This window comes from Kitasatospora sp. NPDC088160 (genome assembly GCF_044741445.1).
Taxonomy (GTDB): Bacteria; Actinomycetota; Actinomycetes; order Streptomycetales; family Streptomycetaceae; genus Kitasatospora.
Map to the genome: position 1 here is coordinate 83,771 of NZ_JBIUSS010000021.1, position 115,343 is coordinate 199,113.

At 70.5% G+C, this 115,343-nt stretch carries 92 protein-coding genes and 1 pseudogene (2 of these 93 running past the window's edge); 46 read left to right on the forward strand and 47 right to left on the reverse strand.

All coding sequences use genetic code 11. The features are described from left to right. Positions 1-624: the 3' portion of a helix-turn-helix transcriptional regulator gene (locus tag ACIOGZ_RS29655; protein WP_363631148.1), read on the forward strand. It extends 228 nt beyond the left edge of the window; the window shows 624 of its 852 coding nt (coding positions 229-852); its start codon lies beyond the left edge, outside the window; its stop codon occupies positions 622-624. Next, positions 621-887 carry a DUF397 domain-containing protein gene (locus ACIOGZ_RS29660; RefSeq protein ID WP_363631150.1) on the forward strand — a complete coding sequence of 89 codons (267 nt, stop codon included), beginning with the start codon at positions 621-623 and terminating at the stop codon, positions 885-887. Before ACIOGZ_RS29655 ends, ACIOGZ_RS29660 begins: the two co-directional genes overlap by 4 nt. 497 nt (positions 888-1,384) lie before the next feature. Here ACIOGZ_RS29660 and ACIOGZ_RS29665 read toward each other — a convergent pair whose 3' ends face one another. Then, positions 1,385-2,818, reverse strand: coding sequence for a TIGR04222 domain-containing membrane protein (locus tag ACIOGZ_RS29665; RefSeq protein WP_400988285.1), 1,434 nt, complete (start codon positions 2,816-2,818; stop codon positions 1,385-1,387). Between the two features lie 9 nt (positions 2,819-2,827). Here ACIOGZ_RS29665 and ACIOGZ_RS29670 point away from each other — a divergent pair, with 9 nt between their 5' ends. Continuing rightward, positions 2,828-3,526 (forward strand): hypothetical protein, encoded by a 699-nt coding sequence (locus tag ACIOGZ_RS29670; RefSeq protein WP_400811264.1) that lies wholly within the window; start codon positions 2,828-2,830, stop codon positions 3,524-3,526. Between the two features lie 72 nt (positions 3,527-3,598). On the opposite strand, the gene ACIOGZ_RS29675 is transcribed toward ACIOGZ_RS29670, so the two are convergent. From ACIOGZ_RS29675 to ACIOGZ_RS29685, 3 genes are all read right to left on the reverse strand, one after another. Further along, complete coding sequence (locus ACIOGZ_RS29675; RefSeq protein WP_400988286.1) at positions 3,599-3,883, reverse strand: hypothetical protein; 285 nt, start codon at positions 3,881-3,883, stop codon at positions 3,599-3,601. A gap of 661 nt (positions 3,884-4,544) precedes the next feature. After that, complete coding sequence (locus tag ACIOGZ_RS29680; protein WP_400988288.1) at positions 4,545-4,772, reverse strand: DUF397 domain-containing protein; 228 nt, start codon at positions 4,770-4,772, stop codon at positions 4,545-4,547. Then, positions 4,769-5,641 (reverse strand): helix-turn-helix domain-containing protein, encoded by an 873-nt coding sequence (locus tag ACIOGZ_RS29685; protein ID WP_400988290.1) that lies wholly within the window; start codon positions 5,639-5,641, stop codon positions 4,769-4,771. The genes ACIOGZ_RS29680 and ACIOGZ_RS29685 overlap by 4 nt, the downstream gene beginning before the upstream one ends. 528 nt (positions 5,642-6,169) lie before the next feature. Here ACIOGZ_RS29685 and ACIOGZ_RS29690 point away from each other — a divergent pair. From ACIOGZ_RS29690 to ACIOGZ_RS29735, 10 genes are all read left to right on the forward strand, one after another. Beyond that, a complete protein-coding gene (locus tag ACIOGZ_RS29690; protein WP_400988292.1) occupies positions 6,170-6,592 on the forward strand; it encodes an ATP-binding protein in 423 nt (140 codons plus the stop codon). Between the two features lie 111 nt (positions 6,593-6,703). Next, complete coding sequence (locus ACIOGZ_RS29695; protein WP_400988294.1) at positions 6,704-7,438, forward strand: hypothetical protein; 735 nt, start codon at positions 6,704-6,706, stop codon at positions 7,436-7,438. Between the two features lie 2 nt (positions 7,439-7,440). Next, the gene (locus tag ACIOGZ_RS29700) at positions 7,441-8,109 is read left to right on the forward strand and encodes a dTMP kinase (protein ID WP_363631251.1); all 669 of its coding nucleotides are present in this window, start codon (positions 7,441-7,443) and stop codon (positions 8,107-8,109) included. Further along, positions 8,106-8,975 (forward strand): isocitrate lyase/phosphoenolpyruvate mutase family protein, encoded by an 870-nt coding sequence (locus ACIOGZ_RS29705; protein ID WP_400988296.1) that lies wholly within the window; start codon positions 8,106-8,108, stop codon positions 8,973-8,975. Before ACIOGZ_RS29700 ends, ACIOGZ_RS29705 begins: the two co-directional genes overlap by 4 nt. A gap of 34 nt (positions 8,976-9,009) precedes the next feature. Then, positions 9,010-9,498 carry an NUDIX domain-containing protein gene (locus ACIOGZ_RS29710; protein WP_400795974.1) on the forward strand — a complete coding sequence of 163 codons (489 nt, stop codon included), beginning with the start codon at positions 9,010-9,012 and terminating at the stop codon, positions 9,496-9,498. Then, positions 9,495-10,412 (forward strand): NAD(P)-dependent oxidoreductase, encoded by a 918-nt coding sequence (locus ACIOGZ_RS29715; protein WP_400988297.1) that lies wholly within the window; start codon positions 9,495-9,497, stop codon positions 10,410-10,412. The genes ACIOGZ_RS29710 and ACIOGZ_RS29715 overlap by 4 nt, the downstream gene beginning before the upstream one ends. An 8-nt stretch (positions 10,413-10,420) precedes the next feature. Next, a complete protein-coding gene (locus tag ACIOGZ_RS29720; protein WP_400988299.1) occupies positions 10,421-11,251 on the forward strand; it encodes a hypothetical protein in 831 nt (276 codons plus the stop codon). Positions 11,252-11,289: 38 nt separating this feature from the next. Further along, positions 11,290-13,182 (forward strand): radical SAM protein, encoded by a 1,893-nt coding sequence (locus tag ACIOGZ_RS29725; protein WP_400988301.1) that lies wholly within the window; start codon positions 11,290-11,292, stop codon positions 13,180-13,182. A gap of 87 nt (positions 13,183-13,269) precedes the next feature. Further along, positions 13,270-13,410: a hypothetical protein gene (locus ACIOGZ_RS29730; protein WP_153471719.1), complete on the forward strand. Its 141-nt coding sequence runs from the start codon at positions 13,270-13,272 to the stop codon at positions 13,408-13,410. Positions 13,411-13,484: 74 nt separating this feature from the next. Further along, positions 13,485-14,387 (forward strand): aKG-HExxH-type peptide beta-hydroxylase, encoded by a 903-nt coding sequence (locus ACIOGZ_RS29735; RefSeq protein ID WP_400988303.1) that lies wholly within the window; start codon positions 13,485-13,487, stop codon positions 14,385-14,387. A gap of 101 nt (positions 14,388-14,488) precedes the next feature. On the opposite strand, the gene ACIOGZ_RS29740 is transcribed toward ACIOGZ_RS29735, so the two are convergent. Beyond that, entirely contained in the window at positions 14,489-14,758 is a 270-nt protein-coding gene (locus ACIOGZ_RS29740; protein ID WP_400988304.1) for a hypothetical protein, read from the reverse strand. On the opposite strand from ACIOGZ_RS29740, the gene ACIOGZ_RS29745 reads away from it, so the two are divergent. Together ACIOGZ_RS29745 and ACIOGZ_RS29750 are read left to right on the forward strand one after the other, a co-directional pair. Next, complete coding sequence (locus ACIOGZ_RS29745; RefSeq protein ID WP_400988305.1) at positions 14,751-15,629, forward strand: acetaldehyde dehydrogenase (acetylating); 879 nt, start codon at positions 14,751-14,753, stop codon at positions 15,627-15,629. The two genes, ACIOGZ_RS29740 and ACIOGZ_RS29745, sit on opposite strands and share 8 nt — an antisense overlap. Beyond that, positions 15,611-16,237, forward strand: coding sequence for a hypothetical protein (locus tag ACIOGZ_RS29750; protein WP_400988307.1), 627 nt, complete (start codon positions 15,611-15,613; stop codon positions 16,235-16,237). The genes ACIOGZ_RS29745 and ACIOGZ_RS29750 overlap by 19 nt, the downstream gene beginning before the upstream one ends. Positions 16,238-16,584: 347 nt before the next feature. On the opposite strand, the gene ACIOGZ_RS29755 is transcribed toward ACIOGZ_RS29750, so the two are convergent. Together ACIOGZ_RS29755 and ACIOGZ_RS29760 are read right to left on the reverse strand one after the other, a co-directional pair. Next, positions 16,585-17,184 carry a hypothetical protein gene (locus tag ACIOGZ_RS29755; RefSeq protein WP_400988309.1) on the reverse strand — a complete coding sequence of 200 codons (600 nt, stop codon included), beginning with the start codon at positions 17,182-17,184 and terminating at the stop codon, positions 16,585-16,587. 331 nt (positions 17,185-17,515) lie between these two features. Beyond that, on the reverse strand, positions 17,516-17,692 hold the full coding sequence (locus ACIOGZ_RS29760; protein WP_400988310.1) for a hypothetical protein: 177 nt from the start codon (positions 17,690-17,692) through the stop codon (positions 17,516-17,518). 927 nt (positions 17,693-18,619) lie between these two features. Here ACIOGZ_RS29760 and ACIOGZ_RS29765 point away from each other — a divergent pair. Further along, complete coding sequence (locus ACIOGZ_RS29765) at positions 18,620-19,186, forward strand: Imm1 family immunity protein (RefSeq protein WP_400988312.1); 567 nt, start codon at positions 18,620-18,622, stop codon at positions 19,184-19,186. A 339-nt stretch (positions 19,187-19,525) separates the two neighbouring features. On the opposite strand, the gene ACIOGZ_RS29770 is transcribed toward ACIOGZ_RS29765, so the two are convergent. Then, positions 19,526-20,053 (reverse strand): ferredoxin, encoded by a 528-nt coding sequence (locus tag ACIOGZ_RS29770; protein WP_400988314.1) that lies wholly within the window; start codon positions 20,051-20,053, stop codon positions 19,526-19,528. A 534-nt stretch (positions 20,054-20,587) separates the two neighbouring features. On the opposite strand from ACIOGZ_RS29770, the gene ACIOGZ_RS29775 reads away from it, so the two are divergent. The 5 genes from ACIOGZ_RS29775 (at position 20,588) to ACIOGZ_RS29795 (ending at position 28,198) form a co-directional block, all read left to right on the forward strand. Then, on the forward strand, positions 20,588-21,277 hold the full coding sequence (locus ACIOGZ_RS29775) for a hypothetical protein (RefSeq protein ID WP_400988316.1): 690 nt from the start codon (positions 20,588-20,590) through the stop codon (positions 21,275-21,277). A 1-nt stretch (position 21,278) separates the two neighbouring features. Then, entirely contained in the window at positions 21,279-22,820 is a 1,542-nt protein-coding gene (locus tag ACIOGZ_RS29780) for a DNA polymerase Y family protein (RefSeq protein ID WP_400988318.1), read from the forward strand. Positions 22,821-22,875: 55 nt separating this feature from the next. Continuing rightward, the gene (locus tag ACIOGZ_RS29785; RefSeq protein ID WP_400988319.1) at positions 22,876-26,151 is read left to right on the forward strand and encodes an error-prone DNA polymerase; all 3,276 of its coding nucleotides are present in this window, start codon (positions 22,876-22,878) and stop codon (positions 26,149-26,151) included. A 101-nt stretch (positions 26,152-26,252) separates the two neighbouring features. Continuing rightward, positions 26,253-26,948 carry a transcriptional repressor LexA gene (lexA, locus tag ACIOGZ_RS29790; RefSeq protein ID WP_400988321.1) on the forward strand — a complete coding sequence of 232 codons (696 nt, stop codon included), beginning with the start codon at positions 26,253-26,255 and terminating at the stop codon, positions 26,946-26,948. Between the two features lie 113 nt (positions 26,949-27,061). Further along, positions 27,062-28,198 carry a hypothetical protein gene (locus tag ACIOGZ_RS29795; RefSeq protein ID WP_400988323.1) on the forward strand — a complete coding sequence of 379 codons (1,137 nt, stop codon included), beginning with the start codon at positions 27,062-27,064 and terminating at the stop codon, positions 28,196-28,198. Positions 28,199-28,212: 14 nt separating this feature from the next. Here ACIOGZ_RS29795 and ACIOGZ_RS29800 read toward each other — a convergent pair whose 3' ends face one another. Then, positions 28,213-28,788 (reverse strand): HhH-GPD-type base excision DNA repair protein, encoded by a 576-nt coding sequence (locus tag ACIOGZ_RS29800; protein WP_400988423.1) that lies wholly within the window; start codon positions 28,786-28,788, stop codon positions 28,213-28,215. A gap of 278 nt (positions 28,789-29,066) precedes the next feature. Between ACIOGZ_RS29800 and ACIOGZ_RS29805 the strand changes: the two genes are divergently transcribed. The 5 genes from ACIOGZ_RS29805 (at position 29,067) to ACIOGZ_RS29825 (ending at position 32,955) form a co-directional block, all read left to right on the forward strand. Continuing rightward, a complete protein-coding gene (locus tag ACIOGZ_RS29805) occupies positions 29,067-29,411 on the forward strand; it encodes a hypothetical protein (protein WP_400988325.1) in 345 nt (114 codons plus the stop codon). Positions 29,412-29,720: 309 nt separating this feature from the next. Beyond that, positions 29,721-29,951 (forward strand): NUDIX hydrolase, encoded by a 231-nt coding sequence (locus ACIOGZ_RS29810; RefSeq protein WP_400988327.1) that lies wholly within the window; start codon positions 29,721-29,723, stop codon positions 29,949-29,951. A 175-nt stretch (positions 29,952-30,126) separates the two neighbouring features. Continuing rightward, entirely contained in the window at positions 30,127-30,339 is a 213-nt protein-coding gene (locus ACIOGZ_RS29815; RefSeq protein ID WP_400988328.1) for a hypothetical protein, read from the forward strand. Positions 30,340-30,520: 181 nt separating this feature from the next. After that, positions 30,521-31,258, forward strand: coding sequence for an ATP-grasp domain-containing protein (locus ACIOGZ_RS29820; RefSeq protein WP_400988425.1), 738 nt, complete (start codon positions 30,521-30,523; stop codon positions 31,256-31,258). Positions 31,259-31,467: 209 nt separating this feature from the next. Next, a complete protein-coding gene (locus ACIOGZ_RS29825) occupies positions 31,468-32,955 on the forward strand; it encodes a transposase (protein ID WP_400988329.1) in 1,488 nt (495 codons plus the stop codon). A gap of 21 nt (positions 32,956-32,976) precedes the next feature. Here the strand turns inward: ACIOGZ_RS29825 and ACIOGZ_RS29830 are convergent, their stop codons facing one another. The 4 genes from ACIOGZ_RS29830 to ACIOGZ_RS29845 form a co-directional block, all read right to left on the reverse strand. Next, positions 32,977-33,105, reverse strand: coding sequence for a hypothetical protein (locus ACIOGZ_RS29830; protein WP_400988331.1), 129 nt, complete (start codon positions 33,103-33,105; stop codon positions 32,977-32,979). 1,197 nt (positions 33,106-34,302) lie between these two features. Further along, positions 34,303-35,271, reverse strand: a complete 969-nt coding sequence (locus ACIOGZ_RS29835) for a hypothetical protein (protein WP_400988428.1) — start codon at positions 35,269-35,271, stop codon at positions 34,303-34,305. Between the two features lie 875 nt (positions 35,272-36,146). Further along, complete coding sequence (locus ACIOGZ_RS29840; RefSeq protein ID WP_400988333.1) at positions 36,147-36,269, reverse strand: hypothetical protein; 123 nt, start codon at positions 36,267-36,269, stop codon at positions 36,147-36,149. Between the two features lie 30 nt (positions 36,270-36,299). Then, complete coding sequence (locus ACIOGZ_RS29845) at positions 36,300-37,094, reverse strand: hypothetical protein (protein ID WP_400988334.1); 795 nt, start codon at positions 37,092-37,094, stop codon at positions 36,300-36,302. 315 nt (positions 37,095-37,409) lie between these two features. Between ACIOGZ_RS29845 and ACIOGZ_RS29850 the strand changes: the two genes are divergently transcribed. Both ACIOGZ_RS29850 and ACIOGZ_RS29855 read left to right on the forward strand, forming a co-directional pair. Beyond that, positions 37,410-38,669 (forward strand): hypothetical protein, encoded by a 1,260-nt coding sequence (locus tag ACIOGZ_RS29850; RefSeq protein ID WP_400988335.1) that lies wholly within the window; start codon positions 37,410-37,412, stop codon positions 38,667-38,669. A 25-nt stretch (positions 38,670-38,694) separates the two neighbouring features. Continuing rightward, positions 38,695-39,201, forward strand: coding sequence for a hypothetical protein (locus ACIOGZ_RS29855; protein WP_400988337.1), 507 nt, complete (start codon positions 38,695-38,697; stop codon positions 39,199-39,201). Between the two features lie 73 nt (positions 39,202-39,274). On the opposite strand, the gene ACIOGZ_RS29860 is transcribed toward ACIOGZ_RS29855, so the two are convergent. From ACIOGZ_RS29860 to ACIOGZ_RS29875, 4 genes are all read right to left on the reverse strand, one after another. Then, a complete protein-coding gene (locus ACIOGZ_RS29860) occupies positions 39,275-39,877 on the reverse strand; it encodes a hypothetical protein (RefSeq protein WP_400988339.1) in 603 nt (200 codons plus the stop codon). 373 nt (positions 39,878-40,250) lie between these two features. Further along, positions 40,251-40,817, reverse strand: a complete 567-nt coding sequence (locus ACIOGZ_RS29865; RefSeq protein WP_400988341.1) for a hypothetical protein — start codon at positions 40,815-40,817, stop codon at positions 40,251-40,253. 47 nt (positions 40,818-40,864) lie between these two features. Then, complete coding sequence (locus tag ACIOGZ_RS29870) at positions 40,865-41,395, reverse strand: DUF6292 family protein (protein ID WP_400988343.1); 531 nt, start codon at positions 41,393-41,395, stop codon at positions 40,865-40,867. A gap of 107 nt (positions 41,396-41,502) precedes the next feature. Continuing rightward, the gene (locus ACIOGZ_RS29875) at positions 41,503-42,084 is read right to left on the reverse strand and encodes a hypothetical protein (protein WP_400988345.1); all 582 of its coding nucleotides are present in this window, start codon (positions 42,082-42,084) and stop codon (positions 41,503-41,505) included. Positions 42,085-42,149: 65 nt separating this feature from the next. Between ACIOGZ_RS29875 and ACIOGZ_RS29880 the strand changes: the two genes are divergently transcribed. From ACIOGZ_RS29880 to ACIOGZ_RS29890, 3 genes are all read left to right on the forward strand, one after another. Then, positions 42,150-42,341, forward strand: a complete 192-nt coding sequence (locus ACIOGZ_RS29880) for a hypothetical protein (RefSeq protein ID WP_400988346.1) — start codon at positions 42,150-42,152, stop codon at positions 42,339-42,341. Beyond that, positions 42,338-43,657, forward strand: coding sequence for a hypothetical protein (locus tag ACIOGZ_RS29885; protein ID WP_400988347.1), 1,320 nt, complete (start codon positions 42,338-42,340; stop codon positions 43,655-43,657). The genes ACIOGZ_RS29880 and ACIOGZ_RS29885 overlap by 4 nt, the downstream gene beginning before the upstream one ends. Positions 43,658-43,755: 98 nt before the next feature. Beyond that, positions 43,756-45,264 carry a tyrosine-type recombinase/integrase gene (locus tag ACIOGZ_RS29890; RefSeq protein WP_400988349.1) on the forward strand — a complete coding sequence of 503 codons (1,509 nt, stop codon included), beginning with the start codon at positions 43,756-43,758 and terminating at the stop codon, positions 45,262-45,264. 7 nt (positions 45,265-45,271) lie between these two features. Here ACIOGZ_RS29890 and ACIOGZ_RS29895 read toward each other — a convergent pair whose 3' ends face one another. Continuing rightward, on the reverse strand, positions 45,272-45,667 hold the full coding sequence (locus ACIOGZ_RS29895) for a hypothetical protein (RefSeq protein ID WP_400988351.1): 396 nt from the start codon (positions 45,665-45,667) through the stop codon (positions 45,272-45,274). 101 nt (positions 45,668-45,768) lie between these two features. Beyond that, positions 45,769-46,074 (reverse strand): hypothetical protein, encoded by a 306-nt coding sequence (locus tag ACIOGZ_RS29900; protein ID WP_400988353.1) that lies wholly within the window; start codon positions 46,072-46,074, stop codon positions 45,769-45,771. Between the two features lie 701 nt (positions 46,075-46,775). Here ACIOGZ_RS29900 and ACIOGZ_RS29905 point away from each other — a divergent pair. Beyond that, entirely contained in the window at positions 46,776-46,985 is a 210-nt protein-coding gene (locus ACIOGZ_RS29905; protein ID WP_400988355.1) for a hypothetical protein, read from the forward strand. An 80-nt stretch (positions 46,986-47,065) separates the two neighbouring features. Here ACIOGZ_RS29905 and ACIOGZ_RS29910 read toward each other — a convergent pair whose 3' ends face one another. The 8 genes from ACIOGZ_RS29910 to ACIOGZ_RS29945 all read right to left on the reverse strand — a co-directional run bounded on the left by ACIOGZ_RS29910 (position 47,066) and on the right by ACIOGZ_RS29945 (position 53,349). Next, positions 47,066-47,266, reverse strand: a complete 201-nt coding sequence (locus ACIOGZ_RS29910; RefSeq protein WP_400988357.1) for a hypothetical protein — start codon at positions 47,264-47,266, stop codon at positions 47,066-47,068. 14 nt (positions 47,267-47,280) lie between these two features. Next, positions 47,281-47,511 (reverse strand): hypothetical protein, encoded by a 231-nt coding sequence (locus ACIOGZ_RS29915; protein WP_400988359.1) that lies wholly within the window; start codon positions 47,509-47,511, stop codon positions 47,281-47,283. Between the two features lie 159 nt (positions 47,512-47,670). Next, the gene (locus ACIOGZ_RS29920) at positions 47,671-48,447 is read right to left on the reverse strand and encodes an SDR family NAD(P)-dependent oxidoreductase (RefSeq protein ID WP_400988361.1); all 777 of its coding nucleotides are present in this window, start codon (positions 48,445-48,447) and stop codon (positions 47,671-47,673) included. Positions 48,448-49,039: 592 nt separating this feature from the next. Beyond that, positions 49,040-49,510 carry a hypothetical protein gene (locus ACIOGZ_RS29925; RefSeq protein WP_400988363.1) on the reverse strand — a complete coding sequence of 157 codons (471 nt, stop codon included), beginning with the start codon at positions 49,508-49,510 and terminating at the stop codon, positions 49,040-49,042. Between the two features lie 239 nt (positions 49,511-49,749). Next, positions 49,750-50,073, reverse strand: a complete 324-nt coding sequence (locus tag ACIOGZ_RS29930) for a hypothetical protein (protein WP_400988364.1) — start codon at positions 50,071-50,073, stop codon at positions 49,750-49,752. Between the two features lie 101 nt (positions 50,074-50,174). Then, entirely contained in the window at positions 50,175-51,758 is a 1,584-nt protein-coding gene (locus tag ACIOGZ_RS29935) for a hypothetical protein (RefSeq protein ID WP_400988366.1), read from the reverse strand. Positions 51,759-52,507: 749 nt separating this feature from the next. Further along, complete coding sequence (locus ACIOGZ_RS29940; protein WP_400988368.1) at positions 52,508-52,819, reverse strand: hypothetical protein; 312 nt, start codon at positions 52,817-52,819, stop codon at positions 52,508-52,510. Between the two features lie 137 nt (positions 52,820-52,956). Further along, positions 52,957-53,349 carry an ASCH domain-containing protein gene (locus ACIOGZ_RS29945; protein ID WP_400988370.1) on the reverse strand — a complete coding sequence of 131 codons (393 nt, stop codon included), beginning with the start codon at positions 53,347-53,349 and terminating at the stop codon, positions 52,957-52,959. A 361-nt stretch (positions 53,350-53,710) separates the two neighbouring features. Between ACIOGZ_RS29945 and ACIOGZ_RS29950 the strand changes: the two genes are divergently transcribed. Beyond that, positions 53,711-53,938, forward strand: coding sequence for a hypothetical protein (locus ACIOGZ_RS29950; protein ID WP_400988371.1), 228 nt, complete (start codon positions 53,711-53,713; stop codon positions 53,936-53,938). A 632-nt stretch (positions 53,939-54,570) separates the two neighbouring features. Here the strand turns inward: ACIOGZ_RS29950 and ACIOGZ_RS29955 are convergent. The 6 genes and pseudogenes from ACIOGZ_RS29955 to ACIOGZ_RS29980 form a co-directional block, all read right to left on the reverse strand. Further along, the gene (locus ACIOGZ_RS29955; RefSeq protein WP_400988373.1) at positions 54,571-54,798 is read right to left on the reverse strand and encodes a DUF397 domain-containing protein; all 228 of its coding nucleotides are present in this window, start codon (positions 54,796-54,798) and stop codon (positions 54,571-54,573) included. Next, positions 54,795-55,043 (reverse strand): Scr1 family TA system antitoxin-like transcriptional regulator, encoded by a 249-nt coding sequence (locus ACIOGZ_RS29960; protein WP_400988375.1) that lies wholly within the window; start codon positions 55,041-55,043, stop codon positions 54,795-54,797. Before ACIOGZ_RS29960 ends, ACIOGZ_RS29955 begins: the two co-directional genes overlap by 4 nt. A gap of 186 nt (positions 55,044-55,229) precedes the next feature. Then, positions 55,230-55,757 (reverse strand): SMI1/KNR4 family protein, encoded by a 528-nt coding sequence (locus ACIOGZ_RS29965; protein ID WP_400988377.1) that lies wholly within the window; start codon positions 55,755-55,757, stop codon positions 55,230-55,232. A 294-nt stretch (positions 55,758-56,051) separates the two neighbouring features. Further along, positions 56,052-56,741 (reverse strand): helicase associated domain-containing protein, encoded by a 690-nt coding sequence (locus ACIOGZ_RS29970; RefSeq protein WP_400988379.1) that lies wholly within the window; start codon positions 56,739-56,741, stop codon positions 56,052-56,054. A gap of 44 nt (positions 56,742-56,785) precedes the next feature. Continuing rightward, entirely contained in the window at positions 56,786-57,094 is a 309-nt protein-coding gene (locus tag ACIOGZ_RS29975; RefSeq protein ID WP_400988381.1) for an immunity 53 family protein, read from the reverse strand. 48 nt (positions 57,095-57,142) lie between these two features. Next, positions 57,143-57,870: pseudogene (locus ACIOGZ_RS29980) on the reverse strand (transposase); the annotation flags it as partial. A 523-nt stretch (positions 57,871-58,393) separates the two neighbouring features. Between ACIOGZ_RS29980 and ACIOGZ_RS29985 the strand changes: the two are divergent. Then, positions 58,394-58,621, forward strand: a complete 228-nt coding sequence (locus tag ACIOGZ_RS29985) for a hypothetical protein (RefSeq protein ID WP_400988383.1) — start codon at positions 58,394-58,396, stop codon at positions 58,619-58,621. On the opposite strand, the gene ACIOGZ_RS29990 is transcribed toward ACIOGZ_RS29985, so the two are convergent. From ACIOGZ_RS29990 to ACIOGZ_RS30010, 5 genes are all read right to left on the reverse strand, one after another. Then, positions 58,574-59,179 (reverse strand): DUF6461 domain-containing protein, encoded by a 606-nt coding sequence (locus tag ACIOGZ_RS29990; RefSeq protein WP_400988385.1) that lies wholly within the window; start codon positions 59,177-59,179, stop codon positions 58,574-58,576. The genes ACIOGZ_RS29985 and ACIOGZ_RS29990 overlap by 48 nt on opposite strands. 146 nt (positions 59,180-59,325) lie before the next feature. Next, entirely contained in the window at positions 59,326-59,748 is a 423-nt protein-coding gene (locus tag ACIOGZ_RS29995; RefSeq protein ID WP_400988387.1) for a DUF6188 family protein, read from the reverse strand. A 626-nt stretch (positions 59,749-60,374) separates the two neighbouring features. Beyond that, the gene (locus ACIOGZ_RS30000; protein WP_400988389.1) at positions 60,375-61,712 is read right to left on the reverse strand and encodes a hypothetical protein; all 1,338 of its coding nucleotides are present in this window, start codon (positions 61,710-61,712) and stop codon (positions 60,375-60,377) included. An 11-nt stretch (positions 61,713-61,723) separates the two neighbouring features. Then, positions 61,724-61,855 carry a hypothetical protein gene (locus ACIOGZ_RS30005; protein ID WP_400988390.1) on the reverse strand — a complete coding sequence of 44 codons (132 nt, stop codon included), beginning with the start codon at positions 61,853-61,855 and terminating at the stop codon, positions 61,724-61,726. A gap of 27 nt (positions 61,856-61,882) precedes the next feature. Next, positions 61,883-62,467 (reverse strand): hypothetical protein, encoded by a 585-nt coding sequence (locus ACIOGZ_RS30010; RefSeq protein WP_400988393.1) that lies wholly within the window; start codon positions 62,465-62,467, stop codon positions 61,883-61,885. 31 nt (positions 62,468-62,498) lie between these two features. On the opposite strand from ACIOGZ_RS30010, the gene ACIOGZ_RS30015 reads away from it, so the two are divergent. Next, positions 62,499-63,377 (forward strand): glycosyltransferase family 2 protein, encoded by an 879-nt coding sequence (locus ACIOGZ_RS30015; protein WP_400988395.1) that lies wholly within the window; start codon positions 62,499-62,501, stop codon positions 63,375-63,377. Between the two features lie 37 nt (positions 63,378-63,414). On the opposite strand, the gene ACIOGZ_RS30020 is transcribed toward ACIOGZ_RS30015, so the two are convergent. Further along, on the reverse strand, positions 63,415-64,464 hold the full coding sequence (locus ACIOGZ_RS30020; protein ID WP_400988397.1) for an NAD-dependent epimerase/dehydratase family protein: 1,050 nt from the start codon (positions 64,462-64,464) through the stop codon (positions 63,415-63,417). A 124-nt stretch (positions 64,465-64,588) separates the two neighbouring features. Between ACIOGZ_RS30020 and ACIOGZ_RS30025 the strand changes: the two genes are divergently transcribed. From ACIOGZ_RS30025 to ACIOGZ_RS30045, 5 genes are all read left to right on the forward strand, one after another. Then, positions 64,589-65,959, forward strand: coding sequence for a tetratricopeptide repeat protein (locus ACIOGZ_RS30025; RefSeq protein ID WP_400988398.1), 1,371 nt, complete (start codon positions 64,589-64,591; stop codon positions 65,957-65,959). A gap of 174 nt (positions 65,960-66,133) precedes the next feature. Continuing rightward, the gene (locus ACIOGZ_RS30030) at positions 66,134-66,427 is read left to right on the forward strand and encodes a DUF6087 family protein (protein WP_400988400.1); all 294 of its coding nucleotides are present in this window, start codon (positions 66,134-66,136) and stop codon (positions 66,425-66,427) included. A gap of 235 nt (positions 66,428-66,662) precedes the next feature. Then, entirely contained in the window at positions 66,663-67,082 is a 420-nt protein-coding gene (locus ACIOGZ_RS30035; protein WP_400988402.1) for an STAS domain-containing protein, read from the forward strand. A gap of 57 nt (positions 67,083-67,139) precedes the next feature. Continuing rightward, positions 67,140-67,964: an IS5 family transposase gene (locus ACIOGZ_RS30040; RefSeq protein WP_400988403.1), complete on the forward strand. Its 825-nt coding sequence runs from the start codon at positions 67,140-67,142 to the stop codon at positions 67,962-67,964. A 242-nt stretch (positions 67,965-68,206) separates the two neighbouring features. Then, entirely contained in the window at positions 68,207-68,773 is a 567-nt protein-coding gene (locus ACIOGZ_RS30045) for a hypothetical protein (RefSeq protein WP_400988405.1), read from the forward strand. Between the two features lie 305 nt (positions 68,774-69,078). Here ACIOGZ_RS30045 and ACIOGZ_RS30050 read toward each other — a convergent pair whose 3' ends face one another. Then, positions 69,079-69,354 (reverse strand): HU family DNA-binding protein, encoded by a 276-nt coding sequence (locus tag ACIOGZ_RS30050; protein ID WP_363631265.1) that lies wholly within the window; start codon positions 69,352-69,354, stop codon positions 69,079-69,081. 359 nt (positions 69,355-69,713) lie between these two features. Between ACIOGZ_RS30050 and ACIOGZ_RS30055 the strand changes: the two genes are divergently transcribed. Together ACIOGZ_RS30055 and ACIOGZ_RS30060 are read left to right on the forward strand one after the other, a co-directional pair. Then, positions 69,714-73,145, forward strand: coding sequence for an AAA domain-containing protein (locus tag ACIOGZ_RS30055; RefSeq protein WP_400988407.1), 3,432 nt, complete (start codon positions 69,714-69,716; stop codon positions 73,143-73,145). Then, positions 73,132-74,535, forward strand: a complete 1,404-nt coding sequence (locus ACIOGZ_RS30060; RefSeq protein ID WP_363631267.1) for a phospholipase D-like domain-containing protein — start codon at positions 73,132-73,134, stop codon at positions 74,533-74,535. The genes ACIOGZ_RS30055 and ACIOGZ_RS30060 overlap by 14 nt, the downstream gene beginning before the upstream one ends. Here the strand turns inward: ACIOGZ_RS30060 and tgmC are convergent. The 6 genes from tgmC to ACIOGZ_RS30090 all read right to left on the reverse strand — a co-directional run bounded on the left by tgmC (position 74,532) and on the right by ACIOGZ_RS30090 (position 81,465). Continuing rightward, positions 74,532-75,671, reverse strand: coding sequence for an ATP-grasp peptide maturase system methyltransferase (gene tgmC, locus ACIOGZ_RS30065; RefSeq protein ID WP_363631269.1), 1,140 nt, complete (start codon positions 75,669-75,671; stop codon positions 74,532-74,534). The genes ACIOGZ_RS30060 and tgmC overlap by 4 nt on opposite strands. Then, positions 75,668-76,639: an ATP-grasp ribosomal peptide maturase gene (gene tgmB, locus ACIOGZ_RS30070; protein WP_363631271.1), complete on the reverse strand. Its 972-nt coding sequence runs from the start codon at positions 76,637-76,639 to the stop codon at positions 75,668-75,670. The genes tgmC and tgmB overlap by 4 nt, the downstream gene beginning before the upstream one ends. Continuing rightward, on the reverse strand, positions 76,639-76,920 hold the full coding sequence (tgmA, locus tag ACIOGZ_RS30075) for a putative ATP-grasp-modified RiPP (RefSeq protein ID WP_400811245.1): 282 nt from the start codon (positions 76,918-76,920) through the stop codon (positions 76,639-76,641). The genes tgmB and tgmA overlap by 1 nt, the downstream gene beginning before the upstream one ends. Positions 76,921-77,196: 276 nt before the next feature. Further along, positions 77,197-79,407 (reverse strand): hypothetical protein, encoded by a 2,211-nt coding sequence (locus ACIOGZ_RS30080; protein WP_400988408.1) that lies wholly within the window; start codon positions 79,405-79,407, stop codon positions 77,197-77,199. Between the two features lie 530 nt (positions 79,408-79,937). Further along, positions 79,938-80,642 carry a 3-oxoacyl-ACP reductase FabG gene (gene fabG / locus ACIOGZ_RS30085; protein WP_400988410.1) on the reverse strand — a complete coding sequence of 235 codons (705 nt, stop codon included), beginning with the start codon at positions 80,640-80,642 and terminating at the stop codon, positions 79,938-79,940. Positions 80,643-80,667: 25 nt separating this feature from the next. Continuing rightward, the gene (locus ACIOGZ_RS30090) at positions 80,668-81,465 is read right to left on the reverse strand and encodes a helix-turn-helix domain-containing protein (protein WP_363631279.1); all 798 of its coding nucleotides are present in this window, start codon (positions 81,463-81,465) and stop codon (positions 80,668-80,670) included. A gap of 185 nt (positions 81,466-81,650) precedes the next feature. On the opposite strand from ACIOGZ_RS30090, the gene ACIOGZ_RS30095 reads away from it, so the two are divergent. Together ACIOGZ_RS30095 and ACIOGZ_RS30100 are read left to right on the forward strand one after the other, a co-directional pair. Further along, entirely contained in the window at positions 81,651-82,595 is a 945-nt protein-coding gene (locus tag ACIOGZ_RS30095) for a helix-turn-helix domain-containing protein (protein ID WP_363631281.1), read from the forward strand. A 173-nt stretch (positions 82,596-82,768) separates the two neighbouring features. Beyond that, positions 82,769-83,938: an acetyl-CoA carboxylase biotin carboxylase subunit family protein gene (locus ACIOGZ_RS30100; protein WP_400988412.1), complete on the forward strand. Its 1,170-nt coding sequence runs from the start codon at positions 82,769-82,771 to the stop codon at positions 83,936-83,938. A gap of 324 nt (positions 83,939-84,262) precedes the next feature. Here the strand turns inward: ACIOGZ_RS30100 and ACIOGZ_RS30105 are convergent, their stop codons facing one another. Beyond that, the gene (locus ACIOGZ_RS30105; RefSeq protein ID WP_363631285.1) at positions 84,263-84,646 is read right to left on the reverse strand and encodes a hypothetical protein; all 384 of its coding nucleotides are present in this window, start codon (positions 84,644-84,646) and stop codon (positions 84,263-84,265) included. Between the two features lie 1,070 nt (positions 84,647-85,716). On the opposite strand from ACIOGZ_RS30105, the gene ACIOGZ_RS30110 reads away from it, so the two are divergent. Together ACIOGZ_RS30110 and ACIOGZ_RS30115 are read left to right on the forward strand one after the other, a co-directional pair. After that, the gene (locus tag ACIOGZ_RS30110) at positions 85,717-86,238 is read left to right on the forward strand and encodes a hypothetical protein (protein ID WP_363632183.1); all 522 of its coding nucleotides are present in this window, start codon (positions 85,717-85,719) and stop codon (positions 86,236-86,238) included. A 59-nt stretch (positions 86,239-86,297) separates the two neighbouring features. Next, positions 86,298-115,343 carry the 5' portion of a DUF6349 family protein gene (locus tag ACIOGZ_RS30115; protein WP_400988415.1) on the forward strand. The gene runs 8,568 nt beyond the window's last position, so 29,046 of the gene's 37,614 nt are visible here — the first part of the coding sequence; its start codon is at positions 86,298-86,300; its stop codon lies beyond the right edge, outside the window.

Genomic DNA, 115,343 nt, shown 5'->3' on the forward strand with positions numbered 1-115,343 from the left:
GTCGCCTTCTGGGAGGCAGACGCGAAGACCGAGGCCAAGCCCTCGTGGTGGCGACGGGGCTTCACCGTGCCTGAGGACTTCGGCCAGTACCTCGCCGAGGAACAGGAAGCCCGGCTGATCCGCTCTGTGGAACCCCACCTGCCTCCTGGCCGCTTGCAGACCGAGGAAGTTGCCGCTGCCGTCATCGCCGGCCTCCGCCCGGACCTGTCTGCCGAGGCGGTCACAGGACTGGTCGATCTCCGGATGCGCCGTCAGGCCGAGACTCTCGAAGCCGACCAGGAAATCCTGCTCGGATCAACAGTCCTCGACCTTCCCGGGCTCTCGGCCGGTTCCGCGATCCTGCAGCTCGAACGGCTACTCGAAGGATCGCAACAGCCTGGCATGCGCATACGCGTGCTTCCGGCGGGCCTTTCCTACAATCCTGCACTTGCCGCGCCATTCGTCCTCATGGTGCCGCCCGTAGGCCGCACCTCCGCCTGGGTCGAGCTCATGGACCGAAGCATCCGCCTCCCCGATGCGGCAGTCGAGCGCTACCAGGCTGCCTTCTCCGTGACCGCCTCACACGCTCTCAGCCCCTCCGCCACACAAGACCACCTCGCTCAGTTGATCAAGGACCGCAAGTGACCTTCGCCGCTCCATCGTCCCCATCCTGCGCCTTGCTCGACCTGCGCGGTCTGACCTGGACGAAGTCCAGCCACAGCGGCGGCGGAGGAAACTGCGTTGAGGTCGCTACACGCGGCTATCAGCGATATGTCCGAGACTCGAAAAATCCGGATGGCCCGGTGCTCACCTTCACCCAGCAGGCGTTCATCCGCTTCATCGCCGTTGTGGTTGCTGGCGAGTACGACCACGTAACCGAACCGCCCCTTCGGGCACCTGGACTCTGAGCCGACAGACGGGTAGGGGTGCGCCTGCCGACTTGGCAGTTGCACCCCTACCTGCCACTCCTGGCCTTCCGGCCCGGCGCCGCGGGTTGGCTCTGGTAGATACGAGGCAGGTACCGCCCGGGAACAGCACGTCAGTGATCTTCATGTGGAAAGTCGAGACCGACGAGCCTCTCTACTTCACCGTCAACGTCCCCACGTACTGGCCGCGGTGCCTCGTTGTTCCAGGGCACAGCGTTCGGACCTCCGGGGTGGCGCCAGGGGCAGGGGCTCTGGTGCTGCGCAGATCCCTCGTCCCCGGGCCTGGCCGACGCGGTCCCGCGAAACCCAGGACGCCGTCCCCGAACCACCACAGGCGGGGCGTCTGCCGAAGCGGTGTGAACCGGTGAGCCACAGGTCCGCTCTGGCTCGGACCGCGGCAGGAGGGCCCGGCACCGGTGCTGAGCCGCAGTCCGCCGACGGGCGCCTGTACCAGCAGCGGCAGCCGGGGTCACCCGACGTCATAGGTCGCCGCTGTAGCTCGCGGCGTCGCCGGCCCCCTCGTACGGGCCGTAATCGCTGCCGGTGCGGGCGACGGTCTCCCGGGTGCCGCGCCTGCCGAGCAGCGCGGCCTGGGCGGCGAAGTCCGGCAGCAGCAGGCGCAGCGCCCGGCGTCCGTACAGCGCGGTCAGCAGTCCTGTCCCGTCGGGTTCCGATGATGTGTCACCTGATGCTGCCGCCCCGCTCAGGGGGTGCCGGCGGCGCAGCTCGCGAAGCAGTCGGTGTCCGGCGAGGGTGCGGGCCGGAGCGCAGAGCAGCATGAGCGGGAGTACGGTCATGGGCAGGCCTGTCCACCAGGCGCCCCGCGCGGTGGCGAGCGTGCCCGTGGCGCACGTGGCCGTGGCCAGCACACTGGACGTGGCCAGCCGGGCCGGGCTGCAGCGCAGGCCGCGGTGGACCAGGTCGGTGCGGGTCTCCTCGCGGGCGCGCCGCACGGGCGGGGTGGTCACGGCGTCGGCCCAGGACAGGTCCCGGCCGAACGCCGTCCGCGCTGCCCGGTGCAGCGGAGTTGCGTCCTGCCCGGAGTGGGTGTGCACCACCCGCCGCAGGCGGCCTCGCCGGTCGGTGTCGAGCACCCCCGCGAGGTGCAGTTCGACGACGGCCACCACCAGTGCGGCCTTCGATCCCCCACGTACCCCCGCGATTGCCGTGGCTGTCAGGCCGTCGGTCCTTCCCCGGGCCGGCCGCCATCGCAGAAGCCCCGCCCCGAGGAGCGCGGCCATCGCGCACACCACACCGACCGATCCCACCGGACCCCCTGAAGCACCGACCACCCGACGGCCCTCCCCGGCCGTTCCCGCAGGATGACAGAGCGGGACGGCGATGCCAAGCGGTCGACCGACCCGACTGCCACGCCGCCAGAGCGCGATGAGAGCACGGACAGCGATCCCGCCGAGCGTGCCGACAGCGTCAACTCTGACGAGAGGCCCTCGCTCGGCGTGGTACCGGGCGACGGACGCCGCACTCGATGACCCCGACCTGGCTGTCACCCCCACTCCCGTGGCGGTCCAGCCGAGGCCGATCGTGGCGGGGCAGAGCGGGCTGGAGCGGCAGATCCACCAGGAGATCGACGACGAGCAGACATAGCAAGCAAGGGAGCTGGAAGACCAGGTTGACAGGGCCGGCTGCTCCGCCTGGCGGGCCCCTCGGGTCGGCGGGTGCCGTTCAGCGCGGAATTGCAGGGGAACGCCGTTGCGCTGGAGGACGGCGCGCCAGGGGTGCGGTGGTTGCGGACGAGGAGTACTCGGCCGCCGCCGTCGTGGAGGGTCATCGTGCAGCCGGCGTGGCAGGTGCAGGTGCGCTCCCACAGTTCCATGCCGAGGGTGAGCGCGGTGTCGGTGAGCAGGTCCAGCAGGCGGTCGTGGTCCGGTCCCGCGCTCAGGTCCAGCTGCCACTGCCAGCGCTTGCGGCCGCCCTGGACCGACCTCGCGGATCCCACCGGTGAGATCTGCGGCGTCGCGGGCCTGCGGATCTCACCATGGAACGGCGGCCGGGTACACCTGACGATTCCCGGCCGGGTCGGCGAAGTGGTCCTCGCCAACCTGCCCGCCACGACCTGGAAGGCCGCACTCGCCCTGTGGGAGCAGGACTTCGACGACATCTCCCTCACCCGCCAGTTCTGGACGACCCACCCCCGTGCCACCACGGCCGGCGAACACGCCTTCAACGCTCGCTGGAAGGACCCCTCCGGCAGCGAGGGCCGGGCCTGGCTGGCCAGTGGCCTGCTGCGCCGCACGCCGCTGTTCGCCGCAGCGGACGCGCCAGCCCACACTGAGGCCTGGAGTTACCCGCACCATCCGGCCCGGCCGGGTGAGGAGTGGGTCATGAAGGTCCTCTGCCACCGGCCCTCGCGCGACCACCAGGAAACCGTCGCCCTGCTCACCGCCCCCAAGGTCGGGCTCCCGATGGACGTCGTCGGCCTGGACTGCGCCTGCGGCACGAGCGAGGTGCGGACCTGCACCGTTGAACTCGCAGGCCCCCGGGACCGTCCGGGTCGGCTGCAGCTGCGGTTCAACCCACGTACGTACCCGACGATGCTCGCCTACGACGAAGCCCGGCCCAAGGAACCGCGCCGCCGCCGTACCCGCCGACACACCATCTGATCCGCTGCGCCCGTCCCCGGGGCCCCAGCGGTGCAGGTTTCGCGCCGGCCCCGGAGACGTGAACGCCGACTGTCAGCGTGCCCGTTGACGGACCCGGTGGTCACAGATCAGCAGCGCGTGCCCGTACGGGGCGAGCACCATGATGCAGCCGCTGGCGTCAGTGGTGCACGTACAGGCCCGTTCGACCAGCTCCGTGCCGAGGGCGAGGTCCGTGTCGGTGATCAGGTCCAGCAGGGTGTCGTGGTCGGGGCCGTGGCTCAGGTCGAGTCTCCACTGCCAGGGCCCGTGCTGGGGTGTGGCATCGAGGCGCAGCCGGACGGCGGCCGCGGGTGCCGTCTCGGTGGTGGCCGGGATCATCCGCGGCAGGCCGCTGCAGGTCCAGTGGCCGATGCCCGTGGGCGGTGCGGCCGCGAAGCGGGCACTCTCCCCACCGCTCCACGGTGCTCCCGGTGTGGCCGCGCGGGGCTTCGGGGCAAGGGCTTGCCGCCACAGGTCGGTTGGGACGCCGGTGACGAGGACACGGGCGCAGTTCGTGCCGCAGTCCGGGGGCGGGACCGCCGGCGTCGGAACCATCGGGGGCGGGCAGGAGGGCGGCCCACTGCTGGGCGACGGCGGTCCGGGCCTCGACCTCGACGGCCAAGTGGTCGGCGGGGTGCACGACGCGGATGCCGAGTGGGTGGCGGGTGAGGCCCCACCGGCCGTCCAGGCCCAGCGAGATCTCACGCTCCAACCGCATCTGGGCGTGGGAAACCCTGGGAAACGCGGCGACGTGGTGCGCGGCAGCCGTGCGGGCCGTCCCGGGGAGGTCCTCGCCGGTGCACGCGGCGAGGCGCTCTGCCAGGACGGGCCCGGGCGGGGTCGGTTCGGCGGGCGGCAGGACGCGGCGCAGCCAGCGGCGTGGTGCGCCGACGGACGCCAGTTGCCGCCGCAGGTCGTCGATGGCGGCGTTCTCGTGACCACCGCGCGGGGAAGTGCTGTCTCTCCCCGCTTGGGCGGGGGGAGACGGCACCTCGCTGACTCAGGCGCGGGAGCTGCGGGCGAACGCCACGAGACCTGCGAATGCCTCCGGTGTGACGAGCAGGGCCGGCCCGGCGGGGTCCTTTGAGTCGCGGATGGCCACCGCTTCGAAGCGAGTGCCGGTCAGGTCGGCGACCTCGACGCAGTTGTTGCCGGATCCACCGCTGTAGGACGACTTGAACCAGTCGGCCACGCCTACGAGTTCAGGGGCAGTGATGTGGTGGGTCATGAGGTGATCTCTCGGGTGAGTTGTTGCAGGAACTCCGGTGTCGCCTCGGAGGGGAGGGCCGAGCGGGACAGCGCCTCGAACATCCGAGTGAACCGGCCGACTTCGCGGGACTTGTCCGTGAGGGACATACCGGCTCCCGTGTCCAGTTGGACCGTCATGGGCAGCTTGTCGCCGAGGTCCAGGAGCGTGAAATCAGAGAGCGACAGGTAGCCGCGAACCGACTGCGGAAGGATCTGCACGGTCACGTTGTCGAGCGTCGCGATCCGGGCGATCTCCTCGTACTGCTCGCGCATGATGTCCACGTCCCCAGCCACGTACCGTAGCGCCGGCTCGTACTGGATCGCCCACAGCTTGACAGGATCGTCGGGGGCCACCACCCGCTCCTTGCGCTTCATCCGCAGGGCCACGCTCTTCTGTATGAACTCCGACGTGGACTCCTCGATCGGCTTGGCGATCTCGTGCAGAGCCTTCGCGTACCGCTCGGTCTGCAGCAATCCGAGCACGCACGTGGGGTGGTAGGCGCGGACGGACTGGGCCGCGGACTCGACGCCGAGGAAGCGGGGCATCGAGGGCGCCATCGTCGCCACCGTGTATGGCGTCCACCAGTCCTGGCGCGAAGCGGTGCGCTGGAGATCCACCAGACGCTCGGTCTCATCCTCGTCGTCGACGCCGTACCGGGCGAGGAGCTTGCGTAGATCCCCGGCGTTGCGAAGATCCTGAAAACCGGTCTCCACACGCTGGAGTTTCGTCGAGCTGAACGCCAGCCCCTTCACAGCGTCTTCCAGCGTGATGCCGGCCTGCTGACGCAGTTCCCGAAGCTCGTGCCCCAGTTCGATCCGCCGTGCTGTCGGCCTTGGCCGTGCTGCCACGTGCTCACCTCCGGAGTGCATGCGTCTACCGTCCGTATCGATCCGCGCAGTGTTGCACGTCACGCGCGCGCGGTGCCAGGCCATGCGCTTGCGTTGGCATGTGCCATTTCCTCTTCGTCGGGGGATTCAGTGCCGATGCCGTTGCAGATTCAGCGTAGACGCGCCACCTTGGTGGCACGCCCTGATTGACGGGGCATCAGAAACGGTCAGTCGAGGCCCGCGAGACGCCGACGGCCGCCACCTCCACCATTGGACTGCGGAGGTCTTCGTGCGCCGATCTGCTGACGACCAGCTTCGCCGCCGGGTGTCGGCCGACATCGCGGCGGGCCTGCCGGGGCGGCCGGCGCGTGCTGACCCGGACGAACTCCTGAAGCGGGTGTATCCCGTCGGTGCCTCTCGGGGCGCCTGGCGGCGACGGCCGGACGGTACCGAGGTCTTCGTCGAGGGCTTCGAGCGCGCCTTGCGCCGCGAGACGGTCCTGCGGCGGCTGGAGGACGGACGGCGGCTCAGACGGTACCGGGGGTTGGTATGACGGCCGTCGAACTCGCTCCAGCCGAGCCGGCTCTCCCTTCCCGCCCCGCCACGGCATCCCTGCGCTACCGCCCGGAGTCGGCGCGGGCCGCACGCCTGCTCGTCCGGGGGAAGCTCAAGGAATGGGGCCTGGACGCACTGGTCGACCCGGCCGAGCTGATCGTCACCGAGCTGGTCTCCAACGCCTGCAAGACCGGCTGCCTGACCTTCATGCAGGTGGCCGTCCGGCGCCCAGCCCCGGGATTCGTCCGAGTCTGCGTGCGGGACGGCTCCCCGGAACTGCCGGTGCTGCTGTCGGCCGGCGAGGACCAGGAGTGCCACCGCGGCCTGGCCCTGGTCCACGAACTCACCGGCGGCCGGTGGGGGACCACCCCCGACCCCTGGGGCAAGAGCGTGCACGCCGACCTCCCGGTCCCCTGACCGCCCGACACCACGTCAACCGGCCGGTAACCGGCCACGGCATCTTCCATTGCTGTCCGTCACTGCGTGACTACGATTCATCGCTTCGGTTCGACCATCAAGGAGTACCGCGTGGAAGGATCCACCACCGCCATGAGCCCGCCCGGAGCGCTGAGGCCCGCGAGCGTCCGGGACAGCTGGCAGGCGCTCGCCGACGGACTGCACGTGCAGCGGGTGCACCTGCACCAGGAGCAGTGGCGCCAGGCCGCGACGCTCGCGCCCGAACAGCTCGGGCTGCCCGCCGAGCTGGACCCCGTCGACCTGGTGTCGAGGCCAGCCCTCGTGGTGCCGTGCGACGACGTGCTGATCCGCGCCGCCGGCCTCACGTCGTGGATCGACGTGCCGTACCGGCTCGGCCACGACCGCACCGCTGACGGTCCGCTGACCCTCGCGGTGGACGAGGTGGGCCGGATGCTGGCCGAGGATCTGGACAGCAGCCTTGAAGCGGCCGTGCACGGCGCGACCCGTTCCAGTGTCTGGTGGGTGGGGGCGCTCTCCGTCATCCACCACGAGAGCGGCCGGACCGCCTCCCTGGCGATGCTTCAGTCCGCCGTGCGGGCCGTCGCCCTCGGCGCAGGGACGCGCGTTCTGCGGGCGGCGCTTCGGTCCCGGGGCGAGGACAGCGCGGTTCTGCGCGCCGCGTACTGCCGGGCCGTCGCCGAGGTCGTCGTGCTGGAGGCGTCGCTGCCGCAGCTGCTCGGCGAGATCGGCGGGATGCGCCTCACCGACCTGGTGACCACCTCGGTGCCGTGGCGCGGCCAGTTCACCAAGTACCAGTCGGGCACCGGAGCGGGGCAGGTGGAGTAGGGATGGACCAGTATCCGTTCGTCGTGATCGAGGGCCTGGACGGCAGCGGCAAGACCACGCTGCGCAAGGGCCTGTTCAGGCTGTTCGACAGCCTCTACGGGGTGACGCCGCTGTCGGTACTCACCACGAACTTCCTCGCCCCCGAGGTGGCCGCGGACCTGGTGGACGGCAAGTACGCGCCCACCGAGGCCAACCGGGACCGCTACCTGCGGGCACTGCGGGCCGACAAGAAGGCCACCGTCGAGCGCCTGATCGCCCCCTCACTGCCGCTGCGGCCGGTGGTCGCGGACCGGTGGCTGCTGTCGGAGCTCGCGTTCTTCCAGGTCAAGCACGGCCAGGACCCGCAGGACACCTACGCCGGGCTCGCCGACGCGATCGACCTGGTGCCGGACCTGACCCTCATCCTGGACGCTGCCACCGGCACCACGATGCGGCGCGCCGCCTCCCGCAGCGCGGGGGACTCGGTGCGCGACGACTGGGACGTGGACCACGTGCAGACCTCCGTGCGCGCCACCTACCAGGCGATCACCGCTGACCCGACCTCGTTCCCGAAGATCGGGCCGACCGTGACGATCGACGCCAACCAGCCCCGGGCCGACGTGCTCGCGAACGCCTGGACCGCGCTGATCGAGCGCGGCCTGACCCCCGACCTGGAAGGAAGTATCCGGTGAGCGCCGCCATGTCCGAGATATCCGCGGCCGCCCGCCTGCGGGCCGCGCTGCGTGACGCTGCAGCCTGCCGGCGGCCCGTGCAGGCGATCGGCGCGGTCAACGCCATGGCCGCGCGGGTCGCCGTCGAGGCCGGGTTCGGCGCGCTGTGGGTGTCGGGCCTGGAGGTGTCGGCCGCCTACGGGCTGGCGGACGAGAACCTGCTCTGCTCCCGGGACCTCGCCGACGTCGTCACCTCGCTTCGCCGCGTCACCGACCTGCCGGTGATCGTGGACGTCGACAACGCGGCCGGTACCGGGGCGTCGGCCGCGCGGTTCGGGTTCGACCTCCAGGCGGCCGGGGCGGCGGCCGTCTGTCTGGAGGACAGTCGCTACCCCAAGTGCAACTCGTTCTCCGAACACCGCGCCCAGGCGATGACGGAGACGGAGGCGGTGTGCGAGCAGATCAAGGAACTCAAGGCCGCCGCCCCGGGCCTGCTATTGATCGCCCGCACGGAGACGCTGATCTGCGGCGGCGGCATGGACGACGCGCTGGCCCGTGCCACCTCCTACGAGGCGGCCGGAGCGGACGCCGTGCTCCTGCACTCCAAGGACACCACCGGTAACCAGGCGCTGGAGGTGGGCCGCCGCTGGTCCGGCGTGCCGCTGGTCACCGTCCCCACCGCCTTCCCGCACCTGGACCGCCGCCTCCTCGGGGAGGCCGGCTTCGCCCTGGCGATCTACGCCAACCAGCTGACCCGCGCCGCACTGGCCGCGATGCACAGAGCCGCCGCCGGCTTCCGCGTCACGGGCGTCTTCGAGGCGTGCCAGCTCGCCGACGTCCAGGACCTGATGCGCGTCGGCGACCCCGACGCCCGCGCCTGCCTGTGACACCCCTGCTCCGACAACCAGTACGGAGGCACCCTTGAGCGACCTGCCCAGCATCAGCGTGTCGGTGAAGGCCGCGATCATCCACCAGGACCGGATCCTGCTCCTGTCCTACGACGACAGCGCGGACGGCGGCTGCTTCCACTACAACCTTCCCGGCGGCAAGGCGATCGAGGGCGAGCCGCTGCGCGAGGCGGTTGTGCGCAAGGTCCACCAGGAGAGCGGGCTGAGCGTGCGGACCGTGCGGGAGATGTTCGTCGTGGAGTACGTCCCCGGACACTTCGGCAAGGACCTCGGCCCGCTGCACAAGACCCAGCACAACTTCCTCGCAGAGATCACCGACGGCCGCACCACACCCCGGTTCTCCGACCCGCGCGATCCCATCCAGGTCGGCTTCGCATGGCTGCCGCTGGCCGAGCTCACCGCGGTGACCCTGATCCCGCAGGTCGCCCCCGCCATCCTCGCCGCGCTCACGGACACCCGTGACGTCCTCGTGGACCGCGCCCAGACGGAGACGACGCGATGAGGGCGCCCACGATCCTCGTCGCCAAGGGCGCGGGCGACCCGAACGCCCTGGTCCGCTGCCTCAGCCGGTACGACGTCTACGAGGTCGCCGGCCTCGACGAGCTCGGCGGCGCGGTGCGCCGCGCGGAGCTGATCGTCATCCGCTCCGGTATCCGGCTGGATGTGGACCGGCTGGCCGCCATGCCGAAGCTGCGGCACGTCATCCGCGCGGGCTCCGGGCTCGACGGCATCGACACCGCCGTCCTGGCCGCGCGGGGGATCGGCCTGTACCGATACCCCGAGGCATCGGCCCCGGCCGTCGCCGAGTGGTGCCTCGTGGCGTTGTTGGCCCTGGCCCGGCGCATCCCGCTCGGCGCCCACGGCCTGGCCCTCGGCTGTCATCTCAAGACGGCCTGCCTGGGGACGCCGGTGGTGTCGATGCGTGTGGCCGTCTGGGGCGCCGGGCCTATCGGTCGGGCCGCTGCCGCCGTGACCGAGCGATTCGGTGCGGAGGTCGCCTTCGCCGCCCGGCCCAGCATCACCGACGGCCTGCGGCAGATGCCCGCGGCTGAACTGCCCGGCTGGGCGGACGCCCACATCGTCGCGCTGCCCGCCACCGCAGAGAACATCGGGGCGTTCGGCACGGGCTTCCTGCGTTCGGCGGCGGGGCGCCGGCCCCTGCTCGTCGTCGCCGGGCGCCTGGCCACCATCGACGCCAGCGCGTGCCTGGAGGCACTTGCTGACGGCGGCCTGACCGGCCTGGCCGTCGATCCGATCGAGGCCGCCGACGCGCACCTGTTCAAGTCCGGCCCCACCCCATTGAACCTGCTCGCCACCCCTCACATCGGGGCTCAGCGCGCGGACATCCGGGCTGCCCTGGACGCCTGGGTCACCCAGACCGCCAGCGCCCTCCTGAGAGGGGAGGCGGCCCGGTGAACGCGTGGGTGGAGCAGAGACGTGCGGCGGCCCGCGCGGTCGCCGGGCAGCTCGCCGAGGAGTACCCGCACTCGCCGGTGTGGATGACGGGGCCCGTGGCCTGCGGGATCGCCCACGCCCGCAGCGACGTTGATCTGCGGGTGCTGTTCACCGAGGGCCCGGTGCCGGTGCTGCAGTCCCGCATCATCGACGGTATCCGCGTAGACCTGGAGGCCCAGGCCGTGGCCGAGGCCGACGAACTGCGCGGCTACCTGCGGCAGTTCCACATCCTGGGCGACGACGTCGACCTGTTCCGCACCGTGAGGCGCCGTCTTCCGGCGCTGACTGTGCTTCGGACCGCCCACGCCATGCACGGCGGGGAACAACCGGTGCTGTCCGAGGCTGAGCGGGACGTCTACCGCCGGTGGGCGCTGGCCGACCGCGTCCAGCACGCGATCAGCCTGGTCGAGGACCTCGACGGCCTGTTCCAGGCCGGACTGAGTGACGCCGTGGATCTGGTCACTGGGCAACTGCACCTCGCTGTTCAACAGGCCGAGAACACCGCCGCCGGACACCCGCTCCTCGGTGACAAGTGGACCCCCGTCCTCGCCGGGGCCCCGACGCCGCCCGCGGCGTCTGTGCACCAGGCCCTGCGCCAGGCCCGCGCCCGGCTGCTGGCCGCACTGCTGGCGGTATGGCCCGAAACCGCCGCCCCGGACGGCCACGTGCCGGACGACTGGCTGGAGGCCGGGTGGCTGCCCCAGCGCTACAGCGACGGCTGGCGACTGAAGTTCGCCGACGACACCATCCGCCTCACCCCCGGCCAACTGGCCGCGTGGCACCAGGCGCTTCACTCCTGACCGGGCCCCGAGCCCGCCCCTCTCCTGGGAGGCACCCGATGCACCCCACCAGCCCGAACGAGCTGATCGGCCACCTGTACCGGACGCTGGACGCGTCCGAGGTCGACGCCGTCTCGCTCATCCTCAAGGTCCGCGGGGAGACCTGCGACATCGACTGCCTGCACTGCTACGAGAAGCGCAAGGAAGGCCCCGGCGGCGCGCGGATCAGCGACGACCAAGTCCAGCTCCTGCCGAACCTCTTCCCGGGCCGCCCGCTCGCCATCGAACTGCACGGCGGCGAACCCCTGACCGTCGGAAAGGAGCACATCGCCCAGCTGCTGCGGACCCTCGCCGGCATACCGCAGGTCAAGCGCCTGTCCCTGCAGACCAACGGCGTCCAGCTCGACGCCGAGTGGCTCGACCTGTTCGACGCCCACTACCCCGGCCTGGAGCTGGGGATCTCCCTGGACGGCGACCTGGAAGGCAACAGGTGGCGTGTCGGCTACGACGGCGAGGCCACCTACCCGCTCGTGGTCAAGGCCCTGGAACTGCTGGCCGAACGCGGCCGGACCTGCGGCATCATCACCACCGTCACCCCCGCGCTCCTCGGCCGGCCCGCCGAAACCCTCGACCACCTGGCCGCGTTCACCGCCGTCACCTCGGTCAGCGTCGTGCCGTGCTTCGACACCACCGTCACCCGGCCCACCACGCACACCGGCAGCCGCCGCCCGCCCAGCCGGACCCTGCAGCAGGCGGCCCTCGACCGGCCCGGCGGCCCGGCCTGGGCGATCACACCCGACCAGTACACCGACTTCGTGCTCGGCCTCACCCAGCACTGGATCACCACCGGCCTGTTCCGCCGCCTCAGGCTCTCCCCGGCCGTCCCCACCATCCGCCGACTGCGGGGCCTGGCAACATCGTTCTGCCACTTCTCCGACATGAAGTGCGACCACGTCTTCACCCTCTACCCGGGCGGCCGCCTGGGCAGCTGCGACGAACTCCCCTGGCCCCAGGCCCAACTCACCCACCTGACGCCCACCACCAGCCCGGCCGACATCACCACCGCCCAGCGCGGCTCCAACCTCCTTCGCCAGGGCAAGGGCCTCATGACCGCCTGCGTGACCTGCGACTACCGCGGCACCTGCGGCGGCGGCTGCATCGCCACCCGCTGGCGCATGAACCTCGCCGGCCACCACGACGCCTACTGCGACCACCGCATACGCCTGATCGACGGAACCGCAGCCCTCCTCGCCGACCCCGCCCACCCGGACGGCGCCTGGTGCCGGACCGCCCGCTGGCGCCCCACCCCCGTCAACCGGATGCGCGACGTCCAAACCTTCCTCGCCACCTGGGACAACCCCCAAGCCGCCCGCCACCCCGCCCAACTGGTCACCAGCGCCTTCGGCAACATCAACACCACCGGCCTGCCCGGCCCCACCGCCCAGAGCGCCGACGACCTCGACCCCGCCCACCCGCAGTGGAACGACGCGATCGAGCCCGGCATCAAACCGCTCGTCGACCACCTCACCGGCCGCTGGCACCTCGTCACCTACGACAGCTGTGAAGGCCACCACTACAACGACGGCGCCCGAAAGAGCCAGACATGCGAGGTCGGCCTCCTCCCACGCGACGGCGCCGAGTACGCCGCCACCGCCGCCGCCCTGTGCCGGGCCGCCACCCGATGCGCGCACGCCATGCCGCCCGCCGTACGCCTCCTGGTCGCCCGCAACAACCTGACCTGCGAGACCACAGGCCGCACCCACCCGGTCCTCGACCTGCGGCTCCTGCCCACCTCCGAAACGCCCGGCGCCGCCTACTTCGCCGCGCTGGACGACGCCACCGACCAGCTCCTGGCCGCCCTCGACACCGAAGCCCCCGCCGACCAGCGCCCCTGCGCCTGCCCCCTCCCGCCCGGCACCCAGCCGGCCGCGCTCCCGCAGGCCGTCGCGTGAGCCCCACACCACGGGGGCGCGCACCCCCGACCAGCCCGTACGGCCCCAGCCCAACCCCGAGAAGCCCGAGCAGAGAAGGAACCGGCGATGAAGAACGACACCTGGGCCAAGGACTTCCTCGACGCCGTCGAGGAGCTCCGCGACGACGACGGGTCCGTCCGCTTCACCATGCACTCCTCCCGGGAGGGCGCCGACGACTGGCCGACCGAGCCGACCGTCCACGCCTGATCCGACGCGCTGAACCCAGCCGGGGCCAGGGCCGCAAGCCCTGGCCCCACCCCTTCCCCGCCAAGGAGACTGCGATGGACCTCAGCACCGTCTTCCGCATGCCCGCGATCCACGCCCACCACCTGGCCAAGACCCAGCGCATCCACCACGCCCTCCAACGCGGCGCCGGCCGCACCCTCATCGCGCCCAAGCCCACCGCCGCGGCCTACGCGCTCGCGCACCACGTCCTCGAAGGCGCCGAACACGCCGCCCGCACCGACAACCCCGACACCTTCGCCTGGTACACCGAGCACCCCGACGCCGGCACCGCCGACCTCGCCCCGGCCGGTCCGCTCACCGTCGCCCCCGACGAGGCGAACCTAATCACCTCACCCATCTCCGACACCCCGTACTACGTGCTCGGCCCCGCCACCCAGGCCGCCCCCGAGCACCTACAGAAACTCACCCTGAAGTCGGCCGGCCTCGCCGCCGAACACGGCTTCGGCGAACTCGTCGACGCCCACGCCCCCATCGTGTGTCTGCTCACCGGCAAGCCGCTGGGCAGCCCCCTACGCTCCTGGACCATCAGCCGCATGCCCGGCACCGTCTTCCTCGACTACGTCCCGGACAACCCCGTCATGGTCGCCCGCGACCTCGTCCACGAGGCCGGCCACAACTGGCTCAACGACGCCCTCACCGCCACCGCCTGCGAGATCGACAACACCCAGACTTTCTACTCACCCTGGAAGAAGACCCACCGACCCGCCTACGCGTTCCTCCACGGCTGCTGGTCGTTCTCCCTGGTCGCCCTCTACACCGCCGCCGTCCTGCCCACCACCAGCGGTGAGACCCACACCTTCCTCACCGCCTACCTCGACCGCCAGCGCACCCAGCTCCGCATCGTCGCCGACGACCACGAGACCGCCCTGCAGACCATCACCGACGCCACCCTCCGCGGCAGGCTGCGGACCGCCTACCGGCACGCCCTCGCCCTGTGAGGAGACGCTTCCAGCAGCCCAGCTACTGGGCGCGAACGCTGAGGGCCACCGGAATGCCGGGGGCCCTCAGCCATTTCGTCCGGTGGATCGAGCGTGGTACGTCACGTACCGCGCTCGTAGCGCACAATCGCGGCGGCCAGATCCTTCTCCAGCTCGCCGATCCACCCGCCAAGGAAGAGCGCGGTGAAGCCTCGGTCCGAGTAGTCACCCGGCCCTACCGGCGTCAGGGGCAGTGAACTCACGTACTGGCCGGCTTTGCCACTGCGAAGGTTGAGCTCTGCCCGGACTGCGTGCGGGGTGGTGCCCTCCAGCACGAGCAGCATCGCGGGGTGGCTCCAGGGCGTCGGGTTCTTCGCCATTTCCTTGATCACCCAGCACCAGTGGCGGGGCACCGGCTGGTATCGGCGCCTGCTCGGAACCGGCAAGATCGGAATGGACCTGGCCGAGCGCATCGGCAACTCCGGCCGGCTGGAGTGCGCGTTGATGGTCGGCCGCGACCGGACCTCGCCGGGGCTTTGCCGCGCGAAGGAGCTCGGACTGCCCACGATGGCAGGCGGGATCGCCGCGTTCGTCGACGCCGGGGAGCGCTTCGACGTGGTCTTCGACGCCTCCAGCGCCGCAGTGCACACCGCCCACTGGCAGGCCCTGGTGGCCACCAGCACGGTGCTGGTGGACCTGACCCCCAGTCGCACCGGCACCCGGGTGGTGCCCGCCGTCAACGGGGACGCAGCCGTGCAGTCGTCCCGGCACTTCAACATGATCAGCTGCGGCGGGCAGAGTGCGATCCCCGTCCTGCATGCCATCGCCGCGACCTGCACGCCCTCCTACGTGGAGATCGTGGCCACCGGCGCTTTCGCCAGCACCGGGCGCGCGACCCGCCTCAACATCGACGAGTACATCGCCACCACGCAGGACGCCGTCCGTGAGCTCGCCGGCGTGCCCGAGGCCCGGGTCAAGGCGCTGCTGAACCTCAGCCCCGCCAACCCCGAGCCGCCCTTTCGTGTCTTGGCCACCGTCCTGGCCCACGACGCCCGCCCCGAGCCCGTCCAGGCCGCCGTCCGCGCCGCCGCCGCCCGCGTGCGCGCCTACGCCCCCGGCTACACCCTCGCCTCCTGCTTGCCCGCGTCGTCGCCTGGTCCGCGTTCGACAACGGCCGGCACGCCGTCGCCCAGCAGCACTTCATCCAGGCCCTACGCCTGTCCAAGGCAGGCGGCAACATCGAGATGGGCGCCTACGTCCTGAGCACCATGGCGCTCCAGAGCATGCTGCAGGGCCACCCCGACGAAGCAGCCGACATGGCACTGGGCGCCTACGAGCGGGCCAAGGGCCACGCCGCGCCCCGCGTCCTCGCCTTCGCCAAGCTCGCTGAAGCCCGGGCACTCGGGCGCCTCGGCGACACCGCCGCGGCCGTCGCCGCGCTCGACCGCTCCGAGCAGCTGCTCCACCAGGTCCACCCGGGAACCGACGACCCGGGCTACCTCGACTACTTCACCGAAGCCAGGCTCGCGGCCGACGCCGCCGAAATCCTCCGCGACCTCCGCCAACCCGAGCGGTCCCTGCTCTGGAACCAGCGGGCCACCGCCATGTCGAGCGACCGGTTCGCCCGCGCCGCCGGCATCCAAAGCGCCGTCGTCGCCACCAGCCACCTCCAGGCCCGCGACCTCGACCGCGGCCTACTCGCCGGCCACCGAGCCGTCGGCATCCTCGCCAACGTCACCTCGATCCGGACGGCCTCCTACCTGGCCGACGTCGCCAACGCCCTCGCCCCCTGGCGGAACGAACCCGAGGTCCGCAACCTCATCGGCATCATCGGCCGAACCACAGACGCTCCCTCCCCAGCCACGGCCTGACCGTGAAGGGCGGCTACCGGGCTGTCGCCGAAGTCGTTGCCGCGGCTGTCGCCGACGACGCGTACGCGGCCCTGAACCGGCCGGCGTCACCGGTCTCCCACCACTCGGTGCAGGCCCGCCCGTACTCCCCGTCCGGACGAGTCTCGGTGACCCGCCACGTCGGTGTCGGCCCGGGCGGGACGGGAGCCGGGGACGTGCCGCTGCTCCAGCGGGCGGAGAGGGGGTGGTCGGTCGGCATGCGCTGCTCCAAGAAGGGTGGTCGGTCGGGCGCCGGGGCGGCGCGTCCCCGCGACGGCGGGGAAAGAGGACCGGCCGCTCGGTTGTCGGGCGGCAGGGTGGGCGGTTCGTCAGCCGGCGGCCGGGGGCCGGGCGGCGGCGCGGGCGGCCTTCTCCTTCTCTCGCAACCACTTGTGCCGTGGCACGTCCTCGGGCCTCTCCCGCTCCCACTCCTCCTGCTGGTCCAGCACGGTGACCGCGGCTCCGGCGGCGGCGGCCGTGGCCCGGGCGTAATCCAGGGCGCTCGCCACGGCCCCGAGCACCGCGCTGGCGAAGGCGGGCGAGGTGCGGTCGGCATCGGCGGCGACGTACGCGACGGGGAACCCGGCCTCCGGGCGGGGGTTGGTCATCGCCACCTTCACCTCGCCGTACCGGCCGGTGTCGATGTAGTCGGTGACCAGCACGGTCGCCCGGGCGAGGACCTCCCGCTCGTCCTCCTCCCGGTTCTGGTGGCCGGGCTGGCTGACCGAGACATGGACCTCCAGCCCGGCGCACCGCCACCGGCCGGTTCCCTTGATGTCGAGCCGGACCTGGTGCAGGGGCTCGATGGCGCCGACGCGCTCGCTGCGCGGCTCGCTCTGGTACAGGCCCGGGTAGCGGCTGGCGACCGCCTCGGCGGTCAGCTCGGCGGCCGTCGGTCCGGCGGTCGCCGGTTCGGTCTGGTCGGTCATGGTGAGGGGTCCTCTCGGGTGGTGTGCTGCAACCGGTGGCGCCCGCCGAGGGCGGGCGCCCAGCCCTGATGAGCAGGGAGAGGGCACGGCTCGACTCCGCCGGAGCGGGGGAGCGGAGGAAACCCCGCGAACGCGGGGAGCGACCGGGCTGTGCCGGCGTGGTGTCCCGGGTGAGGGGATCAACCCCGCGCTCGCGGGGACAAGGGCAGGGACTGACCTCGCGTCAGCGTGGATTGTCTGCCCGGAGCATGTGAACAGCAGGCCCCGCGATCGCGGGGTGGGGTGGAGCTGTACAGACCATAGCCCACCGGGTCGGTGCCACCCTCGGTGTTCACCTCAACGGGGGCGTGGGGGGACGCAGGATCGGCTCGTTCGCGTAGACGAACGGGGGCTGCAGCGGGGGGTGCCAGGCGCTCCGTGCGGCGACCAGTGCCGTTCTCCAGGCCGCGGTCTGCGCGGGGGTGAGGCGGCAGACCCGCAGCGCAGTGACGAGGCGGTCGGTGGTCACTTCTTCCACCCACGGGGGGATGTACTGGTCCGTTTCGGAGCCGCGCAGCCACGCACCGAGGTCGAATCAGCGTCGCCCCGATCCTCTCGGAGTGGTGGGCCGGGTGCAGCCGCACCTCCACCCAGTGCTCACCGAGCTCGATGAGCGTGATGCCGGTGTCGCGGGCCTGGGTGATCCTGTCGAGGTCGGCCGGGGTCAGCGGGGAGATCCGGTCCTGGGGGTCCTGCACGAGGTCTCGGGCAGCAGCCACCGGGCCGTGGGGCGGCCAGCGGCGCCGGCGCCAGGGCGTGTCGGTCGCACGCCGCGAGCAACTTGGTGCTCACGACGCGCTGGGCCTCCCGTCCGCAGTCGTGGCAGCGGAGCTTGCGCCGCTGGGCGAGCGAGCCGTCCCACTCCCCGGCGGCGACCCAGCCGGTGGCCGCGAGCAGTTCCAGCACGGCCAGCTCGATGGCCGGGGTGGGGTGCGCGCAGGGCCGGACACCCAGGGTGTCGGAAGGCCCCGAGACCACGAACCCGCAGCCGAGGCAGCGCCGCTTCCACCCCACCTTCGGCGCTCCCGGCTGCTGCCTCTCCTCCTCGACCGGGACGGGCTGGTCTACCCCGAAGCCGGACAGGGACTCCTCGTGCAGACCCCGCAGGGCCTGCATCGCCGAACACCTCCACCTGCGCAGCTGATCGCCCGCCCGGCCGCAGCTCGGTGGAGCCCGTCCGAACCTGCCGAGCCGGACCAGCGCCAGCAGCACCACGAGACGGGTGCCCCACGCCGAAGGAGGAAGGGGTCTGCTTGATCAACAACACATACTCCTGCGCCTCCTCGGCGGCAGCGACTCTGCGCACGGACCAGACAATGGTGATCCGGTGGTGGAATGCCGAGAAGAAGATACTTGACGCGACTCCTCCAATCCAAGGAAAGAGAGCCACACCATAATGATTCTCAAAGTTTCGTACGGCTCTGAGCTTCGGCACCCAACCAGCTGGCAAGAGATCGATTACCTGATCGCCGAAGCCATCCGTTTCATCACTCCGCGCACGACAGCGGACGGACGGTCAGCCGCACGGCATGAAGCCTGGTTCTCGTTTATCGGACCACAGGTCGAGTATCCCAGCGCCAACCTGCGCGTCGCCGCCAACGAGACGACTGGGTTTGGCGCCGCAATCTGGTTCACCGACGGCCGCCCTCCTCGGCGGGGCGGAATCTACGACGATGCCTGGATCTCCGACAACCCCACGCCGTCTCACATCGACTCCAGCCTGGTGTCCGACCCGGAATATCCAAGGTTTCACGACCCAGCAAGCGCAATTCCACTCGCCCAGCTCAGAGCCGCCATCGGGGAATTCTGCCGTTCGGACACGGGGGCGCGCCCCGAGTGCATCGCCTGGGTGACCGGCGACATTAACGGCCAGCGGCATGACAAGCCGCAGTTTGACGAAATCGACGCGGATGAGAATCGGATCCCGGTCAAGTACGACGACGGATCCCCCTGGGCCATGTAGCTATAGCCTGCTCTCAGCTTGGGAAGTCGACAGGTCAACAGATAGCACTGCAGGCCAGGCCGGCGCCAACACAGGGATTCGTTCCTCGTACAGCGGTCCATGGTGTCCGGCTGGGTGTACATCACGTCGAAGAGGATGCCCACCAGGGCGTAGGTCTCCAAGTTCTCCGTGGGGTCGATATGCCAGGGGAGCGACGGGGGGTCGACGAACCCCTGGTACAGGCGTTCCGCGAACTTGAGTATCAGGTTTTTCCCGACATCCGGTCGCTCCCGCAGCGACGTGGCCGATGGCGGACCATCGCCGACCGTCGCTGGCTCCGCAACTGATGCGTCACCGCCGTCAGAGCTGCGGCAGTCGGTCCGTAACTGTGGGAGAGCGTCGCTCCTCAAGCCAGAACAGATAGACGCGGAGGTGCGATGCCAGCTCGCCGTCGAGGTAGTCGGCGTACTCCAAGGCAGCGGCGGCCACCCCTTGCCCTGCATTCGCGTCGCCGGCCTCCCAGTCGGCTCGCCGGTTCGCCAGGTACTCCGTGATTCGCCCTCGGTCGCGCCACCATTCCCGGACCGCTGCCGGCGTCCAGTGGGCGTCGCCGTCGCAGCCGTAGCCGGAGAACGCCTCGGCCTCCGCCGCGTCGACCAGCTGCTGGAGCTCCTCCGGCGTTCGGGGCTGCCGGTACACGTACTCGGTGAAGGCGTCGGCCTCGTAGAGCACGAGTCCAGGGGCGTGGAGACGGCCGGTGCCGCAGTTGTCGGTGTCGGCCCCGTAGAACTGCCCAGGCACGTTGAGCCACTTCCGATCCGGCCACTGCCCCAGAAACGCCCCGCGCGCATCGCCGAGCAGAGGTACCGGATCGAAGTAGAGGTCCACGGTAGAAGGGTAGCCATATGGAGCCGACAGGCCGCGGGTCCCGGTGACGGCGCTTGTGTACGGGTCAGGGGTGACCCGGGAGGAGGGCGGCTTCTTCAGTTCCCTTCACAGAAGGGCCGTTTTTCTGAACCGCTCCTCGCTGACGGCAGGTCCCAGTCGCGGCGCCGGTCCGCAGCCGATCAGCGGCCAACGCAGGCAGGAGGGGGAGGGCGATGGATCTACAGATCCGCATCGAGGGCGGGCCAGTCGACGAGTATGTCGCGCTGGCCGAGACGGGGTCGCCGGCACCGCGGTGCAGGGGCGCGATGACGTTGGCGAGGTCGAGCGGGGCTGGTGGGCGCCAGGTGTACCGGAGGGGCTCCACGGTTGTGCCTCTTCTCGCCGGATGCCCTGCTGCGGTGCGCGGCCTGCCGGACACTACAGCATCCCTGGCGCCGTGACCTGCGGTGATGGCACTGATTCGAACGGGTGACCGATTTAATGAGAAGCGGGATTCCGTTTTTCTTTTTCGTACGAATGTTCGATCCTGGGGTTGTGGAAGCATCCCTCGCCGCACTGGCGCCCCAGCTGCAGCTGTCCCGTCCGGGGCCGCTGGTGCCGGTGCTGCCCGCCCTGCGGGACCTGCTCCCGGAGCGGGGCCTGCGCCCGGGCGCCGTGGTGTCGGTGACCGGCGGTACCGCGCTGGTGCTCGCGCTCGCGGCCGCCGCCACGTCCGAAGGCACCTGGGCCGGGGCAGTGGGGATCGATGACCTCGGGACGCTGGCGGCGGCGGAACTCGGCGTCGACCTGCGCCGCCTCATCGTGATCGAGGCCCCGCGCGAGCGGCAGGCCGAGGTGGCCCTGGCGATGGCCGACGGCGTCGGTCTCCTGCTGCTGGGCGGCGCGGCGCCGACCGCCGCGGCGCGCGAGCGCCTGGCGAACGTGGCCCGCCGCAGCGGGTGCGCGGTGGTGGTGGCGGGGGAGTGGCCCGGGGCGCGGGTGCGGCTGCGGGTGGTGGCGCGGCACTGGGAGGGCCTCGGCGCGGGTCGCGGCCGGCTGCGCGCGCGTCGGCTGGTGGTGGAGACCGGTGGCCGGGGCGCGGCGGCGCGCGAGCGGCGGGTCGGTCTGTGGCTGCCGGACGCGCAGGGCGCCGTGCGCACGGCCGAAGCCGAGGCCTCGGTGTCCGCCGTGCCCGGGGCGGCGGTGCGGACGGCGGCCGGACGCGGTCCGCTGACGGTGGTCTGAGATGCCGGGCGACGAGCGGGTGCCGCGGGTCCTGGTCGGGTGGGTGCCGGACTGGCCGGTCGCCGCGGTGCTCGGCGCCGAGCCGGGCCCGCGGCGGCTGGTGGCGGTCGTCGAGCGCGGCCGGGTCGTGGCGGCGAGCGGCGGCGCGCGGGCGGTGGGGGTGCGGCGCGGGCAGCAGGTGCGCTCCGCGCAGGCCCTGGTGCAGGACCTGGAGGTGGTCGAGCGCGACACCGACGCCGAGGCGGCGGCGTTCGAGCCGGTCGCCGACGCGGTCGGCGCGCTGGCCGCGCACCTGGAGGTCGTGCGCCCGGGCGTGCTCGCGGTGGCGGCCGCCGGCGCGGCACGCTTCCACGGCGGCGAGGACGTCCTGGCCGAGCGGATCGTCGACGCCGTCGAGACGACCGGGCACCCGTGCCGGGCCGGGATCGCCGACGGGCTGTTCGCCGCGCAGCTGGCCGCCCGCGCCGAGCGGATCGTCCCGCCGGGCCACAGCGCCCGCTTCCTGGCCGCGCACCCGGTGGCCGAGCTCGGCGACGACCGACTGGCAGGCCTGCTGCTGCGTCTGGGCATCACGACGCTCGGCCAGTTCGCCGCCCTGCCGGCCTCCAGCGTCGCGGACCGCTTCGGCGCCGGCGGGACGCTCGCGCACCGGCTGGCCCGCGGACTTGAGGCCCGCCCGGTCGTGGCGCGCCCGCCCGGCACCGACCTGACGGTCGAGGAACGCTTCGAGGAACCCTTCACGGTGGCGGAGCCGCTGGTGTTCGCCGCCCGCGCTCTGGCCGAGCGCCTGCACGCGGGCCTGGCCTCGGCGGGGCTGGCGTGCGAGCGGGTGGAGATCGAGGTGCAGTGCGCCGACGGCACAACCGCCTGCCGGGCCTGGAGGCACGAGGGCGTCCTGTCGGTGGGGGCGGTGGCCGAGCGGGTCCGCTGGCAGCTGCAGGCCTGGCAACGGCGAGCCGTGTTCGACGAGCGAGCGGGCGGCGTGGTGGCCCTGCGCCTGCTGCCCGACGGCCTGGTGCACGACCCGGGCCGCCAGCTCTCCCTGGAGGACGGCGACCACGAAGCCACCGCGCGGGCCGAGCGGGCGGTCGCCCGGGTGCAGGCGATCCTGGGCCACACCGCGCCGGCCACCGCCGAGCTGGCCGGCGGCCGCGCCCCCGCCGACCGCACGGTGCGCACCCCCTGGGGCGATGCCCACCAGGAGCGCCGGGCGGACGGCCCCTGGCCCGGCCGGCTGCCCGCACCGTCGCCCACCCACGTGCCCGACACACCCCCGCCGGTGCGCCTGCTGGACGCCGACGGCCACGACGTCCAGGTCACCGCCCGGGCGGAGGTCAGCGGCGCCCCGGCACGCCTCCTGCTGCCCGCGGGCAGCGCCGACGTGGCGGCCTGGGCCGGACCGTGGCCGGAGCAGGAACGCTGGTGGGACCCCGAGCAGGCCCGGCGCACCGCGCGGATGCAGGTCGTCACCCACGACGGCCGGGCCTTACTGCTGGCCGTCACCGCCGGGCGCTGGCACGTCGAAGGCGACTACGACAGCTGACCCGCACCCGCCGGTCCGACCCACCACCCCCCACCTTCCGTTCGGATCCACCGTCATGGCCTCATTCACCAGCCACCCCCACACCCCCTGGCGCGAACTGCACCGCCGCCTCGCCGGCACCCCCACCGGCGGCGACCGCGCGGTCGTGCCGTTCCCCGCCAAGAAGCCCCCCGAGAAGACCCCCGCCCCCGTCCGGCACCAACGCGCCGGCGGCCAGGCCTGGGCCGAGCTGCACGTCCACTCCTCCTACAGCTTCCTCGACGGCGCCAGCGACCCGGCCGACCTGGTCGCCGAGGCGGCCCGCCTCGGCACCGAAACCCTCGCCGTCACCGACCACGACGGCCTCTACGCAGCCCCCACCCTGGCCACCGCCGCCCGCACCGCCGGCATCCGCACCGTCTTCGGCGCCGAACTGACCCTGGCCGCCGCGCTCGCGCCCACCGGCGTCCCCGACCAGGACGGCGAGCACCTCCTCATCCTCGCCCGCACCCCTGACGGCTACCGCCGCCTCTCCAAGACGATCGGCGACGCCCACCTCGCCGGCCAGGGCAAACGCCGCCCCCGCTACGACACCGACCGCCTCGCCGACGCCCACAACGGCCAATGGGCCATCCTCACCGGCTGCCGCAAGGGCGCCGTACGCCGCGCCCTGGACGCCGAAGGACCGGCCGCAGCCGAGCGCGAACTGCGCGCCCTCGCCGAGCGCTTCGGGTCCGACAACGTCCACGTCGAACTGACCGACCACCACCTGCCCGGCGACGACGACCGCAACGACGCCCTCGCCGACCTCGCCCACCGCACCGGCCTCACCCTGGTCGCCACCACCGCCGCCCACCACGCCTCCCCCGCCCAGGCCCGCCTCGCCCAGACCCTCGCCGCGCTGCGCCAGTCCCGCTCGCTCGCCGAAGCCGAGCCCTACCTCGCCGCGGCCGGCACCGCACACCTGCGCTCCCCGACCGAGATGGCCCACCGCCTCACCCCGTGGCCGGGCGTCCAACAGAACACGGTCGACCTCGGCCGCGCCTGCGCCGTCGACTTCCGCGACATCACCCCCCGCCTGCCCGGATACCCCGTCCCCGACGGCCACACCGAGGCCACCTGGCTGCGCCACCTCACCCTGCGCGCCGCCGCCACCCGCTTCGACCCCGCCAACGAGACGGCACACCGCCAGATCGCCTACGAGCTCGACGTCATCGAGCAACTCGACCTCGCCGGCTACTTCCTGATCGTCCACGACATCGTCGACTTCTGCCGCACCGCCGACATCTGGTGCCAGGGCCGCGGATCAGCCGCCAACTCCGCCGTCTGCTACGCCCTCGGGATCACCTCCGTCGACCCGATCCACTACGGCCTGCTCTTCGAACGCTTCCTCAGCCCCGAGCGGGACGGCCCACCCGACATCGACCTCGACATCGAGCACCGCCGCCGCGAGGAGGCCATCCAGTACGTCTACGACCGCTACGGCCGCGACCACGCCGCCCAGGTCGCCAACGTCATCACCTACCAGCCCCGGATGGCGATCCGCGACGCCGCCCGAGCACTCGGCTACACACCCGCCGACCTCGACCGCTTCAGCAACGAGACCGGCTGGCGCGACATGCCGCCCCCGGAATCCGCCGTGCCCCAGGACGTGCGCGACCTCGCCGCCCAGCTGCGCGGCCTGCCCCGCCACCTCGGCATCCACTCCGGCGGCATGGTCCTCACCCGCGAACCCATCGCCGAGACGTGCCCCACCGAGTGGGCCACCATGCCCGGACGCAGCGTCCTGCAATGGGACAAAGAGGGCTGCGCCGAAGCCGGCCTCGTGAAGATCGACCTGCTGGGCCTGGGCATGCTCTCCGCCCTCCACGACGCCTGCGACCTGATCGCCGAACACCACGGCCGGCACCTCACCCTCGCCACCATCCCGCCCGACGACCCCGACGTCTACGCGATGCTCTGCCGCGCCGACAGCATCGGCCTCTTCCAGGTCGAATCCCGCGCACAGGCCACCGCCCTGCCCCGACTCAGACCAAGCCGCTTCTACGACCTCGTCGTCCAGGTCGCCCTCATCCGCCCCGGCCCCATCCAGGGCGGATCCGTCCACCCCTACATCAACCGCCGCAACGGCCGCGAGCCGGCCACCATCGCGCACCCCCTCATGGAACGCGCCCTCGCCAAGACCCTCGGCGTCCCGCTGTTCCAGGAACAGATGATGCAACTCGCCATCGACTGCGCCGGCTTCACCCCCGCCGAAGCCGACAAGCTGCGCCAGGCCATGGGCGCCAAGCGCTCCCACGAGCGGGTCGCCGAACTGCGCGAGCGCCTCCTCGCCGGGATGGCCGAGCGCGGCATCCCCTCCGACGTCGCCGAGGACGTCTACACCAAGATCGACGCCTTCTCCGGCTACGGCTTCCCCGAGAGCCACGCCGCCTCCTTCGCCCTGCTCGTCTACGCCAGCGCCTGGATCAAGCACCACTACCCGCAGGCCTTCACCTGCGCACTGCTGGCCAACCAGCCGATGGGCTTCTACAGCCCCTTGACACTCATCCAGGACGCGCGCCGCCACGGCGTCACCGTGCTGCCCGCCGACATCAACCACAGCCAGGCCCGGCCCACCCTCGAACCCGCCCCGCCCAGCGGCGGGCGAGGGGCCCGGCCCGCGATCCGCCTCGGACTGGCGGCCGTCCGCGGCCTCGGCCCCGATCGGGCCGAGACGATCGCCTCCGGCCGGCCGTACACCGACCTGGAGGACTTCGCCCGCCGCACCGCCCTGACCGAACCCGTCCTCGAAGCGCTCGCCACCGCCGGTGCCTTCACCAGCCTCGGCGTGAACCGCCGTCAGGCCCTGTGGTCCGCCGCACCCCTCGCCCGCACCGGCGACGGCATGCTCCCGGGCACCACTCCCGCACTCGACGCCCCCGACCTCACACCGATGACCGCCATCGAGGAGACCATCGCCGACCTGTGGGCCACCGGCACCTCCGCGACCGCCCACCCCGTCCAGCACGCCCGGCCCCACCTGGAGCGCTGCGGCGCCCTGACCGCCGACACGTTCAAGACCACGGCCGCCCCCGGCGCGCTCGTCGCCGTCGGCGGACTCGTCACCCACCGCCAGCGCCCACCGACAGCCGGCGGCGTGCTCTTCCTCAGCCTCGAAGACGAGACCGGCCTGATCAACGTGGTCTGCCAACCGCACATCTGGGAACGCCAGCGCCGGGCCGCCCTCCAGTCCGCCGGCCTGCTCGTCCACGGCACGACCGAACGCCGCGACGGCGCCCTCAACCTCCTCGCCACCCGCCTCGTACCGCTCACCCTCGCCGCCGGCACCCGCAGCAGGGACTTCCGATGACTCGCCAACCTCCGCCGTCCACGCAGGTCAGCGCCCTAAACAGGGTGACCGGCCCACCACCCGCGGGATACAGTCACCACCCGAACCACCAAAGGGGCACCATGGCCGACACCACCACACCCCGCGCCGTCGGCGGCCGGCCCAAGGGCAGCGGCGTCGACGCCGACGGACTCACCGAGCGCCAGCGCCGCGTGATCGAGGCCATCCGGGATTCCGTCCAGAGCCGCGGCTACCCGCCGTCCATGCGCGAGATCGGCCAGGCCGTCGGCCTGTCCAGCACCTCCTCGGTCGCCCACCAGGTCAAGACCCTCGCCCGCAAGGGCTTCCTCTACCAGGACCCCCAGCGCCCCCGCGCCTACCGCGTCACCGCCGACCGCCCCCAGGCCCCCGCCACACCTGCCTACGCCGCCACGCCCGCAGCCACCCCCGTCCCCCTCGTGGGCCGGATCGCCGCCGGCGGACCGATCCTGGCCGAGCAGACCGTCGAGGACATCCTCCCGATGCCCCGCCGCCTCGTCGGCGACGGCGAACTGTTCGCCCTCACCGTGACCGGGGACTCCATGAGCGGCACCGGCGCATCCATCGAGGACGGCGACACCGTCGTCGTCCGCCGCCAGCCGCTCGCCGAGAACGGCGACACCGTGGCCGCGATGATCGACGGCGAGGCCACCGTCAAACGGCTCAAGCGCGAGGCCGGCCGGATCTGGCTGATCCCGCACAACCCGGCGTACCAGCCGATCAACGGCGACAACGCCACCATCCTGGGCAAGGTCGTCGCGGTCCTGCGCCGCCTCTGACACCCCGCAGACCGAATCACCGACCCCACAGCGCCCACGCCCACGAAATCCCGAAGTCCCGGCCGCGGTACAGCTGTAGGCTCCGACGATCGATCCGAAACGGAGGCAACACGGTGCGTACACTGATGGACCCGCTCACCCCCGAGGAACGCATCCTTCTGCACACCGTCTGGGAACCCTTCGCCAAGGAAGGCCAGTTCCCAACCCTCCGCTACGTCAACTACGTGCTGCGCCGCCAAGGCCTCGACGCCGCCGCCATCCTGCGCAGCGTCCCGGTGGCCCAGATGAGCGACTGGAACGCCGGCTACCGGGCCGTGTTCTCCGACCGGGACGGCTACCCCAGGCCGGACGGCGAAGTGCGGCTCACCATCGCCGGGCTATACCACCTGCGGGGCGACGAGACCGCGGACGGGATCTGCAGGATCCTGCTGGAGACCATGCGGGCGGCCAGCAAGGCGCAGGAGTACATCCTCTCCAACCCCTACGTCACCACGGACGCAGAGGCCTCATTCGCGAAGGTGCTCGACCGGATCGAAGCGTCGGACGAGCTCGCGAAACGGGCCGAACTCATCGCGGCCGCCGAGTGGCCCGGACTCCGCATATCCAGTCAGGACGCCAACGCCCGGATCGAGGCAGTGCAGCCCGGCCACCTGCTGCCGGACGCCGACTTCGCCTCCGTCGAGGAGTACCTCGCCGCCATCACCGTCGCCACCACCCCCCTTCCCATCCCCCAGCCACTGCCCTACGGCGACCCCCGCGCACTGCTGCGGGCCTTCAGCGTCCTCGACGTGACCGTCGAACTCGTGCTCGGCATCGCGGGGTTCGCGGCCCGACCGCCGGTAGACCGCTCGGCACTTCTGGCCTTGGACGTCGACGACGACCACAGCCTCCAGACCGGGATCACCGTGCTCACCGAGATGCTCGCCAACCTCCAGGTCGGGAAGGCCCAAGGCCATCCCTCGCCCCACGCACTCGGACGGCTGACGAACTGGCTGACGCAGGAACTGCCGACCATCAACCAGCCCGCAGTCGCGCGCGCGAACGCAACCCTCGACAGCCTCCGGGAGATCCGCAACAGCACCATCCACCCGAAGCCGAACGGCAAGCACTTGAAGAACCACGAAAAGCTCGGGCTCAGCTACCCGATCACCGACCCCTCCCGCGCATGGGACAGCATCCGCGCGCACACCGAGCAGGCTCTGATCACCCTGTACGAAGAGATTCTCGCCGCCCGCCCCGCTGCGCAGTAGAACACGCTGCATGGTCAGGTCCGCGTCGCACGCCGTTGTTCCTGCCGGGAGGTGCGGACCTTCTCCAGAGATTCGGGGCCGGTGACGTCGGCGACGGACCGGAAGGTCCCGTCCTCGCCATAGGGGCCGGCCGCGGCGCGCCAGCCGTCGGGTCGCACGCCGCACTGCTTGCCGAGTAGGGCCGTGAAGATCTGCGCTTTCTGCCGGCCGAAGCCGGGCAGCTCGCCCACGCGGCGCACGAGCTGCCCGCCGCTGTCGGCTTCTTCCCATACGGCGGCGGCCCGACCGTCGTAGCGGGCAACGAGGAAGGCGCACAACTGCTGGATGCGTCGGGCCATGAAGGCGGGGTGGTCGTGGACGGCGGGCCGGGCCGCGAGGAGCACGGCGAAGTCCGGCGGGCTGTACTCCGCGATCTCATGTGCATTGAGGTCCTCGCGTCCCAGACGCCGGACGATGGTCATCGGTCCGGCGAACGCCCGCTCGGTCGCCACCTGCCGGTCCAGCAGTGCCCCCACGAGCAGGGCGAGCGCGCTGCGCGAGAGCAGGGCGTCGGCCTCGGGCTGCTGCGTGATGAACACTGCGGTCTCCACCGGCACCGGCCTCCTCGGGGTAGGTGATCCGATTGTTCGCCCAGTCTGGTCGAGCCGGGCGGAGGAAGGGGGCAATACACGAGCGTCGGACCGGTCTTGGGTCCGGACGGGGGCGGTGGCGCGGCCTTCCGGGTGAGGCCGTTACCCGCGCGAAGGCGCTCAAACGCCAGTGCTACGGTCGGGCCAACTTCGACCTCCTCAGGCTACGGATCCTCCTGACTCCCTGATCACGGCAACGCAACTCGACACCCGGTACGCGGACCGGAGATGATCGGCGCATGACGGCACCGGATGAGACTCTCGACGCGATCACAGCCTGGTTTGCCAATGTCGAGTACGCAGGACTGATCCTTCCCAGCGGTTGGTTCGGTCGCCCCTTCGACAATCAACACCAGCTGACCTGGGCGCACGTACGGCATGGCAAGCTGCTGCTCGAACTCGATGAGCGGCTACTCCTCGTCCTGACCGCTCCCGGCGCGCCAAGCATCGACGGCCAGAACTTGATCGTGACATTCGCGCAGCTGGTGTTCGACTGGCAGGGCTACGGCGACCTTCAGCCGCACGCTGAAGCCTTCCGCACCGGCGAACTCCAGTTCGTCGGCCACCCCATGCCCACAGCATGACGAAGCGCCGGATACGTCGGCGATACCTGTGGAACAGCCGTCACGGCCCGTCGGATTCAAGGCGCGTCACGTGATCGTCGCCAAAGCCCGGCTACACGCCCACCGCCGTCCTGTGGACCGCGATCAAAGGCTGCTCCTTCGTCACGGGCCGGACAGGGCCAGGGCGACCGGTTCGATGACCCACCAGTGGCGTCGGGGCCGGCCTCCGCACACAACGATCCGACAGGGTTGATGATCACTCAAGTCGCCTCGGAAAAACCCAGGTTGGACGCGATAGGCTCTGAGGTCCCCCACCGCAAGGAGCGAGCCGTGACCACCGAGACGACCAGGACCGACCCGGCCGCGTTCGCCGCAACCCTGCCACACCACATCGCGTCGGCCACCGCGATGGTCACCGACACAGCCGGACGCATCCTGATGCTGCACCAAGCCCACCCCTACCCCGGCCACCCCACCTGGTGGCAGCTCCCCGGCGGCCTCAGCGAACCCAACGAGAACCCCGTCACCACCGCCCTGCGCGAACTGCTGGAGGTTATGTGAGCAACTTCTGTGTCCCACGGAAAAGTGTCTCATCCTGTCCTCCGACAAGCGACGTTGACCGTTTGTCAGGTGATCTTGACTAGTGCCAAGTTTCTGACCTCGGGACGCTTGACATCAGGGGCGGAGAGGATCTCCTTGATCGCGGCGGCGGCCGGCGAGCGGTAGTAAGAAGCTCGTGACACCCCAGACGGGCTTCCGCTTCGCCGACCGCACCCGGGCCCGGCACGCCGCAGTGCACGCCTTGCTGGCTGCGGGCCACAGCCGGCGCGCCGTCCAACGGCAGCTCGGCATGACCTGGCGAACGGTCAAGGCTCTGGCCGACGCCGTGACTCCGGAGGATCTCTTTCAACTTGTGATTTATCCAGCGGTCTCGAACAAGTTGGCCTAGTCAGGTGATCGTGAGCGATTGCCCCCTGATCCTGAACTGCACCTCCCCGTTGCCCAGCGCATCGTGGGCTCTGTGGCGGGGAATCTCAGCTGCGGTGCCGGGCACGACGGGGCTAGCGTGGTGCCTTTGTGAGTGGGAGGGGATCGCGGTGCTGGTCATGCCCGGGCGGCGGACGTCGACGATGGAGCTGCTGGCCGCAGAGGCGGCGGGCCGTGGGATGGCGGTCAGGGCTGCGGATGATTCCAGCCTGGTGGGCCCCGCGTACTGGTACGGCGGGCCAGTCGCGGGTGCCAGGCTGGCGGGCCAGCTCGGGTTCGCGCTGCTGGAGCCCACGGACGACTGGCTCGCTGAGCTGTCGGAGGAGTTCACCGGCCGCTGGGTCCGGGCTGCGACCGTGGCGGACGCGTGGGCGCTCGACCGGCCGACGTTCGTGAAGCCGCCCCGTGACAAGTCCTTTCCCGCCGACGTCCACGCCGACGGCTCGCGGCTGTCCGCCGATCTGGACCCGGCGACGCCGGTGCTGCTGTCCGAGGTGGTGACCTTCGCAGCGGAGTACCGGCTGTTCTTGCTCGACGGCCGGATCGCTGCGGCAAGCCGGTACGCGGTGTTCGGCCGGCTTGACCCCCGCCCGCTCGGTACGGACCTGGCCGCGCGGGCAATCGCAGCGGAGATCACGGAGTTCGCCGACCGGCTGGTCGCCGAAGTTGGGCACACGTTGCCGAGCGCCGTCGTTGTGGACGTTGGGCAGCTGCTCGACCCGTACCGTCCGGGCCACCGCTGGGCCGTGGTGGAGGCGAACATGGCATGGTTCTCGCACGCCTACGCCGCTGATCCGGCACGAGTGCTGGACGTGGTCCTGCGGGCGGCGGGCCCTCGCGAGCATGTGCAGCCTCGGGACCTGGCTTTCGAACGGCACTGACCCACGCCGCTCGCCCCAAGCTTCCCGCAGTCAGCCCGGCTCTGACCGGATTCCAGGAACTGGCACTTCCAGTCTTGCCAAGATCGCCTGATGGAGGAAAACCCGGGCCCGGTGATCACTCGTTCGGGTGTTCCCAGGACAGCGGAACGGCCTTCGCGTCATCCTGAACTCGACCAAGAGGAACAGGACTTGACGCGAAGGCCGTGGTCGTGAGTGTGGTGGAACAGGGCGTGCAGGACGAGCCGTTCGCGGAACTGTCGCGCTTCCGGGGGGTCTTCTACAATTGCCTCACCCGTCGGCGTGACGCGCTGTTCGAGCTCACCGACGCGGTGCTGTGCACCGACGGCCCAGTGAAGACCCTGGTCGGTTTGGCGCTCGCTCCCGAGCACCGACGTGGATACGGAGCCCTGTACGGCGCGCTGAACAAGGGCCGCATGGACGTCGAGCAGCTGCGGGCCGAGCTGGCCGGCCTGCCGCTGCCGCGAGCCGCCGACGGCCGCCTGGTGCTGGCGGTGGACGTCTCGCCGTGGCTGCGGCCCGACGCCGACACGAGCGACGCCCGCTCGTTCTGCCACACCTACGGCCGGGGCGAGGCCAGACACCAGATGATCCCGGGCTGGCCCTACTCGTGGGTCGTCGCCCTGGAATCGGGCCGGACCTCATGGGTCGCCCCGCTGGACGCGGTGCGACTGGAGCCCGGCGCCGACGCCGCGGCCGTCACCGCAGCCCAACTCCGGTATTTGGTAGGCCGGTTGATCGCCGCCGGGCAGTGGAGTCCGGACGACCCGCCGATGTTGATCGTGGCCGACGCTGGCTACGACGTGATGCGGCTGGCCTGGCTGCTGCGCGACCTGCCCGTGGAGATTCTGGGCCGTCTGCGCTCGGACCGGGTGATGCGCCGCCCGGCTCCGACCCGCGCGGAGTTCGCGCTGGCCAACCCGGCCGGCGGGCGGCCGCCCAAGCACGGCAGCGAGTTCATCTTCAAGGACTCCCGGACCTGGGGCGCCCCGGACGCGGAGACGAAGGCGGAGACCACCCGCTACGGCACCGCCCACGCCCAGAGCTGGGACAGGCTCCACCCCGAACTGCAAGGACGCGCCGCCTGGCGCGACCACCCCGGCCAGCTCCCGGTCATCGAGGGCACCGTCGTCCGCCTCCAGGTCGACCACCTGCCCAGCGGCGGCGACCCCAAGCCGCTGTGGCTCGCCCCCGGCGGCCACTGCAGCGCCCTGAAGGCCGACATCTCGGGTCGCTGGCACCAGTGCGGCCGCTACCACACGGACGAGGTGCCCGCCGACCACGTCGCGGAGACCCCGGACGGGGACGAGGAATTGCGGTGGAGCTGCCAGGATCCGGATGCCGTTCCGGACGTCGGACGGACCATCATCACCGACGAGCAGTACGACGAAGTCCGCGACTCGGCCGACAGGTTCCTGAAGGAGCACGGCCTCGCGCTCGGCGGTGACGACCTTCGTGGCCTGGTGATGGAGATTCTCTCCGGTGTGGGCTTGCTCCTGCCCCCTGGTGATCCGGTCCCCGACGGCACGTGCACCGCGTTGCATGCGAACGCGGCTGGTGAGTGGTGGCAGTGCGGCCTTCCCGCCGGACACGCCGCCGATAGGAAGCAGCGGGCCTCCCATGATGCCGGGGAGGACTTGTGGTTCGAGGGCGATCCCGACACGATCCCCCCACGCTGAGCGCCCACTTGGATACTTGCCTTATGGCTCCTGAGCACCCCAGATGACCACCGCGCTCGTGCCGGGCCGGCGCGGGCCGTCGGTGGCGGCCGACAGGGTGCCACCGACGGCCGAGAAGGTCGTCACGCCGGTCGCTTCGGTCGCTGGCATCCCGGCGCCGTAGCGGCGCGCACCGTAGCCCGCCCTGTTCCGTTCGCGGCGGGCGGCGCGCGGGATCTGGCGCGCGCCCGTGAGGGGAGTCTGCCGCCGGTTGCACACGCCCCGGGGCTGACAGCACGCTGTCTTGAAGCGTTCGCCTCACCACGGCGATGAACCGCCTCCGCACACGACTCGCCACAACCTGGTTGTGGCTGCGCCGCTGGCGGTGAGGGTGGAGCAGGGCGGCACGGCTCGGGGGTTCGGGCCGGGGGCCGCGCTCGCCGATGGTGTCGAGGAGGCCGTAGGCGTAGCCTTGAAGATGTCCGGACGACCCCGCACTTGCCGGGGGTGAACCCAGGAACGGGATGAGCAGATTCCCTGCCCTCAGACAAAGCCCCGCACTGTCGGGGGTGTGCCCTGAGCCCCGTAATCCGTCATGGCGTCCGGAAAGTCACGCCCCGCGCTGCGGGGTGTACCGATCGGCGACTTTCCTCATGGAGCCGTTCCTGCGGACTCCCCGCATGGCCGGGGGTGTACGAGAACACGGAACGGCTCCGATGTACCGCTCGGGCCGGTAGCCGGTGCTGCCGGAGCCGGGGTCTGTTCTGGCCCGGGCCGAAGACGGGAGCAGGTTCATCGCCTGAGCCGTGCGCGGTGCCGTCGGTGGGCGGTAGCGTAGGTGGGCAATGCACGGGACCGAGAATCCCCGGCGGCGGCCCTGGCGGGATGTCCTTCCGCTGGGGCCGTTGCTGTTGGTGCGGCTCCCGGGCTCGCTCGGGGGTTCGGGCCGGGGCCGCGTATCCATGGTGGGGGTGCCTGCCGCTGACGGCATGCGGGGCTACGCCGTGGCAGCGTCGGCCGGGCGGGTGGCGCGTTCCGCGGCCCGCTACGTCCTGAACCGCTCCCTGCCCCCGGTGGCGGACTGGCTACTGGCCCGGGCCCGACTGGCGGCCGCCGCGGGGAAGGCCCGGTTCACCCGCCGCCGCACTCCCGGCAGGCCTACGATGGAGAACGTGACCACCTCCACCGTCGACACCGTCTCCGCCGTCGCCCGCGAGGCCTGCCTGAGAGCCCTGGCCACCCACACGGTGCAGCCGGACGCCGAGCCGGCGCGGAGATCGAGCCCCGCGGTCCCGTCGAGACGGAAGCTGCCCGCCGCCTCGCCGACGACCTCAAAAACGAGTGATCACCCGATTACCCAACACTTTCTCAGGCGAGCACCCACTTGGGTGGGTGTCCGGGGTCGGCCGGGCAGGTGAAAACGTGCAGGTCCTGGTCCCGGCCGAAGCGGAGCCGAGTGGGTTGGGCAACGGATTGGCCACCCCGGATCGACGTCTTCCCGCTCAGGGTCGGGTCACGGTCCTCCAGTGGCATCCAGCTGTGCGAGCCGGCGTCCATCTCGTAGCCCTCGGCCGTCAGCAGCAGCCGCATGGGGGTTGCGCAGGACGCGCAGTCGATGGTCATCGGGCCCGTCGACGCCCAGCTGGGGAAGCCGCCGACGCGCCAGCCGGGCGGGATCGACAGGTCGTACTGGTAGCTGGGGGCGTTGGGGCCGTGTTCCGCTACCTGGGCGTCGTCCCACGCGTCGATGCGTGCGATCAGCGAGGCGGGCAGCGTGTCGTCCTCCGCCCAGGGGTAGGTGTCCACCCCTTCCGGGTGCAGGACACAGGGCTCGGGGAGTTCGTGTTCCCATCGGAGCAGGGGCACGTGGGGCGGATCAGCAAGGAAGCGTTCCGCTTGCTCGGTCTGCCCGGCCTGTCGCCACCGCAGGTGGTAGCGGCGCTCCAGGTGCGGGCCGTGGGTGAAGGGGCAGCGGAAGAGTTGCACCAGGTCCGCGTTGTCGGGTCCGCAGGCAAGGCCCGGGATGTCACGGTGGAAGAACTGGGCCAGCCCCACGAAGGGCACCGGGTCGTCCAGTCCGGGAGTTGCTGCGGGGGGCCATGGTCGGTTCGGCGGCCAGACCCCTGCGGCCCTGGCGCTGCGGATCTCCTCCGGTGCGTAACCCTCGCTCTCGCGCTGGTGCGGCTCGTGGCAGAGCGGCCAGGGTTCGCTGTCCGGCCACATCATCGGCCCGCCGACGTGACTGTCGTGCATGCCGGGCCGCCCCGGTCTGGGGTGCAACCGGGTTGTCCGAGCTCGGTAATGGGCCAGCTCCGGGAACACTGCCTCCACGGACACCGGTCTGGCCGGCGTGGTCCTCGTCATGCGCAGACCGTACGCGGTCGGGCAAACGACGGGCGAGCGGATTGCCGCCGTCCCTAACCACTGCCGCCTCTGGCCCGGCGGTCCAGGAGCTCGATCACTCGCGTTTCCGAACGTAGGAGCCGCTCGCGCTGGTCAGGAGGCAGAGAGGCGAGGAGGTCGACAAGGACTTGCTGCCGCGGAACGTGGACCATGTTGCCGGAGTAGACCCTGCAGTTGGAACACCAAGCGAGCCGGATGCAGCGCTCGAACATGGAGGACTCGGACGGATGGAAGCGACACTGATACGAGCAGACGGGTGTTCTGCAAGTGGCGCAGACCCGTCGATCACCGTCTGGAACCGTGCTCCAGTCCGCTACCTGTCGCCAACGCTCTCGCCGGGCCGGTGCTCTTCAAGTCGTCATGCCGAACATTCTCCCGCACGGAGTTCACGCAGCGCAGCCGTCCGAGGAAGACCCCTCCGCGATCGCCTCGCTTGACTTGGTGCAGAGAAGGTTCCTGCAGGCAGTGGACGTCTCCTGGGACCGAGCGACCCGTGTGGAAGCCCGGGACTTCAGCTGCTGGATCCAAGAGACCGTCAAACCCAGGAAGCCCAAGGCGCCGAGTAAGCGATCCGTCCGTGGCGCCGCCGCGCCGAACCCGGTGACCGGGAAGCCGTCGACCGGGCCGGGCTACGCGCCGCCCACCGTCGCACACGGCGAGACGATGCTGCGCCGGTTCTGCGAGGTGCACCGCGATGCGGGGACTGGCCCGCTGCTCAACCCGTTCCCCCTGGACCTGTCCCGCCGCTCCGGGCGGGCTCACGCGCACCACAATCCGATGGACGGCTGGACACCCCAGCGGGTGGGTCGTTACCGGCCGACGCGGCCGAGCACCTCCAGCTGCGGCACGCCCTCGACACGATCGCCCGGGTGCTCACCGGCCGCCTGGCCGCCGACGCCCGCGAGCCGGGCTGACGGGAACGGGACCGGCACCTGGTGATGGCAAGACGGGCGCCGGGACGGCTACTCCGGCTGGTCCAGGTACCGGTCGATCGTGGCACGGGACATGCCGGTCAGCTGGTGAAGTTCCGACTTGCCCATGCCCGCGCCGACCGCCCACCGGACCATGGGGCCCCGGGAGTCCACCACCTCGTCGCGGGCGGCGGCCCATGCCAGCGCGCAGAGTTCCAGCAGCGGCCGGGTCCAGGAGCGGGCGACGGGGCCGGAGTCGGCCACCAGCCAGTTGTCCGGGGTGGGGGGCAGGGTACCCAGAGGTGGCAGAGCACCGCGGGGCGGCACGGCGGCCATGGCCTCAGAGCGGGCGTCGAGGCTCTCGCCGTGGACGGCCGCGGCCTTGACGCTGAGCCCGGTGTGGATCTTCTGGATGTGCGCGTGCCAGAGCCTGCGCTCATCGGAGGTCAGCAGCCCGGGGTAGCGGTCGAGCAGCCACTCGATCTGCTCGCGCGGGGTGTCCCTGGTGATCTCGTTCCTGAGCTTCACGATCTTGTCGTGGCTCGCGGCGAGGCAGTCAGCGCGGGCGAGGGCCACGACGGCCGGCGCCCAGGGGGTCATCTGCTCGACCAGGCGCTCCACCTCGGCATCCGCCGCGGCCCGGCCGACCTCCTCCTGCGCGCACGCTACGGCCTCGGCACCGTCCATCAGCCATACCCGGACACCGTGCCGCACCGACCGCGCGGAGTGGAATCCGCTGCCGCCGAACTCGCGGAACCCGTTGTTGAGGAAGTAGGGGCCGGGGCCGTACTCCGCCAGGGCCTCCTCCCGCATGTCCTTGCTCGTGTGCAGGGGCAGTTCCACCATGACGAACCCTCTCGTAGGGCCAGACACCGGCCGATCGATGTATCGCACGATACACGCTACACCATGAGGCGTATCGCGCGATACATGCGCGCGGGTGTGGATGCGTCTCGTGACGGCTAAGCGTACGACCCGGTTCCCCGGGCCCTGGCCGGCTTTCGGTACGGCGATGCGCTTCGGTGTGGGCGGTAGTCGCTCGTCCGGGTGACATCCGGGCGACCGGCTGGCGGGAGCGGCCTGCCGTGTGGAGTACTGGGCCGATGTGAACGCTCGCGCGGCCGCGCGAGCCGAGACGGTCCGGGACGAGGGGGAGGCGGCATGCCCAGGAGGACGGTCCTGGCCGTCGTCGTGCTCGCCGTGCTGACCACGGCCGCTCTGCCGGCCGACGCTGTCCGCAACAAGCTGCCCGCTCCGGCGGGCCGGGAGGTGGTGCAGCGTCAGGAGGCCCTCGATCGGCTCGCCGACCAGATCACGGCAGCGGTGCCGGAGAACCGGCGCGCCGACATCCCGGGATACGCGGGCCTGACCGTCGACCCCGAGCAGGGGCTGCTCACGGTGTACTGGCACCGCGACGTCCCCGAGCGCGTCACCCGCCTGATCGCGCACCCCCCGGCCGGGATCACCGCACAGGTCCAGTCTGCGCCCTACTCGCTTGGCCAGCTCCGTGCAGCGCGGGACCGCCTGGTCGCCGCAGCTGCGCGCGGTGAGGCGGATGCGGTGTGGACGGTGGTCGGCCCGGCCGCCGATGGCACGGGGCTGTCCGTCACCTACACCCCCGCCCAGAGCCTGGCGACCGTCCGGACGGCGGCCGGCGCAGCGGAGCACGAGCGGGTGGCCTTACGCGCGGCTGAGCTTGCTGGGCTTGCGGTGGTTGCCGAACCCGGGCTGGCCCCGCAGGCCGCCGGGACCCGGCACAGCGACGCCAGCCCCTGGAGTGGCGGGGCGCAGCTCACGACCCCGGGTGGTGATTTCTGCTCGTCGGCGTTCGGTGGGTGGAGGGGGAAGACGGCGGTGCTGCTCACTGCGCACCACTGCGGCGCCGCCGGTGACTACAAGAGCGGCACGGGGGCGGTGGTCGGGTCGGTGTCGGACTCCAACTCGGATCTGGACACGGCGGTCGTCAGCCTGAAGGGCACCCCGTCGGGGCAGTTCTACTACGGTGGCTGGGACAACGCTCAGGGTGAGCGGCGTCGGACGGTCGGCGCGGGCAGGAACAACGTCGGGAGCCTGGTATGTGACAGCGGGTCGATGTCGGGCGCGCACTGCGCGCTGAAGATCACCAAGACCGATACCTCGACCAACGTCGACGGGGTATGGCGTTCCGATCTCGACTACGCGACCCGCACGGACGACCACACAATCGCGGTGGCCCAGGGTGACAGCGGCGGCCCGGTGGTCGCCAGCGTCAACGGCGGTGACGACATGCAGGCGCGGGGCATCATCAGCGCGGGCGGCGGCAGCACGGTCACCTGCAAGTGGGGTACCGACACGGCGGCGAGGAACGTCACCTGCTGGGACACGGTCGTCTTTGTGCCGATCGGTCCGGTCGTCGACAAGTTCGGCCTCTCCCTTGCCTGACACCACGCGGAAGGATGGCGGCACCATGGTGAACGTCGCGATCACCGGCCGGCTCACGGCCACCCTCGGCGTGCTCGCCCTCGCCTGCGGCGCGGCCGCCGCCGTTCCCGGACCAGCACCCAGGGGCCAAGCCCTGCGCGAGCTCCAGCAGGCCATCCACCAGGCCGGTATCGGCCCCGCGACCTGGCACGTCGACACCGTCTCCGCCCAGCCCGGCGATTACGTCCAGACCGTCGAGGTCATCGGCAGCGTGGACGACGCCCGCCGGGCCCTCGACGCGCGCTTCCCCGGCCAGACCCGGGTGGTCCACGGGCACGTCACCTCGGACCTGGTCTGGCGCAACGGCCACGACTACCCCCTCGAAGGCGAACTCCAGGCGCTGAATCGACCCGACTTCCAAGTCTTCAAGACCGGTGCGGCGCCCGACGGCCGCACCACGGTCGGCGTCGTCGGCGACCTCGACGCAGCCCGCGCCTACCTCACCGACCACTACCCGGGCCGCACCACTGTCCACGACAACACCGCGCCCTGAACCCTCTTCACCAGCCGTCCGGCCGAAGCCCGCCGCGCGACGGAGGGTTTCGGCCGGACGTTGACCGGCCTGGTCAGTCGAGCACCCGGATTTCCCGCCACGTGCGGGGCAGGATCAGCACGTCGATCTCGTCCTCGTAGCCGACGTCCTCACGGTCGAAGCGCAGCACGGGCGTCGGCTCGCCGGGTGCGGGCAGCGGCTGTTCGGCCCGGATCCGCCCGGTGATGCTGTACTGCTCGCCGAGGAACTCCACCCGGCGGCCGAGCAGCGCCGCCCAGTCGTAGTCGGCGGGGATCACCGGCAGCGTCCGGCAGGTCGGCGGGCTGTGCCAGCGGGCGCTGAACCGGCCCTCGGGGTAGGCGGTGGCGCACGTCTGGCAGCGGGTGTAGCCGGCGCTGAGGTCCTTCTCGCGCTCGCACCAGCCACAGCCGGGGCGGTGCTCGTCGTGGTCGTGGTAGTGCTCCTGCTCGCGGCGCTGGTCGGCGCCCGACCAGCCGTCGTCTTCGCCGCAGTAGCAGGCGTCGCACGTGGTGCAGGAGCCGCAGCCGCTGCACTGCGAGCGCAGGTGGTGCCCGCAGACGTGGTTGACGTCGTCAGACGGGTCGCCGGTCCAGGCGGGCGCTGCCGGGCCGTCACCGGGCAACGCGGCAACGCGCCGGCTGTTGGGCGTGGGCATATCCGATCTCCGTTCGAAGGCGGGACAGGTCCGGGCCGGCGGCCGCACGGTACGCGTGCGGCCCACGGCCCGCAGAAGAAGGACGCCCGCGGCAACCAGGTGCTTCCAGGTACCACGCAATGACAGGGCCGGGGTCTGGACGCCGTCGAGACCCCGGTGCCGGATGGCGTTCGACTCGCCGAGCAGCAGAGGATCGCCGTGAAGATCGGCGATCTCACTGAGGACGTCGCGCTGCGGCTGGCCGTTTACGCGGCGGCCGAGGCCCTGGTATGAACGGCCGGGAAGACCCGGCAGCCGGCGCGGCGGTGTCCGGGGACACCGCCGCATCTGGGTGGAGCCGGCCTGAGACCGACAGTCATGGCTTCGGCCGGGTTCATGCCTGCTGGCCGGTCACCACGACCCGGCGCACACTGGAAACGTGCCCCTCGAACAGCAGCCGAACCCGGCCGAACGCGCCCTCCTGGCCGTGGTCGAGGCCTGGGCCGAACCGGGCGCCCTGTCGGCTCCCAACGTCGTCCTCGCCCAGGGCCGGCTGTTCACCCCCGCGCCGTGGCCCCGGGGCGCTCCCCGCCGCGGTCTCCTCGGACGCTGCCACCCCAACGCCCTGCGGATCGCGCAGCTGACCGGCTTCGCCTACGTGGAGGGCTTCGCCTTCCTCGCCGCCGGCAGGACGGCGATGCCGCACGCCTGGTGCTCCGGACCCGACGGCCTCGTCCTCGATCCGACCTGGCCCGACGGCACTGCCACGGCCTATCTCGGCATCCCGATGACCACCGCGTTCGTGCAGGTCTTCCAGCAGCGCACCCTCACCAAGACCGCGTTCGTCGGGGTCCTGGACGCCGGGGTCCAGGTCACCCGGGACGCCCTCAGGATCTTCACCCACGGCGTCCCCGACCGGGGCCTGCTCGACATTGGCCGTCCCCTGCCCGAGCGGGTCCACCAGTTCCGGCGCTATGCCCTGGTCGAGCAGCCCGCTCAGGTGGCCTCTCAGTGCGGGAAGGCCACCCGCTCCGCGGCAACGAACGCGGCCAGGCGGTTCGCGGTGTCGGGACGGATGAAGCCCTCGCGCAGGAGGTCCTGCAGAGCCGGGGTCAGCGGGATGTCGGCCGGAACCGGACTCTCCTGCTCCTGGATCGGCAGTGTCCAGCCCCGGGCGTGGCTGGGGATCATGTGGGCGGCCCGGACGACATCGTGGGGTGCGGGAACGATGGCGCCCTCGATGAGCCGGCGGCGTTCGCCCGGTTCGTCTTCACCGTCCAGGCCTTCGAGAGCGAACGTCCAGCCGTTGGCCTGGTCCCAGACCAGCGTCCAGGGGCCGAAGCCGATGAACAGCTCGTACAGCGGCACGTCTCGGTCGTCGAGCCAGCCGCAGAGACTGTCATCGCTGTCGGTGGACCCGGCCTCGGGGCCGAGCGCGGCGAGGACCGCGCGGAAGTAGGCGCAGGCGGGCTCGTGCGGCAGCTCGTTGTACGGGGGGTAGTGGTACGGCGGCACGGGCAGTGCGGGAAGTTCGGTCATGGCACCAGGATTGAACAGGCCGTCCGTGCAACCGCCGTGCCGCGCCGACTGGGCCTGGCCGCCTGGTGGTGTGCCGTCCCTGCTCCAGTTCCGGGTCGGCATCGCGGTCAGGTGTACTCGCTCAGGTCCACGGCCGGGACGGTGACCCGGGCCGCCCGGCCGTACAGCTCCCAGCCTGCCGGGGTGAGCCTGCCGACCTGGTCCGCGCCGTACTCGACCAGGCCGCCGAGCACGTAGTCCCGGACCGGGGTGGTGGGGGCGAGCGGACGTCCGGACCGGCTGTCGTCGCGCCAGCGGCCACCGGCCAGGCGCACGCGACCACCGGCCAGCGCCGCGAGGAGTCGATGGTCTTGTGCGTCGAGCAACCGGATGCCGGTGATCCGGACGCCGACGTTGCGGCAGGCCGGGGCATCGATCTGCTCGGTCTCGTGGCCGGTGCGGGCCAGGATCCGGCGGATCCGGTCGTGGTACTGCCCTTCGGTCACCTCGGTTCCCTCGTAGTGGACGTAGCGGCAGCGCACGCTGAGCGGGTCGCCGGCGTTCCAGAGGACGAACCCGGAGCTGCGCGTCTTACAGCCCTCGTCCCAGCCGAGTGCCTGGTGAGGGAACACCGCGTAGGAGGCGAGCAGCTTGGCCACCTCGGCCTGCTGCGGCCGGTAGCGGATCATCGCCTGCTCGGCGTCGGCCACCCCCGCACCCCTCTCCGGCGAACCGGTCGGCAGCGGCCACCGCCGGCCTCGACCTGCCCACCGGGTTGATCACGCAGCTGCCGGTAAGCGCCCACGCGCTCGGCCGGATTGACGGGGCCTTCGAGGCCGGAAACGTCCCGGGCGCCACCAACGCGCTGAACACCCTGCACCAGCAGGCCGCGAACTGGCCAGGTCACCCGGACGTCGACCAGTGCCAGTGCCAGTGCCAGTGGCAGCGCACGGACGAGGCGACATGAGCACCAACGTTGAGGTCTGGGACGGGGAACTGGTCGGCCCTAACGGCGCCCCGGTCCCGGCCCTCCCGGACCGGCCGCTCGGGCTGGACGTCTACGAGTACACCCGGGACACCGTGCTGGTCGCCGGACGGCCGCTGCCCGCCCCATTCGTCATGCCGCAGTACACCGCGGCCGACTACGTCATCTCCGAAGAGACCGCCCGGCTCATCGAGCAGGCCCCACCGGAGAACACCCGACGCAACCGGGCCAACCAGGTCAAGCTGTTCGAGACATGGTGCGCCGGGCACGGCCGGGTCGCGCTGCCCTGCACCACCGCGACGCTGATCGAGTACGTCGGCGACATGATCAAGCGCAAACTCGACCCGGACACCATCAACGCCTACAAGAGCGCGGTGATCACCTGGAACGAGGAGGAGACCCCGGGCAACACCAGGCCCGGCACCCGGCAAGTCACCGCGATGCTGTCGGCGTACCGCATCGGCTGGAACCGGCGCCACATCGACAAGCAGAGCCCGGCGGTACGCGAGATCGACCTGGAGGAGATGGTCACGGTCTGCGACGAGCGCGGCCGGCCCGCCGACCTGCGCGACGCCGCCATCTGCTGCCTGGGCTTCCACCTGCTCTCCCGCCGGATCGAGCTCGCCCAGCTGATCGTCACCCACGTCACCCTGCGCCGCGACGGCGTCCACGTCCGCCGGGTCGACCGCAAGACCCACAAGGACGACACCAAGTTCGAGGCATGGATCCCCGCCCGGGACGACGCCCCGCACATCTGCCCGGTCCGCCGACTACGCGCCTGGCTGGAGTACGGCCGCCTCATCCACCAGCCCGAGGACCAGGCGCTGTTCCGAGCGCTCAACCTGGCCGGCCGCCTCGGGGTCCGGCTCACCCTGCAGACCCGGCCCAAGCACCCGGACGGCACCGACAAGAAGGACGAGGACCTCACCGCCGAGGACTGGACCGAGCTCTCCTTCCTCTCCGGCGAGTCGATCAACAAGTACGTCAAGGCCCTCGCCAAGGCCGCGTTCGCGCGGATCGCCCACCTCACCGAGGCGCAGCGCGGAGAGCTGGGCTACAACGCGCTGCTCAACGCGAAGACCGCAGGCAGCGTGACCGCGCACGGCCTGCGGGCCGGCGGCGCCACCGAGCTGTACGAGTCCAAGGTGCCCGAGGACACCATCGCCGAACTCGGCGACTGGGCAAAAGGATCCGACGCGATGAAGCGCTACTTCCGCCGGATCAAGACCGCCGACGAAAACGCCTGGGCCGTCGCCCGACAGGCACGCGAGACCTCCCGAAACAAGGACCGAATCTGACCAGCTCCGAACGGACAGCCCGCCAGTTTCCACACCGCACGGCGCGACCAGCCTAGGCACTGAACCAGCCTGTCCTACATGACACTTGAGGATCCATCATGCCCCGTCCCATCCGTCCTGCCGACGGGCCGTCCCACCGTCCGGCACCGCCGTACGTCGTGCTGAACGCAGACAACGAGGACACGATCCCGGCGAACGAGTACAAGTTCTCGACCGACGGCGAAGGCGTGCGCCACGACCTGGTCCGCGCCGTCGCCGACGCCTGGTCCCGCCTTGCCCCCGGCGGGGACACCGCAGCCCTGCTCCGCGAGGCCGGCCGTTCCCCGCTCTCCACGGTCTACCTCGCCGAGGTCGCGGTCGAAGCCATCCTGAACATCGGCGGCCCGCCCGCACGCTGGGAAGCGGGACTGACCACGGCCGTCCTCACCTCCTGGTGCACAATGGCCCACAGCACCGACCCCGCCGACGCGCTGCGCCAGATCGACCAGGCCGTCATCTTCCAGTTCAACGCCTGGTGCCTGACCACACAGGGCACCGTCGCCGACGCGACCCTGCCCGACGGCCAGGCTCACCTCTACCTCGGACTACCCCTGAGTCAGAGCTTCCGTCGCAACGAGCAGGCCCGGCGCAGCACCAGCGCGGTGATCACCCACGACCCCCGCAACCTCCTGGCCGGGGTCAACGACCAGGCCGAGCGGCTGGCCGCAGGCCGCCGCCGGCGCCGCATCGAGGCCGTGCCGGATTCATTGCGACCGGCGGTGTCGGCGTTCGATGTCTCCCGGATGCGGGCCCAGGACCGGGCCCGCCGGGCCGGCACCCGCCCCCGCAGTGACCACACCCTGGAGACCGCCCTGGCCACCATGCGTGACCTGGCGCTCTTCCTGCTCGCCGAGAAGGACAAGGACGACTGGTCTCTTGTCGATGTGCACGACATCGAGGCCTTCCTCGCGACACTGCCCAAGGCCCGCAAGCGCCGACTGACAGTGCTGCGGCAGTTCTTCCGGTTCGCCCGTGCCCAAAAGCTGGTGCTGGTCGATCCGACCCGCACTCTCGCCGTCAAAGAGGCGAACGGCTTCCGCGGCCGGACCCTCACCCTCGACCAGCAGCGTCAGCTCTTCCGGCGCTGGACGACCGACGAGCGAGTGCATCCGCACGAGGCCCTGGTGGGCATGCTCGCCCTGCTGCATGGCGCCTCCAGCTCAGAGGCCCGGATGCTGCAGATCGACGGCATCAACGACTCCGCCCGGACAGTCCGGCTCGGCAAACGGCCCCATCCCGTTCCCCTCGATCCGGCCTCCTGGACGGTCCTGCAGCGGTGCCTGACCCACCGAGCGTCATGGCGGACCGACAATCCCCACGTCATGGTCACCAAGGGAACGAAGGCCGGGCAAAGCGCGGCCTCAACTGCCTATCTCTCCCACGTCCTTGACGACTGCGGCTTCCCGCCCCGGATGATCCGCAGCACCCGCCTGGTCGACCTGGTGAACACCCTGGACCCCAAACTCGTCGCCGCCGCGTTCGGCATGGACCCACAGGCCACACTCATCTACCTGTCCGACCACATCGACGAGACCCGTATGTCGGGGTGGAACGTCTCCCGGACCTGATCTCCGGTCAGAGTTCGTAAGGGTAGAGAGCGATGTTCTCGCGCTCGACGTAGAGCTCGACCCAGGTGCTGCCGACGCCGTCGGGCAATGGATCTGCCAGATCCAGCAGGATCACCGTGCCATCCAAGTCCAGCATGCCGACACCGTCTTCCGTGAGGCTCAGCCGTCCTCGCAGGACAACGAAGTGTCCGCCGGGGCGGATCTCGGGCCCGGCACCGACAGCCGGCTTGGCGTTCCGCCCCCAGAAGATCTCCTCGTCGACCGTCCACTCCACGTGGTACTCGCCCAGCTCGGCGGCCGGATCCCCGCACCAACGCACCGCAGTGCGTCCGACGGCGGTGTTGACCTGAGCCAGCAACGGGCTCCCCGGGAATTTCGCGATCTTCTCTACCTCTACCAGCACTGGTCGATCATGCAGCATCCACCTCGCAAGGGGAACCTGTGCTGTTCAGGCACCGCCTTGCACGGGTTCGCCGGAACATGTGCGCTTTTGGGAACTGCTCATTAGTGGGCATTGACGGCCGATAGGCCGAACAGGAGGGCCAGAATGAGCTGGAGGGTTGCGGAGGCCGGGCGCCGCCGCCAAATGCACAGGACGCCGGTGACCAATGTTGCTGCGAACGCGATGACCAACCGATGGATAGCAGTACGGGTGTCGCATTGATGCCCGCCGAGGGCCGCACAGAGTCCGTGTCCAAGCGCGGCCTGAAGGATAGCGGCGAACAGGACGACATCCAGCGCCAGCAGACACGTCACGACGATCGGCGTGCTGTTCGGGCGATCCGACCGCTCGGGCCGTCGCAGCCTCATGTGCCCCCCAGGAAGTGTGGCAGCGATGACCTCGCTGGCGTGACACCGAAGACCGTACAGGCCCCGGCAGTTCGGCGCGATCGGCCAGCCCCGGCGCCACATCACCCAAACCACATCACCCAAACCAGCCCATCCGCCACGAACTCCTCCCCGCAGCCGATTTCCCTCCGGAGCGTACGAGCGTTCCACGGCCCGGTCCCGCGATTCCTCTGCGCTGGCTACATGACGGATGATCACCTGCTAGCGATCACGCCCGCGACCAGCCCGAGCCTCCCCGCCCGGCCTCACACCAGCCCGTGACCTGCAACGTCAGGTTGGAAACTGCTCAGTAGGCCAGCGGGGTGGTCCACTCCTCAAGCACCGCTCGGCGGCGCTGGTAGTCGATGCGGTCTCCTAGCCGTCGAGTTCGGCGGCGATCGCGTCGAGCCCGAGAACGAACTGCTATCAGGTGTCCTTGCCGTCCGTGCGCTCGAGCCGCTGCGCTGGCACCTCGGCGGTCACCCGGCGCTCCTCGGACAGGCGGTGCTGCGGCACTGCCTTGTCGCGCGGACCGCACACCGCTGTGGTGGCAGGGTTCGGGCAGGCCGAGCACGTCGCGCTGAACTACGGCAGCCTCGACCTGGAGCTGTCCCCACAGGATGTGGCCGTCATCGAAGCCGCCTACGCCCGTTGTGTGAGGAACTCCGGTCGACGGCCACGGCATGCGCCAGTGCCGCTACCGCAGCGAGGACAAGGCCCACGTCCAGCACGTGCTGACCGCCATCGCCGTCAATCTCGAGCGGATCGGCGCCCACCTGCCGACCACTCCAGAGCGCCGGCCACGGACACCGACCGCGCTGCAGGACTACCTCGACCAGCGCGGCATCGCACGGCCGCGCTCTTGGCGGGTCGTCACCCACCCCGCAGGCTGACTGATCATTCTCACGTCCACCCGGACCGCTTTGGCCAGGACCGCTCGGACGGTCAGCCACAACGGTGACGCCGCATCCGGTCAGGACGGTTGGCCGAGCAGTGCCCTTGCCACAGCCTCCGCGTAGGGGTTGAGGACACCGTCGGCGTCTCCCTGCGCGGCGTCCTCCAGCAGTTCTGCCAGCGGCCCACGCACGGAGATGTCCACCCGGTGGTTCCCCTGCCGCAGCGACTCGATGGCGCGATCCAGAGCGGCGGCGCCGTCCATCGGGGAGCTGGCCATGATGAACCTCCTGGTCAGTGGGTGTCTCGGCTGATGTTGACCAGCGCAAGTTGCTGCTCTGAGGGGAGATGATCGAAGAACACGGCGTTGCCGAACCGCTCGTGCTTCGCTTTCAGAGCCTCGTCGGCGCTGCCTCCGGGCAGCGAGACCCAGGCGGCAGTGCACCACGGCTCGTCATCCGCCGCGAAGCGGTGGAGCCGGCCATGGTCGAAGCACCACGCGAACGCGGCGGGATCTGCGGACACCGTCGGAACCTCCCGAAGCAACCATCCGGCTCCCCTCGGGCAGCCGTGAATCACAGAGCCCAGAGTAGGACACTCACCGAACCGGTTGACGCAGAACGCCTGCCGATACGGTGCCAGACCACGATCACCGACAGCGTCAGGCACTGACCACCCGCCGGATCAGTACCCCTGCGGGCCGGGCGCGTTCTGCGCCCGGTCCACCGGAACGTTCGCCCCGCTCATCCCCGAGGACGCGTCCGACAGCAGGAACAGCACCACCTCCGCGACCTCCCGCGGAGTGACCAGCCGCCCGCCCGGAACCTCGGCCACCAGCCTGGCGAACTCCCCCGGCTCCTCTCGCCTCAACCGGTCCCAGCGCTTGCCCTCGATCAACATCGACCCTGGCGAGACCGCGTTCACCCGGATCCCGTCCGGCGCGAGCTCACGGGCCAGCGAGGACACCAAGTGGAGTTGTGCCGCCTTCGCCGCCCCGTACTGCGCCTGCGGCCCCGGCTTCCAGCCGGAGATCGACGAGATCACCACCGCAGACCCTCCGCCGGCCGCCCGAAGATGAGGAACGGCGGCCGCCAGCAGCCGCGCGCTGTGTCCGGCGTTCACCTCCCACGTCCACGCCCAGTCCTCGGCCGTCGCATCGTCCAGCCCGCGCCCCCGGGCGCCCCCGGCACAGGCCACCACCCCGTCGATGCCACCCATCGCCCCCACCGCGAAGTGCACGAACTCCTCCACCGCCCCCGGCTGCGCGACGTCAGCAACCGACGTGAACAGTGGCGCGTCACCGACCTCGCCAGCCAGCGCGGCCAGGTCCTCGCCACCGCGAGCACACGCCACGACCACGGCCCCCTCATCCAGCGCCGCCCGTACGATCTCGCCGCCCAACCCCCGCGAACCACCGGTCACGGCCAACCGTCGACCCGCCAGAGCACCCGAACCGTACATTCGACCCCACCCACAACCGTGACACCAGCTTGCGATCAGCGTAGACCCACCGCGTCTTCCTGTAGCTGGCTGGTCCGGCGGGCTGGATTCGAACGGTCGCTATGCCGCCCGCTGCGAAGGACGGGCCGGTGCGGGCGGTCACCTACACCGATGCGTACACCAGCTCCGAAGACACCTTGTACGCAGTACGGACGGCCCGGCGCACCGGGATCGAGCACACGATCACACGCGGCGGGCCGGAGCAGCTGCCATTCAGCCTCGGCGGCGCACCACCCACCATCGAACCCTCCTCGGCGGTGATCAACCTCGGGCCGGACCGCTGCCTCTCGGAGCCGGCGGAGGGTCTGCCACTGGACCTGACTGGGCCCGGCGGCGATGTGGTGCTGGACTCGTCGACGGCGTGCTCGGTCGGACAGGTCCAGCACGACGCGGGAGGCAGCCGATTTCGCACGGGTTCCGAGTACCGCGCCGGGCCCGTACTGGCGCTCGCTCAAGCGATCCGCTGGGACGACGCCCGAGGGGGCGGCGGGCAAGGGCGCGCGCTGGCTGCGGGCGGGGGTCTTTGTGGCGAACCGGCGGCGCAGGACAGGCGTCAGGCCGTCCGGCGACCGGTCTTCCGCCAGGCGGGCAGGAGCGCGGGACGCCACATGGCGATGCCCGCCACAAGCGGGGTAGCGAACCCGCCCGCTTCGATGATGGTGAGGACGGCGGTCATCAGAGCTCCGTCGAAGGACAGTAGCGGCTGGCCGTGTTTGATGACCATACCGGCGTTCATGGCCGCGATCGCCGTCAGGCAGACGCCCAGCCCCAACCTGGTCCACGGGATCGGCAGCAGGAAGTGGACAAGGGCAAGGAACGCAGTGGCCCCGGCCAGCAGCACGGGCAGCCCGTTGACAAACAGTGCACTCTCACCCCGGCCTGCCAGGGCCTCGCGGGTAGCGATGAGCAGCATGGCGCCGCTGATCGCGGCGTAGCCGAGGAGGACGATGGTCGCGGGCACCGCCAGCGCGGGATGCAGCCGCCGCTCGCGCGCCGCTGAGTCGGTGGCGCTATCAGCGGTCACCTGTCGGCAGCTTCGGGACGTGCGGGCGGCTTGGCAACGGCGGGCCGTGCGGACCAGTTGAGGGAGATCGGCATGGGCGCCATGGTCGCGCCCTGGAGCGTCCCGGTGGCCGCGGCGGCACCCTGGTTCATCCGAAGGTGTGGACCTCGCGGGTGTGAGATTGACGCCGGTTGGAACCCTGGTGGTCAGCAGGTTGGCTCGAAGACGTCCATCACCGCTCCGGGGCACGGCGGCGATGGTCACAACCCACCTACCTCACCCGGTGCCGGGGCCCGAGCGGATGTCGGGGCGGTGGCGAGGAGCGCCTGGGCGCGCCGCCGGAAGGCGTCGTCCTGGCCGATGATGCGGTCCTCGACGCCGGAGCGGACCGTGCGGGCGTCGCCGTACGCAAGGACGGCGAGCCGGGCGAGCTGGTCGTCGGTCAGGGCTGCGATGCCAAGGGCGTCCAGGGCTTCAGAGGCACCTTGGGGATCGGCGTCCGTTTCGGCGGACCGCAGTGCGGCTTCGGCGAGCGCGGGGCAGTAGAGAGAGCCGGGTTCCGCGACGGACAGCAGGGCCAGCACGGCAGCCGGCGCCGATCTCGGATCGGCGAGGGCTGCTTCCAGACAAGGTGCAAGCAGCCGCCCCGCCGGGCCGAGGAGCCCTGCGACACGGGCGGCCCGTGCTACCGACCACTGCGACCAGCGGTTTCGTGCGGCGCGGCGGAGCACGGAGTCCAGGACGGCGACCGCCTCGTGCGCGTCGCCCGTGATGCGCCACAGGGCCTCGGCGAGGGCGGTGTCCGTGTCCAGCGCGGGTGTGGTGTCGGCGTCCGGGCCGCTGAGTGCCGCGCGCAGCGCGGGCACGAGCGCCCGGCCCGGGGGCCGAGTTCCCCCGCCGTGGCCGCGGCCTGCCTCAGGCGGAAGCGGCCCTCCCGGAGTTCGGGGCCGAGCAGACGCAGCAGGGGCGCGGTGTCGCCGGTGAGGTCGTTCAGGGCTTTCGCGGCGGGGAGTGCGCCGGTGTCGGCTGCTGCTCGCAGGGCTGCGAGGGCGCGGTCCCGGTCGGCCGGTGCGCTGTCGCGGGCGACGGAAGTGAGGGTCGGGGCCGCCAGGTCTGGATTGTGAGGGAGCAGCGTGCACAGCTCGGGCAGGGCCGGGGCCGCGACGCTGCCCCAGCCGGCCAGGAGGTTCGTCAGCTGCCAGGGTTCATTGCCGCTGAGCTCCTGGGGCCGGGAGAGCCGCGTTCGGACTGCGGTGAGCAGACTGAGGTCGTAGGGGAAGGGGTCGTGGGGGCTGCGAAGTCCGGTGGCCGCGTCGAGAGCGCGGGGGCGCTGTCCGAGGCCGGCGGTCAGGAGGGGCGTTGCCAGGGCTGGTGCGACGAGGACCAGGGTGGCCAGGGCGCGGTCCGCGAAGTCGTCGTCCTGGCCCAGGGCCCGTCCGGCGAGGGGGAGCAGGACGTCCGCCGCCGGCGCGGCGGCCGGGCCCAGGCGGCCGAGCAGTGACGACAGGGCGAGCACCGACATCTCGTCGACGCCTGCCGCGCGAAGGGCCGGCACCAGGCGGCGCGGGGCACTGCGGGAGATCATGCACGCGCGGTCGGCCGCCCAGACGCCCTCCGCCCGGACCTCGGCCCGGCCGTCGCGCAACGCCGAATCCACCAGGGCGAAAGCCGCCTCGCGCTCCACCGGGTGGTTGCGCTCCAGCAGGGCCTCGACGCTGGCGGCCAGCGGTTCCGTGCGGTCGATGTCGAACGCGGAGCGCAGCGGATCGGCGGGCAGCAGGGACAGCGCCGCGGTGTGCAGGGCTCCGCTCCACGGGGCGCCCGCGTCCAGGTGGGCAAGGACGGCGGCCAGGCGTACCTCGGCGGGCCGCGACGGGTCCAGGGCGGTGGCCGCGAGAGCGGCGCCAGCTGCGGGGTCGATCCGGGCGATCCCGGAGAGGATCTCCGCCCGGATCTCGGCCTCGGGCTCCTCGTTCCAGCGGGCGCGAAGAGCAGGCAACACGATGCGCGAGCGGGTGCACGACATGGTCCAGGCAGCGGCTCGCCGAACGCCGTTCTCAGCTGTCTCCAGCAGTGGCAGGAGCAGTGGGAGTTGGCCGGCCACGGCCGCCCGGACCGCGCCTCGCTCCACCCCGTGCTCGTCCTCGCTCGCGGCCATCCCGCCGAGCAGTGTCAGTACGTCCGCCGCACGGTGTCCGGCGGCCGCGAGCCCCGCCAGGAACGGGACCGCCACCACGCTGGCGCCGTAGACCGTTCTCTGGTGCAGCACGCTCCCGTACAACTCCGAAAGCGCCTCCCGCGCTGCGTCCGCGTCCTCACCTGCAAGAGTGCGCACGGGACATCGTGGCAGCCCCGTCCGACACATCCTCGGGCCCCCTCACCCGGAGGGGACGGCCGGCGAACAGCCCGACGCGGGCGAGAACCCGACGGCAGGCGACCGGACACGACCGACACGGTCGACCCGAGCCCGCACTCGGCAACCAGCCTTCGGGCAGTCAGCATCTGTCGCAGTAGGCGAGGTCAGCAGCTCTCTGCTACGTCCTTGGCCTCTTCTCACACCCTGCTCTGGGGGAGGTGACGCCGGGCCGTGAGCACCCGCGCGGGCATGCCGACAGGAAGCAGTGCGGTCGGTGGAACCCCCGTACGCGAGGATGCGGTCGGCGTCCAGGGTGTGCTGCGTATGAGCATCCAGTACGCCCGGAAACGCGGTGCGGGTGCCAGTTCGACAGCGCACCGCCTCGACCCATTCCCACGCCAACGTCACGCCGACGTAGGCGAGGCCATGCCGATCGGGCCACGTCGGATCCATCGCGGCCCCGCGGGCATCGACACACCACGCATGGTGCACAACCCCCTCCTCACGCAAGGCGAACCCCTCGGCAGGGCGTTGCGGAAGGGCTTGCCCCCGATGCTGCGCCGCGGCTGCTCCGGGCTACCCGAGGTGTCCGACGTTGTCCTGCGCGCGTAGACGAATGCGAACAGCACCGGAGTCGGCGGACCGGGCTGAGTCGAGCGGCGTTATGCCGCCGGACGGCCGATCAGGTCGAGGAGGGGACGGAGCTGACCGGGCACAGTCGGTGCGACCCGGACGATGTCGTAGCCCGTCCACCAAACAGCGGTTCCGGGCGCGAAGGTACGGCCACCGTCGTGATCGTCGGGGTCGGCGGTGACGAGCGGGCGCAGTCGCAGGTAGCCGGGCCGGGCCTGGGCGGGGTCGGGTTCGACGCACCATCCGAGCGGCCGGAGCCAGGCGTCGAGGTCGGTGGCGTCGTTCGGGTCGGCCGGCAAAATGAAACTGGTCTCAGCACTGCCGGGCTGACGTTCGCTCATGGGTGGAGCGTATCGGTGTGGCCGGGCCGCGCCGGCCGTACCGTCCGGTCTGTCTCGGACGTGATCCGCACGACAGCGTCGTTCCCGCCGATGCGGCTGCATCGCTTCACGCGGGTCAACCCGCGCCCCGCCGCCGACTACCGTCCGGTCTGCCGGCGTACGGATCTGTCGACGGGTGGGCGAGCCGCCTGCGCGAGGGTGACCTCGATAGCGATCGCGCCCAGGGCTTCCCGTTCCGGCGGGTAGATCTCCCTGAGCAGAGCCAGTTGCCGAGCCGCGTCGAGGTCGGGATGGATACGATCTTGGTTCTCGGCAGCGAGCAGGGCGGGGAAGTCGCTGTAGACGCTGGCCCGAACGACCTGCACCAGGATTCTCTCGGCCGTCCCGTCGGCGGGAGTGAACTCGATCAGATCACCGGCCTGTACAGCACGGCGCTTGGCGTCGGCGACCCGGACCTCGAGCGTCTTGGCCCCGGAGACCATCAGCGGGACCAGGTGGGGGAGCAGCGACATCCGGTGTGTGGTGGGCACGGGCCTTCCCCTGGTCCTGTGTCGGTGCGCTGTGGGCTGGTCGTGCCGAGGTCGGCGCGGTGCGCGCATGCCCGGTGGTCCGTTCAGAGCAGGGCGCGCGCCGCGAGGTGGAGTAGGTGAGCTGGGCGCCGGTGCCGTCGGTGTCCCGGGGTGCGGCCTGCTCGTCCGGGGGCGGAGTGTAGTCGAGAACGCGCACGCGGTGCAGGGCGCCGGCCTTGACGGCAGGGTCCCGGGCGAGGCGCTTGAGCTGGTTCGCCGAGCCCGCCTTGCCGGAGGCCGTCGGGGCCGGTGGCTTGGGAGCGGCCAGCCACTGGGCGAAAGCGAGTTGTGAGGCGTAGGAGTACAGGAGCCGGCCGGCCGGATGGCTGTCGTAGGCGGCGGGCTGCAGCTGCCAGCGGCGCGTGCTGCAGTCGTCGACGTCGGTGACGAGGATCAGGCCCATGGTGGTGTCGAGGGTGCCGTCGCCGTGGGCGGCGAGCACTGCGCCCAGGACGGCCTGCTCGCGGCCGACCACGACACCGTGGGCCTCATGACCTCGAGCTCGTCGTCGCTTGCGGTGATTGCCCGCACCGGTACCGGCTCGTGGTAGACGAGGGACCACCCGCCGGGCAACCGCAGGCTCCGGTGGCTGTCGGCGTTGAGCGTGGCGTGGTCGCGACATCGGCGGGGACGAAGTGGTTGCTGTCGATCGCGAGGTAGGCCGTGGTGGTCGCCAGAGCGGTGATGCGGTGGGCCAGGCGGGCGGCCGGGCTGCGCCGGCGGTCGGGCTGGAAGTCCGTTGTGGCGACCAGACCGGCGCGCAGGGCGCTGACGTGCGTGGGCAGCAAGCCGCGAAGATCGGGACTGAGGCGGTCCGGCGTGACACGCGCGAACATGCGGTCCCACTGTCAGTCGGTCCCCCGAGTGCCCAGCAACAGAGCGGCCAGACTGAGGCCGGGGCCGTCGGCGGCGGCCGGGATGTGAAGCTGGGTACGGTGTGCGAGCGGCAACTGCGACCAGGTCAGGCCGTGCCGGGCGGAGAGTTCGGCGTCGGCGCCGCTGACCGGCAACGGCTGGCCAGCAAGTGCGATTCACAGCCGTCCGATGCCGGGCAGCTGGACGGCGCGCGAGTCGAATCGCTGTACGGCGCAGCGGCGGACCGTCTGGAGGGCATGGACCACCCGCACGGCGAAGGGCCGCCTCCCCCTACTTGGGAGACGGGGGAGACGGCCCCTCGCTGACTCAGGCGCGGGAGTTCCGGGCGAACGCTACGAGGTCGGTGAATGCCTCGGGTGTCATGAGCAGGACCGGTCCGGCTGGGTCCTTCGAGTCGCGGATGGCCACGGCCCCGAAGTGGGTGACGGTCAGGTCGGCGACCTCGACGCAGTTGTTGCCGGATCCACCGCTGTAGGACGACTTGAACCAGTCGGCCACGCCTACGAGTTCAGGGGCAGTGATGTGGTGGGTCATGAGGTGATCTCTCGGGTGAGTTGTTGCAGGAACTCCGGTGTCGCCTCGGAGGGGAGGGCCGAGCGGGACAGCGCCTCGAACATCCGAGTGAACCGGCCGACTTCGCGGGACTTGTCCGTGAGGGACATACCGGCTCCCGTGTCCAGTTGGACCGTCATGGGCAGCTTGTCGCCGAGGTCCAGGAGCGTGAAGTCGGAGAGCGACAGGTAGCCGCGAACCGACTGCGGCAGGATCTGCACGGTCACGTTGTCGAGCGTCGCCGGAGCGCGTGCACGGTCGCCACAAGGCGGGTGACATCGCCTGACGGGGCTGGCCAACGACCATGCTCAAGCTCCTCAAGGGAGCGATCACGGTTCACGAGTCGAGTCACCGAAGGATCGTCCCACGGCAGATCTCAAACGCGCTCCGAGATTGCAGAGTGCCTGTCGGAGTCAGCGGCACAGCTCCATGATGGTGTCGTCGAAGTTGGGGAACTCCCGGGTTGCCTGCTCGATGACGGCGGTGGCCGGCTGCTGTCGGCCAGGGGCGAATCGCTCCGCGACGGCCACCAGTTGCCGGTTGGGATGTGGGCTCCAGTCGGGCTCGTACGTGGTGGCCGCTTCCCAGGGGCCGAAGCCGCCAGCGAGCAGCCACAGGAAGTCGCCCAGGTCCCGCGCCAGTACAGCGGTCTCGCCTTCGGAGCCGAGGAGGACGATTGGCTGGTCGATGAGTGGGCGGCCTGGGCGGATCAGCCAGAACGCCGCGTATCCACCCGTGCCGTCCTGGCCGAACACACGGAAGTCGTCACCGCTCAACTCTGTGTTGCCAGTCCAGGCCCGGAACCAGTCGGTGGTGTCCTCGGCGGACAGGAAGTCCGGGAAGGGCTCGAAGTCGATCCCTTTGCCGTCGTCGTAGTCGAACGGGACAGCCAGTGAGGCGGCGAGTGCGGCAGGGAGCTGTCGATCACTGGTCTGAGTCACGCCGAGAGGCTAGCGGCCACCAGTGTCATCAACGTCGGCTCACCCCGGACGGACGAGACGCCGCCATCCATCGGACCAGGTTCTAGGGTCGCCACTCCTCCCGGTAGCGGGGGTGCTCGGCGGGCCCGGCCTCGGCGGGGATGAACGCGGCCGGGATCAGCCGGTCACGGTGGCCGGCGGCAAGGAAGGTCACAGCTGGGGCTGGGCGCCAGGGGGCCGCCGTCGCGCACGCATGTGGGCCGCAGCCGGGGGCGGCGCCGTTGGCGTCCGGGCGGGGAGGCCGGGAGGGAGCAGTCATGGACGCGGCCTCTTACGCGCGGAGGGGCGCAGCCCGAGCTCGGTCAGTTCGCGCGCCTTCTTCAGGGTGAGGGTGCCGTCCCGCAGCGCCCGCTGCTGGCGGGCGACCCATTCACCGAACCTGAAACCGTCGGCGGCGACGTAGTCGTACGGCACCCGGGCGTGACCGTGCTCGCCGCGGAACGCGCGCAGGGCTTGCACGTTGCGGTGGTGACGGAACTCGTCGCTGTTCAGGTGCAGGCCGTGGTCGGTGATCTTCTTTTTTCGGGCGGGGTCCAGAGTGCAGGCGCGCAGTTGCTCCAGCTGGACGATCCGCCAGCTGCCGAGCGGGAGGCCGTCATCGGTGACGAAGTGCCGGGGCACCACCGGCGTTCCGTGTGCTTTCTGGTAGGCGCGCCAGGCCGTGAAGTGCTGCTCCCACCGGCGTTCGAGCCGGTTGGCGACGAACCCGAGGGCGGTGAGTTCCGCTCGGCGTTCTGGTGGCAGCTCGTAGAGCCGGGTGCGCTGCGCGCGTACCTGGGCGCCGAGGGGACGGCCTGCCGGGGTCACGTACGCCTGCGGCACGTCCAGGTGACCGAACTCGTCGCGGAACGCCTTGAGGTCGGCCACGAGGGTCTGCCAGAAGCGGTCGCGTTCGTTCCAAACGACCCCGATCGCCTCGAGCTGGGCGATCTCCTGCGTGTTCATCAGCCCTCGGTGGTGGCGCGCTCGCTCGGACTATCGGCGAGCGCTCAGGGAGTGTTTGCGGTCGCCCAGGAGCGGAACAGGGTGAGGGCCTCGGCGAGGTTGGCAGGGCCGCACCTGGCGTGAAAGATCTTGTCGGAGGTCCACGCCCACACCCAGTCGTGCGGGGTGCGGTTGACGTCGTGTCGGGGGTACTCACATTCCTCCAGGTCCGTCTCCTCCAGGTCGATGGAGACGGACCAACCGGGGTTGTCGAGCGTCTCGATCTTCACGCCCCACTCGTGTTCCCAGTCCTCGTTGCACTGATCGGCGTACCAGGCCTGCAGCCAGGTGAGGACATGCTCTGAATTGCTCATGGCAGGAGATGCTAATGCTGTGACCGCAAGGGCTTGCCAGCGGCTTGGTCAGGCGGCGAGGACAGGTCGTCCGCCCCAGCGGAGCCCTTCTCGCCGCGGATGCGGGCGCGTTCCTTGCGCTGGGTGGCCAAAACGTCGGGGTGGCGGGCGTTGGCGTTGCGCCAGCGCAGGTAGGCGTGCAGAGCACGGGTCTGGACCGTGTGGTTTGGGTGGTTCGAGTTGGCAAGGGTGACCTGCCGCAGCGGTCCGAAGTATGCCTCGATCGGGTTCGCCCACGAGGTGTTGGTCGGGGTGAAGCACAGGTGGACGTTGTGCTTCTTTGCCCGTAGCAGGATCTTCTTGCCGTTGTGAGCGGAGAGGTTGTCCATGATCACGTAGACCGGGGCGCCGTCCGGGCGGGCGGTCCGGATCGACCTGAGCGCGGCCAGGGAGTTCGCGGTGCCCTTGCGGCGGTGGTTGACGCCTCAGAGGGAGTCGTCGCCGACCGAGTAACAGCCGTGGAAGTAGGTGACGTCGTGGGTGCGCTTGTAGGTCGCCGGCAGCCGGTTCGGTCGCTCCTGCTCGGCCCAGCAGCTGCCGGCCGTGGGGCGAATGCCGAGCGGGCCGAACTCGTCGAACGCGAATGTGCGGTCGGGGAAGCGTTTCAGGACGTGTTCGATCCGGTCGAGTTTGGCGTCGTAGTTGGGGCCGGTGGACTCCTCCCAGGTCTTGGTGCGCTGGAAGGTGATGCCTCGTCGGGCGAGCAGGCAGCGCAGGGCTTCGCGGCCGATGCGGATCCCTGCCGAAGTCCGTGCGGGCCCAGATGCGGGCGCTGGTCAAGGCCGCGAAGGGCGACACGGCCGCCGTGGCCGAGCGCCTGGGCGTCACCCGCCGCACTGTCGAGCGCTACCTCGCCGGGCAGCGCAAGACCCCCCCGGGCCGAGCGCTACGACCCCGACCACGACACCGCCCCCTGCCCACCGCCTTCCTCGACGACGAGGAGCATGGAGAGCAACTGCGACGCTGTCTGACAGACACCTCGCTACCTACGGAGGTCCGCATCGCCGGAGCCCTGATCCGGCTCTACGGCCTGCACCTCAACCGCATCGTCCACTTGACGACCGACCGCTTCCACCAGGACCAGGATGGGGCCTACCTCACCTTCGACAAGCATCCCGTGCTCCTGCCGCCGACGCTGGCCCACCTCATCGAGCACCAGATCGCCAGCGGCCGGTCACGATCCGCCCTGGGAACGCCGGCCACCAGCGAGCACCCCCAACTTCTCCCGCCAGCCGCCCCCGCAGCCCACAGACACTCTCGGTGCGACTCAAGCAGCACGGCCTGCCCACCATCGCCGCCCGTAACACGGCCATGTTCAGCATGGCCGGCGAGCTGCCGCCCATCATCCTGAGCGACCTCTTCGGCCTTCACCGGAATACCGTGACCCAGTGGGCCGCCTTGGCCCAGGACAGCTGGTCCGGTTACCTTGCGGCCCTGATGTCACCGGATCTGGATGGTGACGCAGGTGAACGTGGTGTCCTGGAGTAGCGCTGGCGTGATGGCGACGCCGGTCAGGTGCTCTGCCAGAGCAAACGCTGCTGGTGAGGACAGATCCGTTTCCGGATCTTCCTCCTCAAGGTTGAAGCCGATCCGTTCCATAACGGCGAGGAGTTCGTCGGGTGTGCTGCCCCAACGGTCCTCCGGGAACATGGGCTCGAAGCAGAGTCGCAGGACCTGGTCCTCTGCCCAGAGGAACGTGCCGACGCTGTTGATATTGACGAAGTGCGAGACCCACCTCGCCCCGGCGGAAGCCGGCAGGGCTCGGTCTTCGGTAGTCCCGAAGTAGCCGTTGGGCTCGATCAGCAGTGTCCAGGTGCCCACAGTGGTCATGGCGACCAGCTGACGGTCTCCCTCCTGCAGGTCGTACTGGGCGAAGGCGGCGTCGACGACCGCGGCTATGCCCTGCAGGGGCGCCTCCGGTCGTCCTTCGAGCCGGGACACCAACTCAGCAGTCGACAGGCCCCGGACCAAGGTGAAGCAGTACGCCTCGGCGATGTCTGGAAAGTCGTTCTCGAACCACGCGTAGTCCGCTCCGGTCTTCGTCATACCGCCCATCCTTCACCCCGCGTCCGACAGCGAAGGGGCCCGGCTGCCAAGGGAGCGCCTGGTCAGCGGTACTCGTGAACACCAGGGCCACGGAAAGTGCACGGTCGGTACAGCGCCTCTTCGCCAGCACCGACACCCGGCACCCGTCAGGAGGTCGTGGAGCGCCCGGACCAGACCGTGAGCTTTCCGCCCGGCGTCGAGATGATCCGCCAGCCTCCCGGTCCGAGCACTTCCCATGCCTCGAACGACGGGTCCGCCCGGCCGGTGAGATGACAGCCGTTGTCGAAGACCAGCCGCAGCGAACCCGTCTTGAAGGCCACCGCAGACAAGACCTTCGCTCCGAACAGCCCGAGTGTCGCCGCCACATCCTGTCGCCCCGGGTCGAGGAAGACCTCCTGACGGTCGTCGCCGACACCCTGGGTGAGCGTGAATGGGCATCCAAGTTCCACGCGGGCGTCCGAGTCGAGGTGCAGCAACACCTGGTAGCTAACGCTGATCTTGGTAACGGCCAGACCCCGAAGATTCATGATCCAACGGTCTTCGTGCTCAGCCAACGATGTTTCACTCACCACCGAAAGATGCACCCCGGAGCACCGACTGCGCCACCGAAAAGCCCCACGGCCTCGTAGCCCATCTCAGAGGGCGGAATGCGAGCTGATGTCCATTCAGGCGATGACAGAACGGACATCAGCTCACATTCCACCCTCTGAGACTTCGCCAGTTCGGGGTTCCTGCCAGCCGCGCCCTGGAGGTGAGCAGGGGAGAGGATGGCCAGGCTGGTGAGCTGACCGATGAACGAATGCTCGACCGTGAACCGGGCTGTCGCCGTAGCACCGGTGTCCACATCACCTCCGGGACCAGCAGAAACGAGGCCTGCTGCGCTCGCTTGCTCTTGCGTCATCGTGTCGCATCAATCTGATCGGGCACCAGCGGCACCGCCGCTGGCCTGGAGTCGCACCTGTTGTGGCTGTCGGGGCGAAGAGAATGCCGGGCCGACAGCGTACTGGCCAGCCGTGACAGACGATCAGGTCCGGCTCGTCGTCGGCGCCGCCGGGGATGGCGATCTCCTCGGCGAGCTCTTCGACGCCGAGCCGCTCGCGGCAGTGGACCGGCTCGTAGACCAGGGCGAAGCCCCAGCCCGAGGCTGGACGTCAGGGTCCACCAAAGAGGTCGAGCCGGGGAGGACCGACCCGCGCTACGCGGGCACCACGGCCCGGTTGTTCCATCGTTCCTCCTCGGTGCGGTCCCTCAGCGGAGCGAAGACCCAGGGGGCCAGGCGTGGGGTCGGCACAGCGTCGACGGCTTCGACCGGGTGGACGAGGCCCCGTGAGCACGTCTCGGCTTTCCAGACGGTCACCTTGGCGGTTGGGTGGGCGGGGTTGATGCCGATCTCGCCCTTGGGGCCGCAGGCGGAGTTGAACGGGGTGGCGATGTTCCGCGCGTTCCAGTAGGCCCATGCCTCTCCGGCCTTGGCGCGCTCGAACAGGTGGTAGAGCTGCGGATACCGGTCGAGCAGCCGCACGTCCCGAAAGTACAGCTGGCCCAGCAGCCCTGGGGCGTGCCGCGTCAGCTGTTCGGTGTCGGCGCCGTGGAACGCGAACGCCGTGGCGTCTACCCCGGCCGCGAACGCGGTCGAGGCGAACCGGTGTGCGAGCCGCTCCCCGACGAACGCGCCAGCCGCGTCGGCCAAGCCAGGCTCGACGGCGGTGACGAGTTCGAGGAGCCGGTTGTGGTCGGGGCGGAAGCGGCCGACGTCGAACAGGGTGCCCATGCCGTCGACGGCGGCGAACGCGAGCCGCTTGTAGAGGTGGTTGTTCATCTCGCCGCGGGCGGCGAGTTCGCGGCTGGTGCGGCTGGTGGAGTGCAGCATCAGGTACTCGGCGACGGTCTCGAAGTAGAGATACCCGAGGTACGGCATGACCTGGACCGCCGCAGCCAGCGCGTCGAGGAGCGGTCGAGCCGGGGACGGGCGGCCGGCGGCGCTGCCGAGCAGGAGGTCGAGCAGGGGCGCGGCGGCGCGCACCCGGTCGGTGACGGAACGGGTGACGTGCTCGTCCTCGGCTTCGGTCAGGGCGTGCCGATGGGCGGCGTGGGCGCGCAGGTGGACCTCGCCCAGCCGCAGGTAGTCCAGGCCGACCAGCGGGACGGGCCGGTCGGGCGTGATCTCGATGACCAGCGGGGTGCTGCCGCGCCTGCTCTCCAGGTCCCGGGTGTTGTCGAGGAGGTGGGAGCCCAGATTGTGGGGGAGCAGGGCGCCGCCGGGCAGCGGGGTGAGCGGCGCGCCGTAGACCGCTCCGACGAGGCATCCGCTGGAGGCGAGGAGCTGGCCGCTGTCGCGGATGGCGTCGAGGGATCGGGTCAGGTGGAGCAGGTGGATCGGGCCGCCGGAGGCCAGGACCCGGAGCATGGCGTTGCCGTCGGGCCGCAGCAGGTGGCCGTTGGGCGTCGAGTCGAGGCGCTGGCGCCAGCCGTCCTCGGAGACGACGAGCGCCGGCCCGAGGTCGGGGTGGGCGTGGTCCCACGGAGTGTGCACGGGCGGATCTCCTAGTCGGACGTCGTAGTGGTGCGGAGCCGCAGTGCCTGGTCCAGGGCCTCGGCGGCGCTCGCGCCGTCGAGGCGGGCCCGTTCGCTGGCCACCACCAGGTCGTGGGCAAGGCCGGGGGTCCAGGCGGGCACCCGGTTGCGCAGGCGGGTGAGGTCGGGTCACCACCGCAGAAGGGGGAGGCGGTAGCGGTCGAGCGCGTCGGCGGCCTTGCGCAGGTCGACCGCCACCTGGTGCTGCCGGTAGGCGTCGGCTTCCTCGGCGGTGAAGGCGTCGTGGGGCAGGTCGTGCAGGGCGACGGCGGTGAACGCCTCGGTCCCGGCCGTCACCCCGAACGCGGCCTGCGGTAGGTGGGGGTGCTCGGCGAGCCAGCGCGCGGCCCGCTGCCCGTGGCCGGGGTCGGTGCGGTCGTCGTGCCGGCGGCAGTCGTGGCAGGCCGCCCCGGCGGCCAGTGCCAGCGCCCGGCCCGGTGCGAAGCCCTGTTCGGCGGCGAGCAGCTGGAGCAGGACGGCGACCCGGGCGCCGTGCAGGACACCGTGGATCGAGGCGGGGGTCTCCGTGCGGGCGAACCAGGACGCTTCGGGTACCAGTGGCACCGGCCGGTGTGGCAGGGTGGCCCCGACACCCGCGTCGACGGGCCGGTTGCGGGCGATCCAGTCCAGCGTCGGCTGGTCCATCACCTGGTGGTCCGGGAGCTGCCCGGCCTCGGCCAGCTCGTGCAGCGAGCGGGGTGTCGATGAGGTCATGGTTTTCCCCCTTGGAAGTGGAGTCGGTTCGATGGGCGTCACGCTGGGCGTGGTGGTGCTGACGATGGGCAATCGGCCGGCGGAGCTGCTGGCGCTGCTGGACTCGGTGGCGGCCCAGGAGGGCGCCGACAGCGGGGTGCGGACCGTGGTTCTCGGCCAGGGCATCAAGCTCCCCGAGCTGCCCGCCTGGGTGGACGCGGTGGAGCTGCCGGAGAATCTCGGCATCCCCGGCGGCCGGAACGCCGGAGTGGAGCGGCTGCGCGAGATCGGCGGCACCGACGTGCTGGTGGTCCTCGACGACGACGGCCTCCTCCCCAGGAACGACACCTTCCGGCTGATCCGCGAGGCGTTCGAGCAGGACCCGAAGCTGGGCATCGTCTCCTTCCGCATCGCGGACGAGACCGGGTTCACCCAGCGCCGCCACGTCCCCCGCCTCGGCAAGTCCGACCCGATGCAGTCGGGCCCCGCAACTACCTTCCTCGGCGGAGGCCACGCCATCCGCATGAGTGTGATCGACCAAGTCGGCCTGTTCCCCGCCGAGTTCTTCTACGCGCACGAGGAGACCGACTTCGCCTGGCGTGCCCTCGACGCCGGCTGGGGCATCGACTACCGGGCCGACATGGTCCTCCAGCACCCCCGCACCGACCCGGCCCGCCACGCCGCCTACTACCGGATGACCGCCCGCAACCGCGTCTGGCTCGCCAAGCGCCACCTGCCCGCCCCGCTGGTGCCGGTCTACCTCACCTCCTGGATCGCCTACACCCTGCTGCGCCGCCCCCCGATGGGCGGCCTCAAGGCGTGGTGGGGCGGGTTCTTCGAGGGTGTGCGGGTGGCGTGCCCGCCGCGCCGGCCGATGCGCTGGAGCACGGTGCGGCGGATGGCGCAGCTGGGTCGGCCGCCGGTCTTCTGATGGGCGGAGCACCGGCGCGGTGCGCCGGTGCTCCGGGTCAGGCCGCTGCTCCGGCCAGGGTGTTGGCCTCCGTCAGCCAGTCCGGGACGGCGTCCGGGGTGGACTTCAGCCAGTTCACGTACCGCTCGACGCCGTCGGCGAGCGAGATCGTCGGGTGCCACCCCAGGAGGTCGCTCGCGCGCCGGGTGTCGGCGTAGCCGCCGCGCGGGTCGCCGGCGGGCATCGGCGTCTCCACGAACCGGGCGTCCGGGTAGCGGGCCGCGATCAGCTCGGCGATCTCCCGGACTGAACTCGGCATCCCGGTGCCGATGTTGACGATCTGGCTGGCGGTATCCTCGGCGACGAGGGCGAGGATCGTCGCGTGCGCGATGTCGTCCACGTGCACCATGTCGCGCACTTGGTGGCCGCCGCCGTTGAGCCGCAGCGGCAGCTCGGCCTCGGCGGACATGGCCATCCACGGCACCATCCACGAGTGCGACCCGGGCTTGGGGACCTGCGGCTCGCCGTACACCGAGAAGTAGCGCACGATCGTGTGCTCGGTCCCGCTGTTCGGCAGGACCAACCGCACCTGGTGCTCGCCCCACAGCTTGGTGTTGGCGTAGACGGAGATCGGGGTCAGCGGCTGGTCCTCCGAGAACCGCGGGACCGTGCCGGGCTCGCCGTCGCCGTAGACCGAGGCGGAGGAGACGAACACCAGGCGCTTCACCGGGGCGGCGGCGACCGCGTCCAGCACGTTCTGGGTGCCGTGCACGTTGGCGGCGAACGCGGTGTCGGGCCGGCGGGTGCACGCGGCGACGTCCGCGAACGCGGCGGCGTGGACCACGGAGTCCGCTCGGTTGGCCAGCCACCTCACGGTGGCCCGCTCCCGCACGTCCCCCAGCACGACCTGGGCGGCGTGCTCGTCCACCCGGAAGCGGTCGCGCACCGGGTGCGGGTAGGCGTCGAACCGGTCCAGGACGACCGCCTCCGCGCCGGCGGCGGCGAGCTGCGCGACGATCCGGCTGCCGACCAATCCACCGCCGCCGGTCACCAGCACACGGGAACCTGCGAGTTGGCGCAGGCGAGGGTCCGAAAGCACCTCAGGCATGAATCTCCCTCTCCGAAAGGGTGTTGGGTAGTGCCATCAGTGAAGCGCCGACGCGCCTGGGACGGTACGGTGATGCATCCCCCACCTCGTTCAATCCGTTAAAGATCATTCGTGGGAGCGGGACTTGACGCCGCGTAAGCAACCCAACGCCGCACTCGCAGGGGTCATCGAAGAAGCCGGGTGTACGTACCAAGCCCTGGCGAAGGCAGTCCGGGCGGTAGCCGCCGAAGCCGGCCAGACGTTGCACACCTCGCCCTCAGCCGTTCACTCCTGGGTCGCAGGCGGAACCCCAACTGGCAGAACAGCGGCCTACCTTGCCGAAGCTCTCACCAGAATGCTCAAGCGGAAGGTCACCGTCCCCGAGATCGGTCTAGGCTCCGACAGCATCGGGGAGGCCATCACCATCGACCCTCTCGCCACCGCCGCCGACCTCGGGAGGCTGGTCATGCACCGCCGCCGCGACTTCCTCACCCTCGCCTTCTCCACCGCAGCCGTCGGGCTGCCCCTCACCTACGACCACCAGGCCGCCGCCGCGACCCTGCGCGCCGCCCGAACGGGCGGACGCGTCGGCATCGCAGAAGTCGCCACCGTCCGCCAGCTCACCGAGAGCTTCCGCGCCGCCGACAACCGGCTCGGCGGCGGCCACGGCCTCACCACCGCAACCTCCTACCTCACCGACACCGTCGTCCCGATGCTCCAGGCCACCTACCCCACCACCGAAGTGCGCCGCAGCGCCTACGGAGCAGCCGCCGAACTCGCCACCCTCGTCGGCTTCAAGATGCACGATGTCGGCCGCGAAGGCGCCGCCCAACGCTTCTACCTTCTCGGCTTCCAACTCGCCTGCGAAGCCGATCCCGCCGGCCACGGAGCCTGGATGCTCCGCGCCCTCACCCACCAAGCCCTCGACCTCGGCCAGCCGCTCCACACCGTCCAGCTCGCCGAAGCCGGACTCGCGCGCGCACGCGGCCACGTCGACCGGAAGACCGAAGCCCTGCTGCTGGTCACGGCCGCACGCGCCTACGGAGCCAGCGGTCAAGGCCGGGATGCGGGGCGGGCGCTGCTCGCGGCCGAGGACGCGATGCTCGCCGGAGCTGGAAGCGACATGCCCGGATACGCCACAGCATCGGGCCCCGTAGCCGCCACGGTGGCCTCCCACATGGGCAGGACACTGACCGAGATGGGCGACCACCCCGCCGCCGAACGGCACTACCGCTCGGCCATGACCGGCCGCCTCCGGGAGATCCACCAGCGGACCCGGGCACTGACTATCGCCAACATCGCCAAGTCGGTTGGCGCGCAACGACGCCACGAAGAGGCAGTTGCCCTCTGGGGGCAGTTCCTGGACCTGGCGGGCGAGGTCTCCTCCGACCGCAGCAAGAAGGAGCTGGCGATCCTCCGCTCGACCATGACCGCCTACGCGAAGCGGAACATCACCGGGGCTGCCGCGCTCGGCGAGCGCGCCGCACTCGTCGCGCCCCGCCCCTCCATCGGCTGAGAAGGGCATCTCGCCACCCTCTCGCCCGCGCACCAGAAAGAACCCATGCAGAAGCAACGCGCCGCGGTGCCCGGAGCCCCCCTGGCCCGCAGCACCCGGGAGCGCATCGCCGCAGCCACCGCCTGAACGCACGCCGTCCGCCGGCGAGCCGTCACCGAGCACGAGGAACAGCGCGTGAACGACGAAGAGCCACTGGAGCGTTGGGCCGCCCGCCGGCAGGCCGGGCTCCGGCCGGTCGGCGAACTCAAGGCCGTCCGCCTCGACGGCAGTAGCGGCGGTGCGCACGTCGGCCGGGACGAACCGCGCCTGATCATGCGCTGGGACGGCTACCAATGGCTCCCCGAGACCGTGGCCCCGGACTACCCGGCCGCGCAGCGCATCCTCAACGGGATTGAAGGCGACGGCGTGATGCGGCCGACCGCCCCACCTGCGCCGAAGAAGCCCGGCCGACACCGCCGCACCACCTAGGACAGGCCCGGTGCCGCTTCCGGAACGGCTGCGCCGGGGGCCGAACGCGCCGCGGGGGCCACCGGAGCAGCCGTCGTGCGGAACGACCTCGGCGGGAGCAGGGCCGCCGTCGTTGGCCGGCAGGCCTGGTGTCCGCCGCCGCACAGGCGGCACACGGCGCGCGCGGCGCCCGGTTGGCGTGCGCAGTACCGGCCGTTACGGTGGCGGTGGGACCGCCGGACGCCTGGAGGCACGCGTGCACGACCTTGTCGGGCCGCTGATCACCGCCGATGTCGCCGGGGCGCCGCACACCCGGTTCGTCGAGGCGGCGGGCGAACTCGACATGGACGGGGCGCCGGTGCTGCGCCGGGCGCTGCGGGCGGCGCTCGCGGTGCGCGGGCGCCAGGAGGTGGTGGTGGTCGACCTGGCGCGGGTCGCCTTCTGCGACTCGGCGGGCCTGGACGCGCTGCTGCGGGCCCGCGCGGAGGCGGGGCGCCGGGGCGTGCTGCTGGTGCTGGCCCGCCCGGGAGCGGCGGTGGCCCGGATGCTGGAGATCACCGGGACGGACCGGGTGCTGCACGTGCTGTCCGGCTGGCGGCCGGGCCGCACCGCGGTGCGGCCCGTGCCCGCCCGGGAGCGGACCGGCTGCGGCCACTGCGGGCCGCGCCCGTCCTGACCCGGACCCGCCACGGCCGGCACGGGGCGGGTGGGTTGTCGGCGGGTGCGCGCGGGGGTGGTTCAGCGGGCCGACCAGCGCGGGCAGTGCGGGCCGTGGCGGGTCCACAGGACGATGGTGCCGCCGTCCAGCACCTCGCGCCGGCGCACGGCCGCGCAGCAGCCTGTCGACCTGCGCGACGTCTTCAACGCGATCCTTTACGTCAACCGCACTGGAATCCCCTGGAAATACCTTCCACACGACTTCCCGAACCACGGCACCGTCTACGCCTACTATGCCGCGTGGCGCGACGAGGGAATCTTCGCCCAAGTGAACTACGATCTCACCGGACTGGCCCGGGTGAAGGAAGGCCGCAAGCCCGAGCCGACCGCCTCGGTGATCGACACTCAGAGTGTGAAGACCTCCACCAATGTGCCCGTGACCAGCCAGGGAACCGACGCCGCGAAGAAGATCGTCGGTCGGAAGCGGGGGATCCTCACTGACACGATCGGCCTGATCCTCGCCGTGGTCGTCACCGCCGCGAGCCTGTCCGAGAACGCCGTGGGAATACAGCTCTTTGATCAGGCCAAGAAGACCTATCCGAGCATCTCCAAGAGTTGGGTCGACACCGGCTTCAAGAACGCCATGGTCGAGCATGGAGCCGGCCTCGGAATCGACGTCGAAGTCGTCCACCGGAAGTCCGACATCCCCGGATTCCACGTTGTGAAAAGGCGGTGGGTGGTCGAACGGAGTCTCGGGTGGATCATGCTGCGGCGGCGCCTCGCCCGCGACTACGAGACCCTCCCGGCCAGCTCCGAAGCCATGATCCACATCGCCTCGATCGACACTCTCACCAAGCGCATAACGGACGAAAACACACCAACCTGGCGAGGAGCCTACTAGGACATAAAGGGCAATTAGCCCACACTAAACGCCCTCTGACGGTAGCCACCCGGGCGGCGGGTACCCGGATCGCTCGAAGCCAGCTGTCCAGAGGGAGCTCCAGCTCCACGAGCACGTCTACGGCAAAGATCACGCTGAGTGAGAGGAGGGAAGAGGGCGGGCCTGCACCATCGCGGGTGCAGGCCCGCTGTGAGGCCTCCCGGGTGGTGGTGTGCGCGGCCCAGAGCGGACAAACGGACAGAATGAACGGCCCCCATAACCTCACCACCGACCCCGCACCGCCCGCAGCGAAGGCCAGCGGTGCACGCCGGGTACTGCTCAGCCGCACCGGAGTCCTCAGCACTTCCGCCACGGCCATCACCGGGCTGAACGAATACGGACACGCCCTCGCCCAGTTGATCGCCCTCGGACACACCTACGAAAGCGCCGCCGAGGAACTCGGCTGCTCCATCGCTAGGGCTTCCAACACCATGTCCAGGCTGATGCACCGCCACGGCCGCAGCGACCGCACTCGCACCATCGCCGACCTCATCACCACCGGGCTGCTCGACACCACTGAGCTGCGCGCCGCGCTGCCCGACAAGCTTCCCGACCTTCCCCCGCGCATGCTCCAGGTCCTCACTCTGCTCGCCACCCACGAAGTCCGCACCGTCGCACGCCTGGCCGGTATCAGCCAGGACACCATCGGCAGTGTCATCACCCGAGCCGTCACCGTGATAGGCGCCGGCAGTCGCACCCACGCCGTCGTCACAGTCCTCCTCCTCAGCCGACCGGACCTCGCCGAATCCGGTGGCGTGCGGCGAGACTGATCGAGTACCCACGCCAGTACACCGCCGACGGCAGTCCGCCGTTGTACCTGGCCGGGACCAGTGCCGGCCGCCCGGGCTGGGAGGCCGGGCCTTGGAGCGGGCGGAGTCGCTCGGCGAGCACCGGCCGGCCCGGGAACTGTCGGACTGCACGGGGTCGCTGCGTGAGGTAGCGGAGGGCTTGGTGGGGGAGCCAGCTGGCTGCGCCGGTGGTTCCGTCGCGGTGACACCCCGCGCTTCGGTCGGCGGTTGATCTGGCAGCGGCCAAGGCGGCCCGGGTCGGCGAGGCGCGCCCGGGCCGCGGCTTGCTACTTCGCGGCGGCCTTCAGCTTGGAGCCGGCCGTCACCTTGGCGCTGTAGCCGGCAGCGATCTCGATCGGCTCACCGGTCTGCGGATTGCGGGCCGTCCTGGCGGCGCGGTGGGTGCGCTCGAAGGTCAGGAAACCGGGGATCGTGAGCTTCTCGTCGCCCTTCCTGACGACCTCGCCGACGATCTCGGCGAACGCCGACAGCACTGCGTCGGCATCGTTCTTGGAGACCTCGGCACGGTCTGCGATTGCTGCTACGACCTCGGTACGGTTCATCGTGCTGCTCACTTTCGATCACGGAGTTGGGTTCCACCGCATGTTGCCAGATGCCTAGGACAGTCCGGTGAGCGGGAGGAACCGGCACGCCGGGCGTGACGGTACGAAAGGCCGCGTTCGATCTCTACCGAACAACGTCCTGGCAGGCCCGCTCCCGCACCCTGGACCACCTCGTCTCGCTCCTGCCATCGGATTCGGTGTCCGCGCCGATTCCGGCCAGGGTTTGCGGCATCAGGGCCGGAACCGGCGCGCACCAGCACGATGAAGCGCCGATCGGCCGAATCGTCCAACCGAGGTGGCCCTGGCTGGCAGGATGGCGGGACCGGCGTGTTGCCACCGGTGCTGGACAAGGAGAGTGCGTGGGATCACAGGTGATCAACGGTCGATTCCTGCTACTGGGAGGTAGCGCGCGAAGCGGCGGCCTGTCGGAGGTCCGCAAGGCGGTCGACACATCCAGCAGCGACAGCGACCGGCAGTTCGCTGCGGTCAAGCTACTGAAGCGGCGCGACGACGAGATCACAAAAGTCTTCCTGGAACGAGAGACCACCGCGCTCAAAGCCCTCGAGCACTCCCATATCGTGCGGATGCTGGACTCAGGCTGGGACCCGCTCCTGGAGCGCTACTACATCGCACTGGAGTGGGTGGAACGCAGCCTGAAGGACGATCTGCAGGCTGGCCGACCCGTCGGCTGGGACTCCTTCTTCGAGCGAATCGGCAAGCCACTGGCGAGCGCACTGGCGCACGCGCACTCCCTGAACATCGAACATCGCGACCTCAAACCGGGCAACGTGCTGCTCACCGACGCCGGAGTGCCCAAGCTCGCGGACTTTGGAATCGCCAAGATCCGCTCCAAGGTCGCCGTGAACGACGAGACCGTCGCCGAATACCGCTCCAACCTGTACTCCCCACCGGAGCAGGAGGACGCCGTCCCCTATGTCCGGGACGTGTTCGGCTACGGCGTCCTCGCCATCCAGACGCTGTCCGGCAGCAAGGCCCGCGACTACCCCGACCTCGTCCCGGCCCTGGACGAACTGGACCTCGCCACCGAATTCCGCGAGATCCTGCGCTCCTGCATCGACTTCGACCCGCGGCAGCGCCCGGCCAACGCTGCAGTCCTCGAACAACGGCTCCTGGACGCCGAGCACATCTGCGCAGGCCGCCAGTCCCGCAGGAGCAACTTCCTGTGGCTGAAGCTCACCCGCTCCGCCGCCGAGAACCTCAGCGAGACCCCCAAAGACGCCGAACCGGACTGGGCCCGCGCCAAGGCCGCCGTCCTCGCCGACCTGTCCGGCACCGTACACGTCGACTACGGCTACAACCCCCAGACCGAGGAGACCGACCAGAGCACGCTGCGCCTGTTCGGCAACTCGTGGTTCCTGCGGCTGCGCGCCGACGACCAGTACCCCGAACGCGTCGTCGTCGTCCAGGCACTCACCAAGTCAGAAGAGTGGATGACCCGGCAGCGCAAACGCGTCCTGGCACTGCCGCCGATCCTCACCTGGACCTTCGACGACCCGGGCGAGGAACCCGCCTATCAGGGCCGCAACCTGCTCCTCGACCACCTCGACGACCACCTCGCCCGGCCCCAGAAAGCAGACCACGACGACCAGGAACACAGCCTCGGAGACCTGTTCGAAGGGTGGCGCAGACTCCTGGACGCCCGCGAGGAGGTCGCCGCCGGCGGACGCCAGATCCTGGAGTACGACCGGGTCACCGGAAACGGCCGCACCAGGGTGTTCCAACTGGCCAAGCCCGGCACCGCACCGCCGGTCGGCGAGGAATGGTCCATCGCCCCGTTCGCGCAGGCCCGGCCCGTAGAACGCGGCGAAGTGACGGTCCAGTCCGAGGAGACCGTGGCGATCCGCTTCGCCCGCCCCACCATCCGAGTGCCCGACCGCGGCGTACTGCTGCCCTTCCTCGGACCCAGCCAGCAGGCCCTGAACCGACAACGGGACGCCCTGGCCACCATCATGGCCGGACAGAGCACCAACCGGCTCCTGCGCGACATCATCGACAGCCCCGCCGCCATCGCCTCACGCCCGCCCGCCGACGTCACCCACTGGTTTCGCGCCGACCTGGACAAGAGCAAACGCGACGTGGTCCTCCATGCCCTCGGCTCCCAAGACCTCCTGCTCGTCGAAGGACCGCCCGGGACCGGGAAGACGACCGTCATCGCCGAGATCGTCGAACAGACCCTCAAACGCGACCCAACCGCCCGCATTCTCATCGTCAGCCAGACCCACATCGCGATCGACAACGCGTTGCGCCGCATCGAGGAGGCTGGCGTCCAGGGCCTCGTGCGCCTCGGGCGGCCCGACGACCCCAGGGTCGCCGACAGCGCCCAGCACCTTCTGCTGGACCGCCAGGTCAAGAAGTGGACCCAGCAGGTGCGGGCCCGCGCGGAGTCCTACCTCGACGGTGTCGCCACCCGCGGCGGCCTCGAAGCACGCCACCTCAAGGCCGCCCTCACCCTGGAAGAACTCGCCTCGGTCGCCGCCGATCTGAACCACGTCACCCTCAAGCTCGAAGAGCTCAACAACAGGCCCGCGCCCGAACGCACCACCTCCGCCCGCGACCTCGGCGAAGAACTTGTCACCGTCCGGGCCCGACGCGACCAGCTCACCGACCAGCGCCACGAACTGTACACCGAGGCCCAACGCGTTCTCGCCGGCGACCTCACCCTGCGCGAGAACCTCACCCCCGAAGAGGCCCGCGACGCTGTGGAGGCACTCCTCGGCCCCGCCGGCAGCGGCCGCGACCTGATGCGGCTGCTGCGGCTGCAGGGCCAGTGGCTGCAGCGTATCGGCACCGACCAGGACCTGCTCGCCGAGTTCCTGCGCACCCGGCAGGTCGTCGGCGGTACCGCGATCGGCTTCCTGGGCCACCCGGCAGCACGGGACCTCGAGTTCGACCTGTGCATCTTCGACGAGGCCTCCAAGGCCACCGCCACCGAAGCCCTCGTCCCACTCGCCCGGTCCAAGCGCTGGGTACTGGTCGGCGACACCCGCCAGCTGCCGCCCATCGACGAGGACCTTCTGCGCGACAAGAAGATCATGGCCGACTACCAGCTCATCCCCGAGTTGGTGACCACGACCCTGTTCCAGTACCTGGCGACCCACACCAAATACCCCGTCCAGCACCTGCTGCGCGAGCAGTACCGAATGACCCCGGCCATCGGGAACATGATCTCCACCTGCTTCTACGGCGAGAAACTCCTGTCACCCAACCCCCACACACTGCCCGGCTACGACCAGATCAACAAACCGGTGCTGTGGCTCGACACCGCCAAGCTCCCCACCCGCCGCGAATCCGAACGCACCAGCACCGAGACCAGCATCTCCAACCGCACCGAGGCAAAGCTCGCAGTCAGGCGCCTGGAGACGATCGACAAGGCCATCGACCGGCAGCTGATCAAGACCACACCCGGCCACAAGCTGGACGTCCTGGCCATCGCCCCATACGGCCGGCAGGTCGAAGAACTCAACCGGCAGCTGGCCGAGGTGAGGCTCAAACACCTCGCCGTCGAAGTGCTGTCCGTCGACGCCGTCCAGGGCCGCGAATGCGACCTCGCGGTCTTCTCCGTCACCCGCAGCAACGACCGCTCCGACTTCGGCTTCCTCGGCCAGCCGTACTGGCGCCGCATCAACGTCGCACTATCCCGAGCCCGATTCGGCCTCATCGTGGTGGGCGACGCCACGTTCTGCCGCAGCAAGCCCGGCGCGCTGCGCGACGTCCTCGACTACATGTCCAGCCACCCGCAGGAGTGCGAGATCCGCGATGCCTACCTATAGCGACAACAGCCTCCTGCACATCCGCCTCCACAACGACCGCCAGGGCCTGGAACTCGTCGCCATCGTCGACGCCGGCATCCCCGTCGCCCTGGTCACCGCCGACATCCTTGCCCAGGACCGCAAACCGCTGCCCCTGCTCAAGGAGTTCGTCCTCCACCTCGTCGGCGAGAACGTCGACACCGAGGACGCCATCGCCGGAATCCTCGGCCTGCCCCAACGGATGGTCAACCACACCATCGCCGGACAGTTCTCCGACGACCTCCTCACCTACGCAGCGCCCCGGCTCGGGACGGGTAACCAGCCACCCGCCCGCCGACTACGCCTGACCGCCCGCGGCCAGCAGACCGCCCGCGACATGGCCGCCATCACCCCCGTACGGGTCGACCAGCCACTCGTCTACGACCAGCTCCTCGGCAAGGCCAAGCCCTACGACCGCCACACGATCATCCCCCACCGCCAGGCCGAGGAAGAAGGCGTCCTGCTGCTGCCCGCGCCCCGAGCCGGGCTCGTGGAGGCCAGCGACATCCCGGTCACCGACATCAACGCACTGCTGCGCGAACGCGGGACCACCAACCGCGAAGTCCTTCTCGTCCGCAAGGCCACCCAGGCCAAAGCCCGCCGCGTCATGCCGGCCAAGCTCCTCGTGTACGCCGACCCCGAGCGCACCGACATCCAACTCGGCGTCGTCGTCGACGGCGAGCTCAGCCACACCCACGAGATCGCCCTGCTCAACCACGGCGGCGCCAAGGCCCTCGGCATCCAGGTCGAACCCGCACCCGAACGCCCCGCCCTGACCCCGGAACTCGAACGCGCCCGCATCGACCTGCCACAAGTCACCCGGCTGCGCGCCGAACAGGCCGCCGCCCAACTCGACACCGAACAGCTGCAGGGCCAGAGCCAAGCCGGACTCGCCATACACCGAGACCAGGTCCGCGCCATCAGCGTGTTCGAACACCCCGAACTGCTGGACGAAGCCCTCACCCGAGCCCGCCAGCGGATCCTGATCATCTCCCCATGGATCAAGAACGCCATCATCACCACCGACTTCCTGAGCAAACTCGAGGCCCGGCTCAAACGCGGCACCACCGTCCACATCGCCTACGGCTACGAGGAAAACGACACCAAGACTGACCCCACCGCCGTACGCAAGCTTGAGAACTTGGCCCACCGCTACCCCGCCAAGCTCACCGTCGCCCGTCTGAAAGCCACCCACGCGAAGATCCTCATCTTCGACGACACCTGGATCGCCACCAGCTTCAACTGGCTCTCCTTCCGCGGCGACCCCGACCGCACCTACCGCATGGAAGAAGGAACCCTCGTCAGCAACAAACCCGCCGCCGACGACCAGTACCACCGCTACATCGAACTGATCGACCAGGAACGCCGCTAGACGGGGAGGTTCCAGGCGGGACCGTCCTCGGCACCGAGCCACACACGCTGGCCGTCGCCGTCGATGGTGATGCCGAAGCCCTCCTGGTGCGGGGCGCCGTGACGCTGCCACTGCTGGATGGCGGCCTCGACCTGGTCCCAGAGCCGCAGGGGCCCGCGCTGAACGACAGTCCAGCCGCCGTCGGGGTTCGGCGTGGTACGGGCGTGGGAGCCGGTGGCGACGTCCATCAGGATCTGGTGGCCGCCGGCCCCCAGGATCTCGGCGGAAGGGGCGGCGAGCTGCGCCACCCACTTGCCGGTCCAGTCGGACAGGATCGCAGGATCGACCCCAGCCGGTTGTTCGTCCCCGGCCATGAGGGTGAGGCTGCCGCGCGGGGGCCGGTCGTGCTGACGGGCGATCATGAAACTGATGTACCCGGGCAGGAACCGGCCGCTGGCGCACCCCGGCTCGGTGACGGTCAGCAGGGCCTGGCCGAAACCGAAGCTCCATCCGGAGAAGGTGGCCAGGATCTTCCCGCCGGGCCGGACCTGGTAGAGCCAGGGCAGGGGGAGGGTGCGCACCGAGCAGGTCGCGATCAGGCGGTCGTACGGGCCGCCGTCCTGGTACCCGGCCAAGCCGTCACCGACGACCAGGGTGGGCGCGAAGCCGGCGGTCTTCAGCGACGCCGCGGCGCGCGCGGCCACCCCCTCGTCGACCTCGACGCTGACCACGTTGCCGTCCCCGAGACGGTGGGCGCCCAGGGCCGTGGAGTAGCCGGTGCCGGTGCCGATCTCCAGTACCCGGTGGCCGTCTTCGACACCGAGCTGCTGCCACATCTCCAGGACCAGGGAGGGCAGCGTGGACGACGACGACGGCAACCCGGTGACCGGCCCCTCGGCATCGGCCGGCCGAAGATGGCCGTCGAGCTGGGTCACCAGCGTCTCGTCCGAGTAGACGGTCGACAGGAAGCCGGGAGCACCGGGTAGGACCGGCGCGTAGGCGGTCGGTACGCTCTCCGGCACCGGTAGGAAGTACTGATCGACGAACGCCTCGCGCGGTACGGCCGCGACGGCGGCCCGCCACTTCGGATCGGTGAGGACGCCGTCCTCGGTGAGTTCGTCGGCCAGGGCGGCACGCAGTTCGGCAGGGCTGCTCACGGGGTACGGCCTCTCTGGAGTTCGTCGGCGATGGCCTCCGCGATGGCGTCGGTCGTCGCCGCCGGGTGGAAGGCCCACTGCCCGTTCGGATTGCACTCGAAAAAATGCCAGGCGCCACCGTGATCGACGGCGAAGTCGAACGCGCCGAAGACCAAGCCGAACGCATCGAGGTAGCGTGCCACCGGTTCGGCGACGTCCTCGGGCACCGGCACCGGGGTATGGGTCATCAGGTCCTGGCGCCGCCGCCAGTCCAGGTCCGGACTGTCGATCCGGGACGCGAACAACCGCCCGCCCACCGCCGTGAGCCGGACATCGAAAGCCTTGTCGACCATTGCCTGGAACAGGTGCGGGCAGGCCATGACGGCATCCGTGATCTCCTCCGCCCGCACCTCGGCCACCCACGCCTGCAACGGTTCCCCGCCCTCCCCGCAGTACGGTGAGTTCCACAACGGCTTGTACACGGCACCACCGGCCTGACCCGCGCAGAACTCCCGCGCCTCCCGCGCGCTGGTCGTGATCACCGTCGCCGGCACCCGAAAACCCACACGCAGAGCCGTGGCGAGCTGCGCCGCCTTGTGCTCGGCCTCACGCACGCGCCACGGGTGGTTGACGTAGTGGGCACCGGGCAGGGAGGCGAGGACGCCGCCGACACCCCAGTACGCCTGCGAGCGGGCGAACACCGCGTCCTGGCCGTCCATCCCCTCCGGCGCCTCGTACGCCGACGGACGGCGGAACCAGACGGAACGGACCAGGTCGAGGTGGAGCGTGCGGGTGGGAGTGACGAGGGTGCCGTGCTGTCCGCCCGCGAGGTAACGGGCGGACAGCACGGCACCGGTGTGGAGATCGACACCAGGATCCGCCCTGACCACCGGAACACCCCGCCCGGCCAGGACACGCAGTACCACGTCGGCCGTGACGTCGTAGGGATCGGTGAGGACCAGGACGGCCCGCTGCCGGTCCTCCGGCATCAGCGGGTGCCCTGGTCCTGGTCGTTCGAGGTCATGGTGTCCACGTCGGTCGGCTGGTTCTGCTTTCCGCTCTTGCCGTCACCGCCGCCGGTGCTCGTCGGACCGGTCGCGTTCGTGCTGGTCCCGTGCGCCCCGAGTTCGATCTTGCGGCCCTGGTCGTCGAAGTACACGGCTACCTGGGTCTCCGGGTCGATTACGGCGGTGAGCCGGGGCACGGGCTCGGTCTCCTGAAAGGGCCCCATGCGGGTGGTACCCCATGGCGGTACAGATGCTCGGGTCAATCCCGTCCTCCTCCACGCGGTGCCGCCGGCCAGAAGCGGCATCCCAAGCAGACTCCCACAGCAAGTAGTTGAGGGCATGCATACCGTAACGGCGATTTCCCTTTCGCGTAGGGGACACTGCGGTTTCGGCTGAAACTGCCCGCCTTGGGGTTCTGGCACGAACCACCACGTAGCACCCCAGCCCTACCGCACAGGGGATCCAGCCAGAGCAGGGCGCGCACCGCGTCCGTGTCGGCCAGAGCCGCCTCCCGAGCATCGGCAGTGAGTGTTCGGCAGTCAGTCTTCGTTCACAGGAGCGGCGTTGCACATCCCATCCTCGTCGGGTCCGGTAGACCGCGGCGTGGATGGTGCACTGACCGCTGTACGCCAGGTCGGACAGGCGGAGGAACGGTGGGCTGCGGCTGTGCTGGACCGGGCAGCCACCGACGAGCGGATCCTGGTCACCGTGGCCATGCGGTGGTCGAGTAGGAGCCTGGCCGCCCGGTCCGCCGCTGCCGTAGCCGCTGCCGCAGCGGCCCGACGGGCGGCGGAAACAGAGCCGAAGCGGTGTCTGGAGCGCATCATGGCGGCGTAGGCGCCGCGGGACTCGGCAGCCACGGTAGGCGAGTGTGCGAATCGGAGAAGGGCGTCCTGGCGGTAGCGGTCGCGCATGAAGGCCACGGCGAGCAGCTCACTAGCTTCCGCGATCTGCATGTCCTCGGTGTCGTTCCGGGCCTCGTGCCGGACGCTCCTCAGTTCCGAGCGGGTCCGCTCCCAGACCGTGCGGACGCTGGTGTAGTCGCGCAGGTCGGCGTGGGCAGCCAAGGCGAGGTTGATGCACTCGCTGATACCGGCCTTGATGGCCCGCCCTCGCGAGCAGCCCGGGCACAGCCCCGCCGCGTCAGAGGCACCACAGTCCGGGCAGGGCGCGGCCAGTCGGGCCGGCTCCGCCCGGACAGCACCGATCTGCCGGACCTCCAGGCCTTCGGCTTCTGATGCAGCCAGCCCGGCGACCGCGGGCCCGGACCGGCTCCCGGCAGGTGTACTGCCATGCCGTGACCGGCTGATCAGGCCTTCGGCGAGATACCCGCACGCGGCACACTCCAGGCCTGTTACGACATCGACCGCGCTCTCGCATTCGACCCGCCGGCAATCGCTGATCCGGCGAAGCCCGATCCTGACCAGCCATCCGTACGGGCTGGCGATCGAGGCGGCGGAGGCGAACCTGAACCGCAGGCGCCGCGCGACCCGCCCGGCATCGCCCGCGACGTCCCGGACCGCCGCACCAGCGGCCCGAGCAGCCTCCCGCTGCTCCCACGCGGTCATCCGAGGCAGCAGAGCGGCGGCTTCCTGCAGCACGCGGTAGACCGTCTTCGACAGGCTGAGCTGCGACAGCGTCGCCTTGGACCGGTGTTCAGGCGTGCGAGCGGGCCTGAACGTGGCCGGCACCGCAGTGGTTGGGGCGTTGCCAGGCCGCGTCTGGACCATACCGGGTTTCCTCGCGTGCGCACGCGCTCCACCGTCAATGGTGGGAGCCCCGGTCTCGGCTTCGCCGGAAACACCATCCGCGACATCAGCCTGACCTGGGCTGCCGCGGTGACCGGCGTGAGAGGCGTGAAGGGCTTCACCAGCGCAGTTCTCTGCGAACTCGGCGCTGCCGGGCAGGCCCGGTCCCGCTACCTGCGGGGGCGTGGCGGCAGAGCGCCTGCGTGGCCGCGTGACAGCAGCACCGGTGGTGCCCTGGGAAACGGAGGCTCGACGCCTGGCGGCCTTCAGCGTCGCCCAGTCCTCCACGACGTTCGGCACCACTATGGCGCTGCGCTGGTGCAGCTGACTACGGGTCGCCCATCTGACCAGGCGGATCGTGTCGGCGCTCTGGAGGCGCTGGAGGACCCCTGCAGCGCCCGCAGGGGTGCAGTTGTTGCCGAGGAGCCTGGCCAGCGTCGCCGCGGCCCGTCCACGTTTGCACACCCGGCCGGAGCACAGCCGGACCCGCCCGTCGGGCCGGGCCTCCAGGACGAGGAGGAGCAGGGCGAGCCGGTCGGTGGGGGCGCCGCGGCCCGTGCGGGAGGCCAGCAGCCCGGGCGGGGTCTCGCGGCCGTCCCGGTGGTGCCAGCCCGGGCCGAAGAGCCGCTCGATGAGGCGCAGGAGCGTGGCCAGCGCGGGGCGGTCGAGGGCGAGCGGGTGGAGGCGGTCGCCCGCCCGCAGTGCCGCGATCTGCTCAGGGACTCCGACGAGCAGGCCCTGTACGGTTCCGGCCTCGCGGAACCGCTGGCGGGTGACGAGCGTGGATGCCGCTCGCTGGCGGGCGAGGGACTGGTGGACGGCGGAGGCGGACACACCGAGCCAGCGGGCGAGTTCGGGGGCGGCCGAGGTGGTGGCGCAGGTCCGGGCGAGTTCGGCCTTGGCGATGGTGACGATCCGCAGCAGCCGGTCGGTGTCGTTCAGACGTGTCGTCGTTGGCGAGCGGAGGACGGCGTGAACGGCCGCCCGAAGGCGCAGCCTCATCGGCTCGTCCAGCCGTAGAGGTTCCAGTCCCACGGGGGACCTGACGGAGTCAGTGCCTTCATCCGGGATACGGCGTGTTGACTGGGCGTCACAGGCGGTAGATCTGGTACCGGGCGCGCTTGCGCCTGCGTGACAAACCGGAATGGTTTCAGGCATCATCGAGGTGTCTCTGCTGGAGGTGGAGGCAGCACGACCCCTGGGGCCTGCGATCGCTCCCAGGGCTGGCATGGCCTGTTGGACCCGCCCGTGACCGGGCGGTACACCGGGTGGCAGGTCCTCTCTGGAGGACGGCCGCCCGGGTCGTCACCGGAGATGACATGAGCGCGAACTCGGTCATCCGCCAGCGGTGATGCGAGGGGCGTGCCGCCGGAACCGGTGCTGGTAACACCGGTGTGCAGGCGGCAGCCCAGCGGCCCGTGCTCTCACAGAGCGGGCCGCACGGCGCGTCAGATCATGATCAGCCTCTCATCTCGTCCCAGATCCTGGTGCAGGTGGCCCAGCCGGCGGCTGCGGCCAGTCGGCGTCGGGACTCAGTGACCCATGGACACGCCGCCGTCGACGGCCAGGACCTGGCCCGTGATGTAGCCGGCGTCCGGAGACGTGAGGAACAGGGCCGCCCGCGCGATCTCCTCCGGGCGGGCCAGCCGTCCCAGCGGTACCTGAGCGGCCAGGCCCTCGACCTTCTCCGCGCCCAGCGTGTTGAGCATCGCAGTGTCCGTCAGGCCGGGGGAGAGAGTGTTCACCGTGATGCCCCGGGGCGCGAGCTCGCGTGCCAGTGATCGGGCGAAGCCGATCAGACCCGCCTTGGAGGCGGTGTAGTTGGACTGTCCCGCCTGCCCGTAGAGGGCGGACGCGGAGGAGATGAACAGGATCCGGCCTTCGCGGCGGCGGATCATCCTGCGGGCCGCCAACTTCGCCACCCGGTAGGCGCCGGTGAGATTGGTGTCCAGCACCGAGGTGAAGTCGTCTTCGGACATCGTGAGCAGCAGCTTGTCGCGGGTGATTCCCGCGTTGGACACGAGAACCTCGACCGGGCCGTGCTGCTCTTCGACCGCGGCGAACGCCGTTTCGATGTGGTTGGGCTGGGTGATGTCGCAGGGCACGGACAGGAAGCCGTCCGGAGCGGGAGTGGAGCGGTAGGTGATCGCGACCCGGTCACCGGCGGCGTGGTATGCCTGCGCGATGGCGAGGCCGATGCCCCGGCTTGCGCCGGTGACAAGGACTGAACGGCTCATTGAATGTTCCCCCAAGGCCTATGAATCAGCTGGCGTGCTGCATGATCGGCATGATCTGACGCTGTGCGCGGTTGTGCTCCAGTCGCCGGGACAGGGCCGCGGCGGCGTCCATCGTGGCGTCGGCCAGGCGCTCGGCGCGTCGCTGCAGGTAGGCGTCAGGGGCGAGGAGACTGACGGAGCCGACGAGGACGGAACCGCGCCACAGCGGTACAGAGAGCATTTCCCACCCCGTGACAGGCGACTGCGTGCGTGCGTAACCCTGGATCTTGATACGCCTCAGGACCGCGTTGCCGGCGCTCAGGTCGTCGAGGTTGGCGAGCATGACCAGGCCCGCGGCGTCCTGGTGCAGAGGTGCCCGACGAAGGACAGGTCCCGCGTCGGAGGTCGCCAGCGCGGCCGCGAAGTCGTGGCGGTTGCCGTGGGCGATGTCGACGCAGATCCTGCTGGGCATGCCCAGCAGGAGGTGGCTGTGCAGGGTGACGACCTGGTTCGTTCGGCGCTGCAGGTGGCCAAGTTCCTCGGAGATTGCCCGGGAACCGGCGGGCAGGGCGGTTAGCGAGTCCTGGCTGTGCCCGGTGGCGCCGGAGTGGGCGACGGCGTAGGAGCCGTAGGTCGGCTGGACGAAGGTGCGCGTCCGCACGCCGGACTGAAGGATGCGGTGGGCGGTGGAGCGTGTGAGCCCGCTGCGGGCGATCACCTCGGCGAGCGTGTGCGAGCCCGGGCCGAGCTCGAGCAGTACTTGAAGCACCCTGTAGGCGCGTTCCGCAGAGCTGTTCTGTTCGTGATCATGGGCTTGAAGCCCATGCGGCGGCTTCGGCATCATCAGGCCCCCCAGGTCTGTGAGCGTGTGCGGTTATTGCGACGAATGGCGAAAGGAGCTGCCAGACCGTCCCGTGGTCTTAAAGATGTAGTCGAACTGGCCGCCGTTGGCCAGGAAGGCACCCTTCCGGAAGTTGCACGCCAGGAAGGCTTACCTGAGCGCCGTCGCGGCCTGGCAGACAGCGATGCTTGGGCGATGAACCGCGCCGGGCGGCCGTCGCCGAAAGATCAGGAACAACGTCGGCGACGGTCGTCGGCGCCTGGGAAAAGGGGGGAACGTCAGTGATGACCGCAGGTCAGGGGAACAACGAGGCAACGGCTCTGCCGGACCAGAAGGAACTGTTCCAGGCTTTGCTGGCAAGATGCCGGCGCGCCGTCGATGCGGGCCCGCCGGCGGAAGCCATCACGACCCGGGGCAGGCGCCGTACCGGCCTCTCACAGGAACGCACAGCCTCAATGCTCGGGGTGTCCGTCCGGTCGTACGGCGACTTCGAGCGCGGCCTGGTCCGCTGGGAGCCCGAGGACATGGACCGCGTGGCCACCACGCTGCAGATGAGTGCCCACGAGCGGCACGCGATGTTCCTCCTGGCCACCGGGCAGGAACCTCCGCAGCCGTTCACCAGCCAGCTCACCTCGGTGCCGGCCTACCAGTTGGCACTCGACTCCAGCGTCCTGCCCGGATACCTGTCCAACCGCTCCTGGGACATCGAACTGACCAACCAGGCGTTCCGGGAAAGCTGGGCCGAAACGGAGCCGCCGGACAACGTCATGCGCTATATCCTGCTCAACAAGGACGTGAGGGACACCATTCTGCTGGACTGGGACACCGGATGGGCACTGCCCTTCCTGCGCCAGCTGCGCGCCGCGCTGGCCGTCTCACCCTGGGATCCGGGTCTTGCCGAACTTCAGCGTGAACTCGAGGGCGCGGTCGCGACCGACGCGCCACTGCGCGAGCTCCTGGAGCTCTCGATGGACGACGAGTACATCCACCCGAACGGCGACACACGCCTGTTCAACCACCCGACGTGGGGCCCGACGCTGATCACACTCTTGATGACCCGCCCCCTAGACGCGGCCTCTGGCTACCGGTTCGTCTTTCTCGTCCCACCCAAACCAGTTGACCAGATGCCCTGACCCGAACAACCCGGACACGGGCGACAGAGCACCGGACCCGTGACCGCAACCGCCAGCCCTCACCTGGGCGTCGTCACCTCAGCGACAACCCCTGTGCCTGACCGGCACCGAGGAAACCTGGCGACGACCGCAAGCGACGACGGACCCCTACGGCGAACAAGGAGAAGCAACCCGTGCCCCCATCCCCCGCAGTACTCATCGTCGGCCCGAGCCGGGACCACGAAGCTGACCTGCGGAGCATTGCCGAGACCCTCCCGATCACCTTCCACGACCCGGCCGCGCACTGGGGCCGATACGACGCGACCACGCCCGCCAGCATCGCCACTGACACCGATGCCGAACCGCCGGCAGGACTGCTGGCCCTGACCGCAGAGGCCCTGCCCCAGGCCGCCGACCTGGCCGAATCACTCGGCGTCCGAGGCCCCTCCAAGGCGTCGGCCGCCGCGTCCGCAGACCGCTCCATCGCACGGACCCTGCTCACGGAAGCGGGCCTACCCATCCCGAGGGGCACCCGCGTCGACTCCCATCAGGACGCAGCCGCCGCGGCACAGTGGACCGGGTACCCCGTCGTCCTGCGCCCCCTCGCGAACCTCGGCCACTACGGCGCAATCCAGGCCAACACCCCCGAAGAACTCCACACCGCATGGACCGTCGCACACACCGTCGCCCTCGCGGCACACACCGCACCCGGCGCCGTCCTGCTCGAGCAAGCCCAAGACGGCGACCTGATTACCCTTCAGACCATCACCACCAGGCACCGAACCCAGGTGGCCGCAGCAGTCCGGACGGCGTTCACGGGCCACCCCCTGCTCCAGCCCTCCTGCCACCTCGTCACCGCCCAGGACATCGACCAGGACCTCGCACAGCTCGCGACCCGCGCTATCCAGGCCATCGGAGTCGAACAAGGCGCAGGGCACGTAAACATCGCGTTGACCCCGCTCGGCCCGGTCGTCACCGACACGGCCGCCCACCTGCAGGGCGACAGCGTCCCCGAACTCGTACGACTGGCCACCGGCGTGGACCTCCTCCTCGCCGCCATCCACACCGCCACCGGCCAGGACCCCGACATCACACCCACCCGCAGCGCAAGCGCAGCCGTCGCCCTCATCCGTGCGGAGTCCTCCGGCACCGTGACCGGCCAGTACGCCGACCCCGACCAACTGCACGCACCATGGATGACCAAGCTGAACTGGGAGACCAGCCTGGGCGCAGCGGTCGAGGCGCTGCCAGCCTCGGCTCTGGCCCGCTGCGTCGTCACCGGACCGGACCCGGACATGTGCCTGTCCAACCTCGCGCAGGCCCGCCAAGCCATCCAGGTGACCATCCTGCCGACGACCAGGTAATGCGACCTACGGATACGGGCAGGGGTGTCAGGCGGTCCAGGTCGGACCCGGCCAAGGGCATCCGCTGCTCAGTCGCACGGGCGTTCACCATCGCGACAGGGTCGTGGCCGGTGACCTCGTCCGAGGCCCGGTGGAGGGCGTCGATTGCGAGGACCGGGTAGTCGCGGATGTCGTGGGTGTGGGCCTTGAGCGCGGTTCCCCAGACAGACGGTGAAACGCTTACCTACCGACTACCGTGACCTCACCGTCGTCGACCCCGGGCCTGACGCAACCTCTCCAGGGCCGTCCGGACCGACCTGCGGATGGTGATCCGCGCGATAGAGGTCATGTCCCCGTGCCGGTGTCGGCATCCGGCCCCCCTTCGTCACCACCGGTACCTCCCGCAGAGGTATCTCCGCCCACGGCTGCGCCTTCGGCATCCAAGACCATCTGCTCCAGCGCCGCGTTGCTCAGGCCCTCGCCCGCCTCGGGTGCGGAGGCCAGACGATCCGCGACCATCGTGGCGTCAGCCTCACCCGCCGCTTCCAGCAGCCGTCGAAAACCGTTGAAGGAGACCAGCACCGCCTGCGGTACACCCTCCTGCCCGATCACGATGACGGACGACTCCTCCTGCGCGAGTGCCTTGACCAAGCTCCGCAAGGTGCCCGCAGCCCGGGACGGCGAAATCATCTCCGAGGAAGCCATGTTGGGGTTCATTCCGATGTCCATGGGCCAACGGTAGCGAGCCGCCAGGCGGCTCCGACGCCCCGCCACGGGCAAGGCCCGAGGCCCTGCGGGCGCGGCCACACCCGGACACCGTCCACCCGGTCGGACCTTCGCTGCATGACCCTCAGCCAGCGGATCCCGCCAGGCGGAACACCGTTGACGGCGACGCCGATCTCATCCCGCCCCACGGGAACTTCATCACCATCGGCCTGCGACGGGACTGCGCCACGTACTTCCCTGGGACACCGAAATCACAGGCCGTCCTCAGGGAGGCAACGCATGGGGCAGCAACCGACTGCGACACTCGTCGCACTCTTCCTGACCGGCGTGGTCATGGTCGCTGCCGGCATCTGTGGATCCCGACCCCGCGCCCGAGTTCTGCCCAAGTCGTCCGGCCAGCCCAAACCCACAGGCCCGGCCCTGTGCGGCCCGTTGGCGTGACGTGGAAGGACAAGCCGTCGCGCTGACAACCGATTCCGGGACAGAACCCGCGACCACCAGCGACTCCGAGCCCGCAGAGCTCGCCCCCGAACACCTGCTCCTACTCCAACGACTGGCCGCTGATCGCGCCGCCCGCCAGACCACCGCGCCACCCGGCACGGAACGGCCACTCACCGCGCCAGTCCAAGTAGACATCGACGACCTCGTTCAAGAGAACGAACGCTTGCGTACCTACGTGGCCGTCCTGGAAGCGGCTGTGACCGTTCTCCTCGAATCAGGTCCAGCTCCAGATAACCCGGCCCAACCTTCGCCCGGTTGAGCCGATGGGGACGCTGCTGCCGAGAGTCCGACCAAAGCGGAACGGCCATCCCGGACAACGGGAACCCCAAACCAAACCCGGCCCCTGCTTCCCGCACAGCGGGATCCGAGCATCCACGCCCGTAGCCCGCAGGATCCACACCCCACACCGTAGGCCCAGTGCACCACCGCACAACCGACGGTCGCCGCAGAGCAACACCTGGCAGACCGAGAACGGGCGCCGATCTGAGAGCCTCACAACTCCACCCGTCAGCAGGCAGCCGAGCCTGACACCCTGTTGACAGTCCAGCTCAGCGACCAACCGAGGAGAAGCGATGGCGATCAACCAATACGGCACCGAGGCCCGGGCCTACTGGCGCCGGTGGCTGCCCCAGCGCTACGCCGCCCTGCCCGATCCCATCGCCTTCTTCACCGCCCTCGGAGAGCAGGTCGAAGCCCAGGTCGGCGACCTCTGGGACCAACTCGTCATCGCCGACACCGCACCGCCCGAGGAGACCCACGAGCAGCGGGTCGCCCGCCTCGCCCAGCTCAAGGCCCACGCCGAGCACGAGGTCCTCGACGAGACCGTGCGCCTGGAACCCGAACCCGGCGCCGGCCTCGAGGACGAAGACGACGGTCTGGAAAGCGACGAAGACCACCAGGCCCGCATCGAGCACCTTCACCAACACACGGAGTGGGCCAGCACCACCGCCGACGCCCTGCTCGACGGCAAGCTCCACCTGAGCGATCTCGACGACCAACAGCTGCGCCACGTTCTCGACTACATGACCCCCTCCTTCCTTCGCCTGTTCGGCACGTCGGTGGAGGACCAGCGCGCCCGTGGGCGCGACCTGTAGCCACCGGAGAAACCCGGCCCGCGACCTGACCACACTCGACGCGAAGCGCGGAGGATCGCATGTACCAGACACCTCGTCAGCTCAGTGAACTGGAGAACGAGGCCGCGAGCGGCGCGATCCACCTGCGCGCCCAGACGAACTGGGCGGACAGCCTGTGGCAGTACCGGCTCTACGTCGTCGACCCCGACTCGCCCACCGCCGGCTCCGACGAGGTCGGGCGACACGTGCTGATCAGGGTCAACGAGGACGACACCGTCCACGAGATCGCCTCGCCTCGCCAGTTGACCCACACCGAGTGGGCCGAGGACCTGTTCGACCGACTCGTAGAGGCCCAGCAGTTCGGGGGACTACCGCCTGTCGCCATGACCGACGACGGCGGCACGGACCCGGAACTGCTGGCCGCCGAGCACCGGCTGACCGCCGAAGCACTCTCGTCCCCGCCTCCGCCGGCCTTCGACGCCATCCAGCTCGGTCCGGCGCCTTCCGCGAGCGAACCCGAGGACGACGTTCCCGTCGCCCTCGACGACCTGCGCGCCGGCGACCTGATCGAGCACCTGGCCGACCGGCCCGAGTACCTGCCCAGCAGCGACGACACCATCGAAGCGGTCGTCGTCTCCATCGACGGCCACGACCTCATGGTGCAGGACACCGACAGGGACGACGAACCGTACGACATCGACCTGAACCAGGTGGTGTCGGCGTCCCGCCGCGCGCCGACGGCACCGGTCGGCCGGCCGCGCTTTCGCCCGCAAGGCCAGGACGACCTCGCCCCCTCCGGACCCCTCGCCCGGATCCGGGCGAACATCGCCGCGATTCGCGTACTGCACCGGCTGCGCGAGGACGACCGGCCAGCCACCGAGGCCGAGCAGGCGGTGCTGGCCCATTGGAGTTCCTGGGGCGCGGTCCCGGCCGTCTTCGACCCCCGCCAGAAGGACTTCGCCGGCCTGCGGGCCGAACTGCGCGGCCTGCTCACCGAGGAGGAATGGAACGCGGCCGAGGCCACCACCCGCAACGCCCACTTCACGGATGCGGCCCTGGTCCAGCCGATCTGGGCCGCGCTCAGGGCCCTAGGTGTACCGACGGTCCTAAGCGACAAGAAGCTCCGCTTCGCTGAACCCGGCTGCGGCAGCGGCAACTTCATCGCCTTCGCGCCAGACGGCGTCCACATGACCGGCATCGAGCTCGACCCGGTCACCGCCGAGATCGCCGCCGCCCTCTACCCGGACGCCGAGATCCGGTCCGAATCCTTCGTCGACACCCGGATGCCCGACGGCTACTACGACGGCGCCGTGGGAAACGTCCCCTTCGACGAGATCGCTCTCCACGACCCCAACCACAACCCGCTGCGCCTGGCCACCCACAACCACTTCATCGTCAAATCGCTCGACCTCGTGCGGCCGGGCGGGCTGGTCGCGGTGCTCACCAGCCGCTACACACTCGACAGCACCGGCAAGACCGCACGCCTGGAGATCTCCAACCGAGCCGACCTGGTGGGTGCGGTCCGCCTGCCGGCCGGAGCCCACCGCAAGGCCGCCGGCACCGAGGTCGTCACCGACCTGCTGATCCTGCGCCGCCGCGACGAGCCGCCCGAGGTACCCCCGGACTGGATTGGCCTCGCCCAGGTCCCCGTCGACGCCGACACCGGCGTGCTCGTCAACAGCTACTTCGTCAAACACCCTGAGATGGTCCTCGGCCGTCACGTCCTGACCAGCGGCAGGTTCTCCGCCAAGGAGGTCACCGTGCGCCCCCGCCCGGGCGCCGACACGGCCGACGCACTCACCAAAGCCCTGGCCTCCATCACCACACACGCCCGCGAGAGCGGCCTGACCATGAGTGCCAGCCCCGACACCCGCCAGCGCGCCGCTGTCGAGGCACAGGCCCAGCGGATGCACCGTGCGCACGAGATGTTCGGAGACGACCTCCAACGCTTCCAGGGCACCCTGATCGACCAGGGCGACGGAACGTTCCTCCAACTCGTCGGCCACGAGATCACCGAACGGCCGGTCCACAAGAACGCGGCCGAGGAACTGCGCTCCCTGCTACGGCTGCGCGACACCTACGTCGAACTCCTCAGCGCCGAGTCCACCGGCGACACCGAGCAGATCTCGACCCTGCGCGCCCAACTCAACTACCGCTACGACACCCACACCGCGGCCTACGGGCCGATCAACAAGCGCGAGGCCCGGCGCGACCGCCGCACCGCCCACGGCTCATTCCGCACCGACCCGTACGCCGCCGGCGTGTACGCCCTGGAGATCTACGACCCGGACACCGAGACCGCCAGCAAGGACGCGATCTTCACCCGCGCGGTCACCAAACCGGAGATCGAACGAACCACGGCCGAAACCCCCCAGGACGCCCTGGCCATCAGCCTCAACACCTTCGGAGAGGTCCGGCTCAGCGAGATCGCCCGGCTCCTGTCGCTGGACTCCCTCGAACAGACCCGCGACGCCCTCGGCGACCTCGTCTACAACGAGCCCGGCACCCAGCGCCTGATCCACGCCCCCACCTACCTGTCGGGCAACGTCCGCAACAAGCTCGAAGCCGCGCAGAACGTCCTGCACATGGTCTCCGACGACCTGCGCGGCCATCATCCCTTGCAGGCCAACGTCACCGCACTGCGCAACGTGCTTCCCCCGGACAAGCAGCCCGGCGACATCGACGACATCCGCATCGGTGCCACCTGGATCGACCCGAAGTTCTACCAGGACTTCCTCCAGCAGCTCCTGCAGACCAAGTACCTCACCGTCACCCGCGAATCCGGCGCCGACTGGGACGTCGACGCGCCGAAGAGAGTGCGTGAGTCCAGGGCCGCCACGAAGGTCTACGGCACCGAGAAGCGCGACGCCGTCGACCTGTTCAAACGGATGCTGCGTCGCTCCTCCCTGGTCGTCCACCCGCCCAAGCCCAAGGAGGACACCAGCCCGGAGGAGATCAGGAACGGCAAGATCTGGGCAGCCAACCAGACCGAGCAGGTCGTGGCGAAGGCCGACGAGCTCGACCGACTGTTTGGGGACTGGCTGTGGCAGGACCCCGACCGGACCCGCGAAGTCCTCGCCAACTACAACCGGCTCTTCAACTCCTGCGCCCCGTACCAGGGCGACGGCAGCCACCTCACCTTCCCCGGAATCTCCGACGCGATGCCACCGCGCCCACACCAGCGAGCCGGCGTCGCCCGCGCCCTCGTCGAGACCGGCGGAGCCTTCTTCGACTACGAGGTCGGCTTCGGCAAGACCCTCACCATCGCCATGACCCTCATGGAGATGCGCCGCCTCGGAATGGTCCGCAAACCCTGCATCGTGGTGAAGAACGCGACAGTCAACGGCTTCCGCAACGACTTTCTCAAGGCCTACCCCAAGGCCCGGGTCCTCGCCATCGACAGCGCCGACTTCGACAAGGACACCGCCGCCACCTACATCGCTCAGATCGCCAACGGCGACTGGGACGCGGTCATCCTGCCGCAGAGCCTCTTCAAGCGGATCCCCCTGTCCGGCCTCGGCCAGCAGCAGTACGTCGCCGACCAGACCGCCGAGTACCGGGCCCGGATCCACAAGGTGATCACCGGCAGCGACGCCGCCCTGGACCCAGTCCTTAACCCCGGCGGCGACCCGCTCACCGCCGACGCCCTCGACACGGTCGCCGCACACGCCACCGAAGGCACCCGCCCCAACGCGACGCTGCGCGACACCGTCAAGAAGCTCCAGGGCGATCTCAAGAGGCACACCCAGCGAGCCCAGCGTGTGCTCACCAAGACCTCCTCCACCGGCATCAGCTTCGAGCAGAGCGGCATCGACTTCATCGCCGTCGACGAGGTCCAGGACTACGCCAACGGAGACGTCGGCGCCAACAACAGCGAACTGGCCCTGACCGTCTCCGGCCAGGCCCGCGACCTCAAGGCCAAACTGCGGGCCCTGGCCCGGGCCCACGGCCCGAAAGTTGGCCTCGGCTCCACCGGCACACCGTTTCCCAACGCCATGTCCCAGGCGTTCGTCATGATTGACCTGTTCCGCCCGGACCTGCTCGCGCAGGCCGAACTGGGAGCATTCAGCTCCTTCCAGGCGCAGTACCTGCGGGAGACTATGGCCCCGGAGGTCTCACCCGAGGGCACGCCCCGCATCAAGGAACGCATCGGCGCCTTCATGAACGCGATGCAGTTCCACCAACTGTGGAAGCTGGTCGCGGACGTCAAGACCGCAAGAGACGTCAACCTCCCCCGACCCGACAGCACCAACGAGACGATCGTCGTGCCAGCCACCCACGCCGACCGCGACTTCATGGACGAGATCGCCGCCCGGGCGGAGGAGGTCCGCGCCGGCAATGTCGAACCGTCCGAGGACAACCTCCTCAAGATCTCCAACGACGGCCGGATGGCGGCCATGGACCTGCGCATGGTCGACCGCAAACCTGACGGACCAGGCAAGCTCGACGCCGCCGCCGAACGCATCGCAGCCATCCACCACGCGTACAAAGACCGCCGCTACACCAACCGGCAGGGCGACCCAAGCCCCATTCCGGGCGCCCTGCAGCTCGTATTCGCCGACCGCGGCACCGCCTCGGACGACAACCGCAAGCTCGGCAAGTTCATCGCCTACGACTACCTGCGCGACCAGCTGATCGACCGTGGCGTCCCCGCCGACCGCATCCGCTACGTCCAGGAAGCCAAGACCGCAGAGGAGAAAGAGCAGCTCTTCGCGGACGCCCGCAACGGCAAGATCTCCGTGCTGATCGGCAGCACCGAGACGATGGGCGTCGGCGTCAACGTGCAGGACCGCGCCATCGCACTCCATCACATCGACTGCCCGTGGCGCCCCAGCGACGTCACCCAGCGCGAGGGCCGGATCGTTCGGCAGTTCAACCAGCACTTCAAGCTCGGCATCCCCGTCGGCGTGTACCGCTGGGTCAAGGAGGGCTCGTTCGACTCCTTCATGTGGCAGACCGTCGAGCGCAAGGCCCGCTTCACCGACCAGATCCGCACCGGCCGCGAGCTCGAGGAACAGGACCAGGCCCCCCTCGACGGCGACCTCGGCAAGGACTACCTGGAGTTCGGCGAGATCAAAGCCATCGCCACCGGCAACCCCCTCCTGCTGAAGAAGATGCACGCGGACGAGGAACTCCGCCAACTCGAGTCCGCCTACAGCAGCTGGAAGCGCACCAACAACCACCTGCGCAACGTCGTCGACAGCAGGGACGCCACCGTCGCAGCAGCCGAGAAGCGCGCCGAACTCGTCGGACGCGCTGCCGCCGTGCGTACCGACACCACGGGCACGGCCTTCAGCCTGGAGACACCCGACGGTACCGTGCACACCAAGCGGACCGACGCCGCCACAGCACTGCGAACCCAGCTTGCCCTCATCCAGCGCCATTCGCGCGGCATGCGCAACAGTCGCTTCGAACGTGTGGCGACCCTCGGTGGCCAGGACATCCAGGCGCGCATCGACGGCTTCCACAACTACATCCAGTTCACGATCGAAGGCCTCAGCCACATCGCTCAAGCCACCTTCGTGATCGACGACGCCAGCGACTTCCTGAGCGAGCCCAAGCCGCCCCTCGGCCTGATCGCCAGGCTGGAGAACCACATCGAGAAGCTCGACGGCCTCCACTCCCTCCACATCGCGGTCGTCGATGAACTCAAAATGGAGGCCGAGCGCGCGACCAAACTCGTAGACCAGCCCTTCGGCAAACACGATAAGTTGCTCCGCGCCCGCGCCAACCAGGCACAGATCGACGCGGAGATCGCCAGCCAGGCCGGCCAGGTGCACGACGACGACCAGACCCAGACCCCGGCCCAGACACAGCCGGCAGCCGGACCGGACGCCGCCCGGGACAGTGCCCGGGAACTGCGCGATGCGTACTTCGAGTGGTACCGCGCCAACGGCTACCGCGTTCGCGACATCTCCCGCGAAGAGCAGACGCCCGCGGACGCCACAACCCCCGAGGACACCGCCTTCCGGCAGCTCCTCGCCACGGGTGACGAATGGGCCGCCGAAAACCAGCGGCACCTGGAAGAGGCCCGCGCCGGAGGACACCCCGACTTCCGCGCCACGGCACAGACCCAGAACCTCGTTGACGCGGCGACGGCCTACCTCGACATCCTCCAGAACCTGCCGGACAACGCGGAGAAAGACCCGAATGACCTTGTCCGCGAGCTGGTCTACGCGGCACGCAACCACCTCACCGAGACACCGGCCCCGGTCACCGCGGCCGCCGCCCCCGTGTCAGCCACACCCGCCCCCAAGACACCCCGCTTTCCCCGCACCGGCCGGCACCCCGGCCGGGAAGCCGTCCAGCCATACTCGGACCGGGCCGAGCACTGGGCCGCCGAGCAGGCCATGCTGGACACCTACCGGGCCTGGGCCAACCAGTTCGGGCCCCGCCTCGCCGACGGCACCCCGCAGGAACAGGCACTTGCGGAAGCCGGACAGCGGGTCATCGCCGAGAGTGCCCGAGCCCGGCGCGCCCGCCTGCTGCACCTCCCCGCTCTGCTCGACGTGCGGCTCATCCAGGACCTTGCGGACAGGGCTCGCAGCGTCGGCAACCAGTGGGACCGCGAAGCCCGGGAAAGCCGGACCGTCTCCGCCACCTGGGACATGGTCAAGGCCGTGCGCGAGCACGCCGACCGCTACCTCACGACCGTCGACAACCCTCGGATTGAAGTCGTCCAGGCCTGGCTGGACACCCCGGAGCCGATCAACGCCCTGGCGGAAGAAATGCCAGTAGCCCCGGACCTGTCGGGCTTCACCCACTACACGGTCACCGGCGGCGACGGTGTCCGCAGCGAACCAGCCGACGGTACTGACCTGCATACGACCCTCCAGCAGTTGATCGCTGACGGCGCCGCACTGGGCGCGCACCCGCACGGGATCTCACTCACCTGGCCCGACGGCACCCGCTACGACATCGCACCGGCATCACCCACCTCTGCCCCCGCCAACCCAGACCCTTCCCCCAGTAGCCACGCATCCGACAGCGCCCCCGAGGCCGAGAACGCGATCCCCTACCCGTTGACCACTGAAGAGACGGCCGGATCCGCACTCCCACGGGCCAGGAACCTCGCCGCACTCCTCGGGCACTACGGCGACGCCGGTGAGGCCGCGGCAGGCCGAGAGCTGGTCCGCGCGACCGCTGACGAGCTCCGGACCGCCATCACCCTGGCACAGGCCCACACCCTCACTCCCGAGGCCGCCGCGACACTCACCGACACCACCGCGGCGATCGACACGGCCGCCACCAGTGACCAGCACCTCCCCAACAACGTCTTCGCCGCCTACGACAGCCTCGCCCAGGCCGCCGAGCGCCTCGCCGACACCGGCATCCCGGCAACCACCGACCCGGCGCAGCGACTGGCCGAGCGCACCCACCGTCACATTGCCCGACTGCACGCCACCCGAGGCCTCTACGACCTGCTCCTCGACGCAGCCAGCCTCGACCCCGACTCATGGGCCGTCCAAGCACGCACCGACCCGTTGAAGGAAAGGCCGACCTTCTACGCCGACAGCGGCCACCTCTACTACGCCCGCTCCATCGTCTTCGAGACCTACGACCGCTGGCCCGACACCCACACCTCGGGCGGCAGCCCAGCCACCCAGCGGCTGCGCACCGCGATGTGGGACCTGCGGCAGACCCCGGACACCCTCCTCGGTCGGGCGATCACCGAGTGGCTCGAGGTGGCGGGCCTCGCCCTCGAAGCTGCCTCCGACGCCGACCAGCCGGCCAGCAGCGAAATCCTCCGAAACGTCGCCCGGCACGCATACGAACACCAGCGCAGCCTCGCCGCCCACCAGATCGCCGCAGCGAACGCCGACCCCTACGGCCCGGATCAGCCGTTCCAAAACGGGACGCGCGATCTGACGGCCGCACTGGAGGCGTGGATGAGCACCGCGACCGCAACACGCCTCGGCAGTGGCACCAACGACCAGGCTACCGGCGGACCCACCGCCGCCAAGGCGCACGAAAACCTACGCGAGGCCTCACATCAGGCACTGTGGGCGACCGCTGCGGACGGCACCCTCGACGACCTGGTCCGCCATAGCGCGAACCTCGCCCACGCCTCCTACGCGTTGGCCTTGAGCCTGCCGGAGACCGCCTACCGCAGCCGCGACGATCGCAAGCTCCTCTCACACCTGATCCGCTCCGCCTATGGCCACGCGGCCAGCAGCAGGGCCTCCACGAAGGACCCTGCCTCCGCGGCGGAGATCCTCGCAGCCCTCACTGACCGAGGCGACACCCAGGCCCCCACACCCGTCGTCACCGCCGCCGCCAGCCCGGAGCCGGCCACCACGCCGGCCCCAGCCGCGACCGTCATCGAGATCGAGCACCACTACCGCACCAGCACGGTGCGAGGCATCAGCGACAGCGAGGCCGACGCCGCAGTCCTCACCGTCCTGGAACGCCAGGGATTCAAGCCCACCACCACACCAGGTACCTGGGCGCTGCCGCCCCGTACGACCTTCAGCAACCGGGACAACCGCGTCCGCAACGTCATCTTCGCCCTCCAGAACCTCCAGCGCGCCGTCCACACCATCACCGAGGCGCCCGAGCTCCCCCGGGACAACGACATCACCATCCCCGACGGGCAGCCCTACACCTCGAAGCAGGAAGCCACCCACGACTTCGAAGCGATGTTCGGCGGCCTGTGGCAACTGAAGGAGACACCCGCCGGCAGGAAGCTGCTCACCACCGGCCGGGGTGCCAGGGCCGACGGCGAGGCCGTATGGCAGGCCATCGAAGACCTGCGCCAAGGACCTGTCGGCAGCAGCCTCGACCCTTTCGTCCACCCCGCCCAGGATGTCGCCGAGCGCTGCCGCCACCTCGCCACCGCGGCAATCCAGCTGTCCCGCAACCTGGAGCGCGAGCAGTACAGGGCGCCGGTCGCGCTGCCTCACCTGCGCACCCTTACCCAGTACGCCACGCTCCTGTCCTCCCGCATTACCGCGACCGTCGAACGTGAAGGCGCCTGGGAGCGCGCCTTCACAGACCCCGCGCCGGACACCGACCAGGAGCAGGCATCCTCCGAGCCGTACGAGCCAGCAGCGGTGGCAGAGCCTGGCCCGACCACCAGCACGTCCGCCATCGCGAGCGACCCGCTCGTCGCCGGACCGTACAGCGGCGAGGGCCTACTGCAAGCCGCCGCCCGACTGGCCGAACTCCACCAGCAGCTTGCCAGTGCTCTTCCCAGGCACGCCCGTGCTTGGCCGCGGCGCGACGATGCCGTGGCCGAGTTCCAGGCCAACTGGGAGCAGGCGCACCGGGAAGCCACCGCCGACAAACCGAACCATTCCACCGTCATGGACGCGTACCTGCGTGCCCTCGGGTCGACAGGCCAGCTCACCCGGGAGCTCGCGACGGCGCAGGCAGACGACGCAGCGAACGCGCTGGCCCAGCAGCTCCTGAGCGAAACCGAGAGCCACATCGTCAGGCTCACCCTCACCATCCGCCGAGCGCACGAAGACCAGCAGCGCCACGAAGACCGCCGCACCCGCGACCGGGCCGCCTCCCAGCACGGCACGACCACGGCCGAGCCCACAGACCGCCCGACGCCGACTCCCGCTGACGGCGGCGACGCAGGGCAGAGGCCGGCGAGGACCACGACGGCCGACGGCTCCCGCAAGCGGGCAACCGTCGACCTCAACCGCTATCTCCAACCCGGGTGGCAGGTCAAAATCGATGGCGAGCAAGTAGGCGAAGTCCTTACCGACATCGACCAGGCCGCACGTGAAGCCGTCGACCACGCAGAACGGCAGCGCACTCCCGACGCCGCTACCGACGGACAGCCAGGTGCCGCATTCCTGCCGGACCGGTGGTACACCTATACCAGTGCCGATGGCACCGTGTACGACGAGTCGGGGCGGCTCCTCAACGAACTCGTCGACAGCATCGCAGGAAGCAAGACCACCCGGACCGTCAAGGGAAACGTGATCACCTCCGGTCCCGCCGGCGAGGTGATGAGCACCCTCCTGCCCGACGCTTTGCCAGCGGCCCTCGCCGGACTCGAGGACGAGGCCATCAGCCTACTCAAGGAGGCGGTACGGCACTTCAACGGAACCGCTGGTGATCTCGATCTGCCGGGCCGACTGGACGCCTGGCTTACCGAACGTGCCGGTACCGCCCCCTTCGCCGCCGCCCTGACCTCGCCGGACGACCTGCGGGAGTTTCGTTTGGCGATGCGCCACTACTTCCACGACACCGTGTCGAGGATCGCCGCCTCCGCCGCACAGTCCGGCCCGGCACAGCCGGCGGCACCGGCACCGGCCGAACCCGCGGCCCGGGCGACTGCTTCCCCGGTACCCGGACCGAGTTCCGAGGACGACGCCGGCGCCGAGACTGCCGCCATGCCACAGCCCGGATCCGACGGCCCTTCACCGGAACCAGACCAGGACCAGCCGCTCGTCGAACCAGCACCGGGTCGGGCCGGAGAAATCATCGCCACCGCGCTCGCCAACGGCTGGGCCGCCGAGGGCCGCTGGAACCGCAAGCGGTACTCCGACAGCTACGACGTCAGCCTGGAGGCCCACACCGAGGCAGGACGGCGCAGCTACAGCCTCACCTGGGAATTGAGGAACGGCAGCCACACCTACAACTCCGAACGCTCCATCGCCGCCCATCTCAGCGGGAAGTCGGCCAAGGAGGGCTTTCGCCCCAAGCTCGGCACGGTGGAACAGGACGTCCGCCGGCCCGCCGTTCCCGCGCCCATCGACCGGACCCTCGTGGGCGACCCGGGCGCCCGGCAGCCCGGCACTGCGCCCGCAGCGGCTGCGCCGGACCGCCTGCCCGCCATGGGGCCGGACGATGAGGTCCTGGCACCCACTACCGAGGCCCAAGCCGGGGCGCCCGTCGCCGACAGCCACGGCACACTCCCGGGGGCCCGTGATGCCGGGCCGGTGACGACGGACCGCCAGCCGCCCGACCCGGAGCCCCCCGCAGCTGACGCGGCTCCTACGGTGCCGGACGGCGCCACCACAGTCCCCGGCCACCCGGGATACTGGTGGCGCCACGATCCCGAGCCAGCCTCCGACCCCTACGCCGACGACCAACCCGTCCGCCGTTCCTCGATCACCATCGGGGTCGGCGAGCGCGTCATCGGCCGCGCGACCGCACCCGTCAGCGGGGCGACTCTGTGGATGGGCTCGGTCACCGGCTCCCGCAACAGTGTGCGCGGCGAGCGCACCCCCGGCGCGACCGCCGCCAAGATCGCCCAGCGCCACCGGACCATCTCCGCCGACGTCGACTTCGACCAGCCCCGCCCCGTCGAGACCGTCTGGATCGACCACACCGGCCCCACCGCCGAACTCCACGGAGTGCCCAAACAGGGCGACGACGAAGCCCAGGCTGCCCGCGAGGACACCCAGTTCACCTGGGCCCCCAGCCGCGAAGTCCACGTCCAGACCAGCAACACCTCCCGCTCTACCAGTCTCTACAAGACCAGCCTGTTCGTGACGGCGATGCTGGAGCGCGGCCGCACCATCGCCGTCCGCCAGGACCCGCACACACCGCCCGGCCCGGCCAACACCACCGCACCCGAACTCTGGCCCGACCAGCGCCAAGCCCTCCAGGGCACCGACATGACGCACCGCAAGACCCGGTGGTCACCCATCGAGCTGAAGGTCGGCGACGAAATCCTCGCTGGCTCGACCCCCTGGTGGCGCCGCGTCACCGCCGTCAACAGCGACAACCTGCACACTTTCGGCAACGAGCCGGACACCTACGCGAACCTGTGGGCGGTGCGCCGCGGCAACCACCTCTTCACCATCGCCGACGCGTCCGACCCCACCCCGAGCACCGCCCGGCCGCTGACCGGCCCCGTTACCGACCTGACAGACCAGCAGATCCAGGACGAACTCGCGCAACTCGACCTGCCACCGGCAGAGCCAGGCCACGCCGTGTACGTGGCCGCGCGCAAAGCCGCGCTGAGCGACAGTCTGGCGCGCCGCCACACCCTCCGACGAGCAAAAGAACAACAGCGCGCCGAACGATCCAGCCACCAGCGCACACCAGCTGGCCGCAAGAATCTCGTGCTGGACGAGGACGGAGCGGCGCTCGGTGCGACGGCCAAGGACGGCAGACGCTTCCTGTCCCTCGACCGAGACGGTAACCCCCACAGCGAGCACAAGACGCGCCAGGCCGCACGGAGCGCGGCCTACGAGCGCGCCGATCGGGCGGCCGACCGAGCCCCGGCCGGCTGGCGGCCCAGCGCATTCGACGACCTCGAGTCCGGCGCGGTACTGCGCCTCCCGGTCCGCGAGAGCCTGCCGCCCGGCGCAGGCGGTGGGCGCGCGGTCGACTGGTCGCAGCCGCTGACCCTGATCTCGACCACGCACAGCGACACGGGCGAGATCACCATCGAAGGCAGCCGCGGCGACATCATCGTCACGGAGACCGTGCCAGGAGTACTGCGCCGACATGGGGCGATGCGTCAGGCAGAAGGCGACCACGCGTACAGCGCCGACCAGCTCGCCCGCCGGGCCGCCCGCGCCTACCTTCGCCAGCGGCAGGGTCCACGGGCGGCCTTCATCCTCACCACCCGCATGAACGCGCTGATCGACGCCGCGAGCACCGCAGTCAGTTCAGCACTGGAGCGGCCGCTCGACAGCCAGCAACTGGCCGATCGTCTCGACGCCGTGAACGTCGCAGCGTCCGCCATCGTCGGAGCCGCGCAGTCCATGGGCGACGCCGACCTGCAGGCCGCGTACACCGATCTGGCCGCCGACGCCGCGGCATGGGCCGACCATGTACGCGACCCCCGCACTTCGCCAGTGCCCCAAACTGCCGAGTCCCAGGCAGCGACCGAAGCGACTGGAGCGACCGACTCGGCCGACATTCCCGATCTGGTCACAGAATTGGCGGCCGCCGCTCAGGTCAGCCAGAGGGACCTGCCCCGCATCGTCCAGCAGCAGGCCGCCCGGACCCAGCCTGCCCAGACGGTGACCGCAGCACCGATCCCAGCGGCGGCAGACGAGCCGCCCACCGCCCGAGGCACGGTGCATGGTGCAGAACAGGATCAGGGTGCAGCATCAGTCCTGTCCGACCTGCACTGGTCCCATCGGATGGCCGACGTTGTGCGCTGGGCGGCGGCTGGCGAGGTGAGCTTCGATGGAAGCTACTACTGGCGCAACGGCAAGTCGAAGGTACGGGCCGAGCATGTTCGAGTGCTCGCCGGAGCCGGATTCCTTTCCGTCGGCGCGCCGGTCGTCCAGGCCACCGCCGACGGCCACACAGTGCTCGCTTTCGCGGACATACGTCCCGACCTGCTGCTTGACGATGACACGGCGATGCACCGGATCCGCGGCGAGCGACGCCAGCTCCGGGCATGGTCTGAAGAGGAGCAGGATCGTCGGGTCCTTCCATTTCTCCCCAACGGGGTGGAGCATCGACGCCGATCCGCCGACGCCCGTGCCGGGGAACTCGACTACGGCCACCGGCAGATCGCCAAGTGGACAGAGATCGCCGAGAGCCACCCCGATCCTGTCGTCCGGCAAAACGCCCGGGAATCACTCTCCAACCTCCGAACCCTGTACCGCTTGCCAGAGGGCAACCCCACACCGATCATCGAAGGCCAGAACCACCACGACGATCAGGCGGTGACGACCGCCGCTGCTGATACCACCGAACCGCCGGCGCCGGACCACACCCCCGCCGGAGAATCAGTCGCGGCAGCAGCACCTCTCAAGGAACTGATCGACGGCTTCGGCGATCGTGTCGCGATCGGCCACATCGGCCCCGTACACACCGAGCCGGAGACTGAACCACTCGCGGACCAGGGCCTCCGGGTTCCGGTCGAGGGCCTGCCCGGCTTCAGCATCCGCACCACCACCACCCGCAGGGACGGCGACCAGCATGAGCTGGTTACCCCAGACGGCCAGAGCGCGGCCACAATCCGCCGCACACTCAACAACAACTGGCAGGCCACCGTCGGGCAGGACCTCACCGACACCACTATCAGCCTCCAGGAAGCCGCTCACCACGCGGCCCGCCTGTGGGCGTTCAACAACAACGTCCACCTCGGACCCGGCCTCGACCAGCCTTACACGGCGGCCCAGGAGCTCCTGGAAGGCCGCCAGAGCCTGGGCCACCAGCGCACCCCGTTCATCAAGGCCGGCAACAGGGCCTTCGGATCCGACTACGCCCGCCAACCCGAACTCCTGGCGATCGAGACCGCCTTCGCCGCCTGGGACGATGCCAGTAGCAACACCATGGAGGGCATGCGGGCCGAAGCCGACACCCTGAGTGCCTTCCTGGGCCCCGCCGCCGCGCTGCGCGAACGGGTCACGGGCGAGGCTCGCGAGATGCTCGCCTTCCCAACCGCCCTCATTCTGCAGGAGGCCAGGACGCACCAGGCGCGGCTGCGTGCCACCGCGGACTTCCTGGAGCGCAGGAGGCAGGAGTGGACCGAGGCGGACGCCGCGCGGTTCACCGAACCCGGCTACGTCGATCTCGTGAGCCCGCAGGTCACCTTCGGACCCCGTGATGCGCAGGGCTGGGTCCCCGTCATGAAGGGAACCACTCTGCTCGGTGCGGTGCGCCGCACTGCAATGGGCGAGTGGCTGGCCCGGCTCAGCGACGGCACGCTACTGGACGGGCCGTCGTTCTTCCGGCGCGACGGCGCCGCAGCGGCTCTGCACGCTGCGGACACCGAGCCGGCCGTCATCCGGCCCGGCCCGGCCGGCGACCGGCAGCCATCGGCCCCACAGCAGGCCACCGACCGTCCGGAACCTGTAACGGCCGAAGCCAGCGACGACCTGACTGTCAGCGCTGGGGAGGAGATCTACACCCCGCCCGCGCAGTCCGGGACCGTGACAGTGAACCTTCCCGACCTGGAGGCGTTGGCGGCGCAGCGCCCGTCCGCCGTGACCGGGATCGAGCGGACCCATGCCGGGAGCGGCGCGGAAGGCGCCGCCCCCGGCGAGTCCCGCGGCGCGGTGATGGCAGTCGGCGGTGACGGCATGCCAGCCCACTCCGACGATCCCGAGCCGGCCGCGGTTCGGACGGCTGATCCGGCCACCGAGCCCGACCCGAACGCCTGGGTCAACCGCATCCAGATCGTCACGAAGGGACGTGCAACGTACGTCACCGGGACCGGGCGGTCCGGTTACTACGATGATGAGGTCGGCCTTCGGGAGTTGCTGAAGAAGAACAGAGGGTTCCGTTTCATCCCGGGCGAGAGCCGCTGGAAGTACAGGGGTCGCCCGGCGGACTTGGCACGTGTCCTGGCCGAGATCCGGGCCTTCCTGGAGGAGATGGACGAGCGTGAGGCGGCCGCCTCTGCTGCTGATGCCGTGGCAGCCGCGGAGGAGGCGGGCAAGGAGCACCCGCCCACCCCGCAGCAGCAGAAGATCATCGACGCGTGCCTCGCTGGCCAGGACGTCGCCGTCCAGGCACTGGCGGGGACCGGCAAGACGTCGACGCTGCTGATGGTCACCCGCCAACTGCCCGACAAGCGCATCGCCTACATCGCCTTCAACCGGTCCATCGCCGACGAGGCGCAGCGCAAGATGCCGCGCAACGTCACCGCCGACACCAGCCACGCGTTCGCCCGGGCGGCTCTGAAGGGCGGGCTGATCGAGCGCAAGGTCGCCATTGCCCGCAACCACCCCGGGGCACGCCGGGACAAGGACGTGGCCCGGGCCTTGGGCGTCACACGGCCCCTCCTGTTCACCGGGGGAGAGATCGACCCGGAGGACGTCGCGAAGACCGCCATGCAGGCGGTCCGGCGGTACCGCGAGAGCGCGGACGACGAACTCGGGCCGCAGCACCTCGGTCCATGGGGCCGCACACCGGCTGCGGCCGGTCTCCTGGACGCCGCCCGTAGCGCTTGGGCGGACATCACGGACCCCGACAGCGACAAGATCGTCTTCACGAGCGACGACTACATCAAGATCTGGGCACTGACGAGGCCCCGGCTGCCATACGACGTGATCCTTTTCGACGAGGCGCAGGACATTAACCCCGTCCTGAAACGGGTTATCCAGGACCAGCCGACGCAGACGATCGTCGTCGGTGACAGCCAGCAGTCGATCTACAGCTTCCGCGGCGCGATCGACGCCCTCAAGGACTGGCCCGCCGACATCGCCCTTCCCCTCACCCAGAGCTGGCGCTTCGGCCCGGAAGTCGCGGCCGTCGGCAACGGCTACCTGACGCTCCTGGGCGCAGACCTGGAGCTTCAGGGCAACCCAGCCCTGGACACGACGATCGGCACGGTGGACGAGCCCGACGCCATCCTGACGAAGACCAACATCGGCGCGGTCGGGGCCGTCTTCGAGGGACTGGACGCTGGCAAGCGGGTCGCCATGGTCGGTGGCGGCACCGACATCAACCTGATCGCCAAGGCGGCGAAGGACCTCAAGGCCGGTCGCCGGACCAAGCACGCGGAACTGAGCGGGTTCGAGGACTGGGACGAGGTCCGCGAATACGCCGAGTCCAATGAGGACGCCAAGGCACTTCAGACCTTCGTACGCCTCCTGGACCGCTACAGCCCCGACGACATCATCGCCATGGTTCGGCAGCTGGTCCCGGAGGACGCCAAGGACCCTGAGCAGCGCCCTCAACTGACGGTCTCGACCGCCCACAAGGCCAAGGGCCGCGAGTGGAACCGGGTCCGCATCGGATCCGACTTCCCCCAGCCCAAGGAGGACACCGAAACCGGCGAACTCGTCCTACCGGGAGGCGAGGACCTGCGCCTGGCATACGTCACCGTCACCCGTGCCAAGCAGCGACTCGAGCTCGGATCCCTCGCCTATGTCCTGGACATCGCTGGTGCGGTGCACCGCCATGCCACCCAGGTCGCGGGAACCGCAGCCGCACCGGAGACTGCCGTGGACCCCCGCACTGCCACGAGCACGCAGCCGGCAACCGAACAGACACAGCCCCAGTCGTCGACTGCCGCCCCTGCCATCCCCGTCCCGGGTCAGCCGCCCGCGGCCGCACGCCAGCCCGTCACAGGACCCCGAACCACGATCACCCTCTTCGCCCCGGCCCCGGACCGCGTCCTGGTCAGCTTCACACCCGAAGGCGCCGGGCCAGCCAGCAGGCCTGTTCCCGGGATCCGGGCCGACGACCTTCCCGGGACAGCCCTGCCCGTGAGCGTGACGGTTTCCGTACCGGTCCGGCCCGCGCGACTGAACGGGCACCTGGTTGAGCCCGGCGAGGCGACCACCTGGCTCGACACGGTTCTTGTCGACGGCCCGCTCGCGTCGGCGTGGGGGAGCGAGCCTGTGCGTGCAGCGCTCGCCGCCGCCGTGGCGGAGGCGGTGAACGACACCCTCGCACCGTCCGCCGACGATCTGGTGACGTGGATCGTCGAGCACGTCGCTCAAGACCCCGACCTTCTGGAGCACGCCGAAGCCGGCAACGTGGCAGCGTTCGCCCAAGGACTCGCCGAGGCCGTCGACGAAGCGCTCATGGACGGCGCGGCGGAGCATCAACTCTGGGCCTACCTACGTGACGGTGTCCGCGAGGACGTGCTCACCCGGGCCACCCCCCAGGCCTACGACACGCTGCGGGCAGCGGCCGCGCAACCCGCGGACGCGGTGCTCGGCGTCGCCGAGCCGGCCACCGGCCCACCCACCGCGTCCCGTCACGAAGCCACGGCCGACGATGCTGCCGAGGTCGCGTCTGAGCCCGCGAAGGCGCCGCAGCCGGGAGCCCAGCCTCAGACCTCCTCCGACGCTGAGCACCCGAACCTTGCGCTGTCCGAAGAGGAAGCGCCGGATCAGGGCCGCGACGGCCCGCTCACGCAGTCGGGCGGCCCCGACCCGGTAGGCACCGCCGCTGACTCGGAAGAGTCCGGTGAGGGGACCGAGGCCCACACCGGTCCGGTCACGGACGACGAACTTCGCACCGCACTGAAGTACATGATCGAGCCGCACAGGCTGGCAGAGCTGGCCCGCGCCGTCGCGGGCAACGACACCCGCACCTGGGTCGCCGAGCACACCAAGATCGCGCGTCGCCGCACCTCCTTCCGCCCGATGCGCACACCGCAGCTGCGGCGGCACTACACCGAGGACGACCGGGGCCTGCGCATCCGCGTCACCACCCCGGAGGGGATCCGGGAGAGCCACCTCAGCTGGGCGAAGATCGCTGAGCGGGCTTACCGGCGCCTGCCCGAGACGGTCGGAGCTCACCTGGCCATGCTCGATGAGCGATTCAGGGGAATCGACCTGCGGGAGGACTCGGAGCTCGCCGGCATGCTGGACCAGGCAGTCGACACCGTCGTGGACGCCATCGCCCACGGCCCGGAACTGCGCCCGCGACTGCGCCGTACCAGCGCCGTCACGACCCAGACACCGGTGGCCGGAACAGCCCCCAGGCCGGCAGCCATACCCGACTCAGCCCCGGTTTCCGGCGCCGAGCCGGAAAGCTCCATTCTCGGGGCACAGGCGCCAGTGGACGGCGGACACGTTCCGCCGACGCCGCGCCCCGACACCTCACCGCCGGCGCCCGGGGATGTCGCTCCGCCTCGCGGCGTGGTGTCTTCGCACTGGAACCCCACCGAAGGGGGCCAGGTCCCGAACATCGCCGCCCAGCGTGTACTCGCAGCGGGCGGTGAGCGCGCCAATACCGCCGAGTACCTGCGGATGCTGCAGGTTGCCGAGCGGCTCGAGCCGTTCGCGCAGTTCGACGTCAACCGCCGCCACCTTCGGGAGCAGTACCTCGGCCAGGTCAAAGCCCCGTGGGTATGGAAGCATCAGGCCGAGGCCCTGCGGAGTGACATCGAGCGGCTCGGCCAGTCCGTCTTGGTCGACTACCTTACGCGGATCAACGAGGCGGGCTTCGACCCGCACGCGCTGAAGGAAGCATTCTTCGGCAACCCGCAGGAACCGGAGGCGAGCCGCGAGGGCATTGCGGGCGAGTCGCGCCACCGCGACCGACTGCGCCAGGTGTTCGCCGAGCGCCTGCTCGCCGCACGGGCCGAGGCAGAGAAAAAGGGAGCCGATGCGGACGCCGTCGTGGACTTCCTGCGCCGCACGGCCGGCGTGGACCTCGGCCAGGACAACGGTGCCCCGTACTGCCTGGAGACTGTGCTTGACGCGGCACTCGGGAAGGCGTATCTGGCGTACGCGCGGGCCCATCTGAGCGAGGACGCACCGGCGTTCGCGGACCACCTGCGCCGTGAGGCGGAGCTGAGCGCCCGCATCAAGGCCGCGCCGCCGATCTCGCTTCCCGAGAAGTCCCGCTGGGTCGCCCGCGAAGACGTGGAACCCGGCATGGTCATCCGCAGGCACAGAGACGGCCGGTGGGGCGATCCGGAACTGGTGGAGGCCAGCCACGGCCACTCGGTTTCCTGCGTAGGGATTGGCGAGTTCGGCGGACACAGCGGCGGATGGGGCCGCCACTCGCACGTAGCCGTCATCGAGGCGGGCCCGGACGTCACGGCCGCCAAGCACAAGATCCGAACGGACAAACACCTTCGCGAGAGCCTCGACCGCAACAGGGCAGCGTGGCAGCAAAGGCAGCAGAATTCGCCCGCCGAAGAGTCCGCCACCGCATCCGCCGCCTACGGGGACGGCCTGTTCAGCGAGAAGCAGCGCCGGACCGCGACCCGCGCCGTACTGGCTCTCGCCGCCCAGCGCCCCGGGCCGGGGAGAGCGGAGAACGGTGAGCCCTGGGCACCGCTGCGGTGCACACCGGCCGACCTTGTGAAAGGCAACTGGTTCCTCAGCGCAGGCAGCGACGCCCACACCTACCAGGTCGGCTCCAGCGGACTCAGCAGGAACCTGGGCCAGGTCATCGACCCCACGGTCGGCCCGGACGTCTTCCTGAGCCCGACGCAAGAGATCACAGCGCTGGTACCGTTGGAGGTCCTCGTCCTGCCCGGCGAGGCCCTTCCCGGGACCGCAGACACCACCGGGCGTCGTGCCCGCCGGCTGGCCGCCGCGTCGACCACCGGCGGACTGCTCCTCGACGACCACGTACACCGGCTGGTCGACCTGGACCTCGACGGCGGCACAGGGCGCGTCGTCGACGCGACCGGCCGCACACGGGGATGGATTCGCGCCCGCAGCCACCGCGGCGTGCGTCAGTGGTGGGCTCAGGACGCACGCGGAGGCGGTCCCGCGGCCGACCGGTGGGACGACCCGGTGGGCGCCGCCGTCTGGACCGCGTGGCACACCTCCAGGCCGCTGCCCGACGTAACACCGGGCCACGCCACCCCCGTTCTGACCGCCGAGCAGCTGCAGCAGGCCGCACCCCTGGCCGTCGCCTGGCGCACCAGCGACGATCCCCGTCTCGCCGAGGCCGCCACCGCGTGGTCGCGCAACGCCGCCGCAGGCCGCCCGCTGTCCCACGGCGGACTCCCAGTTACCAGCCCCCACCTGCACACGCTTGCGGACGCCGCACGTGAGGCGGCGGCCGCGGCCCAACCCGGTACCGGCCCGAACGCGCTGCTGACGGAAGTGGCCCAGGCCCTGCGCGCCGAAGCGCAGTTCCTCGACGCCGCCTTCACACCCGTGCCGCCGCTTCAGGAACCCGACCCGCAGGCCGACATTCCTGCCACCGCGAACCTCCACGGCACCGACGGCGCCGACAGGCAGTCGAAGGAGGTCCTCGTACACCAGCTGGTGATCGGCGACCTCGTTCGCGCGCCCTACCTCATGGCCGGCGCAACGGCATGGGCGGCAGGGAAGCTCACCGGGCACTCGACGGAAACGGTCCGCTCGCACGAGGGAGTCGTCCACGGACACCGCCTGTGGATCGAGGACCCCGAGGGGCACTTGGACATCCCGTTCGTGCCGCTCGGAACCCGCGTGCAGGTCCGCACCGAAGGACAGAACGCGCACAGTGCCGACGCTCCCGCCCGACCGGCAGCCACCCTCCTGCAGGAAAGCCCCACCGACCCTTCCCCGGCGGGCTGGCGGGCCGTCGACGACGTGCCGGAGCGCCTGTTCGCCGGGGACATGGTCCGCGTCCACCGAGGCGACGGCAAGAACACCCGGTACGAGAACGTCACCGTCCAGGACGGCCCCGACTACGCTGGCTGGTACGACACCGTGGGACCGCACCTGCGCTTCTCGATCAAGACGGTCGTGGCGACTCCACAGGCCGACACCTGGACGCCGCCTCCCACTGAACAGGTACTGCCAGGATTCGAACTCACCCCCACGAACCCACTCGACAGGACCGCGCGAACGGCGGCCACCGCACCTTCAGCCGAGACACCGGCTCCGGCCCCGGCACCGACGCACAGCCAGCAGGAGACGACCGCACCGGCCGCCGAGCTGCGCCTCGGCGAGCTCGTCAAGGTGGCGGACAGCCGGGCGTCCGCCAGCTACGGCGCGCTCCTGGCCCTGGGGGAGTCCGACGCCGTCGTCGCGGTCTCCGGGACGGGACGGGGCACTGTCCTGGCCGTGCCGCTGGCGGAGGTCGAGCCGATGGGCTACGACGCGCCCCGGTACTTCCTGGCCTCCGAGCAGGTCTACGTCGACGGTGCCCATCACACCGTCGACCGCATGACGGGGCCGGGCCACGTGCGGACGGCTGCGGGCGGGCTGTTCTCCGTCACGGACATCGTCCGCGAGCGGGACATGCCGACGCTCTCCTCCCAGCCGATCGCGGACCGGTGGTGGCGCTACACCTATAGTGACGGCCGGGTGTTCACCGTGGTGGCGCTGCCCGAGGACGTCGCACGATCCATCCCCGGCCTGCCCATGACCTGCTCGTACGCCATCGCCGTAGGCAGCCAGGTGATCGGTCGCACCTCCGGCGCCGAGATGGATGCCGCGATCCACTGGGCGGCCGCCCACCCCGGCGCGATCTCACCGCAGATGCGGAGCCTGTCCGGTCTGGAAAAGCTCCCGCCCAGCTCCGAGGCCGAGCGCGCTCACCTCGCCGCAGGCCCGCCTCCCCTGGCCGCGCGCACAGGAGTCCGCGCCCAGCACCGCAGCGACCCGGTACCCGCCGCGCCCGTCGATGCCGACTTCATGGCCGGCACCGCGCCCTACCGCGCCTGGAGCCCCGGAGACCCGGCCTACTTCCGCACGGCAAACGGGTCGCTCGCCAGCGGCGAGTTCCAGAACGTCCAGTGGCCGTACTACGTCATCACCGGTGACGACGGCTCCACACAACAGGTCGGCGTGCGCGACGTCTGGTACCGCGACGACGAACCGATCCAGCCGCCCGCATGGACCGCCAGCATGCCGAACGACTACGGACTGGCCCGGGCCTCCGACCTCGCGATCGGCAACGTGGTCCTCACCATCAAGGCCACCAGCCCAAGCAACACCGCGTTCGGGACCCCCCGCATCGTCACCGAGGCATCGCTCGGCCCCGACGGGCTGTACACCATCACCCTGCAGAACCTCGGCACCAGCACCAACGGGACCTGGCTGCGCCTGGCCCCGCGCGAGGTCGTCCCCCGGGCCGAGGCGGCCAGCGTCATTGCCCGGGCCACCGCCAGGCTGAAGCAGCCCGACATGCGGGAGCACCTCGCCATCGGACAGCGAGGTGCGGCTCATGCCGCCGCCCTGGTGGCCAAGGCCACGGCCGACACCGCCGCCGGGCGTCTGCCCGACTTCATCGCTCCCTTTCCGCCTAACGATGGCTGGGAACCCGCAGACACCGTCGAGTTCTACACCCGTGAAGGCGTCCACGTCCCGTACGGCCACGTCACGATGGCCGAGCACGCACGTGCCTGGTGGGTCCGCGACCCCGAAGGACATGATCACCTCGTGGCACAAAGGCGTATGCGCCCGGCCGTCGCCCAAGCGCCGATGCCCGGGCCGAACTGGGCCGCCGAACTGCCTTCCACCAGCCGGATCGTGCGGGCCGAAGAGCTCCAGCCGGGCCAGATCGTCCGCGAGGTCCGCCCGCCGTACTTCGGCAACAGGCTCTTCGGTCCGCCCTCCCTCGTTGTGGGCACCGGGGCCCAGCGGCCCGGATCGACGAGGCTGCGCCTCTACACATGGCTCCCCGACAAGGACCATGCACACTCCTCGGCCGGGCAGCACTCGGCGGGCGTCCATCCCCTCACCGAGTACGTCGTTGACGCGGGCCCGAGTGAGACCGAGATGGCGGCGCGCCTGCTCGACGACCCCCGGGTGCAGGCACACCAACAGGCCGCGGCGAGGCGAGCGGAACTGGTCCGAAGGAGCACCGACGACGATCCGATCACTCCGACCGGCGAGGACGCCACCCAGCTCCAGGCCCCCGACGGTTGGCAGGAAGTCGTCGGCGCCGACCTCGACCTCCAAGGCGGCGAGAGGGTTCGCGTCCGGGCCAGCAGTGGCACCTACCTCACCACCCAGATCGGCCCCCTCACCGGCAACGAGAACTACGAGAGCCTGGACCCCGGCTTCCCGTTCGTCTTCCCCGTCTCCTTCATCGTCGCGATGCCGGCCGGCGAAGCTGTTCCCTACCGTGCCGGCACCACGTCAGCGAAGCGCCAGGATCGCCGCGCCAAGGCCGAGTCGGCCGGACAGCAGCTGCCCTTCGACATTCCCGCACCGCAGGTCGCGGCCGTGCCGGGAACGGACGCGCCCGAGCCTGCCACCATAACCGCACCGCAAAGCGCGGGCGCCGCGCCCCTCACCGACGCCTCTGGGAGCGAGCCGGCCGCGAACGAACGCGAACCGAAGCTTGACGCCGTCCCGCTACCACCCCTGGTCCGGATCCAGCACTACCACCGGAACGCCGCCGCCATCACTGTGGACGGGCTGCGCTTCGGCGCCCACCTCGAACAGGACGACGACGGCGCTCAGAAGTGGACGCTCTACCTCGGAGACGCAACCCCCATCGCGACAGCACAGGACGCCGATGGCCTCGTACCGGCGGCCGTGCGCCGCGCTGCCCACCTGTTCGCACTCCCGACGGACACCACCCAATGGCCCGGTGTTCCGGCCGGCGACGACGAACAGCAGGAGGGGCTTGCCTACGCCACCCTGCAGTTCACCACCGGCGGCCGGACCTTCTTCATCACCGACGATGGCGTCATGCACACGGCAGATGCCGACGGCAACAACCTGGAGACAGACAGCCAGGACGACATGCTGCACGTCCTGCGCCGGTTCGGCGCCGCCCAGGGCCGCAGCGCTGGCGGGCAGCCATCTGAGGGAGAACCCGCAACCGACAGGTCCATCCGGGCCTGGGTGTACGTCACCGTCGACCCGAGCACCGGTGCCACGGAGCACAAGATCCGGCAGTCAGACGGGGCCTGGATCGTCCCCTCCACAAGCGCCAGGGCTTACCGGGCGACTTCGAGGACCACGCCGGACATCGCCGCGGTGCGCACGGACAAGGCCGAGGCTCTCGTCAGCCGTAACGGTTACCGCATCGTGGGGCCCTGGGGGATCGTCAATGCGACGACCAAACGCGCCCTGCTCGCTCTCGCACCGCGCGCGGCACAGGCCCAGCCCCCCGCGACTACCGTGGAACAGGGGGCGGGGGTGACTGCCGCGGCGCCTGCCCGAGCCGTCGTACTGGTCGAGCCGCAGCTCTGGATCGAGCACAACGGATCCGTCACGCGGCTGCACGGTGTCGACCCCAGGGACAAGGAGTTCGACACGGTCCGCAAGGGCGTCGGCGGGTTCAAACGCGTCACCACCAACGGCGAGGTACGGTACTGGGAACTGCCGACCGCCTGGAAGCAGCGGATCAAGCGCGACGAGCGGGTGACCTGGCTCGTTGAGCGCCTCGCAGACCTCGGCCGCGAGATCCCCGTCTATCTCAACGAAGCCGACCGTGCGGCCGCACACGCACCCGGCGGCCGCCACAGCGCCCCGCTCGAACAGGTCACCTCCGACGAGCGCCGCAGGCTCGAGTCCCGCACCGTGGACGCCCGCGCCCGCCGCTGGTCGCTGACCGACTTCGAGCCGGGCGACGAGATCCTCGTCGCCCGGGGATGGTGGCAGACCGTCCGCGCGGTCCAGACGACCTCCCTCGACACCGGCGACTCCACACCGGTTGGGCCGGGATGGGTGACTGCCCGTCGCAGGGCCGGCCGGATCATCACCACCAACTCGCAAGCTCCCACAGGCCACCCCCGCCCGGGCGCGCTCGACCCGGCCAAGATGACCTCCGCCGAGGTCACCGCAGAACTCGCTAACCTCTCCCTGCCCGTCGACGACCCGGCGCACGAGACCCTGATCGAGCGACGCCGCGCCCAACTCACCCAGCGCGCCGAACACCACCGCAACCTCAACCACAGCCGCGAGAACGAACGCGTCCAACTGCGCGCCTGGATGGCAGATCCGGAGCACGCACCACCACACATGGTGCGGGTTACAGACCTCGACGGAGTCCTCATCGGCGGCGTTGTCCCAGCCGGCAACGGCTTTCAGGCCGTTGACGTCGACGGCGGCTCCGCGATGGACATGATCTTCGGGACGGTCCCGGACGCCGTCGCGGGCTGCCACGAACTCCGCCGGCGCCACAACGACCGGACACCACCCGACTGGGGCTTCGCAGGCTGGTCGCAGGCCGAGCCCGGTGAAACGGTCCGGCTGCCCCACCCGGAAATCGCCGGCACAGCCGAACTCACCGTCGCCGCCGACAGTTGGGGCGAGCCGTTCGTTCTGAGGTCGGTCGAACGGGCCGTGGACGGCTCCTTGACCATCCGCGGAGAGCGCAACGGCGAGACGTTCACCGAGCACGTTCCCACGGACACCGCGAACCTAGGTACCTGCCGACCCGCCGCGACGCCGCCCCCGATCCGGGGCGGCCGCGACTGGTCCCGCATGCAGGCCAGCGAGTTCGGACTCCCCGAACAGCCAGTCCCGGCCGCCATAGACCCCATAGCCGCCGACCCCTACGGAACCCCGCCCATCACCACCGCAGACACCGCCCACGACACCCCCCTGCCCGACGCCAGCCCTCCCGGGCCGACCCACGGCGAGAGGCAGCACGCAGCGGTCGCGCCACCTCCCACCGTCCAAGCCCCGGCCACCAACGCTACCGATGAGCCGGTTACCACCGAGGACACGCTCGCCGAGCAACTTGGGCTGGCCTTGGAGATCGACGGCGATCAGCCCGTGCCGCCAGCGGGATGGAGCATCGCCGACCACGGCGACGACACCTGGACCGTCACTCGAAGCGACAAGACATCCTTCTCCGTGGTGCGAGACGTCATCGAAGACGGTGAGCCGCTCACCTTGGTGGGGTCGGGCGGCACCGCCGTCGCCTCCTCCACCCAGTGGCAGGCGATCTTCGATGCCATCGGGCAGCGCCCCGTCGCCCCCCGGACCGATGCCACGTTGGAACACCCGCCCGAGCCCTCCGCCCCGGCGGACGTGCCCGCGCAGCCGCCCACAACCGCGTCGGAAGAAACGGAGCTCTTCCCGGCCAGGCTGCTGCCCGGAGAGTCCGTCGCACCATACGAGCAACCGCCGCAAGACAAGGGCACCGAAGCCGTCCAGGACTACGCCTTCACCAGCGCGCAGGGCTACAAGTACCGGCTGGCGCGAGCCCCTTACGAGACTGGCGTCTGGAACGTCACCTGGATGCCCTGGCAGCACTCGCCGATCAACGGCGGCTACCAGTGGATCGGGGACAGACCGGACCTGGCCGTGGCACTGGCGTGGATACGACGCGACAGTCAGATGCAGGCGCTGGCGGCAGGCCGGTGGGAACGATGGGGCCACCTCGTGGGACCGGTGCCGTTCTCGCTCACACTGGAGATCGAGGAAGTCGAACCCGGAGTCATGCGCGTGGCCCGGTTCGGGCGCCAGGGCATCGCCGCCGACTACCCGTGGGGCTGGGAGACACGCCAGAACGGCAAACTGGGGGAAAACCCCAATCGGCGCTACAGCAACGGAATCCGCCTGGAAGTCGCGGCCCACCAACTGACAAGCCAGGGACTACTCGACGTACCCGACGACCACCTCCGAGTGGTTAGCACCTACCGCGAACTGGACGAGCCCTGCGCGGAAGGCGGGCCCAAGCACCTCGGATCCTGCGCGTCCAAGGCCAAGGACCGACGGTTCCTGGTAGAGGTCCTCGAAGACAACGGGGCCTCCCTCGGCACGGTGGTCATCTGCCACCAGCACCTCGCGCACCGCCTCACCGGCGACGCCTCCCTCGACACCTCGGCTCGCGCCGCCCACCGGCTCGCCGGAACCGGCACCTGGGTCGACTGGCAAGACCGGCTCGACAACCTCGTGTGGGCTCTCATCGGCCCGGCCGCCGACGCGGGAGAACCCCTGCCCGACGTCAAAGCCGCGCTGTACGAGACCGCCCTCGCCGACGGTGACGCTCGCGCAGCCCGGACCGCCAAGCGGGCATCCCGCGAGCGCGGAGAAGACAAGGCTCAGCAGAACCGGGCCGCAGACGCCGTGAAGGCCGAGCGGCTGGCCAACCGTGCCGGTTTGATCGCACAAGCCGAGGCCGGCGAGCGGCACAAGCGCCCCGCCAACCGCCCCCCGGACCTTCCCGAACAGGAAGCGGCGCCAGCCCAGGAGACCCAGGCAACAGGGGAAAGCACCAGCGACGTAGCCGGTGCCGGAGTCACCGGAGCGACCCCGGACAACTCCGCATCCCGCCCTTTCGAGTTCGGGGAGGAGGTCCACGGCCACGAAGGCTTCGTCGGCAGGATCATCGGCGTCGACGACAAGGGCATCGCCCTCGTCCGTGCCCAGGACAACATTCTTGTCCCTCGGCCGGTGAACGAGCTGTGGCGCCCCGGGCAGGCGCCCCGGCCCCAGCGCTCCCGGGAGGCCTGGTCCGAGGTCCTGGCCCGGGCCGCCACAACCGAGGGCATTGCCCTCGCCGAGGATGGTGCACACCTCTCGTACCTCGACGAAGCCGCCGGCCACGGACTCGTCACCGACACGGACGGGAACGTCATCGGCTGGATCAGGGCCCGCACCGGCCCCGGCGGCCGACGCTACTGGTGGGGACAGGACGCCCGGGGCGGCGCACCCCACGACATGCAGTGGCACGACGCCATGCCGGACACGGCCGGCATCCCGCAGCTCCGGGCCGCCAAAGCCGCCGCCTACGACCACGCCTGTGACCTGCGGGACCCCGACAAACGCCACACGCTCCCAGGCGCCGTCAAGACCGAGCTAGAGCTCACTACCGCCCGGGTTCGCGAACTCAGTCGCCTTCAGCTTCCCCAGGATGATGCCCTCCCCGCCCCGGTCGCGTTCAGGCCCGGTGTCTTGCGCTGGTACGTCTTCAGCGCCGCGCAGATGCGCGCCTACGCCGAAGCCGCCCGCAACGCCGCCGCTGGCATCGACGACAGCGCCCCAGCAGAGCGTCGCCGGAAGGAGGTCCTTACCCGCCTCGTCGAGTGGTTGCCCCTCAAGGCCCACGAGGCGGAGACCCACCTCGTCACCCTTCCCCGTCCGGGTGAGCCCGACCCTTGGGCCACCCCCTACCGCAACGGCCAGCAGACCCAGGCACCGGCGGACACCACCGAAACAGAACCTGTCATCCCCGACCCACAGATCGCGCCCGCGGCCGAGCCCTCCGAACCAGATCCCGCAGGCGGCGACCCCACCACCGCCATCCCGCCCTCGGAAGGGGACCCGGTGAGCACAGTACCCCCGACCCCCGAAGGCGCCCAGTTCATCGGCCAACCCGGTCAGAAACTCGGCCCGCGCGTCGCCGAGGTCGTCGAAACCGCCATCGTCAAGGGCTCCACACTTCGCGTCCGACTGCGGACATCCGGCGGCCAACACCTGGTGCTCTGGAACCCCGAAGGAAGCTCCGTTGCGGCGGGAGACCAGGTCCTGGTCAGCGGCACAGTCGCCAAGCACTCGGATTTCGCCGGAGAGCCACGGACCGAACTGCGCGGCGCTCGCCTCGAGCTGGCCGCAGACGCACACGACCGGGCGACAGCCCGTCAGGCCGCGCCAGCGGGCTGGACGGCGATCACCCACGACAGGACCCCTCCGCCCCTGGAGATCGGTGACAAAGCCCGTGTAATCGACCTGGACAGCCCTTTTGCCAGGCTCGACGTGCCGGCCAAGGCAGGCAGGTACTCGCCTCGCCTGACCGGGCCCGCGGTCACCGTGTACAGCACAGTGAGCGTCGACTCCGTCACCGAGCACCCGGCAGGTGACCGCTACACCGGTCGCACCCGACTCGGCCGCGAAATCCACTTCGCGGCCTCGGACATCGCCGCCGTCGTGCCGAAGCCCACCGCGGCCCCTGCTCCCGTTCCCGTTCTGCCAGCCGGCCCG

Coding starts and splice junctions, on each gene's coding strand:
- ACIOGZ_RS30045 (WP_400988405.1), top strand. CDS start 68,207: ATGAACGGCCCCCATAACCTCACCACCGACCCCGCACCGCCCGCAGCG.
- ACIOGZ_RS29725 (WP_400988301.1), top strand. CDS start 11,290: ATGCACCCCACCAGCCCGAACGAGCTGATCGGCCACCTGTACCGGACG.
- ACIOGZ_RS29755 (WP_400988309.1), bottom strand. CDS start 17,184: ATGACCGACCAGACCGAACCGGCGACCGCCGGACCGACGGCCGCCGAG.
- fabG (WP_400988410.1), bottom strand. CDS start 80,642: ATGAGCCGTTCAGTCCTTGTCACCGGCGCAAGCCGGGGCATCGGCCTC.
- ACIOGZ_RS30080 (WP_400988408.1), bottom strand. CDS start 79,407: ATGAGGCTGCGCCTTCGGGCGGCCGTTCACGCCGTCCTCCGCTCGCCA.
- ACIOGZ_RS29690 (WP_400988292.1), top strand. CDS start 6,170: ATGACGGCCGTCGAACTCGCTCCAGCCGAGCCGGCTCTCCCTTCCCGC.
- ACIOGZ_RS30090 (WP_363631279.1), bottom strand. CDS start 81,465: ATGATGCCGAAGCCGCCGCATGGGCTTCAAGCCCATGATCACGAACAG.
- ACIOGZ_RS29955 (WP_400988373.1), bottom strand. CDS start 54,798: ATGACCCACCACATCACTGCCCCTGAACTCGTAGGCGTGGCCGACTGG.
- ACIOGZ_RS29700 (WP_363631251.1), top strand. CDS start 7,441: ATGGACCAGTATCCGTTCGTCGTGATCGAGGGCCTGGACGGCAGCGGC.
- lexA (WP_400988321.1), top strand. CDS start 26,253: ATGGCCGACACCACCACACCCCGCGCCGTCGGCGGCCGGCCCAAGGGC.
- tgmB (WP_363631271.1), bottom strand. CDS start 76,639: ATGCCGGAGGACCGGCAGCGGGCCGTCCTGGTCCTCACCGATCCCTAC.
- ACIOGZ_RS29970 (WP_400988379.1), bottom strand. CDS start 56,741: ATGAACACGCAGGAGATCGCCCAGCTCGAGGCGATCGGGGTCGTTTGG.
- ACIOGZ_RS29675 (WP_400988286.1), bottom strand. CDS start 3,883: ATGATCCCGGCCACCACCGAGACGGCACCCGCGGCCGCCGTCCGGCTG.
- ACIOGZ_RS30105 (WP_363631285.1), bottom strand. CDS start 84,646: ATGGACATCGGAATGAACCCCAACATGGCTTCCTCGGAGATGATTTCG.
- ACIOGZ_RS30060 (WP_363631267.1), top strand. CDS start 73,132: ATGCCTACCTATAGCGACAACAGCCTCCTGCACATCCGCCTCCACAAC.
- ACIOGZ_RS29845 (WP_400988334.1), bottom strand. CDS start 37,094: ATGGTGGAACTGCCCCTGCACACGAGCAAGGACATGCGGGAGGAGGCC.
- ACIOGZ_RS29735 (WP_400988303.1), top strand. CDS start 13,485: ATGGACCTCAGCACCGTCTTCCGCATGCCCGCGATCCACGCCCACCAC.
- ACIOGZ_RS29975 (WP_400988381.1), bottom strand. CDS start 57,094: ATGAGCAATTCAGAGCATGTCCTCACCTGGCTGCAGGCCTGGTACGCC.
- ACIOGZ_RS30110 (WP_363632183.1), top strand. CDS start 85,717: ATGGCGATCAACCAATACGGCACCGAGGCCCGGGCCTACTGGCGCCGG.
- ACIOGZ_RS29905 (WP_400988355.1), top strand. CDS start 46,776: ATGCGCCAGTGCCGCTACCGCAGCGAGGACAAGGCCCACGTCCAGCAC.
- ACIOGZ_RS29820 (WP_400988425.1), top strand. CDS start 30,521: ATGGAGCTGCTGGCCGCAGAGGCGGCGGGCCGTGGGATGGCGGTCAGG.
- ACIOGZ_RS29890 (WP_400988349.1), top strand. CDS start 43,756: ATGCCCCGTCCCATCCGTCCTGCCGACGGGCCGTCCCACCGTCCGGCA.
- ACIOGZ_RS29990 (WP_400988385.1), bottom strand. CDS start 59,179: ATGACGAAGACCGGAGCGGACTACGCGTGGTTCGAGAACGACTTTCCA.
- ACIOGZ_RS29850 (WP_400988335.1), top strand. CDS start 37,410: ATGCCCAGGAGGACGGTCCTGGCCGTCGTCGTGCTCGCCGTGCTGACC.
- ACIOGZ_RS30015 (WP_400988395.1), top strand. CDS start 62,499: ATGGGCGTCACGCTGGGCGTGGTGGTGCTGACGATGGGCAATCGGCCG.
- ACIOGZ_RS29920 (WP_400988361.1), bottom strand. CDS start 48,447: ATGTACGGTTCGGGTGCTCTGGCGGGTCGACGGTTGGCCGTGACCGGT.
- ACIOGZ_RS29900 (WP_400988353.1), bottom strand. CDS start 46,074: ATGAGGCTGCGACGGCCCGAGCGGTCGGATCGCCCGAACAGCACGCCG.
- ACIOGZ_RS29885 (WP_400988347.1), top strand. CDS start 42,338: ATGAGCACCAACGTTGAGGTCTGGGACGGGGAACTGGTCGGCCCTAAC.
- ACIOGZ_RS29730 (WP_153471719.1), top strand. CDS start 13,270: ATGAAGAACGACACCTGGGCCAAGGACTTCCTCGACGCCGTCGAGGAG.
- ACIOGZ_RS29680 (WP_400988288.1), bottom strand. CDS start 4,772: ATGACCCACCACATCACTGCCCCTGAACTCGTAGGCGTGGCCGACTGG.
- ACIOGZ_RS29910 (WP_400988357.1), bottom strand. CDS start 47,266: ATGGCCAGCTCCCCGATGGACGGCGCCGCCGCTCTGGATCGCGCCATC.
- ACIOGZ_RS29715 (WP_400988297.1), top strand. CDS start 9,495: ATGAGGGCGCCCACGATCCTCGTCGCCAAGGGCGCGGGCGACCCGAAC.
- ACIOGZ_RS29870 (WP_400988343.1), bottom strand. CDS start 41,395: ATGACCGAACTTCCCGCACTGCCCGTGCCGCCGTACCACTACCCCCCG.
- ACIOGZ_RS29805 (WP_400988325.1), top strand. CDS start 29,067: ATGACGGCACCGGATGAGACTCTCGACGCGATCACAGCCTGGTTTGCC.
- ACIOGZ_RS30050 (WP_363631265.1), bottom strand. CDS start 69,354: ATGAACCGTACCGAGGTCGTAGCAGCAATCGCAGACCGTGCCGAGGTC.
- ACIOGZ_RS29855 (WP_400988337.1), top strand. CDS start 38,695: ATGGTGAACGTCGCGATCACCGGCCGGCTCACGGCCACCCTCGGCGTG.
- ACIOGZ_RS29950 (WP_400988371.1), top strand. CDS start 53,711: ATGGCTGTCGTAGGCGGCGGGCTGCAGCTGCCAGCGGCGCGTGCTGCA.
- ACIOGZ_RS29860 (WP_400988339.1), bottom strand. CDS start 39,877: ATGCCCACGCCCAACAGCCGGCGCGTTGCCGCGTTGCCCGGTGACGGC.
- ACIOGZ_RS30020 (WP_400988397.1), bottom strand. CDS start 64,464: ATGCCTGAGGTGCTTTCGGACCCTCGCCTGCGCCAACTCGCAGGTTCC.
- ACIOGZ_RS29830 (WP_400988331.1), bottom strand. CDS start 33,105: ATGCCAGCGACCGAAGCGACCGGCGTGACGACCTTCTCGGCCGTCGGT.
- ACIOGZ_RS29780 (WP_400988318.1), top strand. CDS start 21,279: ATGCCGGGCGACGAGCGGGTGCCGCGGGTCCTGGTCGGGTGGGTGCCG.
- ACIOGZ_RS29940 (WP_400988368.1), bottom strand. CDS start 52,819: ATGAGCGAACGTCAGCCCGGCAGTGCTGAGACCAGTTTCATTTTGCCG.
- ACIOGZ_RS30010 (WP_400988393.1), bottom strand. CDS start 62,467: ATGACCTCATCGACACCCCGCTCGCTGCACGAGCTGGCCGAGGCCGGG.
- ACIOGZ_RS29750 (WP_400988307.1), top strand. CDS start 15,611: ATGGGCGCCTACGTCCTGAGCACCATGGCGCTCCAGAGCATGCTGCAG.
- ACIOGZ_RS29765 (WP_400988312.1), top strand. CDS start 18,620: ATGATTCTCAAAGTTTCGTACGGCTCTGAGCTTCGGCACCCAACCAGC.
- ACIOGZ_RS29785 (WP_400988319.1), top strand. CDS start 22,876: ATGGCCTCATTCACCAGCCACCCCCACACCCCCTGGCGCGAACTGCAC.